Genomic DNA, 113,893 nt, shown 5'->3' on the forward strand with positions numbered 1-113,893 from the left:
CCAGAGCTTGCTGATCCACGCTCGCCACCCGACTTCACAGTCACTCTGGGCGAGCATCATGCCACGATCTGTCAATAGTGTCCCGAGAACGAACGGTTAAGCATGTCCTGAGCCCTCACATCGACAGGTCGGGCGAGGTGACGGTTCGCCCGATTGTTCGCCCCCTCAAGAGAGGGTATGAACCGTTCTTTACGTTCGCTAAGGAAGCCTGAGCTTCTGCGATGATCTCGTAGGGGCTTGGTTGAATTGCGTGCATCGGCCGGGCCGGGATCGTGACGGTCGTCAAGACCGGGTCTTACGGCTGTTGGAGGATGCCCGGTCTGAGTAGGCTGCTGGCCGATGTCGTGGCGGTCACGTTCCGGTCCTGCGCCGGCAGTGCTGCGGATAGGGCTTGGGCATGGTCATTGACGGCGTGTCCGATCCGGTCTGGATTTCGTTGTCCAGGTGGTGCCCGAGGAGGGTGGCCCGCAGCGCGGAGTCGGGCAGCTTGCGAGGGTTGTTGCCGTGTGGTGGTTGTTGCCGTGTGGTGAAGGTGGCCTGAGCACGTGTGCGGGCAGTCGTCCGCGGTGAGGTGAGGCGGGCGGATGGTATTCGGTGGATGCTTATCGTTCAAACGTTCTACCCACAGATGCAAACTCTTGGTAGTTTTACGGCTACACATCGTTGGAAGTGGGTGGGGGGCGGGGTGCCGGTCGCGCGGTACATGCCTGGATGCCGCCTCGGAACGGGGGCGGCGCCGTGAGTAAGCTCACCGCGACCGCGACCTGTACCGCCCATTCAGCGGTGGTGGAGAAGACCGGTGAGGTCGTTGCTCGGGCGCTGCTGGCGCAGCGGGTGGCCTGGCTGGCTGGCCTGGCCCGGGATCTGACCGTCGATCTGGTGGCCGCCCGGTGGAATGCGGCTGATCTGGATGCGCTGGCCTGCGGGGCCGGGCCGGACGGGCGCGTGTTGCCGTCGAAGGGCTGGATGGCGATGCGCCGGCTGGGCTGGGGCGTGACCCTCGTCCCGGGCGTGCATGTCTGTGATCGGGTGGTTCGGTGTGCGCAGGAGCAGGCCGCCCGCACGTTGCGGCTGGCGCTGCACCGCCGCGCCGTGGTGGCGGCGATCGTGGCGAGTTGGCCGGCCAACCCGCGGGCCCGCACCGACGCCGAATGGCAGGCGCTGCGCGCTCTGCTGCCGGACGGGGTGACGGCGGCCCAAGTCCGCAACCGGACCCGCCAGATCGCCGCCTACCTCGGCGAGCATGACGTGTTCCCGGCCGATCTGACCGATCTGGAGCAGCCGCCGAACGTCGCGGCGCAGATCGTGCTGGCCGCGGCCGACCGGCAGCTGGTCACCCTGGAGCGCACCGACAGCCACAACGCCCGGTTGCGGGTGCGGCTTCCGCTGGTGGAGTCTCCCGCGTGCGGCCGGGACTGGGCCTGGCATGTGCTGCCGGTCGCGTTGCCGCCGACCGTCGCGCCGGAGGCGAAGCTGTGCACCCCCACGCTGCGGGTGAGGAAGGGCCGGGTGCGCGTCGATCTGCCGTTCCAGATCCCGATCGAGTTCGCGCCCGCCACCGGTCATCGGGTCGGGGTGGGGTTCGACTGGGGCTGCAACACGCTGCTGACCGGCGTGACCGGGCATCTGACCGGCGAGGGCCGGGTGATCTGCGACGGGCGGCCGCTCACCTATGACGCCACCGGCATCTCGGCCAAGCTGCACCGGTTGCGGGCCGAGCGTGAGCAGCTGGCCGCCAAGCACCGGCACCAGGAAAGCCTCCTGGCCGGCATGACCACCGCCGACTCCCGCTTCGCCGCGTTGGCCGCGGCCTACCAGGGCGTCGGGGTGGAACACGAGCGGGTGTGCGCCCGTATCCGGCATCTGAACCATGCGCTGGCCTGGTCGGCGGCCCGCTGGGCCCTCGACCAGGCCGTCGCGGCCGGGGCGACGGTCATCTACGTGGAGGACCTGGCCACCCTGGAAGCGCGCGGACGCCGAGGAGCCGCGAACGCCCGCCTGTCGGGGCAGGTGCGCGGGCAGATCGTCGAGGCGATCAGGCACCTGGCGGCCAAGCACGCCATCGCCGTGGTCACCGTCCCGGCCCGCGGCACCTCCAAATATTGTCCCCGCTGCGGGGACGGCACGTCGGTGCTGAAGCATTGCCCGGCGCCGGATCGGCTCGCCGAGCGGGGCTGGGCGTGGGCGTTCTGCCCGGCCTGCGGCCTGTCGTGTGACCGGGACTGGGCCGCGGCCGAACGCATCCTCGCGCGCGGCCTGCTGGGCCAGCACGCCACCCGCACCCACCGCGCAACCGGGGTGCGCACCATCCACAAGGTCGTGGAGGGCAACGTGGCCCGCGCCCGCCGGGCACGTAGGCCCACCCGGGCCGCCCGGCGAGCGCGCCGCACCCGAATCGACCTGCACCCCCGACCTGCGGCGCGGGACAGATCCAAGAACCGTCCCACCCCGAAACGGCCGACCCGCACCACGAAGAACCCGGCGAACACGCCGGTAGAAGATCATGCGATGACCTCCAGCCGTGTGCCCGACCGGCGCACGGTGCCCGCCCCATTCCTCTCGGGGAGTGGTCAGCGTCCGGCGGGCCATGCACCCAAGGCGGGACGGCGCGAGCCGTACCGGACAGGGCATGTCAGGAATTCTCACCACCGGACAGGCTTCCACCACGCCAAAGCCGCCCCCGTGCTCGCGCTTGCCAAGCACGGGAGCAGCCCAAAGCAGGCTACGCCTGTCCGAGTTGCCTGATTCCTTCAGGGAACTACAGAGAATTCAAGACGCTCGATTTGTGGCACCGGCCTGTGGACTGGGCCGCCGCCTCACAAGCGCACACCGCGGTGACCCCCGGAGCCGGGGTGAACGAAATCCAAGGGTCCGTCACGAACGGGCTCTGTCGCCCTGTCTTAGCCATAGGACCGAACGTTACGTAGTGACGGGCGCCTACTGGTCAACGACCAGGTCTACCGTGCTCCGGGCCGCACGACCTCGTGCCGGGTGGGTTCTGCGTCGTTCGGTCGTGCATCGAACGAACCCGAAAGGAGGAACCTCCTCGTGAGACCCCACCATTCCTCTGCGACCTCGAAGGTGGCTCAGTCTGATGGATGACACCCAGCCCACTTCTCGCTACGACGTTCACCCCGTGACCGCGGCCAAGACAGAACCGGCCTCCCTGCCCGACGCTCGCAGCCGGTGGTCACCCTCTCGTGCGACCCTGGCCGGTCAAGTCCGGGATGTCCTCGATGACCTGCCCCGCTTCCTCGCCGCTCCGTTCCTGCGACGTCGACACCTGACCTGGGGGGCCACCCCTGCGGAAGTGACCGCGCCGATGCCCGGCGACGGCCTGCTGCCCCGAGCCCAATACCGCTGCAGCCGCGCGATCACCATCGACGCGCCGCCGGAGCAGGTGTGGCCATGGCTGGTCCAGGTGGGGTACGGGCGTGCCGGCTGGTACGCCGACGACCTTCTGGACAACTTCGCTCGCCCCAGCATCCGGGAGATCGTCCCGGAGCTTCAGGATCTCCGAATCGGTCAGTGGCCGCCGTGGGGCCCGAATTCCTCTGAGCGCACGGCGTCGTCGACGGCTTCGCTCAGCCGTCATGGCTCCTGTGGCGCTCACCGAACCGCACCTGGGCCTGCCGCCTGACGCCGCTGAGCGGCGGGCAAACCCGGTTGATCACTCGAATGCACATCGTGTACGAGTGGCGGCGACCGTTGACGCCGTTCACGGTGATGCTGATGGAACCCGCCGACTACCCGATGATGCGGCGAATGCTAGGGGGATCCGAGAGCGAGCCGAAGCCCAGCACTGACGGGCGGCGTCGGGGCCCCAGCTCGCTCAGCTCTCATGGGCTCCGTGGGGAATCCGCCGACGATGTGACCGGTCAGCGGTCCGACGCTGGCAGCTCGCGGCAGATCTCACCCTCGAGTCGCAGTCGTCGGACCTGTAGCGGGCAACGTCAGCAGCGAGAAGCTCTTCCAATTCGGCGACGTCGCCGGCCTGCGCCGCAGCGAGGAACGTCCGCAGGAGGCGCCGATGCGCGGCGGCGTTCACCGGCTGGCGTTGCCCGGTGGCGATGCGTTCGTGGGCGCGCCGCACGAGTTGCCGCGTATGGTCTTCCCCCAGGTGAAGAACCTCGGAGATGCGCCGGTAGGGGTACTCGAAGGCTTTGCGCAGGAGATACGCCGCCCATTCGGTGGGCGTGAGCTTCTCCAACAGCAGCCGGACCGCCGCATCGACCGACTCATGTCGTTCTGCGGCTGTCTCAGGGCTGACGCTGTGATCCACCATTTCGGGAAGCCATGGGCCCCCGGACGTCTCGCGACGCCTCCGGGCGGACTGGGTGACATTGATGGCGAGCCTGGTGGTGGTCATCGCAAGAAACGCGGGCGGACTGATGACGACTGAGCGGTCGGCGCGTTCCCACCGGAGCCACGCCTCCTGCACCACGTCCTCGGCCTCGCCCACGTCCTCGAGGATGCGGAGCGCGATCGCGAAGAGCCGCGGCCGTGTGGTGACGAACACCGAAGCGGCCGCGTCCAACTCGCTGATCAATCGGTCATCGTGTGCAGAGATTGTCGGACTGGTCTGCGCGGCGTCGTCTCTGTGCGACTCCAGGAGGTTCATGGTCACGGTCTCGGCTCCGTTCGCACACGGCATCCTGCGATGCCACTGCGACAACGGTCGCTTTGCGGACCCCTCCATCGCGCCCGGGGGAGACCGTGGTCGATACCCTGATCCGCGGTCGCCGCCACCTAGGGGTGCGCCCACGTGGTGCGGAAACGGCGCTGCCGGGAGCTCAGCCCCGCCGCATGTCCTCCACCCGCACCGTTTCGGGCCTACGGGCCGTCGGAACGGGGCCATCCCACGGAACAGGAAAAATCATGACCACTCCCCGCCCTCCACACCAGGAGACGACCCGCCGCCGCGGCGATCCGCCTCGCCGCAGTCGCCCTCGTCCCGATGAGCCTCAGCCCAGCGCAGAGCGCCCTCGCTCAGGAAAGCCGGTCGGGGACATCGAAGCCCACGATCGTGCTCGTGCACGGAGCCTGGGCAGACGCCTCGAGCTGAAGCAAGGTCGTCGCGAGGCTTCACTACGACGGGTACACAGTCGCCGCGGTCGCCAATCCCCTGCGATCATTGTCCGGCGACGCCGCCCCGACGGCACTCGTGGGACCAGACTCCGCGCTCTCGGTCCCGGACCCCACTACCGTGTTCGACTTCGTTCCCGCCACGCTCTCGCCCACCCGGGCCACCGACCTTTGCCTCAAGAAGCCGACCGTCTTCGCCTCGTTCGCGACCGGCCTGAGCGCACAGGACAAGGCAACCGTGGCGGCCTCCCAGCGACCGGCCACGATCGGCGCACTCAACGAGCCGTCCGGAGCCCCGCCTGGCGGACGATCCCGTCCTGGTACCTCATCGGAACCAGGGCAGCATCATCCCGCCCCGTGCCGAACGGGCCATGGCTGAAAAAGCCGGCTCTACCATCACTGAGTACAACGCCGGACATCTCGGCCTGATGTCGGATCCCAAGACCGTCACCCAAGCAATCGAGCGGGCCGCAAGGGCCAGCGTTCACTAGCGGCGCGGTGCCTAGCCCGCGCTCTTCCGGCCGGTACCGACGTCCGACGGGCGAAGCTGCCTGCGTGACGTGATGCCCAGCTTGGCGAAGACCTTGCGCAGGTGCCACTCGACGGTATGCGGGCTGAGAAACAGCTGTGCGCCGATCGCGGCGTTGGTCAGCCCACTGGCGGCGAGCCCGGCGATGTGCGCCTCCTGCGGGGTCAGGGTGTCGCTCGCGCGGGCGGCGCGCTCGGCGACCGACTCGCCGACGGCGGCGAGCTCGTAGCGGGCGCGGTCCGCGAACGCGTTGGCGCCGGCCGCGGTGAACATGTCGTAGGCGGTGCGGAGCGGGCGGCGGGCCTCCACGCGCCGGTTTTCCCGCCGTAGCCACTCGCCGTACAGCAGGTGGCCGCGGGCCAGCTCCATCCGGATCCGGGTCCGGCCGAGGTGGTCGATCGCCTGCTGGTACAGGGCCTCCGCCGTACGGTCGGTCGCCAGCAGAGCCCCGGCTCGGGCCAGCACACCGAGCGCCCACTCGGTCCCGCAGGCTCGCGCCGTCGCGGCGAGGCGTTCGTAAGCGGAGGCCGCAAGCTCAGGCTCGCCGCTGCGAACGGCTGATTCGATCAGCTCCGACAGTGCCCAGTAGACGACGGCGGATTCCACCGGATGCTCGGTCGCGGCGCGGGCCGCCGGGAAGGCGTCCTGGTAACGGGCGAGTCCGTTCAGCAGCAGCGACTGCGCCCAGTGGGTGACCATGACTCCGCTGTCTTCGCCGCGGGCGACCACATCGGCCAGGCCCGCCTCGATGAGCGGGGCGGCGGCAGCCTTGTCGCCATGCCAGGCTGCCAGCGTCAACGCGCCGTACGGCGCCAGCGCGACCCCGGTCGCCTCCCCGATCGCCTGGATCTCCGCGACCAGCGAGACGGCCGCCGCGCGGTCACCGGAGAAGAGGCGCACGACCACGAGCGAGTTGAGGGTGAAGGGAAGAGCGCTGAGATCGCCGACGTCACGGGCGACGCATACGTGCCGCTCGGTCAGGATCGCCCAGCTCTCGTCGTCCCACATGTCGGCGGCGGTGACCCCCGCCAGCCACAACCAGGGCTGGTCCTTCGGGCCGGACGTGTCCTCGGTGCGGAACGCCCGCAGAGCCTTCTTCGCCAGCGGTACGGCGGCCGGGTATCCGTCGGTGAACAGCGTGGCGAGGCTGTCCAGCAGGAGATCGCCGGGCCGGTGCCGCGTCGGTTTCGGCGCCGCTTGCACCGCCCGCGCCACCGCCAGAACACCGGAACCAACGGCGAACCCCCCGGCGAGCAGGGCCGCCCCCATCGCGTCGCGGTAGGTGTCCCGGGCGAGCTCACTGTCCAGCGGCTCGAGCCGACGGCCTGCTTCGAGGAGCAGACGCGGCGCGGCCATGTCGTGACCGGAGGCGAAGGCGATCTGTGCCCGCATCAGATTCACCAGTGCCCGGTGGAACTCGTCGGCCGGACCCTCGTCTGCCGTGAGCAGCAGCGCCATTGCGACGTCGAAGGCGCCGCAACGCAGTGCGGCCTCGGCGGCGGACAAGGCGCGGATCGCGCGCGTCGCTGCGTCGGGGGTCAGCTCGGTCGCGCGCCGCAGGAACTCGGCCACGGCCGCGACACCACCGCGACGCTGGGCCCGGTCGGCAGAGCTGACCAGTTCGGCGGCGACCTCTTCGTCGGCATCGGCGGCCGCGTGTGCGCGGTGCCAGGCGCGCCGGTCGGGGTCGACAGCCGGGTCGATCGCCTCGGCGAGGGCTCGATGCACGGTGCGGCGGTCGGCAGGCGTCGCCGCCCGGTAGATCGCCGTCCGCACCAGCGGATGCCGGAACCTCGCCCGGGAACCCAGCTCGATCAGCCCGGCTGCCTCCGCCGGCGCCCCCGCGCTCATCGGGAGGTCCAGCAGCTGAGTCGCGCGGAGCAGCAACGTCATGTCACCGAGCGGCTCGGCCGCCGCCGTCAGCAGCATCTTCTGCGTCGGCGGCGGCAGCGACCGCACCCGCCGGGCGAAGCTGTGCTCGATCTGGCTCGCCAACGGCTGAACATCCGGCCGCCCGAACCCACCGGCCAACTCCGCCGCCGTCAATCCCCGCGGCAACTCCAGCAGGGCCAGCGGATTGCCCCGCGTCTCCGCCACGATCCGATCCCGTACCTGTTCGTCGAGCCGTCCGGGAACGGCCGAGTCCAGCAGTGCGCGGGCATCGTCTTCGGGCAAGCCGCCGACTGTCAACTCCGGCAAGCCTCGCCACTCAGGCCCGGCCGCCGGCTCCCGGACCGAGAACACCACACCGATTCGCTCGGCGAACAGACGTCGCGAGACGAACGTCAACGCCTGCACTGAAGCCTGGTCCAGCCACTGTCCATCGTCGATCACGCAGAGGAGCGGCCTATCCTCCGACACCACCGCCAGCAGACTCAATACGGCCACTCCGACCAGAAACCTGTCCGGCGGGCTTCCGGCGCTGTAGCCGAACGCGACGGCCAACGCATCGCTCTGCGGACCCGGTATGCGATCGCGAAGGTCCAGCATCGGCGCGCACAACTGATGCAAACCCGCGAAGGGCAGCTCCATTTCCGATTCGACACCTGCTGCACGCGCAACCCTGTATTCAGTCGAACGCCCTACGAGGTAATCGAGCAAAGCCGATTTCCCGACGCCTGCCTCACCACGTATCAGCAAGGCTCGCCCTGGACCGGAGCGTACGTCAGCGAGCAGTTGGTCCAGGACCGCGCACTCCACACGCCGATCGCGGAGCTTATGCGCCCCCGCACCACTTGTCATGGCCCCACCACCCTGAGACGAGGTTAGAGCCATTGACCCTTTCGCGCGATAGGTGTCGTCTGGAACCCACGGGCCGGCACGCCGTACCACTGCGAGCGGCTTCGTCGACGGTCAGGTCGTCAGGGCCGTACCGGATGAGACGGCGTGCGGCGTCCCCGCTGAGTCGGTCGATGCCGTGATGGTGGTTCCGGCCGTGCCGGCGAGCACCGCGGACGCGTCCCGCAGTGCTCCGATCGCCGCCGGCCGTCCGGTCGCGGTGACGAACCGGATACAGGCGTCGATCTTCGGTGCCATCGATCCGGCTGGGAAGCGCATGGCGCGTAGCTCGCCGACGCCCACCGTGGAGAGCGGTTGCTCCTGGGGAGTGCCGAAGTCACGCCGGACGGCGTCGACGTCGGTGAGCACCACGAGACGGTCGGCTCCCAGTTCGATCGCCAGCAGCGCCGCCGTGAGGTCCTTGTCGACGACGGCCTGCGCGCCCTCGAATCGCCCGTCGCCCCGGGCGAGGACAGGCACTCCGCCCCCGCCGCCGCAGATCACGGTCGTGCCGCCGGCCACCAGTTGCCGGATCGTGGGAAGTTCGACGATCCGGCGGGGTGACGGGGACGCCACGACCCGACGCCAGGCCCGGCCATCCCGGGCAATCGTCCACCCATGCTCCAGCGCGAACCTGCGGGCCACCGGCTCCGGGTAGCCTTGACCGACGAACTTCGTCGGGGTGCGGAACGCCGGATCGTCCGCGTCGACCTCGGTCTGCGTGACGATCGTGACAACTGGTCGGGCCATGCCCGCGTTGCCGAGTTCCTGCGACAGCCAGTATCCGATCATGCCCTGGGTCTGGGCACCGAGCGTGTCGAGGGGGAACGGGTGAGCCAGGGCAGGGTCGTTCTCGCTCTCGACGGCCAGCATCCCGATCTGCGGCCCGTTGCCGTGGCAGAGCACGAGCGTGTGCTCAGCGGCGAGCGGCGCCAGCGCCCGGGCGGCGGACCGCACGTGCTGCCGTTGCACCGCCGCATCCGGGCGTTCACCTCGCTCGAGCAGGGCGTTCCCGCCCAACGCGACGACAAGCAGCATGTCACTCTCCCAGCGCCGCGACGAGCAGAGCCTTGATGGTATGCAGCCGGTTCTCCGCCTGTTGGAAGACCACGGAGGCGGCGGAGGTGAACACCTCGTCGGTGACCTCGGCCCCGACGAGTCCGTAGCGCTGGTGGATCCGCAGGCCGAGCTCGGTGGTGGTGTCGTGCACGGCCGGGAGGCAATGGAGAAACCGCGTGCCGGGACGGCCCGTGGCGGCCATCACCTCCGCCGTGACCCGGTAGGGCGTGAGCAGCGGAACACGCCGATCCCACTCGGCTTCGGCCTCGCCCATGCTGACCCACACGTCGGTGTAGACGAAGGCGGCGCCGTCGAGCGCCGTCGCCAGGTCGTCGGTGACCGTCACCCGGGCGCCGCTGGTCAGCGCCATGCGCTCGGCCTCCTTCACCAGTGGTTCCGGAGGGCGCAGCTTGGCGGGTGCGGCGATCCGTACGTCCATGCCGAGCATGGCCCCGGTGATGAGCAGCGACCGCGCGACGTTGCCGCGCCCGTCGCCGGCGAAGCAGTAGCTGATCGTCTCGATCTCGCCGGGCTGGTGTTCGCGCATGGTGAGGACGTCGGCGAGCATCTGGGTCGGGTGCCACTCGTCGGTGAGCCCGTTCCAGACTGGCACGCCGGCGTGCCGGGCCAGCTCCTCGACGGTCTCCTGGGCGAACCCGCGGAACTCGATCCCGTCGTACAGGGCACCCAGCACCCGTGCGGTGTCCGCGACGCTTTCCTCCCGGCCCAGGTGTGACCCCGACGGTCCGAGGTAGGTGACGTGGGCGCCCTGGTCGTAGGCGGCCACTTCGAACGCGCACCGGGTGCGGGTGGAGTTCTTCTCGAACACCAGGGCGATGTTGCGGCCGGTCAATGCAGGTCGTTCGCGTCCGGCCCTCTTGGCCTCCTTGAGCGCCGCGGCGCGGTCGAGCATCTCGAGGAAACCCTCGCGGCCGAGGTCGGTCACGGTGAGCAACGAGCGGGATGCGGATGAGCGGGTCATGGCGTTTCCTTCGAGGAGAGGGGCACGGGGTCGCGCAGGACGGGGCAGGTCATGCACCGTGCCCCGCCGCGTCCACGGCCGAGTTCGCCACCGGCCAGAGGAATGACCTCGAGGCCGTGGTCGCGCAGCATGGCGTTGGTCGCGGTGTTGCGCTCGTATCCGAGTACCACCCCGGGAGAGATCGCCAGGAAGTTGTCGGCGTCGTTCCACTGCTCCCGCTCGGCCTCGCGTCGGTCCCCCACGGCGGTGAGGACGCGGACGTCGTCGTCCTCGATCGCCTCGCGCAGTCCGGCGGTCAGCCCTATCCGGTGCTGGACGTTCACGCCCTTCCCGACGGGGGCGGGGGTGAGCAGCCAGACCCGGGCCGCGGCCTGGTCGAAGTAGGGGTAGGCCACGAAGGTGGCGACGTCGACCATCGTGAGCACGGTGTCCAGGTGCATCGTCGAGCGGCTCTTGGGCAGCTCGACGGCCAGTACGCGGCGGGCATGGCCATCCAAGAAGAGCCGCCGGGCAAGCATCTCCATGCCCATCGGCGTGGTGCGCTCGCCCATTCCCACCATGACGACGCCCCGGGCGATGACGTGGATGTCGCCGCCCTCCAGCGTGGCCGGGGCGTGAGCGAGGTCGTCGTCGCCGTAGACGGTCACGAAGTCCGCGTCGGTGAACAGCGGATGGTACCGGTAGACGGTGCGGGTGTTGATCGACTCGCGGCTCCGAGCCGGCTTGGCCATGGGGTTGACCGCGACGCTCCGTCCGATCCACGCCGAGTTGTCGCGTTGGAACAGCGTGTTGGGCAGCGGGGTGAGCACGAAGTCGTCGGTACCGAGGCTTTGCCACGCCACGCTGGCCCTGCCGGGCACGTCGATGTCCGACTTCAGGACCCCGCCGATCAGGTAGTCGGCCAGCGAGACCGGGTCGGTGTCCAACAACAGCGCCCGCAACTCTGCAGCCAGAGCCGGCCCGAACTGCTGATCGGTGCACACGCGATTCACGGCGAAGTGCCGACCGGCGTCCGTCGCGAGCGCCTGTGCCAGCAGATCGGCGAACAGGTGCACCCGTACGCCGTGGCCTCTCATCACCCCGACGAACTCGTCGTGTTCGCGGCGGGCGCGATCCGCCCAGAGCACGTCGTCGAACAGCAGGTCGGCGGCATTGTCCGGGGTCAGCCGATCCAGTTCCCGTCCGGGCCGGTGCACGATGACCTCGCGCAGCCGGCCGATCTCGGAATGGATGCCGACCTTCAACGCGACGTCCTGGTCCGTGGTCATCGCGTCACCGCCGGGGTCTCGCCGTACGTGCCGCGGCGGGCCTTGACCCACACGTACACCGGCACACCGAGCAGCAGGCAGAACGTGCCGTAGTAGACGGCCGCGTAGCCGCTCCCGGCGAGGGCCCAGAAGCCGAACGCCAGCGCGAGCGCCGAGACGACGACGTCGCGCGCCAGATGCCTGACCCGTAGCCGCCTGCCGTCGGTGCGCAGCCAATACAGCTGTGCCGCTGCGGACAGCAGGTACGGGACGACCGAGGTGAGCACCGACAAGAGCACCACGGTGATGAACACCTGCTCGAAGCTGGTGTAGCTGACGACGGTGAGTCCCGCGGCCAATAAGGTCGAGATGACGATCCCGAATGCGGGAACGCCGGCACGGTTCCGCCGGGCGAAGGCGGTTGGGAACAACCCGTCCTGCGCCGCTGCCCGCGGCATCTCGGCCACGATCAGGGTCCAGCCGACCAGCGCCCCGAAGCCGGACACGACGGCTGCCGCGGCGACCGTGGCCCCCGCCCACTGACCACCGAAGATGGCATTGGCGGCGTCGGTGAAGGGCGCGGTGGAGGCGACGAGGTCGTCGTGCGCCACGGTGCCGAAGACGGCGACGGTGCCGAGGATGTAGACCGCGGCGCAGGCCAGGGTGCCCAGCACGGTGGCTCGGCCGACGTTCCGCCTCGGGTTCCGGACCCGGGCCGCGGCGACCGACGCGGTCTCGATGCCCAGATAGCTGAACAGGGCGATGGCGCCAGCCGCGCTGATCGCGCCGAGCCAGGAGGTCCCGCTCGCGTTGAATGCGCCGAAGTTCGCCGTGTTGATGAACAGCAGGCCGATGGTGGCCATGAACAGCAGCGGGATGAACTTCAGAACAGTCGTGACGACCTGGAACGCGGCGAAGCTGCGCAAGCCCATCAGGTTGACCAGCGCCGGCAGGAGCAGCCCGACCAGCGCGATGACGATCGACCACCCGACCTCGTGCCCGGTGTTCCAGAACACCTCGACATAGCCGACCCACGCCACGACGATCGCGGCGTTCCCGGCCCACGCGGTGATCCAGTAGCTCCAGGCGATGAGGAATCCGGCGAACTCACCGAACGCGTCGCGGGCGTAGACGTAGGGGCCACCCGCGCCGGGCAGGCGCACCGCGAGATCGCGGAACGTCAGCGCCAGCGCGATCGCACCGATCGTGACGAGCCCGAACGCCACCAGCGAGATCGGTCCGAACACCGCCAAAGCGGAGGGCAGAGCGAACACCCCCGTCCCGATGACCGAGCCGACCACCAGCGCCGACGCCGTACCGAGCCCGAAGCGGCGCTCACCCGGCTCACGCCCGGTCGGTGGCCCGGCCGAGACTGAAGGACGGGTCGCTTCCGGAGGCGGCGAGCCGCTGCCCATCTGAGCCGGCGCTCCGATGTCATGGCTCATCACGAGCTCCTCATGGGAATGCCGGCGCCTGAGGCCGGTCTCCGGTGACAAGCAGCCCTCATGATCCACCTCTCTCACCACTGATCGGATTGGTTCGCCCACTTGGACCGGGCGGCCATCCGATTCGTGACACCGCACGCCCCAAGGCGTGTCTGGCGAAGCAGTGACTCGGAACGGTGACAACGCTCATCTGGCGCCCATGGCCGTCGGTGCTCGTGCAGGAGGTGAACCGAGCACACTGAAGGCGGGAACCGAACCCGGTTCCCGCCTTCTTCGAGTCAGGCCCCGGCGACAAGCCGTAGCCGCCCGTGCAGCACCTGCACCGTGACTGCGACCACTGTCCACCTCACGGGCACGCGTCAGCAGATCGCGAACGAGTGCAGCCACGAGACCTTGGTCATGACTGCGGCGCGCGACGGTCTCGCCGGGCCTCCAACTCCTCCGGGCTGACCGGGATCAACATCGGCTGCCCGGGCGCGCAGAACATCGTCACCACGAACGCCGACTCCTCGTCGGCGAGGTGGTTGCCGTCCTGGTAGTGGATCACGTCCCCACCGGGCTCCGAGAACGCCTCACCGGCCCGGACGACCCGCACGGGGTCGCCTTCGAGCTCGAAGTTGATGGCCCCCTTGACCACGAACCCGTACGCGGGCCCGGAGTGCCGGTGAGGCGGCGCACCAGGGCTGTTCGGCGGCAGCGTGACCAGGAGCGTCATCGCCTCGGCCCCCTCCGGCGCAGGCGGCGCCCCCGGCACGGTGGCGACCACGTCGATCTTCGGCGGCGGCCCGCTCTTGTCGGGGTTCTCAAGGTGGTGGGCGTGAGCTTGATCGGTGCTCATCGGGCTTCCTTCCGGGAAGTGGCCGGCTGGATCCGGCCGTGCACCAGCTCAGACAAGACAGCACCCCTGATGTGTGACAACGCCCCGAGCATGGCGCCTGCCGGAAAAACTTCATCAAACGGCATCAGAGGGCCAATGCGGCCATGAAGGCCATGCTGGCCGCCATACCGGCCGAGCACACATCCTGGCTGAGCACCCTTCGATCCGCGCTCGGCTCGGGCAGAACACGGATGAGCCGAGCGCAGGTCCAGCCCAGCCCGATGACCAGGGCCACCGTGGCGAGCGAACCGCCTCCGTGCGGGTGCCCGGACGAAGCGCCGTCGAGAGGGGGCCGGCTGAACGCCGTCAGCACCAACAGCATGGGCACGACCACGAAGTCCTGGATGTGATGACCGGTCTCCGCGCGACGGGAGGAGGAGCCGCAGAGCCAACCGGCGGTCAGCAGCACGAGCACCGCGACGGAGAGGAACAAGCCACCCAGATGCCCGGCCGCCATGCCGAGCGCCATGACGACGTGCGGCCACCTTCTAGCGGGACGTACGGAGGGCAGCAGGGCCGGGGCGAGCGCCAGGACGCAGCCGACCAATGCTCCCGCGGTGTGGAGGAAGGCCTGGGCATCCATGCTGCACTCCTTGCCGACATTGGCGGTTACACCCTCTGACAGGACAGCTCGGCAAGCTGTGACAGGGCAATGCGTCCCCCTTCTGGCACCGCGTGTCACGTATCGCCGCGCCATCCGGTCGTTGGCTATGACAATGCAACCGAGCCGGGTGCGGGGTGACGATGAAGGTCGGCTCACTGGCCAAGGCGCTTGACGATCGTGTCGGCGGCGCCGGTTTCCTGAACAGGGCGATGCGCAAGGCCTTCGCCAACCACTGGACATTCCTGCTGGGCGAGATCGCCCTGTACGCCTTCGTGGTCGTCCTGGTCACCGGCGTCTTCCTCACGTTCTTCTTCAAGCCGTCCATGGAGGAGGTCGTCTACAACGGCGCGTATGTGCCGCTGCGCGGTGTCACGATGAGCCAGGCGTACGCGTCCTCCTTGGAGATCAGCTTCGAGGTGCGCGGCGGCCTGCTGATACGGCAGATGCACCACTGGGGCACGCTGATCTTCATCGGCGGGATCGTGGCACACCTGCTGCGCAATTTCTTCACCGGCGCCTTCCGCAAGCCGCGCGAGCTGAACTGGCTGATCGGCATGGTCCTGTTCGGGCTGGTGATGCTCAACGGGCTGCTCGGCTACTCGCTGCCCGACGACCTGCTGTCCGGGGCCGGGCTGCGCATCCTGCACGGGGTCACGCTGTCGGTGCCACTGGTGGGCACGTACCTGGCGACGTTCCTGTTCGGCGGCGAGTTCCCCGGCGATGACATCATCTCCCGCCTCTACAGCCTCCACGTGCTGCTCATTCCGGGCCTGCTGCTGGTGCTGGTGCCGCTGCACGCGGTGGTGCTGACGTGGCGGCAGATGCATACGCAGTTCCGGGCGAAAGGGCTGAACGAGCGGTTGGTGCGCGGGGACCCGTTCTTCCCGGCGTTCCTGGCGAAGACGACGGCGTTCCTCCTGTGGGTGACCGGGGTGATCGCGCTGCTGGCCACGGTGTTCCAGATCAATCCGATCTGGCTGTACGGGCCGTATGTGCCCAGTACGGTCAGCGCGGGCTCCCAGCCCGACTGGTACATGGGGTTCCTGGAGGGCGCGCTGCGGCTCATGCCGCCGTGGGAGTTCACCGTGTTCGGCCACACCGTGACCATGAGTGTGCTGATCCCCGCACTGGCGGCGCCGGGGTTGCTGTTCGCCGGCCTGGCGCTGTATCCGTTCGTGGAGCGGTGGGTCACCGGTGATGGGGCCGTGCACAACCTGCTCGACCGGCCGCGCGACGCGCCGACGCGGACCGGGATCGGGGTCGCGGGGATCGTGTACTACGGGGTGCTGTGGATGTCCGGGGGCAACGACTTGATCGCCTCGACCTTCCACATCTCCCTGAACGCGACGACGTGGATCTTCCGGGTGGCGATCCTGGCAGGGCCGGTGCTGGCGTACGTGGTCACCCGGTGGATCTGCCTGGGGCTGCAAGCGCGGGACAGGCACATGGTCGAGCACGGCGTAGAGACCGGCGTGATCGTACGCGGGCGCGGCGGCGGCTTCACCGAGGTCGAACGGCCGGCGACCGAGGAAGAGAAGGCGAAGCTCGTGCCGCCCGCCCCCGAGACCCCGCCCGCGTTGCCGCCGGTGAGCAACGGAGACGTCCCGCCGCCGGCCAAACACCGGATCCGAGAGGCGTTCCACCGCTCCTGGAGCAGCCGCTGACAGCCGTCGCCTCCTACCTTCGACAGTCAAGGGTCAACGGGCGTTTGGTCGGCAGGGGCGGTGCCCATGGCAAGCAGGGATCCCAGGTTGCAGCTGCGTGGGCGGCAGATCGAGTGCGAGGCGCTGGACCAGCTCGTGGCGACGGTGCAGGCCGGTCGTAGCTCGGTCCTGGTTGTGCGCGGCGAGGCCGGCATCGGCAAGACGGTGCCCGGAGCCACAACGCGACGCGCTCGGGACGGCATTCGGGCTGAGCGCGGGCACTCCACCGGACCGCTTTCTGGTCGGGCTCGCGGTGCTCAGCCTGCTCGCCGACGTGGCTGAAAAAGAGCCGCTGGTCTGCCTGGTCGATGACGCCCAGTGGCTTGATCGAGTCTCCGCGTAGACCCTCGCCTTCGCGGCGGCTCTCCTGTTGCTCGTGCCGAGTCGAGCCCACGCCGGCGAGCCTGCCGCCGCCGATGCGCTGGTCACTGAGGCGGTGACATCGGTGAGGCGACGGGCAGCCGCTTCTTCGCCCAGTACTGTGCCATGGTGGTCGAGCCGTGGAGAGGCCGGGAAGCCGCGACACGTCAGGCGATCGAAGCGGTCACGCGGGACATGGCCCTTCAAGGGGAAGGGAAGGTGCTGACTGCCACTCAATGAGCGAGCTCGGTGATCTGCAACGGCCTCGGTCGCTACGAGGAGGCGTATGTCGCGGCCGAGCGAGGCGCCGAGCACCCACAGGAGCTCGGACCGTCCATTTCGTCCATGGTCGAGCTCGTCGAGGCCGCCGCCCAGAGCGGAAGGCCGGCCCGCGCTGCCGAAGCCGCTCACCGAATCGACGAGATGGCACAGGCCAGTGGCACCGACTGGGCCCTCGGAACGTCCGCGTGCGTGCGTGCCCAGGTGAGCGAAGGAACGGCCGCCGAGGATCTGTACCGGGAGGCGATCGAGCGGCTCGGCCGCACCGGGGTCGGAGTGGCACACGCCCGCGCCCGGCTGCTCTACGGCGAGTGGCTGCGCCGGGAGAACCGCCGCGTCGACGCGCGCGAGCAACTGGGCATCGCCTACGAGATGCTCAGCCGGATGGGGGCCGAGGCTTTCGGGGAACGCGCCCGGCGCGAGCTTCAAGCCACCGGCGAGACGATACGCAAGCACCCCGTCGAATGGCACGTGCGCAAGGTCTTCGTGAAGCTCGGCATCGTGTCCCGCAAACAGATCCGCACCACGCTGCTCGAAGGTACGGGGGGCCTGACACCGTGTGATCGGCGCGCGGCCTCATGCCGTGGCCTTCAGGCGGTGGGCGCCTTGACGGCGGTCGCGGGCGCGGAGCAGGGCTTTGACGAGTTCGCCGACCCACAGGATGGCCGAGCCGACGACCAGGCAGGTCAGCCACTGTCCGAAGGTGAGATCGGTGGTGGTGAAGAAGCTGTGCAGGGCGTCCAGTTCGACGATGAGCAGCAGCAGGGCGACGACCGCGAGGGTGGCGATCAGTGGGTTGGCGTTGTGCAGGGTTTCGCGGTGGAGCAGGCTGCGGGTGGGGTGGCGGACGGTGAGCAGGTTGAACGCCTGGAAGAAGACGAAGGTGACCAGCGCCATCGTGCCCGCGACACTGGCCTGACCCACGGCAGGAGCGGCGGCCCCCGGTGCCCAGGCGAGGACGGCGGCGGTGCCGGTCGCCATGAGGGCGCTGGTCAGCAGGATGCGGATGAGGCGCTCCCTGGTGAGGATGGGTTCGCGTGCAGGGCGTGGCGGCCGGCTCATCGCGTCCGGGCTGACCGGGTCGACGCCGAGTGACATCGCGGGCGGGCCGTCCATGACGAGGTTGACGAAGAGGATCTGCAGGGCGGTGAACGGGGCGCCCCCGGCGATGCCGGCCAAAGAGGTGATCAGGAACGTCAGCACGAAGCCGAGCGCGGTGGAGACCTGGAAGCGGGTGAACTTGACGATGTTGTCGTAGATGCCGCGCCCTTCGCGTACGGCTCCCACGATGGTGGCGAAGTTGTCGTCGGTGAGTACCATGGTCGCCGCTTCCTTGGTCACCTCCGTTCCGGTCAGGCCCATGGCGACGCCGATGTCGGCCTTGCGTAGCGCGGGGGCGTCGTTGACACCGTCGCCGGTCATCGCGACCACGTCGCCGTGGGCTTGCAGGGCGCCGACGATGCGGAGCTTGTGCTCGGGTGAGACCCGGGCGATGACGCCGATGTCGTCCAGGCGGCGGGCCAGTTCGGTGTCGTCCGGGATCTGGTCGAGTTCGGCGCCGGTGACGGCTTGGCCGGGGATGTCGAGGTCGCGGGCGATGGCCGCGGCCGTCACCGCGTGATCGCCGGTGATCATGCGGACGCGGATGCCCGCGTCATGGCACTGCTGGATGGCCTGGCGTGCCTGCGGGCGGGGCGGGTCGACGATGCCGACCAGGGCGATGAGGACGATGCGGTCCAGCAGCCTCTTCGTATCGGCGCCGGCGTCGAAGCTGTCGGCGGGGAAGTCTTGGTGGGCCATGGCCAGCACCCGGCGGCCCTGTCCGGCCAGGGTCGCGTTCGCTTCGTCGTAGCGTCGCCGGGCCTGCGGGTCGATGTCGGTGATGCCGTCCTGGCCGAGGTAGTGGGTGGCCCGTGCGGCCAGGACGTCCGGCGCGCCCTTGATGAAGCAGCGCACGATCGGCCGGCCATCATCGCCGGTCCAGTGGTGGAAGGTGGCCATGAACTTGTAGTCCGCGTCGAACGGGATCTCGGCCAGGCGCGGGCGCTGCTGGCGCAGTGCCGCGACGTCGACGCCGCCCTTTTCGGCGAGCACGACCAGGGCGGCCTCGGTGGGGTCGCCGACCACCTCCTCGTCCTCGCGGAGCACGGCGTCGGTGCACAGCGCCATCGCGATCAACGCCTGGTCCAGGGTGTCGGGTGGCGGGCGGCCGTCGGTGGAGCGGATCCGTCCGTCGATGGCGTAGCCGTGACCGGAGACGGTGAAGCGCCGCCCCGCGAGGATGAGCTCCCGGGCGGTCATCTGGTTCAGGGTCAGCGTGCCGGTCTTGTCGGTGCAGATCTGCGAGGTGCTGCCGAGGGTCTCCACCGAGGACAGCCGCTTGACGATGGCGCCGCGGCGGGCGAGCCGGTCGGTGCCCATGGCCAGGGTGAACGCCACCACCGCCGGCAGCCCCTCGGGGATGGCGGCCACGGCCAGCGAGACCGCGGTGACGAACAGCACCCCGAACTCCTGCCCGCGTACCAGTCCGAGCACGACCACGATGACCACCACGACGGCGGAGATGAGCGCCAGGGTTCGGCTGAGTGAGCTGATCTGCCGTTGCAGCGGGGTCGGGGCGGGCTTGGTCGCGGCGAGCAGGTCGGCGATCCGGCCGGTCTCGGTCGCCATGCCGGTGGCCGTGACGAGCATGTCGCCCCGGCCGCGGGTGACCGAGGTGTTCATGAACAACGCATTCGTACGGTCGGCTAGCGGCGCCCCCTCCTCGACGCGGCCGATGGCGGACTTGGCGACCGGCTGCGCCTCTCCGGTCAGCTCCGCCTCCCGCACCTCCAGGGAGGCCGCGGACAGCAGCCGCCCGTCCGCGGGCACTCGGTCTCCGGCCTCGACGGCCACTACGTCACCGGGAACCAGCTCCTTGGCGTCCAGGCGGGCGAGCCGGCCGTCGCGCCGGACGGTCGCAACGGTGGAGGTCATCTTGCGCAGCGCCTCCAGCGAGGCTTCGGCGCGGGATTCCTGAACGAAGCCGATGGTGGCGTTCAGCAGCACGACCACGGAGATCGCGAGCGGGGTCTCCCACTCGCGCGAGATCAGCAGGCTGACCACGGCCGCGATCAGCAAGATCACGATCATCAAGTCCTGGAACTGACGCAGGAACACTCGCCAGCGCGTTTCGCGGGCCGCCTCCCGCAGTTGGTTGGGGCCGTAGCGCTCGAGCCGTCGCGCCGCCTCGCCGGTTGACAAGCCTTGGTCCGGGGCCGCCGCTTGGAGCATGATGGCGACGTCGCCGGCCGGCAGCGCGTGCCACGGCGTCTGATCCGGTTCGATCATGTGGTCAGTCCTCCGTTGGCTGCGTGGCCGTCTTCCCAGCCGGTTTCCCTGGCCGGGCGGTCGCCGACTCGACGTCCGGCATGAAAGACCTTCCTGAAGAAGGGGGGATGCGAAGGTCGGCTCACCTCCTAAGACCGGGACGACCGTGCGCGTTGTGACAGGTCCCTTCAGTGGGTCGTGTCGACTGACCGGAGCCGGGTCGAGGTGTCGCCGGCCTTCGCCGGCTGCACGATGCTGTCCGAAGTGGCGAGAGCCGCGCGCTGGTGCTGCGCGGTGAGGCGGGAGTGGACAAGACGGTGCTGCCGGCCGAGGCCGCCCGATCGGCCGCTGCATTCCCATGATCGCCCTGAGGGCGTCACAACAGGACCGGCTCTCTGGTCTTAATGGCCGGGCAGACGTTCTGGCAACCGGGCGGGGAGACCCAACCTGGCAAGCACTTGGCTCGTCTGCCTGGCCTCTCGCGGTCGCCGCGGCCACGAAGTGGTGGCCGATGGCCCGTCTGACGGGGCAACCAGGGGAGGGGGCCATGGGCGCGGGCCGTCTCGGGGCGGCCCGCGCCTGTGCGCCGGCGGCTCAGCGGGGCGAGCACGACGCCCACCTGTCGGGTCCCTGAGCCTGATCCCATTCCCGGTCGCTCGATGAGGCAGATCCATCCACGCAAGCACGTTCGGAGGAAAGATGAGCGGTCCGGTCGGTAAGAACACCTTCCCGAGTGGCTGCTCGATCCGACCGACATCGAGCGCGAGCCTGCAACGGTGACCGACTCCTACCTCGCCGTCCATGACCACGCCTATCAACCCGGCCACCTGGACGCCGGCCTGGGCCACGACACGTTCGTCTGCTGTCCGCGGGTCGAGCAGATCCGGGGGCGGCGATGACGTGGAACCTGTTCACGGCCCCACCCGAACTGGAAGGCAAGATCGTCACCCTGGAGGACCCGCGGTATCTCCTCTTGGACTCCACGAACACGCCAGCGGACGAGCCCACGGCCATCGTGCTTCCCGAGAACACCGCCGAGGTGGTACCCGCGCTGCGCTTCGCCCGCGATCGGGGCCCGCCCCTGACCGTGCGCAGCGGAGGACACGGTCTGCCACGGTGCGCCTTCAACGACGGCGTGATCATGGACCTGTCGGCGATGAACCGCGTCGAGGTGCTGGGCGGTTCGCGGCGCCGGCTCCGGGGTCGGCATCGTGGTGGCAGTCGAGATCGAGGCGATGGAACTGCGCGACGTCGCGTACGCGTAGATAGCCGTGGAGATCAAGCGGAACGGCCACGCTCTGCAGCATTGGGCCGACTACATGACCTCCGCCGCGCGCGAGTTGACCAGCGCCGTCACCCTCGGCGTGACCATCCGCCTGCACGTCCAGACCAGAGCTCTTGATCACTGGTTATCGGCGGGACCGGTCTGATCGGGTGCGGCTCCCACCGATGGCGGGTGACGACGTGGCTCAGGCGCTCGGCCGGGTGCTCGTGTTGCACCGCTCCTTGCATCTGATGAATGATTCTCACGTCAGATGGAAGGGGTGTGCGTGGCCAGAGGCGTGGAAGGGCCGTCGGGACGGGTCCGGCGCGCGCCGGGCGGGGGCCCCGGGTGATCGTCGGGCGGGCGGCGCAGATCCAGGCGCTGACCGCCGTGCTGGATGAGGCCACGCAGCACCGTGGTAGCGCCCTCGTGGTGCGGGGAGAGGCCGGGATCGGCAAGTCCGCGCTGTGGGGCGAAGCCTGTGCGCTGGCCGAGGTCCGCGGAATGCGAGTGCTGACCACCGTGGGCGTGCAGGCCGAGGTGCAACTGCCGTACGCCGGGGTCGGGCACCTGTTCCGCCGGCTGCGCCCGGAGTTCGGCGCGGTCGAGGGCGAGGCCCCGTTCCGGGTCGGCGTCGAGGTGCTCGACCTGCTCGGCGGTCTGGACGAGCCGGTCCTGCTGGCCGTGGAGGACGCCCACTGGCTGGACCGGGCGAGCTGGGAGGTGCTGGCCTTCGTCGCCCGGCGGCTGGAGTCCGACCCGGTCGCGCTCGTGCTGACGGCGCGCGACGGCGAGGACGTCGATCGGAACCTCGCCGCCGCCGCGCTGCCGGAGCTGCAGCTCGAACCGCTGGAGACGACGCATGCCGGAGCCCTGCTCGACCAGGTCGCACCCGGGCTCTCGCCCTCCCTGCGCGAGCGCGTGCTCGCCGTGTCGGCGGGCAACCCCCTCGGACTGGTCGAGCTCGGCGGGCTGGCCGCCCGCTCCGGCGGCGCCGCGCTGCTGCCGTCACGCCTTCCGCTGAGCACCCGGGTGGAGCGCACGTTCGCCGGGCTCGTCGGCGAACTGCCCGCGGCGACACGCGCGCTGCTGCTCGTGGCGGCGCTGGACGACGGCGACGACCTCGATGAGCTGCTCGCGGCGGCATCCAGGCTCGAAGACCGGCCGGTCACGGCCGACGACATGGAACCGGCCGTGGTCAGCCGGCTGGTCAGCGTGGACGAGCAATACCGGTTGCGGTTCCGGCACCCGCTGTTGCGCTCGGCCCTGCAGCAGTCGGCGAGCGCGGCGCAGCGGCGGCGGGCGCACGCCTGCCTCGCGGCGGTCGTGGCCGACGACGATCGGCGGGTGTGGCACCGCGCCGCCGCGGCGGCCGGCCCCGACGAGGCTCTCGCCGCGGACCTGGCCGCCATGGCCACCCGGGCCCGCTACGTCCAGGCCGCGTCGATCGCGCTGACCGCCATGGAACGGGCGGCGCAGCTCAGCGAGGACCCGCGGGAGCGCGGCAGCCGGCTGTTGTGGGCCGCGATGACGGCGGACGAGCAAGGCGACGGCGAGACCGTACGCCGCCTGCTCGACCTGGTGGACGAGACCCGGCTACGCCCGGCGGACCTGGCGCGGTATTCCTGGTACCGCGAGGCGTTGCTCGGCAACGGCTGGACCGGCAGCGCGCGGCTGGGCGTCTTCCTCGAGCTCATCGACTCCATCCGGGACGCAGGCGATATCGAGCTCGCCCTTGAGGCCCTGACCAACATCTGCCTGCGGTTCTACTGGTCCAACCCCGACGACCGCACCAGGCTCCGGTTCGTGGAGGTCGCCGAGCAGATCGACGCACCGGAGGGCGACACCCGGGTGCTCTGCGCGCTGGCCCAGGTCGCGCCCGTCGAGCGCGGCGCGTCCTGCCTGGAAGGGGTGACGGCGTCGCAGCACCGGCTGGAGCTGACCCCGCGGCAGCGCTACGACTTCGGCTTCGCGGCGTCGGCGCTCGGCGCGTACGCCCTGTCGAACACGTTCCTGAAGGCGAGCACGGACACGCTCAGGACGCAGGGCCGGATCGGCATGCTGATGCAGAGCCTGACGAGCCTGGCCTACAACGCGGCCGCCGCCGGCGACGTGCGGGCCGCCGTGTCCGCCGCGACGGAGTGCACGGCGCTGGCCACCGAGACCCAGGCGCCGGTCTGGGCGCTGCAGGCCCGGCTCCAGCTCGGCATGGCCGAGGCACTGCGCGGCAACGGCGAGATCGCCAACGAGATCGCGGATGTCAGCGAGAAGACGCTGTTCACGGCCGGGATGCACGCGATGTTGTCGCTGACCCAACGCATCCGTGGCATCAGCGCGCTCGCCTCCGGCCGGTTCGAGGAGGCGTTCGGGCATCTGCACCGGGTGTTCGACCCCGGCGACGTCGCCTACCACCCGTACCTGAGGTTCACCCTCGTCGGGCACCTGACCGAGGCGGCGGCGCACTGCGGCGCGCTCGACGAGGTCCGCGCCGTGGTGGCCGAGCTGGCGCCGATCGCCGCGCAGAGCCGCTCGCCCGTCCTCATCACGGGGCTGCGTTACGCCGAAGCCGTGCTGGCCGACGACGCGGCGACGTACGAGGCCGTGATCGCCGCGGACCTGCGTGACTGGCCGTTCGAACGGGCCCGCCTGCAGCTCAGGTACGGCGGATGGTTGCGCAGGCAGCGACAGGCGGCGGAGTCACGGCCGCTGCTGCGTGCCGCCGCCGCCGCGTTCGACGCGCTCGGGGCGGCGCCGTGGGCGGAACGGGCACGGGCCGAGCTGCGGGCCACGGGCGAATCCCGGCGCAAGCCGATCGACGCCCTCGACGCGCTGACCCCGCAAGAGCAGCAGATCGCGCGGCTCGCGGCCGACGGGCTGAGCAACCGGGAGATCGCCGAACGGCTGTTCCTGTCTCCGCGCACGGTCACCACCCACCTCTATCGGATCTACCCGAAGGTCGGGGTCAAGTCGCGCGGCGAACTGGCCGCGATGATGGCCGAACGGTCGTTCTGACGAGGGCGGGCCGCGGCGGTGCCGGAACGGCGTCCGGGCACGCTCTCGTACCTTTACGTACTCCTACGTACGCAGACCCCCATCAACCACCCGTACGTTCTTGAACATTCAAGAGATGCGGCCGGGGAGGTGATTCCGGGGTGGTTGGCAAGTCGAGCCTCGATCTTCACGGGGACGTGGGCGGACACGGCAGGGGACTGTCGACGTGGGGCAGCGTCGACAGCCTGCCCGGCAAGTTTCACCGTCCCAGTGCAAAGGCCGGCCTGCGGGGCCGGCAGGCCGAGTGTGAGGCGCTCGATCGGTTGCTCGCCGCGGTTCGCGTCGGCCAGAGCCGGGCGCTGGTGGTGCGCGGTGAGGCGGGGGTGGGCAAGTCGGCGCTGCTGGAGTACCTGACCGAGCGGGCTTCCGGTTGCCGTGTGGTGTGTGCCGCGGGTGTGCAGTCGGAGATGGAGGTCGCGTTCGCGGCGCTGTACTCGCTCTGCGCGCCGATGTTGGACCTGGTGGACGGCCTGCCGGAACCACAGCGCGACGCGCTCGACGCGGCGTTCGGGCTACGCGCCGGGCCGGCGCCGGACCGGCTGCTCCTCGGCTTGGCCGTCCTCGGCCTGCTCGCGGCGGCGGCCGGCGAGCGTCCGCTGGTGTGCGTGATCGATGATGCCCAGTGGCTGGACCACGCCTCGGCGCAGGTGCTCGCCTTCGTCGCCCGACGGCTGTTCGCGGAGTCGGTGGCCTGCGTGTTCGCGGTACGCGACCCCAGCGAGCTGTCCGGGCTGCCGGTGATGGACGTCCCGGGCCTGTCCGCCGGCGATGCCCGGGCTCTGCTGCGCTCGGTGGTTCCCGGCCCCCTGGACGAACACGTACAGGATCGGCTGGTCGCGGAGGCCCGCGGCAACCCGCTGGCGCTGCTGGAGCTGGTGCGTGAGTTCACCCGCCCCGAACTGGCAGGCGGGTTCGGGCCGCCGGCCGCGCAGACGCTTTCGGGCCGTATCGAGGACGGCTTCCGGCGACAACTGGGACGCATGCCCGCGCACACCCGGCGACTGTTGCTGCTGGCGGCCGCCGACCCGCTCGGCGACGCGGCGCTGCTGTGGCGTGCGGCCGCGCGGCTCGGCCTCGGCATGGCGGTGGACGGCGCCGTGACCGACATGATCGTCATCGGTGTCCGCGTTCGGTTCCGGCATCCGCTGATGCGTTCGGCGGTGTACCGGGCGGCTTTGCCGGAGGAACGCCGGAGGGTGCATCTGGCGCTGGCGGAGGCGACCGATGTCGACGCCGATCCGGATCGGCGCGCCTGGCACCGTGCGCACGGCACCGCGGAGCCGGATGAGGAGGTCGCCGCGGAGCTCGAACGCTCGGCCGGACGTGCGCAGGCGCGCGGTGGTCTGGCGGCCGTCGGCGCCTTCTTGGAGCGGGCGGCCGAGCTCACGCCCGACCCCCGGCGCCGGGCAGAGCGCGCGCTGGCCGCCGCACGGGCCAAGCACCTGGCCGGCGCTCCCGAGCCGGCCCTGGCGCTGCTGGCTTCGGCCCAGGCCGGGCCGCTGGACGAGCTGCGAATCGCCCATGCGGAACTCCTGCGCGCCGAGATCACGAGCACCTCGAATCCCGGCCGATCCGCCGCGCCGATGCTGCTCAAAGCCGCCAGACGCTTTGAGCCCGTGGACACCGGACTGGCCCGCGACACGTATCTGCAGGCGTTGTCCGCTGCGATCGGCGCCCTCCCGGACAAGGGCCGCAGCCTCGTAGAAGTCGCGGCGGCCACCCGTGCGGCGCCACCCGCGCCCGCGACCCCCCGGGTCGCCGATCGCCTCCTCGACGCCCTTGCCCGGCACTTCACACAGGACGCGCGGAGCGCGGCACCGGCCATGCGGCGGGCCCTGGCCTCCTTCTTGGGCGAGGACATCTCCGCCGCAGAGGAGTCCCGCTGGCTATGGGCCGCCCAGACCATCGCCGTGGCCCTGTGGGATGACAGGTCGGGTCGCGAACTGGCGGATCGCCACGTCCGTCTGGTCCGTGACACCGGCGCGCTCGCCGTGCTGCCCCTGGCGTGGGGCACGCGTCTCATACCGCTCGTCTTCGAGGGCGAGCTGGACGAGGCGGCGTCGGTGAACGAGGAGATACAGACGCTCGTCGCCGCGACCGGTGTCCGGGCCGGCTTCGGCTACCAGGGACCGGTGGGCGGCGCCCTCGCTCTGGCAGCGTGGCGGGGACGGCAGGCCGAGACGGAACAACTGGCCGATGCCCTGATGAGCGAGGCGGCATCCCGCGACGAGGGATCCACCGTGTCGGTCAGCCAGTGGCTGAGAGCCGTACTCCACAACAGCCTCGGCCAGTACGAGGAAGCCCGGGTGGCCGCCGAACGCGCCTGCGTGTACCAACCCTCGCCGGGTGCCGCAGCACATTGGGCGCCGGCCGAGCTCGTCGAGGCGGCGGTTCACAGCGGCGAGCGCGAGTTCGCCGCCCGAGCGCTCGAGCAACTCGTCGTGACGACTCAGGCGAGCGGGACCGACTGGGCTCTCGGGGTCGAGGCCCGGTCGCGGGCGCTGCTCAGCCAAGGCGAGGAGGCCGACGGCCACTATCGCGAGGCGATCGTCCGGCTTCGCCGGACCCGCATGCGCGTCGACCTCGCCCGCTCCCACCTGGTCTATGGCGAATGGCTGCGCCGCGAGCGGCGCCGGCTCGACGCCCGCGAGCAGTTATGCACCGCCCACGAGCTGTTCGTGGCCATGGACATGGAGGGATTCGCCGGCCGGGCGGAGCGCGAGTTGGCAGCGACCGGAGAGACCGCCCGCAGGCGTACGGTCGAAACCGCCGACCAGCTCACGCCGCAGGAAACACAGATTGTGAGACTGGCCCGCCAGGGCCTGACGAACAAGGAGATCGCCAGTCGCATGTACGTCAGCCCCCGCACCGTCGAATACCACCTTGGCAAGGTCTTCGCCAAGCTGGGCATCACCTCTCGTAGCCAGCTCCAAGGCATCGCATGACCGGTGACAGGGCGGCGAAGGGGGAGGCCCATGAGATGACCTGCAAGCTGGACTATCGGTGGCGTCTGCGGGAGGTCATGGCCGGTCGCGGCATGTTCTCCACCACCGGCTTGCGTCCGCTGCTGGCCGAGCGTGGCATCGAGCTGTCGCCGAGCCAGGTGTACCGGCTGGTCACGGAGAGGCCGGAGCGGCTCAGCCTCCGTACGTTGATGGCGCTGCTGGACATCTTGGACTGCACCATGGAGGACCTGATCGAACCGCTGCCCGCCCGGCCATCGGGCCCCTGAACTGTGGCCGAACGTGTGACGGTGTCACAGATTTGGGTTGGTGCCCGGTCTTAGTTGAGGAGTGAATCCGATTCGGCGCCGCGGTGGAGGGGGCAGACCATGAGAGTTACCTATCGCGTGCCCTTCCCCGTCCCGTGGCGGTGGTGGTGGGGGGCGGGGGAGTGCTCGGGGCCGCGCAGGGCGGTATCGGGTACGCGTTGCGCCTGTTACACCGTGACCCAGAGCTCCGCCCCTTGAGCGCGCCTTCCCGTGCGAGATTGTGCCCTCACTTCGGGGCCGCGTCGGGAAGGCGGTCGCAGATAGCGTCCTTCGGTGGCGGCTCGTTCGTGTCGAGCATCCCGCAGCGGACGACCGGCTTGGCATACCCCCACGTTGTTTTCTCCACCTTCATGATGGCGACCGCCTTGTTCACCGGACCGTGCCGCTCCGACGGGGCAAAGTCGATCACACCGCCAGATCCCTCCCAGGATGAGCTGCCGGAGGTACGGGAGAGCCGGTAGAGGATATCGCCCCTGCTGGGCAGCCCCTGATCGGTGCTGGCTGCGAGATAGGCGGCATTGGCGGCCTGGTACACCACGCTGATGGCGTCGTAGGTGAGGATGAGGTTCTCGTCCGCGGCCTTCGTGTGCGCGCCCTGGAGCAGCCTGCCGACGAACGCCGTCGGCTTGGCCGAGCCGGCCGACCAGAGGGCCCGGTTCGCCAGCGCCAGGTGGTAGACCTCGACCTGTTTCATGTTGGCGATCTCGGCGCCGTGGTCGACCACCACCTTGACGACGTCGTCACCGGCGATCACCTTGAGCACACCGGTCCCGCAGGCCTTGCCTTCGATCGCGACGAGGAAGTCGCGGAACTCCGGGGCGCGCCCCGCGTATATCAGGACGTCCGGCTTGAGCTCGCAGGCCTTCACCGCCGCCGCGGAGATCCCGCCGGCGTTCACGGTGTACGAGAGGCGGTCCTTGACGTCGACGCCCTGCTGGACCAGCGTCGTCTCGAGGTCGGCGGCCAGGTTGTTGGTGTAATCGTCGCTGGGCGAGCCGTCCTGCACGATGACCGCCGACTTGAGCCTGAGCCCGAGCCTGCCGGCGAACCTGGCGGCCAGCGAGGCCTCGCGGAAGTTGGTGGGGCCCACGTGGAAGTAGTACGGAGACGGGTTGCCGGTGTCATCGAGGTAGCCGAGCCGATCCGCGGTCGCCGTGCTGGCCACCATCGGGATCTTCGCGGCGTGCAGGACGTCGACCGCCTGCCTGACCCCCTCGACGCTGCGGGGGAAGCCGACCACGCCCATGACGTGCCGGTCGGCTTCGGCCAGCCCGGTGATGAGCTCCGCCGTCCGCCGGCCCTGCCGGAAGTTGTCGCCTGCGTTGGCGATCAGCACGCGCAGCCGAGGGGTGCTGGAGACCGTGCGCTGGTATTCCTCGACCGCCGCGAGTTCGGACATGGCGCTCGCCAGGCGGGTGTCGTCGGCCGCAGCCTTTTTGATCGAGAACTCGCCGAACAGGACCACGCTGACATACCTGCCCGAGCTCGTGGCATAGGCGTTGTTGGCGTCGATCTTCCTGATGAGGTTCTTCACCTCGCCGTCGAACAGGTCGTCCGGCGTGGCTTCCGCCGCGTTGACGACGCCCACGCACTCTCCCTCGATCCGCTCCACCCAGGCAAGGCCGCCGCAGTGCGCGTCCCTGTCCTGCTGGGCCCAGAAGACCCAGGCGAGGGGCGCGGTGACCAGGAGGAGAACGGCGCCCCAGTATCCGAGCGCACGCAACCGGCTCCGTACCAGCCGCGGCGTGTACGTCTGCGCCAGCTGGTCCGAGGGAGGGCCGGAAGACCGGAGGTCGAGCCTCAGGCGGGGCAGGCGCCGCTTCGCCAGCTCCTGCCATTTCTTGACCGCGACGTCGAGGTCGCTGAACTCCAGGGGCTTGGCTGATGTCGCGGTGGTGAAGTCGTCGGGCACGGAGGCCAGCACGATCATCGGGGGCAGTAGCCCGGTCTCCTCCGTGGTCTTCTCCAGGAGGTGAAGGAAGTCGGCGTTCACCCCCGACGGATTCTTGATCTCGAGGAGTACGAGGGAGTACAGCCCCCGGCCCCAGCTCGGCCAGGGAATGACCCACTTCTTGTACGCCGTGCGCATGTCACCGCAGAGCGCATGGACCAAAAGCAGCTCGATATCAGGGTCGCCCGACGCCTTCGCCAGGCGTCGGGCGTAATCGGGGAGCCGCTCGAACGGGTCGCGCTGCAGATAGGGCTGCTTGCGGAACCAGCCGGTGAACAGCGATCCCCTGATCGACAGCACTCCCATCGCCGCGGTGCCGATCACCGCCACCGTGCCGCCCAGCAGCCACGGGATGATGCCGACGAGGTCGGATGCGCCGCCCACCCACCACACGGCGAACGTCCCGAGCGGTACCCACGTGGTGGCCGCGCGGGTCAGGAAGTCGGCTGTGGTCCTGACATTGTGGTCGCTGCCGCGATTGCGCCTCCTGAGCCGCTTCTTTAACTCCCCGTAGCCGCCCTTCCAGGGCTGCTTCTTCGCCCACAGGACGAACTGGACGAAGGGGAAGCGGGGCGCGGGAAGGAAGGATCCGCCTACCGGCTTGCCCAGCTTGAGGTCTCCCGCCAGGGCCTCCACCAACTCGCTCACGTTCGCGTGAGCGCCCTCCTCGACCGAGGCGTACGGCACGTTGTCCTCAAAGGGCTCGGTGAGCTCTGTCAGCGCCTTGAACGCGTGCTCGCCTGTCACCAGCACGATGGGGAGGGGTGGGTCCGCGCGCCAGAACGCCGGCCGCCGAATGAGTCCAGCGATGACACCGCGCAGATCGGCCACGTGGACGCCCTTCCCCTGAGTCTTACCGTCCGCACCCCCGTCAATCCATTCTGTCAAGCTCAGCCGCGCTGGACAGGCATATGACACGAAGCTTCTGAAACGGCGCTAAGGACCCACCGATGAACGTGCGGACATACGGCTCCGCAGCGGAAGATCATCGGAGAGACGCAGGCGAGAGTCGAACTCGCTCGGACGGGCTTTGCAGACCTGCCTCCGCACCCGCGAACTGCGCCAAGTCCACCCGGCCCCCACGATGGCGAGGCGGATCGTGCGCGAGGACGGAGTCGAACCGCCACAGCCGAAGCGTCCGGTTTACAGCCGGGTGGGCTCCCCAGGTGCCCAGCTCGCGCGAGAGGGAATGTGTGCGTAACAAATTCAAATGGCCCAGCAGACAAGTAGCCCCAGCAGGATTCGAACCTGCAACGGACCCGGCTTCGTAGGCCGGCGCTCTATCCATTGAGCTATAGGGCCGAAAATGGCGATCGTACCCCCATGCAGGACTCGAACCGACGGTATTTCCCGGTTGAAAGCCAGGCGTCCTGACCGCTAGACCAACGGGGCGCATCTCGAAACGAGGATCGTACGTCCGGCGGGATTCGAACCCGCACCACCCGGCTCCTTAGGCCGGTGCCTCTCCCATTGGGCTACGGACGCTTCAGAGCCGCAGCGGGGACTCGAACCCCGTCCTGCTGGTTGGAAGCCAGCTGCCTTACCAGTTCGGCCTCTGCGGCGTGGACCGACAGGGACTTGAACCCTGAACCCCTGCGTGCAAGGCAGGTGTGATGCCTTTTCACCATCAGCCCATCGATGTCTTCCGCTGTGGAGTTGTCAAAAAGCAAGGAAGAGAAAGGCCGCCTGGGTATGTCCCTGGCGGCCTCCGGATCATCCTTCGTTTCGGATTACCCCGAAGCCTGCCCGACGAGCGCGCAGCCGGACACCGCAGGTCGGCGATAGAGGCACCGTTCCTGCCCGAGTGCGGCGGCTGCATAGCGCATGGCTGGCCTTTCCATGACGTTGCGGGGACGGCTGGGATCCGCCCCGTCCTTTCGACGTGGATCCACGTTAACGGGGCGCATTCGGTGAATGCCACTCATTTATTACCAGGACGCGTTTCAGGCCGCGGCGCGCCGAGCTGTATGCGTTCTTCCGGGCTCATCCACGACGCCGACCTGCCCCTGACGGACGCGCAGCTGGTCGATGTCGCGCTTCGTCCTGCTCAACGCGTGCCGATCCGGGCATGATCGACAACACGGTGGAGGAGCTGCTGCGGTCCCTGTCGAGATCCAGCTCGGGGGCAGCCGGGTCACCACGGAGCCGGTGACGCTGGGCGGTGATGAAGGCGGTGGTGGCCAGTGGGGAGCCTCGATTTCCCATATGACACATTGCTCCATGTTGGGCAGACTCGTCCCATGCACAACGGACGGTTATTTACCATCGTCGGCGGGATCTTCGGTCTCATCGGGCTGGTGCTGCTCTGCGTCGGCATCGCGCTGGCCGCCTCTACGGCGAGCTTCCTGGCCTCGGCCAACCAGACCGAGGGTACCGTGGTCGAGTTGACCGCACGGACCACCACGACACGGAGTTCCGGCGGCCATATCCGCCGCGACACGTCGTGGTACCCGACCGTGGAGTTCACCGTCGACGCCAGGCGGTACTCGTTTCAGAGCTCCACTGGCAGCAACCCACCGTCCCACAAGGAAGGCGAAAGCGTACCTGTCGCCTACGACCCGGACGATCCGTCCAACGCGCGGGTTGCGTCGTTCTGGTCAGCGTTCCTCGCTCCGCTGATCGTCGGTGGACTCGGCGTCGTGTTCACGCCGATTGGTGCGGTCTTGTTCGCCAAAGGACGACGGATCGCTCGGCTGCGAGCCTAATCGCAACCTGGTCGACCTGGACGCGCCCTCATCCCCTTCCTGAGGCTTTCGTTGGGGGTGGCGTGCCAAAGCTCGTTCCGCAGTCGTACCGCTGCTCGGCCGGCAGAAAGTCATCGGTGCCGACAGCAACCGTGATCAACCCGGAACAACAACAAGCCCCAGCTTCCGGCAGGTGCCGTGAGCTGGGGCTCTACCTAGGTTTCCCGCCGCCCGAGTTGGCCCAGCGCTGGGACGGGTACGCCTGGCCGTCGGCCCGCGCCAACTCCCACGTGCTGGCCGCGCTGCCGCCCGGTTCGTTCCCCGGAGTGGACGAAGCGGATGTTTACCCGTTCTGGAACGGCACGCGACAACCCGGTAAACATACCCGCGCTATACCGCCGCCTCCTATGGTCGGTTCCGCACAGGAGAAGTCAGCGGGAATGTGAATCGCTTGTCTGAGCATTTCCCGTCCACTCGGAATTCACCTGGAGGAATCTCATGTCGCGATCCGCAATATTACGCGGGTTCATCGCCACATTGTTCGCCGCCGCGTTCTGCGTCGTCGGCCTGGCGAGCCCGGCGCTGGCCGTACCGAACTTCCAGCTTCCCTTCCCGTGCGGCCAGAAGTGGCAGCTGAACAGCTGGGCCCACGCGCCCGCCCTCGACATGGTCAAGGAGCCTGACCAGCACGGCACCGAAGGCGCCACCCTGCTGGCGGCCGCCGGCGGGACTGTGGACAGGTCCTTCTGGCATGACAACGGCGGCAACGTCGTGCAGATCGATCACGGCGGCGGCTACTTCACCACCTACATCCACCTGCAGTCCCGCGCCGTCTCGGCCGGGGACAAGGTGGAGCGGGGAACGGTGATCGGCAAGGTCGGCAGGACCGGAGGGGAGTCCAACGACCACCCCCACCTGCACTTCGAGCTCGCCTACGACGCCAACGGCGATGGGGACGCCTCGTGGGGGTTCGCCGGGTCCGAACGCATCAAGCCGATCTTCAACGGCGTCACCTACGGCCAGGCCAACGGCATGGAGTGGGACAACGTCGAGAGCCGCAACTGCGGCCCGGTGTCTCCCAAGGGCGACGCGTCCGTTTACGGCGTCCTGTCCAACGGTCTGTTGACGTACACGTCGATCGACGCGGCGACCGGTAAGCGGACGTCGGGTGCCGAGGTGTCGGCGGTGTCGCTGGGGTTCAAGCCGAAGGCGATAGCGACGCTGAATCACAACACGCTGCTGGTGACCGAGGACGGCACGGGCGGCCGGTTGTATCGGGTCGACGTCATCACGGTGAGGGATACGGTGATTTTCGAGAAGCCGGTGTTCTTGGGGACGGGGTGGACGCACGATCTGCTGGCGTATGACGGGTCGTCTTATCTGTTCGGTATCGCCGATGGTGCGTTGCGCCGGTACAAGCTGACGGCCGACAAGCCGGCGTTGGCGGATATCACGGGTAATACGCTGATCGGGAACGGGTTCACGCTGAAGACGCTGACCGCGACGGGTCCGAGCTGGATTCTGGGCACGACGTCAGCGGGTGCGCTGATCTCGTACAAGATCAATGGTGCGGAGTCGTGGCAGCGCTACCAACTGCGTGACACGACCTGGCAGGTGTTCGACCAGTTGCTGTCGCCGGGCGGCGGTGTCTACTACGGCCACAGGAACGCCGAGGGGTCGGTGCACCGCTACTTCGATGAGAACCCGCACGACGGCCAGGGTGATGACCTGACCGGGCAGGGCGTGGTGGACACCGAGGGCTGGACGCAGGTGCTCCTGTCGGCCAACCCCGACACCGTGACCAGCTCGTGAAGGGCCTACCGGCACGCGCCGCCGTCGCGGCCACGGCCGTGATCGCCCTGATCGGGTTATCCCACCCCGCGATGGCCGACCCGACGGACCCGCCGATGGAAGCGTCGGACATCACCGCCGCCTACGCCACGGTCGCCTGCGACCCCGGCGGCACCACCTCGACGGACGCGGCCCTGGCCACCCAGCTCAACAGCGCGCTCGACGACAAGATGCGCGGCTACATGACCGCCTACCGCGTCTCCTGTGCCCGCATGGTGATCAAGGCCGTGCACGACCGCGGGCTGCCGAGGCGGGCCGCCGCCATCGCGATCGCCACGACGATCGTGGAGTCCAGCATCCAGAACATCAGCGAGGAAGTCGACCACGACAGCCTGGGCCTGTTCCAGCAGCGAGCCTCCTGGGGCAGCAGGACCCAGCGCCTGAACCCGACGTGGGCCACCAACGCCTTCCTCGACAAGATGCTCCGCGTCTACCCGAACGGCAGCTGGCAGACCGCGCCGATCGGCGAAGTCTGCCAAGCCGTCCAGGTCTCGGCCTACCCTGACCGGTACGAGGTCGAGGCCAGCGACGCACAGATCATCGTCAACGCCATCTGGCCCTACATCGACGGCCCCAACGGTGTGGCCTCGGTGTACGGGGTGCTGTCGAACGGTTTGTTGACGTACACGTCGATTGACGCGGCGACCGGTAAGCGGACGTCGGGTGCCGAGGTGTCGGCGGTGTCGCTGGGGTTCAAGCCGAAGGCGATAGCGACGCTGAATCACAACACGCTGCTGGTGACCGAGGACGGCACGGGCGGCCGGTTGTATCGGGTCGACGTCATCACGGTGAGGGATACGGTGATTTTCGAGAAGCCGGTGTTCTTGGGGACGGGGTGGACGCACGATCTGCTGGCGTATGACGGGTCGTCTTATCTGTTCGGTATCGCCGATGGTGCGTTGCGCCGGTACAAGCTGACGGCCGACAAGCCGGCGTTGGCGGATATCACGGGTAATACGCTGATCGGGAACGGGTTCACGCTGAAGACGCTGACCGCGACGGGTCCGAGCTGGATTCTGGGCACGACGTCAGCGGGTGCGCTGATCTCGTACAAGATCAATGGTGCGGAGTCGTGGCAGCGCTACCAACTGCGTGACACGACCTGGCAGGTGTTCGACCAGTTGCTGTCGCCGGGCGGCGGTGTCTACTACGGCCACAGGAACGCCGAGGGGTCGGTGCACCGCTACTTCGATGAGAACCCGCACGACGGCCAGGGTGATGACCTGACCGGGCAGGGCGTGGTGGACGCCGAGGGCTGGACGCAGGTGCTGCTGTCGGCCAACCCCGACACCGTCACCTGAGAGGTCGCCGAAGGCCCCGGCCTGCCGGGGCCTTCGGCGACATGCCCAACGACTTGGCCGTCCTGCCTGTCGTGTGGCGGGCCGGGTACGCCATGGCCAACGCCCACCCGCTGGTGCTGTCCGCGATCGACGGCGCACCCTGGCCAACCATGAAGACGCGGGCACGCACATGGCCTACGGCACCATGCCGGATGTGACGACCCTGGGCGGCGCCCTGGTCATCGTCGACAAGGCCACCCTGCAGGCGACCGTGCACCTGCCGGTCGTCACCGACCAGTCCGTTGTGAGCCTGACCTACGCGGGAGGCCTGATCATCGGCGGCACGTCGATTCACGGCGGCTACACGGTGCCGAGCCCGACGCAGTCCGAGGCCCGCCTGTTCGGGTGGGCGGTCTCCAGCGGCAAGGCCTTCGAGGTGACACCGGTGCCGGGCGCCGAGGCGATCCCGGGCCTCGTCGTGGACTCCGCCGGCCTCGTGTGGGGGCTCGCAGACGGGCAGCTCTTCGCCTTCGACGTCGCCACCCGGCAGATCGTTCACCGGGTGCAGCTCGCCGCCGACACCGGCAGCACCGCAGGCGAGCTCGCCCGCGACCGCAGCGGCCGGATCTACGCCCTGGTCCAGAACCACCTGGTGTTCTCGTTCGACCCAGCCACGCGCACCAGCCAACTGGTCGTCGACCAGAAGGCCCAGCACCTGGCCGTCCACCCCGACGGCCGCATCTTCATCTCCGACGACCACGTCCTGTACCGCGTCACGGCCGGCTGACCCCCGAGGAGACTGAGACACCGCAAGTTAACGAAGGCACTGACTGCTGCCCTGCTGCTGAGTACGTCCGCGCAGGCGCCCACGATCCAGGACGTCGGTCAGATCCCGCTCATCGCGACCACGACGGCCGGCGGCGCCACCGCCCGGATGCCGGACGGATCGTCCCGGATGTGACTGGTGGTCAGCGGCGCCCCGGCGTACCTGGCGGAAATCGACCCGGTCGCGCGCCGCATGGTCAAGGCCTACCCCCTCGGCGCGCCGACCGCGACCGCGAGCTTCCTGTGGCAGGTCGACACCACATCGGGCGGCGTCGCCTGCACCGGCACGTTCGAGGGCAAGCACCAGGGCACGCTCCCGCCGGCTGGCCTGCGGTTACGGCGGCGCTCGGGGCGGTCGCAGCCGTTTGCAGCGCGGCGACTCCACGCGCTGCACGAAAGCAACGACATACCGCCGACATACCAGGCTGAACTAGCATCGCTCCGCGTCCGCAGAGGCGCATGAGCAGGGTGAGGAACGAACCGGGTCGGCGCTCCTGTAATCGGCACGGTCGGCCTTAGCGCTCCGCAGGACTGCCGCTTCCGCCGTTGGTCAGGTGCCGCCGTCACAGGGAGAAAGTGATTACAAGCATGCGTGAGATCGCGCGCCGCGTCGCGGCCCGGGCGATCGGTGGTCTGCGATGGCCCGAAGGGGCTGCCCCAGGCCATCGAGCCGTTCTGGCGGCAAGCCGTGGTTGCGGATCGGCGTGGCGCACCTGCTCCATGCGTCGTTCCGGCGCGCCGCGCTCCAAGGCCGCCTGACTCCGACCACCCGTAAGCCCCAGCTACGCCGTTCTCTGTCCAGCCAGCCCCCTTTGGGAAGGAACCCCGTGCGTCTCGCTCGTCCTGTTGCTGCGGCCATGCTCGTGGCCGCCGCGCTAGCTGTCCCGCAACCCGCGCAGGCTGCGGTGTTCAAGCATCCAGGGGTCCTGGTCAGCCGGGCTCAGCTCGACTTCATCAGAGCCAACCTGGACAAGGAGCCGTGGCGAGCCGCCTGGAGGAAACTGCAACGCCACTCCTACGCCTCGCTGTCCTACACGGCCAAGCCCCGCGCCGACGTGAACTGCGGCGGGAATTCCATTCCGGACAATGGCTGCTCGGACGAGCGCGAGGACGCCATGGCGGCCTACACGCACGCCCTGCAGTGGTACCTCACCAAGGATGACCGCTACGCGAAGAAGGCGATCCAGATCATGGACGCCTGGTCAGCTGTGATCACCAAGCACACCGGGAGCAACGCGCCGCTGCAGACCGGCTGGGCGGGAGCCAACTTCTCCCGCGCCGCCGAGCTCATCAAGCACACCTACGGCGGCTGGAGCCAGGCCGCCCGGTTCGCCGGCAAGCTGCGCACCGTGTACCTCCCGACCTTGATCGCCGGGCGGCCGAACAACAACGGCAACTGGGAACTGATCATGACCGATGCGGCCATCGGCATCGCCGTGCACCTGGACGACCGGGCCTCGTTCGACCGAGCCGTCGCGACCTGGCGCGGCAGGCTGCCTGCCTACATCTACCTGAAGACGGACGGCTCGCTGCCCAAGGCGCCGCCTAACAGCGAGCACAACACCAAGGCCGAGATCATCGAATACTGGCACGGGCAGACCACGTTCGTGGACGGCCTGACCCAGGAGACGTGCCGCGACTTCTGGCACACCGGATGGGGCATCGCGGCCATCTCCCACGTCGCGGAGACCGCCCGCATCCAGGGCATCGACCTGTACGCCAAGGCCAAGCATCGGCTGCGGTTTGCGATGGACTTCCACGCCAAATTGCAACTGGGCGGGACGATCCCGTCGTGGCTGTGCAAGGGAAAGGTCACCCGCGACCTCGGGGACCACTTCGAGGTCGGCTACAACGCCCTGCACCACGGACTCGGCTACGACATGCCGTACGCCAAGCAGTGGGTCGAGCAGAAACGCCCCGCCGGGGCGTCGCACTTCCTGGGCTGGGAGACCCTCACCCACGCGCAGAACCCCGCCTCCTCCTCCGTGGAGAGCGCCTCCGTTTACGGGGCGATGTCGGACGGGAAGTTGACCTACACCGCCATTGATGCCGCTACCGGACAGCGCACGCGTGGCGCTGTGGTGTCCACGGCCACGCTGGGTTTCACTCCCAAGGCGATGGCGACGCTGGACTTCAATACCCTCCTGGTCACCGAGAAGGGGCCGGAGGGCCGGCTCTACCGGGTCGATATCCAGAGCAATCGTGACAGCCTCACCTTCGAGCGGCCCGTCTATCTCGGCAGCGGTTACACCCACGACCTCCTCGCCTACGACGGCAACGGCCACCTGTTCGGCATCGCCGACGGGACCCTGCGCCGCTACACCGTCAATGCGATCAAGCCCACGATCGACAACATCATCGGCGGCTCCGCCATCGGCGACGGCTTCACCCTCAAGACCCTGACCGCGACCGGCGCTGGCTGGATCCTCGGCACAACGGCCGACGGCAAGCTCATCTCTTACCAGATCAACGGCCCCGGCTCCTGGCAGAGGCACCAGCTTCGCGACACCACCTGGCAGGTCTTCGACCATCTCCTCTCGCCCGGCGGGGGCGTGTACTACGGCCACCGGAGCGACGGCTCCCTCCTCCGCTACGCCGACCAGAACCCCTACGACGGCCGGGGCGACGACCTCAGCAGCCAGAGCGCCGTTGGCACCGAAGGCTGGACCCAAACTCTCCTATCCGCCCAACCCGCCACCATCAGCTGACCGAACAGCTCAGCATTGTCAACGGGGTGAAGGTCGCCGGGGAAGGGCGGTCTGCGTCGGGGCGGTCATGTGCTCGCTGACCCGTGCCCTAGGTCTTCGATCACCTTCAGGCGTCAAGTGATCCAGAAAGTCGCGCGAATCACGCGCGAGTCTGCTGCCAAGCACGACGTCGAGGTCCGTGATTGCCTCGATCTCCAGGTTCCAAGCTGGAGCCGGAAGTCTGCGAGTGGCTCGACACGCTCAGCAACGTCGATGACAAGCGCGTCGAAAGACCAGGTATTGGAGCTGCGGATCCGGCTTTGCCCGATGGCGGCGCGGGTACCTTACTGCCGTCGGGCGGTGGCCTGTGTCGTTGGAGCCGCAAGTCGCAAGGCCGCCTGCATAAGCGTGGCCCGCCCAAGAGCGCAGCCGCCGTCCGCGCGGTGGACCTGACGCCCTTCCTGTTGAGGCTGTGGGAGGGGGTCAAGCCAACATCCCGCACGTGCCGCAGTTCGAGCGGCTCGGCCACGAACTCGGCGGCATGGATGGCATCTACGGGCATGCGACCGACACCATGCGCGCACAAGAAACCCCAGGCCGTTGACCTGGGGTTTCTGTGGTGGACGATACTGGGATTGAACCAGTGACCTCTTCCGTGTCAGGGAAGCGCTCTCCCGCTGAGCTAATCGTCCTACGAGGTGGCGACGGGATTTGAACCCGTGTGGACGGCTTTGCAGGCCGCTGCCTCGCCTCTCGGCCACGCCACCGGGCCATATCTCCGAGCGGAAGACGGGATTCGAACCCGCGACCCTCACCTTGGCAAGGTGATGCTCTACCACTGAGCCACTTCCGCGTTGCTCAAGTAACTCTAGCGGGTTTTCCGGCCGGATGGTTACTTGCGCAGCTGGCGGGCCACGCTTCGCTCGGTGGCGGGCAGGCTGAGGAAGATCTCCAGGATCCTGGTGAGGCGGTGGACCTCGATGCGGTGGAAGGCGGGACCTTCGGAGCGGGCCAGCAGGAGCGTGATGGCGAGCGGCGGCAGCGGGGCGTGAATGACGTGCAGGCCCTCATCGAGCGTCATGGCCGCCGGGCGCGCGGGCACGTCGTCCGGGATGGTCAGCTCCTGCGGGGCGCGCCAGCTGGCGTACAACACGCGGTGCTCGGCGGTCGTCGCGGCCCAGTCGGCGCTGAACAGCACGGGGAGCGAGTCGACGAGCGTGGTCAGGGCCCGGTCTCCCGCCGTCGTGATGTATTTGAGTATCTCCAGCTCCGGGTAGGTGCCGGGCGCCTCGCGCGTGGTCCAGATGCCCTCGACCCGCACACCGTCGACGCCCTCCAGGCTCTTGACCAGGGCCTGCCTGGGCGTGCCGTCCGGCCAGAAGACCGTGATGTCGTCCACGGCCACACCCGCGCCCCGGTCGAGGACGATCACCTGGGTGATGTCCGCCCCCGCCACCCCCAGGACCTTGGTGACCTGCGCCAGCGAACCCGGCCTGTCGGGCAGTGCGATGCGCACGCGAAGAAGCATCCATCCCCCATCCACCGAAGATGCTGCTTCTCACCCTATCCGCGAATACCGCTCGCAACCTGACCTGCGCTACAACTGACGGAGTGAAGATTGGGCCGATTGGGGTTTGGCCGCCGGTGGTGCTGGCGCCGATGGCGGGCATCACGAACGCGCCGTTCCGGGTGTTGTGCCGGCAGCAGGGCGCCGGGCTGTTCGTGTGCGAGATGATCACGACGCGTGCGCTGGTGGAGCGCAATCCCAAGACGCTCAGGATGATCAGGTTCGCCGAGTCGGAGCAGCCTAGGAGTATCCAGCTCTACGGGGTGGATCCGGGTGTCGTGGGGCGGGCGGTCAGGATGATCGCTGAGGAGGACCTGGCCGATCACATCGATCTCAACTTCGGGTGCCCGGTGCCCAAGGTGACCAGGCGTGGGGGCGGGTCCGCGCTGCCGTACAAGAGGAATCTGCTGCGGCGGATCCTGCGGGAGGCGGTCGCCAACGCCGGAGCGCTTCCCGTGACGATGAAGATGCGCAAGGGGATCGACGACGATCACCTGACGTACCTGGACGCGGGGCGCATCGCGGCTGAGGAGGGCGTCGCGGCGGTCGCGTTGCACGCCCGTACGGCCAGGCAGCACTACGGCGGCGTCGCCGACTGGGAGGCCGTCGCCCGGCTGAAGGAGGCCGTGCCGGAGATCCCCGTGCTGGGCAACGGCGACATCTGGTGCGCCGACGACGCGCTGCGGATGGTGGCCCGGACGGGGTGCGACGGCGTGGTGGTCGGGCGTGGCTGCCTGGGGCGGCCGTGGTTGTTCAAGGACCTGGAGAACGCGTTCAACGGCAGCCCCGAGCGGGCCCGGCCGACGCTCGGCGAGGTGGCCGAGATGATGGCCAGGCACGCCGAAGGGCTGGCCGCGTGTTTCGACATTGAGCGGTACGCGGTGGCCGACTTCCGTAAGCACGTCGGCTGGTATCTGAAGGGGTTCATGGTCGGCAGCGAGCTCCGGCGGGAGCTGGCCACGGCCGAGTCGCTCGACGGGCTGCGCGAGGGGCTGGCGAAGCTCGAGCACGACCAGCCGTGGCCGGCCAACACCGACACGCCGCGGGGCAAGTCGGGTGAGCGGTCCAAGGTGCATCTTCCCGACGGGTGGCTGGACGACCCGTGGGACTGTGTGGTGCCCGAGGACGCCGAGTCGGACATTTCCGGAGGCTAGTGGGGGCCGGCGGCCTCCGTGCCGCAGGGGCCGCCGCCCACGGCCCGCTCCAACTGGATGCGCTCGCCTGACATGGTGAGCGTCGGGTAGTACTCGGCGATGCGCTCCGCCGAGCGGCCGGCGTAGTGGCAGATGAAGCTGCGCCTGAAGCGGTCGGCCGTGCTGTTCGGCTCCGAGCCGTGGACCAGGCTGCCGTTGAAGAACAACACGTCCCCGGGGTCCATGTCGACCGGCACCTTCTTCAGGCCGGGTGGCGGCGGCACGTACTCCCTGGTGAACGAGACGCCCTGGTCGGCCTCCTCCGGGCAGAACAGGTCCATCAGGTGCGTGCCGGGCACGACCTCCAGGCCGCCGTTCGCCCGGTCCACCCGGTCGAGCGCCACCCACGCGGCCACGCAGGTGCCCGGCTCGACCCGGAGGTAGAAGTTATCCTGGTGCAGCGCCTGCCCCCTCGCGCCCGGCGGCTTGAAGTAGAACATGCTCTGGGCTGCTATCGGCTCCTCGCCGAGTATGTCGCGGAGTATCGCGGCGATGCGCGCGTCGAGCAGGTAGCGCAGGGCGAGGTCGTTCACCTCGTGGGGATGCATGATGCGCGGGTATTCGCGCAGGATGTCGTACGGCCGGCCGGGCTCCTGGGGCTGGGGCGAGAAGTGGCCCGGGATCGGGCCTCTGGCGTGCATCGCCATGAACTCGTCGCGCAGGCCGGCCACCTCTTCTGGGGCCAGGAGGCCGGGCACCAGCATGTATCCCTGCTCGTGGAAATCGTCGATCCTCATGTATTTCACGCTAAGCACCCGGATCGGGTAACGGTATGCCTGTGATTGCTGAGGACTTGTCCGTTCCTGCTGCCGAGCTGATGATCGTGGGCCACTACGACAAGCTCCCCGGGTACTGGACGCGGCGGCCGGCGGGATCGCCCAGCTGGCTGCTGCTGTGGACGCAGGCGGGCGCGGGGCTGGTCGCGCAGGGCGGGGCGCCGTTCGAGGTGCGGGCGGGGGATCTGGTGGTGCTCGGGTCGGGGGTCGCGCAGCACTACCAGGTGGCGCAGGGGGCCTCGCGGTGGCGGTTCTGGTGGGTGCACTTCCAGCCGCGCGCGTCGTGGGCGGCCTGGCTGGGGCCGTACGGGCGGGGCGGTGGGTGTCACGTCGTCCCGCGGGTGCCGGGGGAGCTGCACGAACGGATTGACCTGGCGTTCGGGCGGGCGCTCCGCGATGCCAGGTGGGTGCCGCCGGGGCATGGCGCCAAGCAGGCGGTGGGGCGTGGTGGCGAGCCGGTGCCCGCGGTCGTCATGGGCGGGCCGGCGCGGGAGCTGGTGCTGGGCGCCGTCGAGGAGGCGCTGGTGCTGGCCACCGCCGCCGCCCGGCCTGAGGGAGCGAGGCAGTCCGACGAAGGCGACGAACGGGTGCGGCGCGTGCTGGCGATCATCGCCGCCGAGCCGGGCGCCCCGCACTCGGTCGCCTCGCTCGCCCGCGCGGTCGCGCTCTCGCCCTCCCGGCTGGCCCACCTGTTCACGGCCCAGACCGGCCGCACCCCGATGCAGGCCGTCCGGCAGGCGCGGGTACGGCACGCGGCCGGGCTGCTGGAGGTGACCGACCTGGACGTCGGGCAGGTGGCGGCGGCGTCGGGGTTCGTCAGCCCGTTCCACTTCAGCCGCGCCTTCAAACGCGAGTACGGGCTCCCGCCCCGCGACTACCGCGCCCGCCTCCGCCCGCAGTCGTGACCCGCCCGCCGCTCATCTCGGTCAGCGGGTGAGGGGGAGGGGGCCCTTGTCGGGGGTGAAGAGCTGGTCGTCCAGGTGGTCGACGGCGTAGTCGATGGCGCCGACCACCACGCACTCGTCGCCCAGCGTGGACGCCCGCACCTCCGGCATGCGCATGCACACCCGCTCCAGCCGGTCCCGAAGGCGATCGAGCAGCACGTCGGACGACCGTGAGAATCCGCCGCCCAGCACCACCATCTGCGGGTCCAGGATGAGGACCATCGCGGCCGTGCCCACCGCGAGGTCGTCGACGTACCGTTCGACGGCCTCGATAGCGACCGGGTCGCCGTTCCTGGCGGCGGCCAGGGTGAAGCCGGCGGCGTCCTCGGGCGGTGTTCCTTCGGGTACGCACGCGCAGGTGTTGAGGTGATCGGGCGCGTCGAACCAGCGGGCCTCGGGCAGCATGGAGATCTCGCCGGCGGCCGCGCCGAAGCCCCTGTGTACCTTCCCGCCGATGATCAGCCCGGCGCCCATACGCCGGCCGACGTGCAGGAACACCACGTCCCTGGCTCCCCGGGCGACGCCGCGGCGGGCTTCGGCCATGGAGGCCAGGCGGCTGTCGTTCTCGATGAGCACCTGGCAGGGGAACATCTCGCGCAGCTTGCCCGCCAGGTCCAGGTCCCGCCAGGCGGGCACGGCGGCCGAATAGATCACGCGCCCCTCGACGTCGATCACGCCGATCGTGCCGACCGCGATGCTCCACAGGTCCGCGACCGTCGTACGGCTGAGCGCCAGACACCCGCTGACCGCTCGGTCGATCGCGGCCAGCCGCTCGTCTAGCGGGGCGTCGGGCAGCACCGGCTGCCGGGTCTCGGCAAGGATCTCGCCGTCGAGGTCGGACAGGGCGGCGCGGATGTTGTGACCTCCTATGTCGACGCCGACCAGGTAGCCGCTGTCGGCGCGGAAGCGGTAGCGGCGGGCGGGCCGGCCCATCGTGCCCGGGCTCGGTGACACCTCCTCCACCCAGCCCAAGGACATGAGCTCGTCCGTGACCTCTTTCATGGACGGCCGCGACAGGCCGGTGCGTTCGGCGAGCGCGGACAGGGTGAGCGGCCCCGCTCTGCGTAGTGCCCGGATGGCGGTCAGCGAGTTGAGCTGCCGCAGCCGTGACAGGTCGCCGCCGCGTAGGTCCGCCATCCGCCGTCCTTAATGTAGTTCTCCTCTGTAACCAGAGATTATGCCAGTGCTCGACCGGTGTACATGTCCCGTATCTGCGCAGAAATCGGCCGTTGACCCTCGGGTGAGCCCGGTGCTACTAATGAAGGGCTCCTACGTAAGTTGAGAGGAATGAGGACTGATGTCGTTCGCGGACATCGGCGAGATCACGTGCGTTCCCGGCCGCGCGCGGGTGTTCGAGCACGGCTGGCAGTCGTGGAGCCCCACGGGCGCCTACGGCCTGGACGACGCTCCGCCTCGGCCCGTCGGCGAGACGATCCAGGTCCTCTGCTACCGCCCCGAGACCCCGATCCCCGAGGGGGTGTTCCAGGGGGAGGGCTTGCTGGCGGTCGAGCCGGGGGACGGTTCCGTGGAGCTCTGGTCGGCCGCGGGCCCGTCCCAGGTGCCGTCGATCAGGGCGCGAGTGGCGGGGCCCGGTCGGCTGGTGATCTACTCCGACGGTCCGGTACGCCACCACCGCGCCGAGGGCGGCCTGGCCCAAGCGCTGCGCGACTGGGCGGACACCATGGCGGAGCCCAGGACGTTCCCCGCGGTCCCGCCCATGTGGTGCACCTGGTACGGCTACTGGGACAAGGTCACCGAAGCCGACGTCATCGAGAACCTGGAGCTCGCCTCCCGGCACGGGCTGCCCGCCGACATGTTCCTCATCGACGACGGCTACGAGGCCGAGATCGGCGACTGGCTGGAAGGGCGGCCCGGGTTCGGATCGCTGGAGCGGGCCGTGGACGCCGTCACGGCCACAGGCCGGCGGGCCGGGATCTGGACCGCGCCGTTCCTGGTCGGCCACCGGAGCCGGGTCTTCCGCGAGCACCCCGAGTGGCTGGTCGACGGGGCCTACGCCGGCCGTATGTGGAACCAGGACCTGGCCGTGCTCGACGTCACCCACCCGGGAGCGGCCGAGCACCTGGTGACCGTCTTCCGAACGTTCCGCGCCATGGGGATCACCCACTTCAAGCTCGACTACCTGTACGCGGGGGCGCTGGCAGGCGGGCGGCACGACGACCTGGACCCGATCGCCGCGTACCGGCGCGGGCTGGAGCTGATCCGCGAAGGCGGCGGCGCCGAGGCCACCTTGCACGGGTGCGGCGCGCCGATGCTGCCCAGCATCGGGCTGGTCGACATCATGCGGGTCAGCCCGGACATCGCGCCGACCCTGCTGCCCAGGTCCGGGGACATCAGCCAGCCGTCGCAGCTCGGGGCCCGCCTCACGGGGGCCGCCAGGGAGTTCCTGCACGCCCGGTGGTGGGTGAACGATCCCGACTGCATCATCCTGCGGCCCGAGGTCGAGGCCAGGGAGCAATGGGCGGCGCACATCGCCGGGACGGGCGGGCTGCGCGGGGCGAGCGACCCGATCGCGGCGCTGGACGAGTGGGGCCTGGAGACGACCCGCCGCCTGATGGTCCCGACCGCCACGGACCCGTCGTGACCGGCCGAGCCGCCGGCGCCCGCCTCCCGTTGCGGGCCGTGCGCGGCCGAGCGGGCGGAAGGCGATGGGGGAGCGGGTGGCACGCCTACCTCTTCATCGCGCCGAGCCTCTTAGGCGTCCTGGCGTTCCTGCTGCTCCCCATGGTGATCGTCCTCGTCCTGAGCCTGTTCGACTGGGAGTTGCTGTCGGCTCCCGAGTTCGTCGGCCTGGACAACTACCACCGCCTGGCAGCCGACGGCGAGACCTGGCACTCGCTCTGGGTCACGGCCGGCTACGTCCTGCTCTGCATCCCGCTCCAGACCGTCCTCGCCCTGGCCCTGGCCATGCTGCTCAACCAGCGCGTGAAAGGCGTCAGGTTATACCGGTCGCTCTTCGTCATCCCGTGGATGGCCACGCCGATCGTCCTCGCCCTCATCTGGAACTGGATCTTCGACCCGCGTGACGGCGCGCTCAACAGCGCCCTGGCCCTCGTCGGCATCACCGGCCCCGACTGGCTGTCCGACCCGGACTGGGCGCTGCCCGCCGTCGCCCTGGTCAGCGTCTGGCAGCACACCGGCTACAACATGCTCTTCTTCCTCGCCGGGCTGCAGGGCATCCCGCAGGAGCTGCACGACGCGGCCGCCACCGACGGCGCCACCGCTGCGCAGCGGTTCTGGCGGGTGACGCTGCCGCTGCTCAACCCCACGATGTTCTTCGTCACGGTGACCAACCTCATCGGCGCCTTCCAGGTGTTCGACACGGTGTACGCGATGACGGACGGCGGGCCGAGCGGCAGCACCGAGGTGCTGAACTTCCGGATCTTCCAGACCGCGTTCAAGGAGTTCGACTTCGGCTACGCGGCCACGCTGTCCGCCCTGCTGTTCGCGGTCATCCTCCTGGTGACGCTGGCGCAGGTCAGGTTCTTCGGCAAGCGCACCACCTACGACCTGAGCTGAGTGACCCATGCCCAAGCGAATCCTGCTGTACGCCGCGCTCGTGGCCGGCGCCTTCATCTCGGTCTTCCCGTACCTGCTGGTGGTGCTGACCGCACTCAAGACGCAGGCGCAGCTGAGCTCCACCCCGCCCTGGCTGCCCGGGCTGCCGCCGACCACGGACAACCTGGCCAAGATGCTCGGTGGGGACTTCCCCCGCTACGTGCTCAACACGGCCGTGATGACGGCGCTGCTGACGGCCGGGCAGCTGGTGTTCACGACGTTCGCCGCGTACGCGTTCGCCCGGCTGCGGTTCAGGGGCAGGGACGTCCTGTTCTGGCTGTACGTGGCCACGATGATGGTGCCGAGCGCCGTCACCATGATCCCGCTGTTCCTCATCATGCGGGAGCTGGATCTGGTCAACACCTGGTACGGCCTGCTCGCCCCGTACATTCTCGGCACCCCGTACGGGATCTTCCTCATGCGGCAGTTCTTCAAGAGCCTGCCCACCGGCCTGGAGGAGGCGGCCAGGATCGACGGGGCGGGACCGATGACGATCCTGCTCCGCGTCCTGTTGCCGCTCTGCCGGCCCGCGCTCGGCACGCTGGCGATCATCACGGTGATCTCGTCCTGGAACAGTTTCCTCTGGCCGCTGATCATCACGAGCGGCGACGACACCAGGGTGATCACGGTCGCGATCGCCACGCTCAAGGACGGCATCGGCGTCGACTACCACCTCATGATGGCCGGCAGCCTGATCGCGCTCGCGCCGATGGTGGCCGTCTTCGTCTTCTTCCAGAAGCACATCGTCCGGTCTGTGGTCCTCACAGGCCTCAAGTAAGAAGAGGTCAGCGAATGTTGAAATCCCCCCGGATTCGCTGGGCCGGGGCGCTCCTCAGCGCCGCCATGCTCACTCTCACCGCCTGCTCGTCAGGAGGAGGCGGCGGGACCGACAAGGTCACGTTGACGTACCGGCTCTGGGACGACCAGCAGAAGGCAGGCTACGAGAAGGTCATGGCGGCCTTCGAGAAGGCCAACCCCGGCATCGACGTCACCATCGAGCTGCTGCCGTACGACCAGTACTGGACGAAGCTCACCGCCGACGTGGTCGCCGGCACCGCGCCGGACGTGTTCTGGATGACGCCCACCCAGTTCCCCGAGTTCGTCACCAAGGGCGTGCTGTCGCCGGTCCAGGTGGACACGGCGAAGTACCACCAGACCGTCGTCGGGTCGTTCACCTACGAGGGCAAGCTGTACGGCGTCCCCAAGGACTGGGGGGTCGTCGGCCTGCTCTACAACAAGGACCTGTTCGAGCAGGCCGGAGTGGAGATGCCGGACAAGCTCACCTGGACGGCCGACGGCACCGGCACCCTGCTCGACACGGCACGCAAGCTCACCGTGGACGAGGGCGGCAAACACCCCGGCGAGGCCGGATTCGACCCCGCCAAGGTCAAGACGTACGGCTTCGCCTCCTGGAACCACTACCAGACGCAGTGGATGAACTGGGTCAGCTCCAACGGAGGCAAGCTCGTCGACAAGCCTTTCGGCAAGTACGTCTTCAACGACGCCGCCTCGGTGCAGGCGCTGCAGTTCGGCGTGGACCTGGTCAACAAGCACCACGTGGCCCCGCCGGCCACCCAGACGAATCCGCCCACCGGCAAGATCACCGACATGTTCAAGGCGGGCCAGATCGCGATGTTCCCCGCCAACAACGCGCTGCTGCCGTTCGTGGCCCCGGAGGCGACGTTCGAGGTGGGCGTCGCGCTCATGCCCGAGGGCCCGGCCGGCCGCTCCGTCAACCTCAACGGCCTGGCCGAGGCCGTCTACGCCAAGAGCGAGCACCCGCAGGAGGCCATGAAGCTGGCCGCCTACCTCGGCACCCAGGAGCCGCAGAAGCTCATGGCCGACGGCGGCTACGCCTTCCCCGCGCTCAACGGCCTCTCCCAGGGCTACGTCGACTACTGGAAGGCCAAGAAGGTCGACGTCTCGCCGTTCGTCGAGGAGGCGGAGGGCTCCACGTTCCCGCTGCCGATCACCACCGGCTTCACGGGCTTCGAGACGAAGCTTAACCAGATCTTCAACGAGATGTACCTCGGCAATCTCTCTCCGCAAGAAGCCGCAGGTCAGGCTGTCGCCGCAGGTAACGCCACCCTCGAGTAAGGACCCCCATTGATCACCCGGCGTTCGCTCATCGCCGGGGGCGCGAGCCTGGGCCTTTCCGCCGCACTGGGCACCCCACCCTTGCGCGCGGCGGCCCGCCGTGCCCCTCTGTCCGACCCTTTCCAGCTCGGCGTCGCCTCGGGCGAGCCCACGCCTGACGGCGTCGTCCTGTGGACGCGGCTCGCCATGGACCCGATCGCCCTCGACGGCCTCGGCGGCATGCCGAGCCGCCCGATCCCCGTCCAATGGGAGCTCGCCAAAGACGAGAATTTCCGGCATGTCGTACGCCGCGGCGCCGAAGTCGCCCGCCCCGACGCCGCCCACAGCGTGCACGTCGAACTGGACGGCCTCGGCCCGGGCGCCGAGTACTTCTACCGTTTCAAGGCCGGGAACGAGCTCAGCCCGGTCGGCCGCACGCTCACCGCCCCCGCCCCCGGAACCCGCAGCCGGCCGCTGAACCTGTCGTTCACCTCGTGCGCCGACTACCAGGCCGGCTGGTTCACCCCGTACCGCCGGATGGCCGAGGACCAGCCCGACCTGATCGCCTTCCTCGGCGACTACATCTACGAGTACGGCGACTACAAGTACCCGGTCCGGGATCAGGCCGGGGGCGAGTGCCTCGACCTGGCCGGATACCGGGTGCGCCACGCTCAGCACAAGGCCGACCCCGAGTCGCAGCTGGCGCACGCCATCGCGCCGTGGGTCGTGGTGTGGGACGACCACGACATCGAGAACGCCTGGGCCGGCGACGTGCCCGAGCAGCCGGACCCGCCGTTCCTCAAGCGCCGGGCCGACGCCTTCCAGGCGTACTACGAGAACATGCCGCTGCGCCGCGCCCAGAAGCCGGATGGGGCGGCGCTCAAGCTCTACCGCAGCATCCGCTGGGGCGCGGTCGCCAACCTGCACCTGCTCGACACCCGCCAGTACCGCGACCTGTACGCCTGCACCGGCAGGAGCGGCACGGTCGGCCCCGACTGCCTGGACCGTTTCGCGCCCAACCGGACGCTGCTCGGCCGCGACCAGGAGGGCTGGCTGGACGGCGAGCTGAAAGGTTCGCGCGCCACCTGGGACCTGCTCGGCCAGCAGGTCTTCTTCATGGAGATGGATTGGGCCAACGGCCCCGGCAAGGGTTACTCGAACGAGGGCTGGGACGGCTATGTGGCCTCCCGTAACCGCCTGACCGCCGCCTTCGACGCCTACAAGCGGAATGCGGTCGTGCTGACCGGTGACGTGCACTCCCACTGGGCCGGCGAGATCAAACGCGACCATCAGGATCCGGAGTCGAAGTCCGTCGCCGTCGAACTGGTGACGACGTCGGTGACGAGCGCGGGCAACGGCCTGGACGAATACCCCAACACGCAGGTCCTGCTGGAGGAGAACCCGCACGTGAAGTTCTTCAACGGCCGCCGCGGCTACGTCAGGACCAGGATCACCCAGCGGGAGATGAAGGTGGACTTCCGCTCGCTGTCGCGCATCACCGAGCCGTACGCCCCGGCCTACACCTCCGGCTCGTTCGTCATCGAGCCGGGCAACCCCCGACTCAACTCCGCCTGACAGGACTCCCATGCGTACGATCACGGCCGCCGCCGCGGCGGCCCTCCTCGCCCTGCCCTTCGTCCCGTTATCCAGCGCCGCCGACGCCGTGTCCGGACCGCCGATGGGCTGGAGCAGCCGTTCACTCGGCTGCTCGGTCTCCGACGCGTCGGTACGGCAGGCCGCCGACGCCCTCGCGCCGCTCGCCCCGCTCGGCTACCGGTACGTCATCGTCGACGACTGCTGGCTCGCGCCCCAGCGGGCGGCCGGCGCCCTCGCCCCCGATCCCGCCCGTTTCCCCGGCGGCGTCACAGCGCTCGCCGGCTACGTGCATGGCAAGGGCCTGAAGCTCGGCCTCAGCCTGTCGGCCGGCACCAAGGCCTGCGCCGGCGGCGGCCCCGGCTCGTACAAGAGCGAGGCCGCCGACGCCGCCCAGGTCAAGGAGTGGGGTGTCGACTACGTCAAGTACGACTGGTGCAACATCCCTGCGAGCGACTTCCCCGGCCAGAACGTCCAGCAGATCGGCCAGACCCTCTACCCGCGCATGCGCCAGGCCCTCGGCGGCGACATCGTGTTCGCCATGAACAACGAGGACGGCAGCACCGTCCCGTGGCTCTGGGGCAAGGACGCGGGCGCCACCACCTGGCGCACGAACGTCTACAACCGGCCGATCGCCGACGCGTACGCCACCATGGTCGACATCTGGGAGTTCAACCAGCTCAGGGCCGAGTACGCGGGCCCCGGCAGCTGGGCCGACCCCGACCTCCTTCAGGCGGGGCGCGGCGGGATGACCGACACCGAATACCGCACTCAGGTCACGCTCTGGGCCATGGGCGCGGCCCCGCTGATCCTGCAGGCCGACCCGGCCAAGGCGCCGCCCGCGATCGTCGGCAACCCCAAGGTGATCGCCGTCGACCAGGACACGCTCGGCGCCCACGGCCGGCTCGTGAAGAGCGACGGCTGGTACCACGTGGTGTCCAAGCCCTTGGCGGGCGGTGACCGGGCGATCGCGCTGTTCAACGAGAGCGACCGCGCGGCCACGATCTCCACCCGGCTCGGCGCCTCCCGTTACCGGGTCGAGGAGTTGTGGACCGGTGCGGTCACCTCGTCGGCGGGCGAGCTTGCGGCGCAGGTGCCCGCGCACGCGGCCCTGCTCTACCGGGTGAGCGAGAGCCGCGAGCAGGCGCCGCCGCTGGTGACGTTCGAGGCCGACCCGCCTGCCTTCCTCGGCGCGGACCGGCCGTCGGTGCTGGAGCCCGGCCGCACCGGCGAGATCGTCACCCGGGTCACGAACACCGGGGCCACCGCGCGGATGCGCGACGTCGAGGTCACGGCCGCCGCACCGCCCGGATGGCAGGTCACCGCCCGCACACCGGCCAGGACGAGCCGGCTCGACGGCGGGGAGACGTTCACCGTGACGTGGGCGGTCACCCCGCCGGCCGACGCCGCGCTCCAGAACCACGATCTCACCTTCTCGATGGGCGGCCAGAGCGCGACCGCCGTCGTGACCGTCGCCAAGTCACCTGGGGCGGGGCGGACGTACCTGAGCGACCTGGCCTGGACCAGCGTCAAGAACTACTTCGGCCCGGTCGAGAAGGACACCAGCAACGGCGAGCGGGCGGCCGGCGACGGCCGGCCGATCACCATCGAGGGCGTCACGTACGCCAAGGGTCTCGGCACGCACTCGCCGGCCGAGATCGAGTATTACGTCGGCGGGCGCTGCTCGGCGGTCGAGTTCCAGGCCGGGATCGACGACGAGGTCGGCGCGGCCGGCTCCGCCGGGTTCGAGGTGTGGGCCGACGGCGGGCGGGTGGCTTACTCGGGGCTGCTCACCGGCGCGATGCCCGCCCGCAAGGTGACCGCCTCCATCGAAGGTGCCCGATATATCCGGCTGGTCGCGACCAACGGCGGCGACAACGCCACCTCGGACCACGCCGACTTCGCCGACGCCACCGTCACGTGTAAGTAAGGAGTGTTGATGATCGTTCCCAAGCCGGTACAGCACGAGTCCAGGCCGGGCTCGTTCGTCCTCGACAGCCGGGCCACGCTCAATGCCGATCCGGCGCTCGCCGAGGTGGCGGCCTGGCTGCGGGGCGAACTCGGCCCTGTCACAGGTGGCGAGCTGCTGCCCGGTCCGGGGACGATCACACTCACGCTCGGCGACCTGCCGCCGGAGGCGTACCGGCTGACCGTCGGGCCACGGGTCGAGATCGTCGCGGGCGGGCCCGCCGGGGCGTTCTACGGGGCGCAGACGTTCCGGCAGCTGCTGCCACCCGCCGCCTTCAGGAAGGCCGCGACCGGCCCGTTCACCGTGCCCGGCATGTACGTCGAGGACGCGCCGCGCTTCCCGTGGCGCGGCTGCCTCCTCGACGTCGCCCGGCATTTCATGACCAAGCACGACGTGCTGCGCTTCATCGACCTGCTGGCGCTGCACAAGCTCAACGTGCTGCACCTGCACCTCACCGACGACCAGGGCTGGCGGATCGAGATCAAGCGTTACCCCCGGCTGACCGAGGTCGGGGCATGGCGCAGGGAGAGCCAGACCGGCTGGAACGGCGCCATGGACGGCCGCCCGCACGGCGGCTACTACACCCAGGACGACATCAGGGAGATCGTCGCCTACGCCGCGCGGCGGCACGTCACGGTCGTCCCCGAGATCGACCTGCCCGGGCACACGCAGGCCGCCATCGCCGCCTATCCGGAGCTGGGCAACCTCGGCACGCCGCTGGAGGTGCGCACCACCTGGGGCGTCGGCGTGAACGTGCTCAACGTCGACGACGCCACGATCGCGTTCTTCCAGAACGTGCTCGACGAGGTGCTGGAGCTCTTCCCGAGCCCGTACGTGATGCTCGGCGGCGACGAGTGCCGTAAGGACCAGTGGCGGGACAGCCCCGCCGCGCAGCGGCGCATGGCCCAGCTGGGGCTGCGGGACGAGGAGGAGCTGCAGAGCTGGTTCGTCCACCGGTTCGACGACTACCTGACGGCGCGCGGCCGCCGGCTGGTCGGCTGGGACGAGATCCTCGAGGGCGGCCTCGCACCCGGCGCGGTGGTCGCCTCCTGGCGCGGCGAGCTCGGCGCGGTGGCCGCCGCCAGGAGCGGCCACGACGTGATCAACTGCTCCAACACGAGCCTCTACCTGGACTACCGGCAGGGACCGGGGGAGGAGGAGCCGATCCCGTTCGGGACGGTGCTGACCCTGGAGGACGTCTACGCCTTTGAACCCGTCCCCGAGGAACTGCGCGGCCACCCCGCCGCCGAGCGCGTCCTCGGCGCCCAGTGCGGGATCTGGACCGAACTGATCGACTCCAGCCGGCACGTCGACTACATGGCCTTCCCCCGGCTCGCCGCCTTCGCCGAGACCGTGTGGAGCCCCGCCGAACGGGATCTGGCCGGCTTCCGCGAGCGGCTGGCCGAGCATTTGCCCCGCCTGGAGGCCGCCGGCGTCGAGTACCGGCGCGCCGAGGGTCCGCTGCCCTGGCAGCGGCGGCCGGGGGTCCCAGGGCGGCCGGAGGACCCGGAACGGTGGCAGGCCAAGCTCGACGCCTGGACCAGCAACCTCCGCACGCTCTAAAGATGCACGGGGCCGCCGCTGCGCCAGTAGACGTTGTCCTCCCTGGACAGCAGCCCCTCGTCCACCAGATACCGCCGCAGCGCCGCGTAGTCGTCGTGGAAGGCCCGCAGCGCCACGTTCACGTCCTTCTCGGGGTAGCGCATCCCGGGCTCGAACACCATGGCGATGTAGCGCAGCACGACGAGGCGCTTGTCACGCCGCATCGCCAGGGTCGTCAGCCGCCCGTCCACCAGGAACGTGCGCAACACCCGCTCCTCGGCGGTCAGCTCCTCGACCGGCTCGGCCCGCGCCCGCAGCAGCTCCTTGAATCGCTCGGGCGTGGCCCGCCACTTGCCGCTCTCGTCGCACGCCGCCAGCCCGCCGGCGGCGAGTTTCCCGAGCGTCTTGGGGGAGAGCCCCTCGGCGTCACCGAGCACCAAGGAGGCGAAGGCCCGCAACGTGTCGTCCTGGTAGAGCAGCCCGAGGACGCGCCTGATCTCTTCGTCGCTCACCCTTACCATTTTGTCCCATGATCACTGCACTCATCCTGGCGGCCGCGGTCGCCATCCCCAGCAATTTCCTCCTGTACGAGAAGGCCGCCGCGAAGAAGGACGACGACCCGGAGACCAGCTGGTCCGCCAGCAGCAAGAAACCGGCCAGGTTAGTCGTCAACCCGTGCCAGAAGGGCACGCTCGGCCAGAGCGGGCGCACGGCGGCCAGGACGCTGACCTACACGGCCGTGCCCGACTACTCCAAGTCGGAGCAGGTGATCCTCTACGCGTCGGCGGCGGCCGCGGGCAAGGCCCTGCGGGACCTGGAGGCCGCCGTACGGGCCTGCGGCACCAAGACCTACCGCTACTCCGCCGCGTCCGTGAGCCTCGGCGACAAGGCGCTGAAGGTGACCGGGCAGGCCTACCAGGGCACGAAAGCGGCCGTCGGCGGCGAGCGGGCGATCGTCGCCCGCCGCGCGAACGCCCTGATCGTCTACACCGTGTCCGGCGAGTGGGGCAAGCCCGCCGCGTCCGACTTCAAGCAGCAGACGAAGGACGCCAAGCGCATGCTCGCCAAGGTGTGTGCCATCGCCGACTGCTGATCCCAGGGAAATGTCTCGATCTTGCGACATTGCCATGACACGACGTCGACGTTAGGCGGAGGACCATGAATCGACAGGCGTGTGCCGGGGCGCCCTTGCCAGTCCGTTCCGGCACACGGCTTGTCACTTCTAGAGCCGGTTGAGCCCCTGCACGTGCAGGACGGCCCGGCCCTCCTCATCCGACGCGGCCAGGTCCACCTGGGCGTCGATGCCCCAGTCCCCATCGCCGGCCGGGTCCTTGATCGTCTGGCGTAGCTTCCAGAACCCGCTCTCCTCCTCGATCCGCAGCAGCGCGGGCCCGCGCGCGTCCGCATCGGTGAAGATCTCCTCGTGGTCGGCGTAGTAGGCGTCCAGCGCCGCACCCCAGTCCACGTCCGGAGCGAGCTCCTCCAGCTCCTCCTCCTTCTCCAGGGCACACAGCTCGACCAGCCGGAACATGGCGTTGCGCACCAGCACGCGGAAGGCCCGCGGGTTGGCCGTGACCGGGCGCACCTTGGCCTCGAGCTGCTCCTGCTGCTCCAGCGCCTCGGCCGGGTTGGTCAGCTTCTCCCACTCGTCGATCAGCGACGAGTCGACCTGCCGCACCAGCTCGCCCAGCCACTCGATCAGGTCGACCAGGTCGTCGGTCTTGAGGTGCTCGGGCACCGTGCGCGACAGCGTCCGGTAGGCGTCGGCCAGGTAACGCAGCACCGTGCCCTCGGAGCGGGCCAGCTCGTAGAACTGGATGTATTCGCCGAACGTCATCGCCCGCTCGTACATGTCGCGGATCACGGACTTCGGGCTGACGGTGTAGTCGCCGACCCACGGGTGGCCGCGCCGGTAGGTCTCGTAGGCGCCGAGCAGCAGGTCCTCCAGCGGCATCGGGTACATGACCTCCGCCAGCTGCTCCATCCGCTCCTCGTACTCGATGCCGTCGGCCTTCATCTGCGCGACCGCCTCGCCCCTGGCCTTCTTCAGCTGCGCCGACAGGATCTGGCGCGGGTCGTCGAGGATGGACTCCACGATCGAGACCATGTCGAGCGCGTACGACGGCGACTCGCGATCCAGCAGGTCGAAGGCCGCCAGCGCGAACGTCGACAGCGCCTGGTTGAGCGCGAAGTCCTCCTGCAAATCGATCGTCAGCCGGGCCCTGCGGCCCTGCTCGTCGGGCTCGCGGAACTGCTCGACGATGCCGCCGGCCAGCAGCGACCGGTAGATGGCGATGGCCTGGCTGATGTGCCGCCGCTGCCACTTGCGGTCCTCGTGGTTGTCGGTCAGCAGGTGCTTCATCGCCTGGAAGCAGTCGCCCGGCCGGTTGATGACCGCCAGCAACATCGCGTTGGTGACCTTGAAACGCGAGGAGAGCGGCTCGGGCTCGGCCTCCTGCAACTTCTGGAACGTGTCCTCGCTCCACCCGACGAACCCCTCGGGCGGCTTCTTACGGGCGTAGCCGCGCCGCCGCTTCGGATCGTCGCCGATCTTGGCGAGGGCCTTGGCGTTCTCGATGTCGTGCTCGGGGGCCTGGCAGGCCACGTAGCCGATCGTGTCGAAGCCGGCCCGGCCGGCCCTTCCGGCGATCTGGTGGAACTCGCGGGCCCGCAGCCGGCGCACCTTGTTGCCGTCGTATTTGGACAGCGCCGTGAACAACACCGTCCTGATCGGCACGTTGACGCCGACGCCCAGCGTGTCGGTGCCGCAGATGACCTTCAGCAGGCCCGCCTGCGCCAGCCGCTCCACCAGGCGGCGGTATTTCGGCAACATGCCGGCGTGGTGCACGCCGATGCCGTGGCGGACCAGCCGCGACAGCGCCCGCCCGAACCTGGTCGTGAAGCGGAAGCCGCCGATCATCGTGGCGATCGCCTCTTTCTCGGCCTTCGTCGCCATGTTGATCGACATCAGGGACTGGGCCCGCTCCATGGCCGCGGCCTGGGTGAAGTGCACGACGTAGACCGGCGCCTGCCCGGTCTTGAGCATCTCCTCCAGCGTCTCGTGCAGCGGCGTCATCCGGTAGGAGTAGACCAGCGGCACGGGCCGCTCGGCGTGCTTGACCACCGACGTCGGCCGCCCGGTGCGCCGGGTCAGGTCCCGCTCGAACATCGCCATGTCGCCGAGCGTCGCCGACATGAGGATGAACTGCACGTTCGGCAGCTCCAGCAACGGCACCTGCCAGGCCCAGCCGCGATCGGGCTCGGCGTAGAAGTGGAACTCATCCATCACGACCTGGCCGATGTCGGCGGCGGCGCCGTCGCGCAGCGCCACGTTGGCCAGGATCTCGGCCGTGCAGCAGATGATCGGGGCGCCCGGGTTGACGCTGGCGTCACCGGTCATCATGCCGACGTTCTCCGTGCCGAAGATCGCGCACAGGTCGAAGAACTTCTCCGACACCAGCGCCTTGATCGGCGCGGTGTAGAACGTGCGCTGGTCGCGCGTCAGGGCCGCGAAGTGGGCGCCCGCGGCGACCAGCGACTTGCCCGACCCCGTCGGCGTGGCCAGGATCAGGTTGCTGCCGGAGACGACCTCGATGAGCGCCTCCTCCTGGGCCGGATAGAGCGTGAGCCCGCGCTCGGCGTTCCACGCGACGAACGCGTCGAAAATGGCGTCGGGCTCGGCATCGATCTCTTCGGGGAGGCGGTCAACGAGTAGGGTCACGCTCTCTATCCTGCCGAAGTTTCCTCGGTGGTCGAGCCCATCTCCTTACACTCCGGCCCGCGGCGCCGTCATGAGGAGCCCGCCAAGCACGGCCAGCACGGCCAGGAACGGGCCGCCGCCGGGCGCGAAACCGCCGACGGTCAGCGTCAGCACCCCGCCGCCGGCCAGCGCCGCCGCCGCCAGCGTGCCGCCCCACCCGCTCATGCCGTACGGCAGCGCGGGCGGCGTCTCGAACCTGGCGAACACCTTGGTCAGCGGCCACATGACCAGGCACAACAGCCCGAACCAGATCGGCCACCCGGCCCACCAGAACGCGCTGCCCGGCGCCGGCGTGTCGATTCCCAGCAACACCACGACCACGCCGGTCACCGCGAACAGGGCCGGCATGTGCCACAGGTACATCGTCATGACGCGCGGTCCCGCCCAGGCCAGCAGCCGGCGCGTGGGCAGCCGCACCAGCCACGGCCGCAGCAGCACGGCCAGCCCGATCTGCCCGGCGCCCACGGCCAGCATGGCCAGCGTGGGCGGCGCCATGTTCGACACCTCGGCCCCCGGCAGGCCGATCATGCTTCCCGGGTACGGCCCGTACGCCACCAGCAGCGCCGCCGCCCCGAACCCGCCCGCGGCCAGCGCCCAAGCATGGCGCAGCCGCCCGTCGGCGTAGAAGAAGCCCAGCTGGTGCACGGCCAGCCACACGAACACCACGTTGATGAAGCCCACAGCCTCGAACCCGGCCGAGAACCGCGCCACGTCCGTCACGACCGCCCCGGCCGCCAGCACCGCGGGCACCCGCCAGCCGTGCCGCTCGTGCAGGCGCAGCGCGTACGGCGTAGCCAGGACGGCGATCAGGTAGACGGCGAGGAACCACAACAGCTGGCCGGTCAGCCGCGCCCCCACCTCCAGCGGCTGCTCGGGCACCCCCAAGGTCAGCAGCACGTGGGGGAGCGGAATCCACACGGCCGCCAGCGGCAGCAGCGGCCAGACCAGCCGCCGCAACCGCGCCGCCACCCACAGCGGAGCGCCCCCGGCCGAGCGGCCGAAGCTGATCGCGTTCGCCGCGCCGCCCGCGAAGAACACCAGCGGCATCACCTGGCTGAGCCAGGTCACCACCCACACGCCCGGGGTCGCCAGCGCGTTCCCCGTGGTCAGCCGGACACCGTCATAGGACAACACGGGAATCGTCCAGTGCTGGAACACGATGAGCGCCATGCCCAGCACGCGCAGCAGATCGATGAACGGGTCCCGCGTCGCGGCCGGCTTGGCGCGCGGTTCCGCGGCTACGGCTACGGGGCGGTCCAGCAGGACGGTCATGGGGAGCCTCGATTCGGACGGAGCGGCGAGCCTGGGGCGGAGAGCGGTAGCTTGCGTGACCAGCGGAGCCCCGTGCGAGCGCGACCATAGACACAGAGCGGCGAGCCTGGGGCGGAGAGCGGTAGCTTGCGTGACCAGCGGAGCCCCGTGCGAGCGCGACCATTGGACACAGAGCGGATGACTCAAGGCTCTCGCCGGAGAGGCCGCGGCACAGTGACGCAAGCTGCCGTCTCGCAGGCGGATCACACCACCGGGCGGGGTAGGGCCAGCACCACCCCCGCACACCGGTCCGCCTTCTCGTCACGTCCCGGGCGAAGCCCTACCGTGAAGGTCATGCGCTCCCTGACAAGGCGTGTCCTCCTCGACACCCGCTACACGCTGGTCGGCTTTCCCACGGCCGTCATCGGATTCGTCCTCATGATCGCCGGCTTCTCGGCCGGCGTGGGCACCGCGGTCGTGTGGATCGGCGTGCCGCTGCTGGCCGGCACGCTGATGGTCGCCCGCGGCTTCGCGGACGCGGAGCGCGGCTGGCTGTCCGACGTGCTCAAGCGGCCCCCCGTCCGCCCGCGCTACAAGCCCGCCCCGCCCGGCGCGGGCCGCTTCCGCCGGCTGATCAACCCGCTGACGAGCGGCCAGTCCTGGCTCGACCTGCTGCACGGCATCCTGAACTTCCCGTTCGCGATCCTGTCGTTCGTGCTCACGGTCGTGTTCTGGGCGATCCCTCTGGCCGGGCTGACGTGGCCGGTGTACGGGTTCATCACCATGCGGATCCCCGGCAACACGGAGCTGCCCGAACTGCTCGGCCTCGGCGACGGCTACGTCGTCAACTCGGTCTTCTACCTCTCCATCGGCCTGGTCTCCACGCTGCTCATGCCGGTCATGGTGCGCGGGGCCGCGCTGATCAGGGCCGGGCTCGGGCGGGCGCTGCTGACCGGGGTGGCCGAGCTGCAGGAGCGCATCGACGACCTGGCCGAGGGCCGCGCCGCCGCCGTGTCCGCCGAGGCCAACGCGCTGCGCAAGCTGGAGCGCGACATCCACGACGGGCCGCAGCAGCGGCTGGTGTCGCTGGCCATGGAGCTGTCCAGGGCGCAGCGGCAGCTGGCCAAGGACCCCGAGGCCGCGCAGGCCACGATCAAGTCGGCGATCAGCGCCACCCGCGAGACGCTCGACGAGCTGCGGGCGCTCTCACGCGGCATCGCCCCGCCCATCCTGTCCGACCGCGGGCTCGCGCCCGCGCTCGCCGCCCTGGCCGGGCGGTGCACCGTACCCGTCGATCTGGACGTGCAGACCGTCGAGCGCTACCAGGCCGCCGTCGAGAACGCCATCTACTTCGTCTGCGCCGAGACCCTCACCAACGTGGCCAAACACAGCCGCGCGACCATGTGCACCGTGCGGCTGCAGCGCCTGGGCGACGTGCTCATGCTCACGATCGGGGATGATGGGGTCGGCGGCGCGCACGTCGCCAAGGGACATGGTCTCGCCGGGCTGGCCGACCGGCTCCGCGCCGTCGACGGGGAGCTGACCGTGCAGTCGCCGGACGGCGGGCCGACGTTGATCGTGGCGGAGGTGCCGTGCGGGTAGTCGTGGCCGATGACGCGGTTCTGATCAGGGAGGGCCTGGTCAGGCTCCTGGAGGAGTTCGGCTGCGAGGTGGTCGCGACCGTCGGGGACGGCGACGGCCTCGTCGCGGCGATCGCCGAGTACAAGCCCGACGTGTCGGTGGTCGACGTGCGGATGCCGCCGTCGTTCACCGACGAGGGGCTCAAGGCGGCGGTAGAGGCGCGGCGCAGGGTGCCGGGCGCGCCCGTGCTGATCCTGTCGCAGTACGTCGAGGTCTCCTACGCCGACGACCTGCTCGCCGACGCCCGCGGCGCGGTGGGCTACCTGCTGAAGGATCGGGTCGTGGACGTCGAGGAGTTCCTGGAGGGCCTGCGGCGGGTGGCCGCGGGCGGGACCGTGTTCGACCCGCAGGTGGTGTCCCAGTTGATGGTGCGCAGGCGCAAGGACGACCCGTTGGCGCAGCTGACGCCGCGCGAGCGCGAGGTGCTCGAGCTGATGGCCGAGGGGAAGTCCAATCCGGCCATCGGGCGGCAACTCGTGATCAGTGACGGAGCCGTCGAAAAGCACATCAGGAGCATCTTCAACAAGCTCGGTCTCTACGCGGAGGACGGCGACCAGCATCGCCGGGTTCTGGCCGTCCTGACCTACCTGCGTTCCTGAGAGGGTGGTCCCTCGGCTCGGCCCGCCGGACGAGCGGGGCGGCTCGCCGCTCTCCGGCCCCTCCTTGCCTGGTGCCGAGGGGTCGCCGGCCGGTCCGCGCGACGCTGCGCGCGGACCTGGCCGCCCGGGGATTAGCCGAGCGCCTCGACCAGCTTCTTGCGCTGCTGGGCGCCCAGGCCGCCGAGGCGGCGCTTCTCGTCGACGCCCGCCTCCTCCATCAGCGCGGTGGCCTTGGCCGGGCCGACGCCCTTGACCGCGCGCAGCGCCTGAGACACCTTGATCTTCTTCGCGATGTCGTCGTCGCGCTCCAGCAGCTGCGAGAAGGTCATCTCGCCGGCCTTGACCTTCGCCAGCAGCGCAGTGCGGGCGGCGCGGGCCTCGGCGGCCTTGGCCAGCGCCGCTTGCCGCTGCTCGGGGGTGAGAGTGGGAAGTGCCATCTCTGTTCTCTCCTCGGGGAGTTTACGATCGGGATTCTGTTACCCGTGGTGCAGTGGCTAATCATGGCGGATACCAGCGGTGTGTGTTGCGGAAAGCGCTCGCTCACCGTGTCCGCCACACCACCGCGGCCGCTTCGGCGCACACCACGTCCTGCGCGACCGAGCCTCCGCTGACTCCTACGCCGCCGACCACACGTTCTCCCTCACCGTAGTCCGCCCACAGCGGGATGCCACCTCCTACGGCGACAAATCGCTCGCGCGGCAGGCCTGCCAGCTCCCCTCCGCGGGCGAGGTGCCGGGCCACGTCGGCGGTGTCCCTGCGCAGGGCCACCGAGGTGTACGCCTTGCCCGCCGCGAGGGCCGGCCCCGAGATCTCCGCACCGTCCATACGCTGGAAAGACACCAGATTTCCGCCCTCGTCCACGACCGCGACGGAGATCGACGCGCCCTCCCTGATCGCCTGCCTCAGGGCGGCCTCGGTCATGCGGAGCGCGAGCTCTAGATTCACGCGTTTCGTCCCTCGGGTCATGATTCTTTCGCGCATCGGACCCTTCCATGGGTACAGGCCCGCCCCACGCCCCGCAAGATCGCTCAGCGAGAGGGTGACCGGGTGTGTTATGGCGGGCTTTCCCCCGGCAACGTGGAATTCATCACATTTCGCTCGTCGGGCGTGTCGCGGCCCTGGTCAGGGTGGCTTGTGCGCCACCGGTCGAGGCCTTCCGGGGTGAGGAACGCGTCGAAGACCGACTCCATGGCACCCAGCAGCGAGCCGCGCCAACCGAGGGCTGAGCCCTCGATGCGCGGCGGGTGATCGCGGCGGATCGCCATGAGGCCCGGCTCGCAGGCCGCCATGAGGGCGTCCCCGGCCCGCTCGTACAGCTCGACGCCGTGGCCCGACAGTGTGACCGCCTCGGGGTCGTGGGCGTTGACGAGGGCGGCGATGCCGCGGCCCAGGGCGCGGGCGTTCGCGGCCACCGCCTCGCCGCTCGTGGCCAGCACGTGCTCGGCCTGCTCGCGGCCCCGGCCGCCGCCGTGGGCCAGGCCGACGTGGCGCAGCAGGGCATTCGCGCCGACGTCCATGCCCCAGCAGCCGATCGCGCCGCACATGCAGAGGCGGTCGCCGCCGGTGAGCGGCATGTGCCCGAACTCGGCGCCGGCGCCGCTCGCGCCGCCCAGGGGCCGGCCGTCCACGACCAGCACGCCGCCGAGGTCGAAGTCCACGTGCAGGTGCAGCCCCGTCCGCACGCCCTGCAGCCGCCCGCGCCGCGCCTCGGCCACCGCCGCGAACGCGGTGTCGTTACCCACGACCACCGGCACCACCGCGCCCGCTCGGCCTGCGGTGTCCGCTCGGCCTGCGGCGGCAGCCGCGCCTTTCGCCGCGCCGCCGGGCCCGTCCTCCGCTGCGGCGGCGGGCGGGGCCAGGCCGAGCAGGTGCGGGACGTCGACCGAGCGCCAGCTCAGGTGGGCGATGTCCACCAGGCCGCCGTGGCGGACCGGGCCCGCGAGCGCCACCCCGACCCCGATCAACCGGTGCCCGAGCCGCTCGCGCTCGGCGGCGATGGCCGCGCCCAAGTGCCCGAGCGCGTTCTCCGGCGTGCCGTCGTGCGGGCGCACGGCCAGGACCGTCACGCGCCCGCCCAGCTCGCAGGCCGCCAGCTCCCAGGCGTCCTCACGCACGTCGGCGGCCAGGGCGATCGGGCCGCGCGGATGCGGCCCGGGCACCTGCGTCGGCCGGCCCCGCGCATGCTCATGGGCAGGCTCCTCGTGCAGCAGCTCGTCCTCCACCAGACCCGCCACCAGCACGGACGCGGTGCCGCGTGCCAGCCGCAGGTCGCGGGTCAGCTGTGACCTCGTGCGGGTGGCGCCGCAGTCGTGCACGGCACGCATCAGCCTGACGCGGTTGTGCGCGCGGAGTTCGCCGCTGGTCGTAGCTCCATTCACGAAACACAGTTTATGCTCTAGCCGTGAACAAAAGCCTCATTGATGCCAGACGTGCCCGTGTCGGAGTGTTCGGGTTCTTCTTCCTCGCCGGGTTGGTGATGGGTCTGTGGGCGGCCGGGCTGCCGTCGCTGAACGACCGGCTCGACCTCGGCCCCGCCCGGCTCGGCAGCGTCCTGCTGCTGATCTCGGGCGGGGCGCTGGTGTCGATGCTGGTGGCCGGTCCGCTGGTGGACCGGTGGTCGAGCCGGCGCGTGTGCTGGATCGCCGGGCCCTTCTCCGGCCTCGTGCTGCTCGGGCCCGCGCTCGCGCCCTCGTACGGGGCCCTGGCGGCGCTCGCGGTCGTGTTCGGGATCGGGCTGGGGGTGACCGAGGTCGCCATGAACGCCCATTCCGTCGAGGTCGAGCGCCGCTACGGCCGGCCGATCATCTCCGCCTTCCACGGGACGTGGAGCCTGGGCGGGGCCGCCGGGGGCGCGCTGACCTCACTGATCCTGCGGGCCGAAGTGGACGCTCAGGTGTTGTTGGTGGTAGCGGCAGTGGTGGTGCCGTTCCTGTACCTCCCCGCGGCGCGGCTGCTGCTCCCCGACGCGCCGGAGCACACCTCGCCCGAGTCCGGCGCCCCGCAGGATGGCTCCTCGCTGCGGTGGGGGCTGATCGCGCTGCTCGGGCTGGCGGCCTTCGCCGGGCATCTGAGTGAAGGGGCGGCCATCGACTGGGCGGCGCTGCACGCTCGGTGGGTGCTGGATACCGATCCGGCGGCGGCGCCGCTGGCGTACACGATCTTCTCGGTGGCCATGACGACCGTGCGGCTGCTGGGGGACCCGATCAGGGCCCGGCTCGGGTCCGTGCGCACCATCCAGCTGGCCGGGCTGTTCGCCACCGTCGGGTACGTGCTCGTCCTCCTCGCGCCGCTGGCCGGGGAGACGCTGCGGGTGGCGTGCGCGTGGACCGGGTGGGCGCTGGCCGGGGTGGGGCTGGCCACCGTGGTGCCGGTGTTGTTCAGCGCGGTGGGCGCGGCCGGCGGCCGGGTCGGGCGCGCCCTGGCCATGGTGACGGCCTTCGGCTACTCGGGGCTGCTGCTCGGGCCCGCCGTGCTGGGGTACGTCGCCGAGGCGTCGTCGCTGCCGGTCGCCCTCATCATCCCCGCGGTGCTGGCCGCTGTGGTGACACTCGCCGGCACGCCCGCCATCCGCTCCCTGCTCCGCCACTCGACGCCGGTCGCTCAAGATCGACCGCAGGTCGCCGGACAGAACGTGACCTCGGGGTAGCGCGGTGACGGGTTGTCCAGGAGGGGTTGCCGCTTCGACTTCAGGTGCTGGTCGAGGAAGGCCGCCACGTAGGTGCGGGTGAGCTCGGCGGCGCGCGCCGCGGCCAGAACGCCGTAGGGGGGCTTGAGGCCGAGGGCGCCCCCCACCACCGGGCCGTCGGTGAAGGACTGGTGTTCCGCGCCTGTCAGCACGACCCAGCGCTTCCACCCGGTCAGCAGCTTCCAGTCGCGGTCCCACGTGGAGTCGCGGCCTCCGGGGACGTGCTCCGGTGAACCTAGGAACATGAACGGCCGGGAGAACCCGCTCTTGGGGATCCGGGCGTAGGTGGTGCCGTCCATGTCGATCCCGGCCCGCACCCGGGAGTCCTTCACCATGGCCGCCACTGCGCTGGCCCCGCCGATCGACTGGCCTGCCATCGCGATCCTGGAGTGGTCGATCCGGTCGGAGCCGTCCCACTTCGTCCTCAGCTGGTCGAGGACGAAGGAGACGTCGGCCGCCCGGCCCTGGACCACCCCCGTGCCGAAGCCCGGGTCGGTGTCGCTGTCGCAGGCGATGCACTCGGCGACCCGCCCGTCGGCCAGGGGCGTGGCGTAGCTCTCGTAGGTGTGGTCGATCCCGGCCACGACGTACCCGCGGCTGGCCAGATCCTCGGCCAGGGACGTGAGCGTGCTCATCGGATTGGTGAAGCCGGGGGAGAGCACCACCAGCGGAAGCTTCCGCCCCGTGGGTTCGGCGTCTTTGATGGCGTTCGTGCGCGTCTTGCTCAGCATGTCGTCCGGGATGCCCGTGACCCGATAGCGCCTCATGGCGAGCTCGGATTCCTTCGGTGTCATGTACGGCGCACGCTCCCCGTCCCTCTGCTTGGCCGGATACCACAGGGTGACCTTGAGCTCTCTGGCGTCGACGTCGAGGTTCCACGGATCGGGGCGAGACGTGTCCTTCAGATACAGGGCGGTGGTGCCGACCGGATGGGCGCCGGTGGGGGCGGGCAGGGTCGCGGGGCCGGCCGGCGTGGGCGACGGGGCGGCGGACCGGGGCGGCGTGGGCGCTGAGCAGGCGGACGCGGCGAGGACGGCCAGTCCCGCGGCGACTGCCAGGAGGTGTCTCATCGAGAGGTCCATTCACTTCTGAAGCAAGGTCATGGCCTTGGCCAGGGCGGGGTCGCGCCCGGCGGCCGCGTCCTCCGGAGTCAGGGGCACGTGGTGGTCGGGGGACACGCCGATCCGATCGATCACCTCACGGTTGGGCCCCAGATGGTGCCTGACGGGGAAGCCCAGCGTGGTGTTGTTGCTCAGCAGGTACGGCTGCGCCGGGCCGGAGATGACCCCGGCGGTTCTGGTGCCGACCACCTGGCCGATACGCAGATCCTTGACCGCGGAGCTGACATGCTCGCAGGCCGAGGCGCAACTGCGGTCGGTGAGCACCACCAGCGGCAGGTTGAGCAGCTCGACGGTGTCGTCGGTCCGCATGGATTCGCACGTGCCGTCCACGGTGCACACGTAGGCGGTGACCTTGCCATGGACGAACGCGCTCACCAGCCGAATCGCCTCCGTGGGGCTGCCGCCGCCGTTGCCGCGCAGGTCCAGCACGACGCCGGTGAGGGTCCGGCCGGTGCGCAGCCTGGAGATCGCCTTGAAAGCCCTGTCCGCGGCGTCGGGAGCGAACCCGCGCACCTGTACGTAGGCGATGCCGTCGTCCAGCAGCTTCGACTGCACCACTTGCAGGGCGGCCAGATCCCGCTGGTAGAGGCCGGGCTTGAGCGTCACGCGCCAGCGGCGGCCGGTGCTCTGCCGCAGGAGCCGCAGCTGGACCGGGCGCGCTTGCGGGTATCGCGGGTAGAGAGCGGCGATCGCGGGGGTGGGTTTCCCGTCGATGAAGGGCGCGGACCCGTTGATCGATTCGATGATGTCGCCCGGGCGCACTCCGGCCGCCTGCGCCGCGCCGCCCTGCACAGTGGTGACGAACAGCGGAGGGAGGGCGACGCCGGGGTTGCCGTCCACCTGCGGGCCGTTGACGTTCGCCTCCAAGCCCAGGCCGTAGCCGTCGCCGTCGTAATAGTCGGGGTGCCGCTTGGTGTCGTGCGTCCAGCGGGCGTGGTTGTCGCCGAGGGCGGCCACGATGGCCTCGAGGGTGACGATGGCCAGCTTGTCGCGGAGGTCGGGGACCTGATCGACAGTCTTGCGGTAGACGGCCTCGAAAGCGGTCCAGTCGGCTTTCCGGTCACCGGTCAGCGCCGGCATGGTGGCCTCGGGCAGGTCGCGCCCATTGCGGTTGAGCTCCTGTGTCAGGGCGACGAATCCGGCGGTCAGCAGCGAGCGGGCGTCCAGTGTGGCGCCGCTGTAGTAGTTGCCGAGGATGCAGAAGTACGCCTGCTCGATGACGTCGACCGTGGTGGCCGTCTCCGCCCCAGGCCGTCCCTGGGGCGGCGCGCAGACCGTGCTGGCTTCCGTGCTCGCCTGACTGCGCGGCGGCGTCGGCGCCGTGCAGGCCGCCGCCAAGAGGAGGGCGAGACCGGCGGTCGCGGTCCTGATAATCGTCATGCCAGGCGCCTCCGGATCCACCAGAAGGACAACCACGTGAAGCCGAGGGTGAGGAGGGTGTAGATCCCGGTCTCGATCCACTGGAAGGGCCAGAACCGTTCGAGGGGCTGGTAGGTCGCCTGCTGCCGGTAGCCGAGCCGGTTGATCTCGGCCATGCAGGCGTCCCCGCCGCCTGCCGCCGCCGACGGCGCGCAGGGCCCCGAGGTGGTGGAGACCTGGAGGTCGGCTTCTTCGCCGCTGCCGGCGATCGTGCGTCCGGACGGATCGACCAGGTTGCTGGACAGGACCCAGGCGCCCGCGTGGCCGGGAACGGCCGAAGCCAGGGCGAGGTGCGCGGGTCCGCCTCCGTTCGTGCCCCGTGATATGCCGAAGTGATCCACGTTCACCCGGCCGAGCTCGAAGGTCGACGTGACAGGGGGGATCAGATGGGGCCGGACCAGCAGCGGCATGGCCAGCTGGATCGCGGCGAAGACGGCCAGGGTGAGGGCCATGGCGGGCAGCGTGCGGCGGACCAGCATGCCCACGGTCACGCCGAGGACGAAGGCGAAGGCCGCATACCCTATCGGGGCGATGCCGCGCGCGCTGAACACCAGGGGAGTCATCAGCGCCCAGTCCGAAGCGGCCGACTTGTCCAGAGGATCGGACCACCAGGTCACCGCGAGGCCGCACAGGCAGGCGGCGGCCACGGCGGTCAGGCCGGTGAGCCCGAGCTTGACCGCCAGCCAGCGGCCACGGGTGATGCTCTGGTTCCACACCAGCAGGTGCGTGCCCGCCTCCAGCTCGCGGGTGATCAATGGTGCTCCCCAGAAGAGCCCGACCAGGGCCGGCAGGAGCAGCACGACGAGGATGACGGCCATGAAAGGGGTCTGATACTCGTCGAAGAAGCGGTCGAAGAACTGGTCGCAGGTGTTGTCCGGGGTGCAGTCGGCGATCCCGGTGGAGTAGCGGGAGGCCAGGCCGGGGCCGGTCAGGGCCAGGGCGGCGGTGAGGATGGCGAGGACGGCAGCCATCATCGCGGCCGAGCCGCGGAACTGGCGCCAGGTCAGCCAGATCATCGCTGCACCTCCAGGGCGACTCGCCGGTTCTCTGCGGTGTGCTTGTCCATATAGGCGAGGACCAGGTCCTCCAGGCTGAGCTGGGTGACCGTCCAGGCGGGATCGTGGATCGGGGCGTCGGTACGGACCACGAACGTGCTCTGCCGGTCGGTGTGGCGGGCGGAGACCACGTGCTGGTCGGCGGGGAGCCGGTCGGGATCGCGGCGCGGGCCGGTGAGCCGGTGATGGGTGGCCAGCAGCTTGTCGGTCTCCCCGGCCACCTGGACGCGGGAGTCGACGAGGACGATCAGGAAGTCGCAGACCCGTTCCAGGTCCGAGACCAGGTGGGAGGAGAGCACCACGCTGAACTCGTGCTCGACCGTGGCCTCCATCAGCCCTTGCAGGAACTCCCGGCGGGCCAGCGGGTCGAGCGAGGCGACGGGTTCGTCCAGGATCAGCAGCTCGGGGCGTTTGGCCAGGCCCAAGGTGAGGGCGAGCTGAGCGCGCTCGCCACCCGACAGCTTGCCCGCCCGTTGGGTGGGGACGAGACCCAGCTGCGCGATGCGTTCCCGCGCTAAGGCGGCGTCCCAGCGGAGGTTGAGCCGTGCACCCAACCGCAGATGATCGGCGATGGTCAGGCCCGCGTAGACGGGGGTGTCCTGGGCGACGAACCCGACCCTGGCCAGCTGCGCGGGCGTGCCCCCGGGCCGCCCGCCGAGCACGGTGATGCCACCCGCCGTCGGTTCGAGCTGGCCGCTGGCCAGCTTCAGCAGCGTGGTCTTGCCGGCTCCGTTGGGTCCCACCAACCCGACGACGTGGCCGGCCGGGATGTCCACGGTGCAATCGCGCAGCGCCCAGCGCTTGCCGTACTTCTTGCCCAATCCCTGGGCCTGCAGGACGGAACTCACGCTATGTCCTCCTGAGAGGTGGTCCGAAAGGTGGTCATGAACAGGGCCTCGATGCTCTCGTCGTCGAGACCGGCCCGGCGGGCCTTGGCCAGCCAGCGCTGCAGGTCCAGCCGCAGCGGGCCGTGCGCGGCCAGCGAGGTGTCGGTCAGCGTCGCCGTCACGAACGTCCCCACCCCTGGCCGGGCGGCGACGAGACCCTCGTGCTCGAGTTCCCGATAGGCCTTGAGCACGGTGTTGGCGTTGATCGCCAATTGCGCCACGACCTCCTTGAGGGTCGGCAGCTGATCGCCCTCGCGCAGGATGCCGAGCCGGAGCGCATGCCGTACTTGCTGGACGAGCTGCTGATACGGCGAGAGGCCCGACTTCGCGTCCAGATAGAACTCGATCACGGCTTTCTCCATATATCTAGTGTCCTAGGACTATAGATGGTCGCATGTATGGTCCGGGTTAAGGAAGCACGTGAGTGGTTTGCCGTTAGGCGCCCCGACCTGGTGTTATGTGATCGTGACTTGACCGGCAAGTTACATCCGGGTTTCATGTGGGCCACACCGTAAACGTTTACAGAGACGGGCCGTAAACGTTTACACCGATGGAAGGACCACCTTGGCCGACGGACCCACGATCAACACGATCGCCGAGCGTGCCGGAGTCTCGATCGCCTCCGTCTCGCGGGTGCTGAACGGCCTGCCGACCAGGCAGGAGACGGTGCGCAAGGTGATGGCGGCCGCCGACGAGCTCGGCTACGTGCGCAACGCCGTGGCCAGGTCGCTCAAGTCCCGCCGCACCCACCAGGTGGCCTTCGCCATGGCCGACGTGGGCAACCCCGCCTACCTGGCGATGTTGCGCGAGATCCAGCCGGTCCTGAAGGCCGCCGGATACCGGCTCGTGCTGCACTCCACCGACGCCGTCGTGGCCGACGAGATCGACGTGCTGCACAGCCTGGGCGAGCGGTACGTGGACGGCCTCATCATGAGCCCGCTGCGGGTCACCGAGGCCCACCTGGAGATGCTGGCCGCCGCGAGGGCCCCCGTCGTGATCATCGGCTCGGTGCCGGAGGGCACGCGGGTGGACAACGTACGGGCCGACTCGCGCACCGGCGTCAAGCTCGCCATCGACCATCTGCACGAGCTCGGCCGCCGCCGCATCGGCATGATCAACGGCCCCCTCGACACGGTGCCCGGCGCCGCCCGCGGGGCCGCGTACCGGGAGGCGCTCGGCGACCTCGGCCTGCCCTACGACGAGGATCTCGTGCAGATCGGCGACTTCTACCGCGTGGAGGGGGCCCGCGCGGTGGCGGCGCTGCTCGACCGGGTCCCCGACGTGGACGCGCTGATGTGCGCCAACGACCTGATCGCCCTCGGCGCGCTGGACGTGCTGCGGGCCGCGGGCCGCCGGGTGCCGGACGACGTGGCGGTGGCCGGCATGGACGACACCGACCTGGCCGCCGCTTCCTGGCCGTCGCTGACCAGCGTGTCGCTCGGCTCGGCCGAGCGCGGCAAGGCCGCCGCCGAGCTGCTGCTCGACCGGCTGCAGGGCGGCGACCGCGAGCCCAGGGTGGTCACCGTGCCGCCCCGCCTCGTCATCCGCGCCTCCACCCGCCCAGAGGAAGGGGACGCGGCGTGACGGCGACCACGACCAGGCCCGCGCCGCCGCGCCGCTCGCACGGGCGGCCCAGGGGGATCTCGCGCAAGACCCGCGAGATGTGGCTGCTCATGCTGCCCGCCCTGGTGCCGGTGCTGCTGTTCAGCGTGGGCCCGCTGCTCTACGGCATCGGCCTGGCCTTCACCGACGCCCGCAACACCCGCAACCACGAGACGAGCTTCGTCGGCCTGGAGAACCTCTGGGAGCTGCTGAGCGCGGCCGACTTCTGGTCCTCCTTCCGCATCGGCATGATCTGGGCCGTCTCGGTGACCGCGCTGCAGTTCCTGGCCGCGCTGGGCCTGGCGCTGCTGCTCAACGAGAACCTGCGGTTCAGGGGCGTGGCCCGGGTGCTGGCGGTGGTGCCGTGGGCGATGCCGCCGGTGGTCATCGGCCTGATGTGGCGCCTCGTCTACCACCCCGACGCGGGCATCCTGAACAGCCTGCTCGGCACCGAGATCAACTGGCTGGCCGACTTCTCGCTCGCACTGCCCGCGATCATCGTGGTCGGCGTCTGGACCGGCATGCCGCAGACCACGGTCGTCCTGCTGGCGGGCCTGCAAGGCATCCCGAAGGAGCTGTACGAGGCCGGAGAGGTGGACGGCGCGAGCCGCTGGCGGCGGTTCTGGAACATCACGCTGCCGCAGCTGCGCCCGGTCATCGTGGCCATCACCTCGCTCGACTTCGTGTGGAACATCAACCAGTTCGGCCTGGTCTACGTGCTTACGCAGGGCGGACCCGGCGGCCAGACCCGGCTGCCGATGCTGTTCGCCTACGAGGAGGCGTTCCGCTACCGGTTCGCCGGCTACGCCTCGATGCTGGGCCTGGCCATGGCGATCGTGGTGCTCGCGGTGCTCGGCCTGTATCTGTGGCGCCAGATGAGGGAGGCCCGATGAGACGCGCGTCGCAGTACGCCGCGCTGGCCGCGTACATCGTCTTCCTGGCCTTTCCGCTGGTCTGGCTGCTGTCCACGGCGCTGAAGACGCCGCAGGAGATGGCGCTGGCCGACCCCACGTGGATCCCGCGCGAGCCGACGCTCGCGAACTTCACCGACGCGTTCGGCGAGCAGGACCTCGTCGGCGCGGCCGTGCGCAGCCTGGGAGTCGCGCTGGCCAGCAGCGTGATCACCGTGCTGATCTCGCTGCCGGCGGCCTACGCCATGGCCCGCTACCGCGGCCTGGTCAACAAGATCGCGATCGGGTGGGTGCTGGTCAGCCAGGTGTTCCCATTCATCCTGATCATCATTCCGCTCTTCATGATCCTGCGCGATCTGGAGCTGGTGAACACGCTGCCCGGCCTGGTGGTCGTGCACGTGACGTTCACGCTGCCGTTCGCGCTGTGGATGTTGCAGGGGTACGTCCGCGCGGTGCCGGTCGAGCTGGAGGAGGCCGCGGCCGTGGACGGGGCGACCCGGCTGCGCTCCATCGTCAAGGTCGTGGCGCCGCTGCTCGCACCGGGCGTGGTGGCCACGCTGCTGTTCGCGTTCATCTCGTCCTGGAACGAGTTCATGTTCGCGCTCGTCATCCTGCAGAACCCCGACGTCATGACGCTCCCGCTCACGCTGGTGAGGTTCACCGGCCCGGAGGGGGTGGCCAGGCTCGGCCCGCTGGCCGCGGCGTCGCTCATGGCGACGATCCCGAGCCTGATCTTCTTCGCAATCATTCAGCGGCGACTGAAGTCCGGCCTGATGGCCGGCGCCGTCAAGGGCTAGGAGGCTCACATGCGAATCACGTCCGCTCTGGCGGCCGCGGCGATCGTCGCGCTGGCCGCCGCGTGCGGCAGCGGAGGCGGCGGCGGATCCTCGTCCTCCTCCGCCCCCAGCGAGCCAGTAAAGATCAATTTCCTCAGCCTGGCGTGGCAGAAGGAATCCGTCGCCGCGAACAAGCAGCTCGTGGACGAATGGAACAAGGCCAACCCCACCATCCAGGTCACCTACGTCCAGGGCAGCTGGGACAACGTCAACGACCAGCTCGTCACCCAGTTCGCCGGCGGCACCGCGCCCGACGTCATCCACAACGACTCGCCCGCGTTGTCCGGCTTCGCCACCGACGGCTACCTGCTGGACCTGAAGGACAAGGTGCCCGCCGAGCTGAAGAGTGACATCCCGCAGGCCGCCTGGGACACCGTCACCTTCGACGGCGGCAAGGGCGAGCAGGGTGTCTACGGCGTGCCGTTCCTGCAGGAGTCGCAGGTCATCATCGCCAACAAGAAGCTGCTCGAGGCCTCCAAGGTCCGCATCCCCACGGCGGACAACCCGTGGACGTGGGACGAGTTCTCCACGGCCGCCAAGACGATGACCAAGGGTGATGCGTTCGGCGTGGCCTGGCCGATGAAGTCGCCGGTCAACAAGACGCTCAACCTGGCGCTCACCTACGGAGGCACGTTCTTCCAGACCGCCGACGGCAAGACCACGGTCAAGGTCGGGCCCGAGGAGCGCGAGGTGCTCCAGCGCATCCACGACCAGCTCTACAAGGACAAGTCGGCCGACCCGGCCGCGCTCGGCCAGGGCACCGCGGACCCGCTGCCCGCCTTCTACAAGGGCAAGTTCGCCATGCTGCCGGCCGGGGTGTTCCTCCGCCAGCAGGTCGCCGAGCAGGCGCCCGACGGGTTCGAGTGGGTCACGCTGCCCGGGCCCAAGGGCACCACGGCCCAGCAGGGCGCGGTCTCGCAGACGCTGTCGATCGCGCAGGACAGCAAGCACCCTGACGAGGCCATGAAGTTCATCGCCTTCTTCCTGAACGGCCCCAACCAGGCCAAGCTCGCCAAGGGCGACTGGCTGCTGCCGACCTCCCAGTCGGCCGCCGCCGACCCGGCGATGACCACCCAGGAGAACGGCTGGGATGTGGCGACCGCCTCCGCCAAGAACCTCGTCGTGGCGCCGTTCCTCAAGGTGAACGGGTTCGACGAGTGGAAGAGCAAGGTCGCCACGCCCGTGCTGCAGGAGTTCTACGCCAACAAGATCACCATCGACGAGGCGGCCAAGCGGCTCGTCGATGAGGGCAACAAGGTGCTGGAGCGGTACCAGAGGTGATCTCCCATCGGGACAGGGCCCGGGGGTGTCTGCTCGGCCTGGCGGCCGGGGACGCCCTCGGGGCTCCCGCCGAGAACCTGACGCCGGCGGAGATCCGGCGGCGGTGGGGGCGGCTCACCGAGATCGAGGGCGGGGGCACGGACGACACCGAGTACGCCATCTTCGCCGCGTCGCTGCTGGCGCGGCACGGGCACGGGCTGACGCCTGAGCTGGTGGCGCAGGCGTACCGGACGGAGATCATCCCGCGGGTGGCCGGGCCGATGCGGGGGGCCGGGTTCTCCGAGCTGGGCACCGTCGAAGCGCTTCGACGCGGCCTGGAACCGCCGTTGACCGGGCTGGTTCATGCGCACGGGTGGTCCGATGGGCTCGCCATGCGGGCCGCGCCGTACGGGATCTTCTGTCCGGGGGATCCGGTGGAGGCGGCTCGGCTGGTGGAGCAGGACGGGCTGGTCAGCGGGTCCGGCGAGGGCATCCTGGGCGGTCGCGCCGTCGCCGGCGCGGTGGCCGCCGCCATGGGCGGCGCGCCGGTGCGGGATGTCGTGGCCGCCGCGCTGTCCGTCATCCCCGCCGACTCGTGGACGGCCAGGAACATTGTGCGGGTGTGCGACGTGCTCGGCCGGCCGCCGTTCACGGGCGCCGACCTCCGCCGCACGCCGCCTCGCCGACCCGGCGCGTCAGGAGCGGCCGGCGACCAGCCCTTCGGCGCCGGTACGGCGGGAGGGGGATCGGCGGAGTCCGGCGCAACGCGTGCGGTGGCCGGCCCTGGTGAGGACGAACTCGGGCTCGTCGAGGCGTTGCACGAGGCCGTCGTCGTGAAGCACTACCCATGGACCGACATCGCGCCCGAAGCCGTGGCGTTGGCGCTGGCCGCATTCCTGGCGGGCGACGGTGACGTGGAGGCGGCGGTGACGTTCGGGGTGAGCCTGGGCCGGGACGCCGACACGATCGGCGCCATCGCCGGGGCGATCGCCGGGGCCCGGCAGGGCGAGAGCGGCGTACCCGGGCGGTGGGCGGCCAGAATCGGTCCTGTGACCGGGAAATGCCTGCCCGCCGTGGCCGGAAGACACGTGCTGGACGTCGCCGACGACCTGGCGAAAGGACGTTAGATCACGATGTCGGGGGACAGGATCAGAGGCGCCATCGCCGGGCTCGCCGTCGGTGACGCCGCGGGGTGGCCCGCGGCCAGGCACCGCACGGCCCTGCACGCGCCCTGGAGCCGGCGCCTGCACAGGGAGCTTGACGCGTTCGCGGAAGAGCAACAGGTCACCACGTTGCCGGTGCCGTTCGCGCTCAACCAGCCGACGGCGCCGCTGGCCATCGGCCCGTCCGACGACGCCGAGTGGCTCGCCTGGACGGTGCTCACGATCGACCGGCCGAGGGTGGAGGCCTTCAGGGAGCTCGTCGGTGCGCAGGCGCGGGCCCGGATCTCGGTGGCCACCGCACTGGACAACCTGGCCAAGGGCGTAGAGCCGCCCGCGTCCGGGCACGACAACCCGCACCACTTCGACGACGCCGCCGCCGTCAGGGCCGTCGCGTTCGGGGTCCTGGGGAGGGACCCCACACCCGACGCCGAGGTGACGAACGCCGCCGACGGCGTCCTCGCCGCCCAGGCCATGGCCGCAGCCGTGCGGGAGGCGGTCGCGTCCGGCGCGATCGGCCCGGCGGTGGAGGCGGCGCTCGCCGTGCTGCCGCCGGACACCGCCATCGGCCACAACGCCCGCGTGGCGCTGGCGGCCGCGCGGAAGGCAGGCGACGCGTTCGCCGCGGTGCCCGCCCTCGACGCGGCGCTGCTCGACCACGTCTACAGCTACGGCGTCGGCGCCGCCCAGACGGTGCCCGTGGCGCTGGCGCTGGCCGCGGCGGCGGACGGCGATCTCACCAGGGCCGTCCCTGCGGCGGTGTGCCTGGCCGCGCTGGCCGACTCCGCGCCCGCACTGGCCGGGGCGCTGACCGGGGCATGCGGCGGTTACGAGGCGATCCCGGAGGGGTGGACCGCCTCGGCCCGTACGCTGGCCGGCTGTTGCCTGCCCGAGTTGGCGGGCAAAGATCTGATCGAACTGACGAGTCATCTCACGGAGGGAATCGCATGACGCCGCTTGAGGACAGGGCGACCGGCTGCGTGGCGGGGGCGGCGGTCGGTGACGCGCTGGGCGGCGCCACCGAGGGCTGGACCCCGGAACAGATCGTCGAGCGGTACGGCGGCCGCGTCGACGGCATCGTCCCGCCGTTCAACGAGGACTGGCGCAACGCCCGCCCCATCGCGCCGTACCACAAGGGCGACGGCCACATCACCGACGACACGCTGATGACGCACGCCCTGATCCGTGTGTACGAGAAGGCCGGCCGCCACCTCGACGCGTACGCCATGGCCGACCACCTCGTGCCGGAGCTGATGGGCGAGCGCCGCTGGATCCCCGAGCTGGAGAGCGACGCGCTGCCGCTGCAGCGGATCTTCCTGGCCGAGAAGTGGATCGTGGCCAGGCTGCACTACGGTCACGTGGACCCGCGCGAGGCCGGTGTCGGAAACATCGTGAACTGCGGCGCGGCCATGTACGTCGCCCCCGTCGGCATCGTCAACGCCGCCGACCCCGACGCCGCCTACGCCGAGGCCATCGACCTGACCGGTGCACATCAGTCCAGCTACGGCCGCGAAGCCGCCGGCGTCATGGCGGCCGCCGTCGCCGAGGCCATGCGGCCGGGCGCCACCACGGACTCCGTGGTCGCCGCCTGCCTGCGGCTGGCCAAGGACGGCACCAGGGCGGCCATCGAGTCGGTCTGCGAGGCGGCGGCCGGGCTCGGGCACTGGGACGGGTCGTTCGAGGCGCTGCGGGCCGCCGTCCGGCCGTTTGACACGGTCGCCGACACCTACCGCGACCAGGGGCTGGGGGCGCGGCGGCCGAGCCGGCTGCACAGCATCGAGGAGCTGCCGCTGGCGCTCGGCTTCCTGGTGATCGCCAAGGGCGACTACCGCGACACCGTGCTCGGCGGCGTCAACTACGGGCGTGACGCTGACTCGATCGCCTCCATGGGCGGCGCCATCGCGGGAGCGCTCGGCGGGCTGAGCGCCGTGCCGGCGGAGTGGGCGGAAGGGGTCGGGGCGGCGAGCCGTACCGACCTGGTGGGACCGGGGCTCGCGATCGCGGAGGTGGCGCGCCGGGTGCACGCCGACGACCTGGTACGGCGCCGCGCCCACGAGGCCGCCTTCGCCGACCTCGACCGCCGATGATCCGCCTCACCTGGGTCCAGCCAGAGGACCTGATCGGGCACGAGCTCCGCCAGGCCGCCGAGGACGGCCGTGGCCCCCGGGCCGTCCAGGAGATCGCCGATCGATGGCACGCGGCGGGCGGCCACGACGCGCCGCCCCGAGCCGGCGCCTCGGACCCGGAGGCCGCCCGGCTGCGCGGCTTGGCCCAGGACCTGCTGGACGAGCTGGCGGCCGTCCCGTCGCCATCGGCCGAGCCGTCGGACCTGCCCGCCATCATCGCCGCCTGCCCGGCTTGGCCCACCCACCCGCCCGTCCCCGGGGCGGAAGCCGTCGACGCGGGCGGCCAACGAGTGCCGGCCGTGAGCGGCGCGGTCGCCGACCCGGCGCGGGTGCTGGGGGCGTGGCTCGGTCGGGCGGCCGGGTGCGTGCTCGGCAAGCCCGTCGAGAAGATCCCGCGCGAAGGCATCAGGCAGATCGCCGAGGCCACCGGCAACTGGCCCATCCGCGGCTGGTTCACCGCCAAGGGCCTGCCGGACGACATCGCCCGCCGCTGGCCCTGGAACCGCCGCAGCGCCGTCAACTCGCTCGCCGAGAACATCGACGGCATCCCCGAAGACGACGACCTCAACTACCCGCTGCTGGCCCTGACCGTCCTCGAGCGCCACGGCCGCGCCTTCACCACCGGCGACGTGGCCAAGCTGTGGCTCGACGAGCTGCCTGCGGGCCGTACGTTCACCGCCGAGCGCGTCGCCTACCGCAACCTCCTGGACGGCGTCGAGCCGCCCCACACGGCCTCCCACCGCAACCCGTTCCGCGAGTGGATCGGCGCCCTGATCAGGGCGGATGTCTACGGCTGGGTCAACCCGGGCGATCCGGCCACGGCGGCCGAGTACGCCTGGCGCGACGCCCGCCTCACCCACACCGCGAACGGGATCTACGGGGCGATGTTCGCGGCCGCGATGTGCGCCGCCTCGCTGGCCGCCACGTCGCCGGAGGAGGTCGTGGCGGCGGGCCTGTCCGTCGTGCCCGCGGGCTCGCGCCTGCACGAGGCGGTACGCCTGGCCGTCGAGGACGCCGCTGTGGAAAAGGACTTCGAACGGGTCGTCGACCGCCTGTACGAGCGCCACGGCTCGCTCCACTGGGTCCACGCGATCAACAACGCCGCCCTCGTCGCCGCCGCCCTGATCCACGGCAGGGGCGACTTCACCGCCACGATCGCCGGAGCGGTCGCGGGCGGCTGGGACACCGACTCGGCCGCCGCCACGGCCGGGTCCGTCGCGGGCGCGCTCAACGGCGGCGTGCCGGACCAGTGGCGGATGCGCGACAGCCTGGCCAGCAGCCTGACCGGGTTCGACGGGGTGAGCCTCGGGGAGCTGGCACGGCGTACTCAGGAGATGATGCACTCATGATCTCGGTTTTCGGCAGCGCCAACATGGACCTGGTCGCCTACGTCTCCGAAGCCCCGAAGCGGGGTGAAACGGTCACCGGCCACCGTTTCCGGACCATTCCCGGTGGCAAGGGGGCCAACCAGGCCATCGCCGCCGCCCGGGCGGGTGCGGAGGTGGCGTTCCTCGGGGCGGTCGGCGACGACGGCTTCGGGGCGGAGCTGCGGGCCACGCTGTCGGAGGCCGGGGTGGACGTACGCGGCCTGCGCCAGGTACCCGGCCCCAGCGGCATCGCGCACATCGTGGTGGACGACGACGGCGGCAACTCGATCATCGTTGTGCCCGGCGCGAACGGCACCGTCACCCGCCCCTCGGGCGACGACCTGGCCGTGATCGCACGTTCGGAGGCGCTGCTGTTGCAGCTGGAGCTTCCCATGGCGGCCGTGGTGGCGGCAGCGGAGGCCGGCCAGGTCGCGGGCGTGCCCGTCATCCTCACCCCGGCGCCCGCCCAGCCGCTCCCGGACGAGTTGCTCGACGCGGTCAGCCTGATCGTCCCGAACGAGCACGAGGCCGCCGCCATCACCGGCGCCACCGCCCCCGACGCCGCCCTGGACGCGCTGCTCGAACGGGTCGAGGAGGCCGTGATCACGCTGGGCTCGGAGGGCGCTCTGTACGGATCCCGGTCCGGGGAGCGGGTGCGGGTGCCGGCGGTCGAGGTGAAGGCGGTGGACACGACGGCGGCCGGGGACACCTTCGTGGGCGCCCTGGCCGTGCCCCGTGCCGAACGGTTGCCCATGGCGGACGCCCTCCGCTTCGCCTCCACGGCGGCGGCGCTGTCCGTGCAGCGCGAGGGCGCCAGCACGTCGATGCCCACGCGCTGGGAGATCGAGGACTTCCTCACCTGACCGCGCCCCGGCGTCAGGACCGTTCGTAACGCAGCAGCACCGTCCGCGCGTCGAACGTCCGCGAGTCCACCAGCCGCAGATCGACCCGGTCCTTCTGCGGCGGGAACACGGGCTTGCCGCCACCGAGCACCACCGGGTGCACCATGATGTGGTACTCGTCGATCAGCCTCAGCTCGGTGAGGGCGGACGCTAGCTGAGAGCCGCCGTTCAGCAGCAGGTCCTGGTCCGCCTGGCGCTTCAGCTCCGCGACCTCCCCGGAGAGGTCGCCGGATACGATCCTGGTGTTCCAGCCCGCCTCCTTCAGAGTCGAGGAGAAGACGACCTTCGGGGTGCGGCGCCAGATGGGCGCGAACTTGAGGTCGTGCGGGTGGTCCGACATGGACTCGGCGTCCGGCCAGAAGCTCGACATCATGTCCCACACGACGCGGCCGTACAGGAAGGTGCCGACCCGCGCCTGGATCTCGTCCCCATACGCCGACAGCTCCGGCCCCATCTCCGGCCAGTCGAACTCGCCGTTCGGGCCCTCGATGTAGCCGTCGACGGAGGTGTGGACCCAGTAGATGAGCTTGCCCATGATGTGCTCCTTCGTCTTTCGTCTTTCGTTGTTCTCGTGACTGGGTCGGAGCCGCATCCGGGTTCTCTACATCCTTCTCGAAGAATTTCCCCGATCAGTTCTCGAGCGGTTGCCGAGCAGCCACTTCTCCTGCTCGTAGTCCTCCAGGGCGGTGAGCGCGACATGGCCGGTCCCCTCCAGCTCCGCCGCCTGCGCCGGGTTCGATGCCGGTCGCTGGGGTCGGCGAGGACGACGCGGGCAGTGCGTGTGATTGATCATCCCCGGACCATGACAAGCGGGTTCGTGGGGGGTTGGCGGGGCAGGTGGTGGCTTATGAATGAGAACCCCGAAGAACTGCCGGAAGCCGTGGGTGGCGTGGAGGGGGAGAGCGACGTCGTCGCGGAGCGGTCCGGCGCCGAAACCCCGAGAGCCCGTCGTCCCGTTCCGGCCGACCCGCCGGAGATACAGGACCAGCCCGCAGGGACGGAGGGCTCTGAGGCCGGATCTCAGGCTGGCACCCAGGAGGAGTCCCGGGTGGGCGCGGGGAAGGACTCGCAGGAGGACCCGCAGCGGGACGCCGAGGAGGTCACCCGCCCCGACGCCGGCCCCACCGGTTGACACCTCCGACCCCCACCCGGCGGTGCTCGTGGCCGTCAACCGCTCTCTCCGGTCAGGACCTGCGGCGGGCCGCCGTGAGGTCGCCGGACAGGTAGGCGGCGCACTCGTCCCGGTAGTGGAGCGTACGGCTGCGCAGCCGCTTGGGGTCGGCGAGCACCGCCCGGGACACCGAGGGCAGGACGGCGTGGCGTACCGGCCCGAACAGCCGCGCCACGTCGGCGGGCGTGGCCCCCTGCGCGCCCAGCCCGGGCGCGAGAATGGGCCCGTTGAGGTCGGTCAGCGAGTGCTCCAGCTTGGGCAGCGTGGCTCCCATGACCACCCCGACGGGCCCGAACGGCGTGTGTCCCGCGTTGGCCGCGGCCGCCCCCGCCAGCACCTGGCCGGCCACGAGCTGCTGGAGCTCGGCCGCTTCCGGATTGGAGGTGCGGGCCAGCACGAACACGCCCGCGTCATTGGCCACGGCCGAGGTGATGGCCGCTTCCAGCGACCCGAACCCCAGGTATGGGCTCAGCGTCACGGCATCGACCGCCAGCGGGCTGCCCCGGTCCAGGTACGCCTCGGCGTAGGCCGCCATGGTGCTGTCGATGTCGCCGCGCTTGACGTCCAGCAGCACCAGCGTCCCCGCCTCGCGCAGGTCCGCGATGGTGCGTTCCAGGACGGCGATGCCGCGGCTGCCCCACCGCTCGAAGAACGCCGACTGCGGCTTGACCACGGCGGCCACGTCGGCCACCGTCTCGACGACCGTACGGCTGAAGCTTTCGAGACCGGACGGCGAGTCGTCCAGCCCCCACGCGTCGAGCAGCATCGGGCTCGGATCGATGCCCACACACAGCGGTCCGCACTTGTCGAGCCTGGCTCGCAGGCGCGTTCCGAACGACTCGTCCATTTCCGGGCCCCTTCACGTATTCCTTGCGGCGACCCTATGGGACCGGCCGCCGGAGTGAACAGGAGAGAGACCGTTCCCGTTGGTCAGTCTTCCAGGAGTGGCCTCCGGGGTAGATCAGCAGACATGTACGAGATCGCCCATCGGGTGCTGGCGCTGCGCAGCGAACCCCCTCGTGACGTGGTCGTCACGGTCGGGGTGCCGTATGAGGAGCCGACCGGAGCGTGGTCGTGCCCCTACCGGATCGACGGACTCGACGGGTGGGAACATGAGAGGAAAGTCACAGCGGGCGACTCGCTCGGGGCGGTCGAGCTGGCGCTGGCGATGACCCGGGCCGCGGTGGCGGCCTCGCACGAGGCCAAGGAAGGGCTGCTGAGCTGGGAGGACGCCCCGTCGGGGCCGCAGACGCGGACGGTGTACGTCACCTGGGACAAGGAACGCGACATCGCCTATATCGCGATGAAGCACGAAATAGTCCCAGGTGAGGCGGCGCGTCAGGTCGTGGCGGACGACGTCGTCCTCGACTACGAGGACGCAGGGCGGCTGCTCGGCCTGGAGCTCATGAACGCCGCCACCCGGCTCCCGTCCGAGATGCGCATCTGACATCCTCCGCCCCTGTGGGCGGCCGGCTCACCGGGACGTCAGCCACCGCCAGCGCGGCAGCTCCAGCACCACCGTGACCACGGCCAGCACGGACACCAGCGCTGCGGCGACCGCGTGCCACGCGGACCACGCCGCCGCCACCGCGGTCACCAGCTGCAGGACGACCAGGCCGATCGTCACCTGACCCGGCACGGCGACGATCACGTTCCGCTTGTCGCCCGGGGTGGAGAAGACCGTCGGAAGCCCGATCAGCACCACGACCGACACCACGGCCAGCGGCACCGAATGAGGGGCGAGGGCCCAGGGGGTCGCGACCCAGGCGACCAGTTCGGTGGCGAACCGGAACGCGGACGCGACACGACCCTCCGGGCGGATGGGGGAGGACACTCCCGTACCTTACCTTTTCATGATCTTCCCCCGCATCGTCGCCACCGACCTCGACGGCACCCTCCTCACCTCCGATCGCACCGTGTCACCGCGCACCAGGAGAGCGCTCCAGACGGCCCGCGCGGCCGGCGCCGAGATCGTCTTCGTCACCGCGAGAGCGCCGCGCGGCGTGCGTGCGGTCGCCGAGCAGGCCGGCGTCACGGGCACCGCCATCTGCAGCAACGGCGCGATCGTCTACGACCTGGGAACGGATGAGATCACCGGCAGCCTGCCGCTCGACGCGGTCTCCGCCAGGAAGGCCGCCCAGACGCTCGCCGCGGCCCTGCCGGGGGTGGGGCTGGCGGTCGAGACCGGCCGGGCGATCCTGACCGAGGCCGCCTACACCAGGCGGATCGCCGACGACCTGGCGTATTACCGCGAGGTGCGCTCGGTCTTCGACGAGGACCAGCCCATCGTCAAGCTGCTCGCCCTGTCGCCGACGCACACGGCGGACGAGATGGCCGCGGCCGTGACGGCAGTGCTCGCGGGGCTCGCCGAGGTCACGCACTCCGGCGAGCAGGGGCTCCTGGAGATCAGCGCCCCGGGGGTGACGAAGGCCGCCACGCTCGACCAGCTCTGCAAGGAGCGCGGCGTCGATCCGAGCGAGGTCGTGGCGTTCGGGGACATGCCGAACGACCTGGCCGTGCTCGCGTACGCGGGCGCCGGCTTCGCGATGGCCAACGCTCACCCGGTGGTGCTGGCCGCCATCGAGCGGCGCACGCTGTCCAACGATGAGGACGGCGTGGCCGTGGTGCTGGAGCGGATCTACGGCTGACCTGCGGCGTGGTCGCCGCCTCTGGTCGCCGGTGGTTCGGGGGCGGTGTCCCAGCGATCTTGGGCGGCCAGCACCTCGTCGGCGTGCGTGAAGGCCCATTCGCCGAACGCCTCGATCGGGTCGAGGAGGGTGCGGCCCAGGTCGGTGAGCTCGTACTCGACTCGCGGCGGGGCCTCGGCGTACGTGCGGCGCGCCACCAGGCCGTTGAACTCGAGGCGGCGCAGCGTCTCGGTGAGAACCTTGGTGCTGATGCCGCCGATCTCCTCGCGCAGCCGCCCCGGTCGCCGGGGGCCGTGCCGCAGGGACCACAGGACGACGGCGCTCCAGGTGTTGCCGATCAGGTCGAAGGCGAGTCTGGCCTGGCAGTCGGCGAGGAACAACGAGGGCCTCCGTTAGGCACCGAATGGTGTGTGACGAGCTTTCTACTGTCCTCCTATCAGTACACAGGAGGAGGACGGTCATGCGTATCGGGATTCTGGGCGCGGGCGGCATGGCGGACGCACTGGGCACGCAGTGGGCCAGAGCGGGTCACGAGGTGATGATCAGCGGCAGGGACCTGGGCAGGAGCGCCGCTCAGGCCGAGAAGATGAGTGCCGCCCTGCCGGGGACGCCGGTCCGCACGGGGAGCTGGGCGGAGGTGGCCCGGTTCGGGGAGGTCGTGGTGGTGGCCGTCAGGGCGGCGGGGCTCGTCGACGTGCTGGAGGCGTGCGGTGCTGCGCTGCGCGGCAAGCCCCTGGTCGACGTCACCAATGCAGCCGACCTGGCCGCGTATGATCCGGGACGCCCGCTCGCCGGTCTGATCCGCGATCTCACCGGTGGTCACGTGGTGAAGGCGTTCAACCTGTGCCATGTGGACGTGTGGCGGATGACGCCGCCGGTGTTCGACGGGCGGCCGCTCGCCGTGCCGTTGTGCGGCGACGACCCGGCGGCGCTGGCGGCCGTACGCACGCTGGTCGCCGATCTCGGCTGTACGCCGGTGGACGGCGGAGGGCTCGACCGGGCGAGGTTGCTGGAGGCGACGGCGGCGTTCGTGATCGGCCTGTGGTTCGGCGGCGCCGACGCCCAGGCGATCCTGCCCCCGCTGGCCTCCTCCGGCGCCCACCTCCCGGCCGAGCCCCGCTGACGCTGGCGCGGCTCGCGTACGCCCTGAGGCGTAGCGGTGATGACGACGGGTGGCGGATGCCCGGCGCGCCTGACGGCATGATCCTGGAGGCCTTCCTACGAGGTCGAAGGAGTGTCCACGTGGTTACACAGGTCGCCAAGACAAGCGGGTACCTGACCGCGTTCAAGATCGCCACCACCCTCAACACGCTGGCCGTGCTCGTCCAGGCCGTGACGGCCGGCCAGCTCATGAGCGGAGGAGGCGCCGGCATGCATGGGATGGGGGCGCTGGCCGTGCACCTGCTGGGTCTGGCGCAACTCGTCGCGGCCGTGCTGCTGTGGCGGCCGGGGCGCGGCGCCGCCTGGCCCGCCCTGGTCAGCCTGGCGGTGCTGCTGTTCGGCTTCGTCCAGTCCATGCTGGGCGGCTCGGGCGCGGTGGCCGCGCACGTGCCGCTCGCCATGGGGCTCTTCGGGCTGAGCGTGTGGCTGCTCGTGTGGGCGTGGCGCCGCTGAGCCCGGGAGCGCGCTCGGGGGCGGGGAGATCCAGGCGGAGGGCGGTGGGCCGGCGCGGGCTCAGGTGATCGTGCCGGCCTCGACGTGGTAGAGCCCTGTGAAAAGTGGCCAGGTCAGGGCCGCCATTTCCGCAGGGGAGCGGGGGCAGCCCCGCTGCAGCCAGTCGGCGGCCACGCCGATGATCGCCCCGGCGGTGAACGCGGCACGGACGTCGTGCGGGCTGTCCAACGGCGAGGAGGCCCGCCGCGGGAGAGCGCCGCCGGCGTCCCGGTGCGTGTGGTCGTAGACGGTCGCGGTGATGCGGCGGCGGATGTGGTCGGAGACGCGTGCGCTCCCCTGCGGCCCCAGCAGGGCTCGGTAGAGCCCGGCGTGCTCGGCGAGGCTGGCGAAGAACGCCTCCAGCGACTCCGCCGCGTCCTGTTCCCGGTCCGCCGAGTCCACGTCGGGGACGGGCAAGGAGTCGATTAAGCCGTCGATCATCGCGGTGCACGCGGCCTCGGCGAGCTCGTGGACGTCCCGGTAGTGATCGTAGAAGGTCGAGCGGCTCACTTCGGCGCGTTCGGCGACGTCGGCGACGCTGATCCGGGACAGGTCCTGCTCCTCGACGAGCTCGAGCAGCCCGCGTGCCAGGGCCGCGTGGGTGCGGCGCACGCGCCGGTCGCCCGCTGAGGGGGTGGTGTTTCTGGTCGTGGCCACGTCACCAGCTTACCAACAAACGACATATGCAGGTTTTCCTACATTTGTCGGGTAATGTGGTGTCGCGGGACGACCGAAAGGACCACGACACCATGCGGAAACCTGCCGTCCGGGCCGCCACCCTGCACCGGGGGGACGCCCCGTGAGCACGCCCGCGAGCGTCCTGATCGTCGGGGCGTCGGCCGCCGGCCTGAGCACGGCGGAGGCGTTGCGGCGGCACGGCTACCAGGGCCGGCTGACGCTGCTCGACGCCGAACGCCATCAGCCCTACGACCGGCCGCCGCTGTCGAAGCAGGTCCTGGCCGGCGCCTGGGAGCCGTCCCGCACCCAGCTCCGCACGGACGCGCAGCTGGAGGCCTTGCGGGCCGAGTTCGTGCTGGGCGAGCCCGCCGTCGCTCTGGATGCGGCGGCGCGTGCCGTCACCACCGCCTCCGGCCGCGTGCTGCGTGGCGACGCCGTGGTCATCGCGACCGGCCTGACGCCCTGCCGGCTCCCCGGCCAGAACGGCCAGAACGGCCAGGACGGCCAGGACGGCCAGGACGACCGGGACGGGCTGGCGGGCGTGCACGTGCTTCGCGGCCTGGACGACACTCTCGCCCTGCGCCACGACCTGACCGCCGCTAAAAGGCTCGTGGTCGTGGGGGAGGGCGTGCTGGGCGCGGAGACCGCCGCCACGGCCCGCACCATGGGCCTGGACGTCACCCTCGCCGGCATGGGACGCACCCTTCTGGGTGACCTACTCGGCGACGTGGTCGGCGCGATGCTCACCCGGACGCACACCGAGCGCGGAGTACGGTTGCGGCTCGGCTCCGTGGTCGAAGGGCTGACCGGCGCCGGCGGACGGGTTACGGGGGTGCGGCTGGCCACCGGCGAGGTTCTGCCCGCCGATGCGGTCGTGGTGGCCATCGGCTCCCGCCCGGCCACCGGCTGGCTGGCGGACAGCGGCCTCACCGTGACCGACGGGGTCGAGTGTGACGCGCGCTGCCGCGCCGCCGAGGGCGTGTACGCCGTCGGCGACGTGGCCTCCTGGGAGCACGAAGGCCTCGGCAGGCGGCTGCGCCTCGAAAACCGCACCAACGCCACCGAACAGGCCCAGGTGGTCGCGGCCAACATCCTCGGCGCCGACCGCCCCTACACGCCGATCCCGTACTTCTGGACCGACCAGTACGACGTCAAGATCCAAGCCCACGGCCTGCCGTCGGCGGCAGCCGAGCTGGACATCGCCGAGGGCGATCCGGCGCAGCACCGCTTCGCCGCCCGCTACCTCGAGGGCGGCCAGGTCACCGGCGTGCTCGGCTGGAACATGCCCAAGCAGGCCCGCCTCCTGCGGCAGCAGGCCCTGGGCACCTGGCATGCCACCCAGCCCTTCGCACCCGCGTGACGGCGGCGAACAGCCGGCCGTTCCCGGGCGACCAACCCATCCGTTCATGAGGAGATGCCGAATGAGTCTCGACGAGCAGGCCCTGACCTACCCGATTCCCAACGACGCGGCGCTGGAGCCGCCCGCGGAATGGGCCGAGTTGCGCGGCAAGTGCCCGGTGGCGCACGTGACGCTGCCCAGCGGCGACCAGGCGACGCTGCTGACCCGCTACGACGACGTCAAGCAGGTGTTGGCGGACCCCCGCTTCACCCGCCAGCTCACCGCCCCGGACGCGGCCCGCTTGTCGGCGGACGGGGGCGGGGTGTTCAGCAGCGACATGGCGACGGTCATCCCGGACGGCGGGGAGGAGCACCAGCACTGGCGGCGCCTGGTCGGCAAGTGGTTCACCGCCAAGCGCATGAACGCCCTGCGGCCCCAGATGGCGCAGATCGCCGAAGAGCTCATCGACGACATGGTCAAGCGCGGCGCCCCCGGCGACCTCAAGGCGTCCCTGGGCTTCCCGCTGCCGGTGTACGTCATCTGCGACATGCTCGGCGTGCCGGCCGCGGATCGGGACCGGTTCTCGTACTGGTCGGACACGTTCCTCAACCTCACGCGCTACAGCAAGGACGAGATCGACGCCGCCCAGGCCGAGTTCTTCCAGTACATGTCCGGCCACGTCGCCGCCAAGCGGGAGCAGCCGGGCGACGACATCCTCAGCGAGCTGATCGCGGCCGGCGGCCCGGAGGACGGCGGGCTGACCGACATCCAGATCCTGGCCACCGGAATGGGGCTGCTGGTCGCCGGGCACGAGACCACCGCCAACATGATCGGCAAGATGGTGAGCATGCTGCTGGCCGACCGCACCCGCTGGGAAGCGCTGCTGGCCGACCCGAAGCTGATCCGCACAACCGTGGAGGAGTCACTGCGCTTCGACGCCAACTCCGGCTTCGGCCTGCCGCGCTACCTGCGCGACGAGACCGAGGTCAGCGGCACGGTCCTGCCCCGCGGCACCACGGTGATCTGCAGCATGGCCGCGGCCAACCGCGACGAGAGCGCCTTCGAGGCCGCCGACCACATGGACCTGACCCGCAGCCCGAACCCGCACCTGGCCTTCGGCTCCGGCGCCCACTCCTGTCTGGGTCAGGCGCTGGCCCGTACCGAGCTGCAGGTCGTGCTCGAGGTGCTGCTGCGCAAGCTGCCGGCCCTGGACCTGGCCGTGCCCGTGGAGGACCTGGAACGCGTGGAGGGGCTGGCCGTCGGCGGCCTGCGCACCGTGCCGGTCCGTTGGTGACCGCCTGATCGACACCCGGAGGGAATCATCATGAAAGTCATCGTCGACGAGGTCAAATGCTGCGGCGCCGGCCAGTGCGTGCTGATCGCGCCGGAGGTGTTCGACCAGCGCGAGGACGACGGCATCGTCATCCTGCTCGAGCCCGAGCCCGGTGCAGACCAGCACGCCGCGGTCCGAGAGGCCGCCGCCGTCTGCCCCGCCGCCGCCATCGAGCTCAGCGAAGAAGCGTGAGCCGAGGGCCGATCCAGGCGTCAGTCCGGGTGCCTGGCCAGGTGGTCGGCGCGCCGGATCGGCTCGGGGAGCCGGTAGCGCGGGGCGAGGCGGAGGACCTGGTCCGTGGCCGTGTCCAGGGCGATGCGGTGTCCTTGGGAGACGTACACCGGCTTGACGCCGCGCTGCGTGCGCAGCGCCCGCCCGACCGTGGCTCCCTCGTGGACGATCGGCGTCCACGCCCCGCGCTGCGGCCCGGGTGGCTCGTGCGTGCCGACGAACGGCGTCTTGCCCACGCCCAGCGCCGGTAGCCCCGTCAGCACGCCGATGTGGCAGGCCAGGCCGAACCCGCGCGGGTGCGCCAGCCCGTATCCATCGCAGACCAGCAGGTCCGGCGTCACCGTGAGCTGCTCGAGCGCCTCGACCAGCGCGGGCAGCTCGCGAAAGGCGAACAGACCGGGCACGTACGGGAACGCCGCCTTCCCGTGGACGACCACCTGCTCCACCACGGCCAGGGCGGCGGCGTCCAGGACGACCACCGCGGCCGTCAGGCCGTCGCCCGGGCCGTGGTAGTGCACGTCCAGGCCCGCCACCAGGGCGAAGGTGTCCGGCCCGGTGAGCTCGACGTGCCCGCGAAGCCGGTCCTGAAGGGCCTGCGCCTCGGCGACCGTGGAGGGCCATGGATGAAGCTGCTCAACCCGCACCCGCCCTACCGTAGTGCCCCGCCCGCAGGGACAAATCGGACAACACATAGCATGTCCCCGTGATCTTCGGCGAAGCTCTCGGCCTGCTCGCGGTCGGCGTCGTGGCCGGTGTGGTGAGCACAGTCGTGAGCCTCGCCTCGATCATCTCCTACCCGGCCCTCCTGGCCTTCGGCCTGCCCCCGCTGGCCGCGAACGTCACCAACACCGTCGCCCTCGTCTTCACCGGCGTCGGCGCGGCCGCCGGATCGCGGCCCGAGCTGGCCGGCGAGGGCGGCCGCGTGCTGAGGCTCGGCCCGGTGGCCGCGCTCGGCGGGGCGTCGGGCGCCCTCCTGCTGCTGGTCACCCCCGCCAGGACGTTCGAGCTGATCGCGCCCTGGCTGATCGCGATGGCGTCCTTGTTGCTGGCCCGGCCACCGTCCGGGCGGGTGCGCGGCGAGCACGGGATTCTGGGGCGGGTGGGGCTGTTCACCGTGACGATCTATGTGGGGTATTTCGGCGCGGCCGGGGGCATCCTGGTGTTCGCCGTGCTGGCCGCCATGCTCGACCACCCCGCGGCCAAGGTGAACGCGATGAAGAACGTCATGACGGGGCTGGCGAACGCGGTGGCGGCGCTCGGGTTCGCGATCTTCGGGCCGGTCGACTGGGGCGCGGCGTTGCCGCTGGCGGCCGGGTTTCTGCTGGGAGGCTGGGTCGGGCCCAAGATCGCGCGCCGGATGCCGGGCCACAGCCTGCGTTACCTGGCGGCCGTGTGCGGGCTGGCGGTGGCGCTCAAGCTGGGCTGGGACTCGTACGCGCGCTGACGGCACGCTCTGGGCCGGTCTGTCACGCACGCTGACGGCACTTTCTGGGCCGGTCTGTCACGCACGCTGACAGTACGCTCTGGGCCGGGTCTCGTAGGCGCACGCGGCACGCTCGGCGACGAGCGCGGCGAAGCGCATGGTCACCTCGCGCCAGATCGGCGTGGACACCGGCTCGTCGGCCACCGCCGTGGCATAGACCTCGCCGGGGTCGAAGCCGTCCGCGCGCCACTCCCGGATGCGCGCAGGCAGCACCTCGGGGTGAAACTGCACGCCCCAGGCCCGCTCGCCCACCCGGAACGCCTGGTAGGGGCACGCCTGCGTCTCCGCCAGCCAGACGGCGCCCGCGGGCAGCGCGATGATCGCGTCCTTGTGGTGCTCCACGGCGGGCACCACCGGGGGAAGCCCGTGGAAGAGCGGGTCGTCGGCGGCCTCCGGCCTGATCGTGAGCGGGACGCTGCCGTTCTCCGGCGCGCCCGCGTCTCCCAAGACCTCACCTCCCGCGACCTCGGCGATCATCTGACCGCCCAGGCAGATGCCGAGCAGCGGCACCCCCTCCGCCAGCGCCTGCCCCACCAGCCGCCGGGCGTCCGCCAGCCATGGGGCCCGGTCGTCGTCGCCGGGCAGGTAGCCGCCACCCAGCATGATCATGGCATCGTGGCCGAGCCGATCGGGCAGGGGAGCGCCGTCGTGGGCGAGCACGACGTCCAGCTCGTGCCCGGCCTCGGCCAGCCAGTCGCCCAGCCGGGCCGGGCCGCCGCTCCGGCTGTTCTGCACGACCAGCACGTCACCCATCACACGCCTCCGCCATCCACTCGATGATCAGCCGGTCGTCGCTCACGGGAGGTTCGCCGCCCTGGCGGTGTGGCGCAGCAGCAGCGCGGTCGTCACCGGGCCGACGCCGCCGGGCACCGGGGTCAGCGCCCCGGCCACGCCCGCGACCGCGTCGAAGTCGACGTCGCCGGTCAGCCCGCCGTCGTCGGTCGGGTTGGTGCCGACGTCGATCACGACCGCACCGGGCGCGACGTGCCCCGCGCCGATCAGCCCCGCCCGGCCGGCGGCCGCGACCAGCACCTCGGCCGTGGAGGTGACGGAGGCCAGATCACGGGTGCGCGAGTGGCAGACGGTGACCGTGGCGTGCCGGTCGAGCAGCAGGTGGGCGAGCGGCTTGCCGACCACGGTCGAGCGGCCGACCACGACGGCCCGCCGCCCCTCCAGCTCCACCTCGTAGTGGTCGAGCAGGGCCATGACGGCCGCGGCGGTGGCGGGCGGGAACGCCGGTCGCCCGGCCGCCAGCCGGCCGAGCGAGAGGGGGTTGGCGCCGTCGACGTCCTTGCGCGGGTCAATCGACGCGGCCAGCTCCTGCGCCGAGGAGCCGGAGGGCAAGGGCGTCTGCAGCAGCACGCCGTGCACGCCGGAGTCGCCGCTGAGCCTGGTCAGCATCTCGCCGATCTGCTCAGGGCGGGCACCCGGCCCCAGGTCGACCACGTCGCAGGCGATGTCGACGCCGGCCGCCGCCTTGGCGAGCGACCGGACATACCACAGGCCGGCCTCGTCGTCCGTGGCCACCACCACGGCCAGCCGCGGCTGAGGGCCCGCCGCGGCCTCGGCCTGCGTCTGGGCGCGGATGGCGGCGGCCAGGTCCTTGCCGGTCAGCGTCTTCACCGGTTGATCTCCTCGCGTACCTCGGCGGTCACCCAGTCTGCCCTGGCGACGGCCGGATCCACGGCGGACAGGCGGATGTTCAGCTTCTCGCGTACTCGTTCATCCTTGATCCCGCCGAGGTTGACCTCGACGTTCACCCGCGCGGTGGTGAGCGCGGCGCGTGCGGCCTCCGCCGCGGCGGCCACGTCGGTGACGACGTTGCGGTTGCCGATCGGCAGCAGCAACTCGCACAGCTCGATCACCCGCGTGGCCTCCTCGATCACGCGGGCCGGCGGCTCGGCGGCCCCGGCCAGCGCGGCGGCGATCGCGGCGCTGCGCTGCTCGCCCTTGGGCAGCCGGTAGGCGTCGGTGACCGCGGTGAACGCCGCCGCGTCCTCCTCGGCCAGTTTCAACGCCCGCGCCCGCAGCATGTCGGTCTCGGCGATCACGGCGACGACGGCCTCGGCGTGATCGGCGTACTTCTCGCCGGTGCTGTAGCGGGCGACCATGCCGAGCAGCGCGGCGGCCTGGGCGGCGTGCAGGGCCGCCGCCGCGCCGCCGCCCGGAGCCGGCCGCCGGTCGGCCAGTTCGGCCAGGAAGTCGACGATCTTCAAGTCGCGCATGGCGGCATTCTGCCAGCCCATGCGGTGCTCAATCGCGGTACATCGGCCGTGTGGCGTCCTCGGCGGCGTTCTGCGGCGGCAGGTACGGCGACGGCGCCTCACTGTAGGCGGGCGAGTAGACCGTCGGCTCGGCCATGGAGCGCCAGCGCGACGGGAAGAGCGAGACCACCAGCAGCGACACGCCGAGCACCAGATGGAGCCCCGTGTAGGCGAGGGTGAGGTAGCCGGGCTCCAGGGAGTTGGGCAGCAGGTTGTCCGGCGGCTGCTGCACGCCCAGCGCCGCCAGCAGGGGCAGGACGCCCAGGCCGGTGAACGCCAGGCCGCCGAGGAGTGAGGCGACGGGTGACAGGCGTGAACCGGCCAGGAACGCCAGGCCGATGCCGGTGGCGACCAGGACGCCCACCGCAGGCCAGGAGATCTGGAACGCCCTTGCGGCCTCCAGACGGAGCTCGCCGACGCCGAACCACAGCCCGGCGGCGACCAGGGGAGGAAGGAGCAGCCCGGCGACCACTCCGAGGACATGACGGGCACCATTTGACATGACAAACCCCGTTTGTGTGGTTACGCCCCAACCTACCGTGCGCGCTCCCTCAGCGTGGGGTGGTCGTCGAGTCCAGCCAGGTGTCGATGAGCTCGGTGAAGTCCTCGCCGGTGTGCTCGTTGATCCACTTGATGAACGACGCCCGGTCCTGGGTCGTGTTGCGGTGCTCCTGCGGCCACGCCTTCGTCATCGCGAAGAACCTCTTGTCGCCGAGCCGCTCCCTGATCTCGTGCAGCATGATCGCCGGCCCGTAGTAGACGTTGCTCTGCGCGAACGAGTCCCGCCGGTACCGGCCCGGGGGACCGTTCTCCTTGCGCAGCTTGGCGTCCAGGCGGCGGATGCTCGCGATGTAGGGGTCGATCGAGTGACCCTGGTCGTCGGCGTACCACTGCAACTCGAAGTACATGGCGAAACCCTCGTTCAGCCACAGGTCGCGCCAGGTGCGCGGGGTGACGGTGTTGCCGAACCAGTGGTGCGCCAGCTCGTGCGCCACGACCGACGGCTCCATGAACCGCGGGCCGAGCGCGATCATCTGCTGCGTCTCCATGCCGGAGTCGCTCGTGGCCACCAGGCCGGCGCTCGGGAACGGGTACGGGCCCAGCTTCTTCTCCAGCCACTTCATGATCGCCGGCGTCCGGTGGGCCACGGCGAGGGAATTGGCCGTGTCCTGGGGGCGGATCCAGTAGGTGATCGGGATGCCGCGGGGACCCTTGTCCTTGTACATGCGGAACTTGTCGGCCGCGAACACCGTCAGGTAACTGGCCACGGGGTCGGTCGACTTCCAGCGGAACGTGCTCGTCCGCCCCTTCGTGCTCTTGCCCTTGAACGTGCCGTGCGCCACGCCCGACCAGCCTTTGGGCACCGTGATCGCCACGTCGTACAGCGCCTCGTCCGACGGATGGTCGTTGACCGGGAACCAGGTGAACGCACCGAACGGCTCCTGCAGAGCCCACGCCCTGCCACCGTCGCCGGTGTGGAAGCCGAGCATGCTGATGTCCTTGCGCCGCTGCTTGGCGTCCACCGGCCGGGGCCGGCCGTGGTAGCGCACGGTCACGACGGCGCCCTCACCGGCCTTCAACGGCTTGGCCAGGGGGACGGACAGGTCGTTCCCGGTATGCCGGGGCCTGGCGCTCGTGCCGTTCACCGTGACCTGATCGACCTTCAGCGCCCGCCCGAAGTCGACGGTGAGGCGGGTGACGGGCTTGACGGCGCGCAGCGTCAGCTTCGCCGTGCCGGTGAGCGTGCGGCTCGACGGCTTCCAGCCCAGCGTCAGGTCGTAGTGGAGCACGTCGATCGCCGGGTTGCCGTAGGCGGGGAACACCGGATCCTTGACGGGCTGCGACCTGCCCTTCTCGTACGCGCTCAGGTCCACCTCGGGACGCGGCGCCAGGGCCACCGGCTGGGCGGACTGCGCCTGGTTCGTGGCGGGCGGCGGTGCGCCACAGCCCGATACGGCCAGCAAAAGGGTCAGAAGTAATAAAGGGGGCCTCCGCATTCGGGCAAAGGTAACGAACCGCCTCGGTACCCACAAGAGCTTTCGATCAATCAGATCTTTTCTGCAAACTCCCTGTGAAGCACGCAGCACCTCTTCACCCAGGGGCACGGGCACGGGCATCGTGGGCCGCATGAGATCCGCGATCCTGAAGACCGCAGCAAGCGCCTTAATCGTGCTCCTGCTGGGCACCGTGCCCGCGCAGGCCACGTCGAAGCCGGACCAGTTCGCGCTGCCCAACGGGTTCCAGCCGGAGGGGATCGCGATTGGGGGCGGGCCCTACGCCTACTTCGGCTCCCGCGCGACCGGTGACATCTACCGGGCCGACCTGCGCACCGGCAAGGGGTCGGTCATCAGCAAGGGCCCGGGCACCCCGTCGCTCGGGCTCAAGACCGACGGGCGCGGCCGGCTGTTCGTGGCCGGGGGGACGGGTGGCGACGCCCGCGTGATCGACCTGCGTACCGGGGAGGTCGTCAAGTCGTACAAGCTGACCACCGACCCGGCGTTCGTCAACGACGTCATCCTCACCGGGGGTGCGGCGTACTTCACCGACTCCCGCAACCCCGTCCTGTACAAGCTCGCGCTCGGCCGCGGCGGCGCTCTCCCCGACGAGGCCGTCAAGATTCCGCTCAGCGGGGCCATCCAGTACACGACCGGCAACAACGCCAACGGCATCGCAATCAGCCCCGACCGCAAGTCACTGCTGATCGTCCAGTCGAACACCGGCAAGCTGTTCGAGGCAGACCCGGCCACCGGCGTCACCACAGAGGTGGACCTCGGCGGCGAGCTGCTCACCAACGGCGACGGCCTGCTGCTGTCCGGCAGCACCCTGTACGCCGTGCTCAACCGCGCCAACACCGTCGCCGTCATCGGCCTGGCCGCCGACAGCTCGTCCGGGAAGATCGTCAAGCGACTGACCGATCCGCGCTTCGACGTCCCGACGACGGTCGCCAAGTACGGCCACCGCCTCTACCTGCCCAACGCCCGCTTCACCACCACGCCGACGCCTGACACGACGTACAACGTGGTAGCGATCAAGCCCTGACCCCGGACGGGGGCGGGCCACCGCCCCCTCGGCCCAACTGGCTGCGCGCCTGCGGCCGGTCGGCCTCGCGCGCTGGCCGGGTGGCGGTGCTCGCGTCGCCCGCGGTGTCACAGCGCCGGGTTGTGGCGCCGGCATCCGGCAAGGCGGTGACGGGTCAGCGGGGCGGGCGGAGGGCGGCGAGCTGGTCCTCGAACGGCACGACCGTCTCCTCCTGGTCGGCCCGCGCCTGCGGCGCGCGGTGCCGGAGCAGGTCGGCCAGCTCGCCGGCGGCGCGCTCGATGCGCTCGCTCAGGCCGTCGGTGAAGGCGTCGCCCGCGCCGCCCCAGTCCTCCGCGGCCGCGTACACGGCGGTCGGGACGACGACGGCCCGCAGGTAGGCGAACAGCGGCCGCAGCGCGTGCTCCAGCGCCAGCGAGTGGCGGGCCGTCCCGCCGGTGGCGGCGATCAGCACGGGCTTGCCCGCCAGCGCGGTGTTGTCGACCACGTCGAAGAAGGACTTGAACAACCCGCTGTAGGAGCCGCTGAAGATCGGCGTGACCGCGATGATCCCGTCGGCCTCCGTGACCGCCTCGATCGCCGCGCGCAGCCGGGCGCCGGGGAACCCGGTCACGAACGCGTGCGCGACGTCCACGGCCAGCTCACGCAACTCGATCACCCGCGGCTCGACGGCCGCGAGCTCGGCCGGGCCCGCCGGCGGCGGCACGCGCCCGGCCGCGGGCTCCTCCGGCGCCTCCTGCTCTGCCAGTCGTCGGGTCACGGCCTCGGCGAGGCGGTCGGCGAGCAGGCGGGTCGAGGAGGGCTGGGTCAGCCCCGCCGCGACGACGACCAGCTTCATGATGTCCCCTTCCTCAGGCTTCGACGGTGGCGGCGGTGGTGGCGGCGGCGGCCGTCTTGGCCGCGAGCAGGGAGGCGTGCGTGGGCGCGTCCGGCACCTCGGCCGGCCGGCCCTTGGCGAACTCCGCACGCAGCACCGGCACGACCTCCTCACCGAGGATGTCGAGCTGCTCCAGCACGGTCTTCAGCGGCAGCCCCGCGTGGTCCATGAGGAACAGTTGGCGCTGGTAGTCGCCGAAGAACTCCCTGAACTGCAGCGTCCGGTCGATGACCTGCTGCGGGCTGCCCACGGTGAGCGGCGTCTCGGCCATGAACTCCTCCAGCGACGGCCCGTGGCCGTACACGGGGGCGACGTCGAAGTACGGGCGGAACTCGCGTACCGCGTCCTGGGAGTTCTTGCGCATGAACACCTGGCCGCCGAGCCCCACGATGGCCTGCTCGGGCGTGCCATGCCCGTAGTGGGCGTACCGCTGCCGGTAGAGGTGGATCAGCCGCATGAAGTGCTCCTTCGGCCAGAAGATGTTGTTGGCGAAGAAGCCGTCACCGTAGTAGGCGGCCTGCTCGGCGATCTCCGGGCTGCGGATCGAGCCGTGCCACACGAACGGCGGCACCTCGTCCAGCGGCCGTGGCGTCGAGGTGAAGCCCTGCAGCGGCGTGCGGAAGCGGCCCTCCCAGTCCACCACGTCCTCGCGCCACAGCCGGTGCAGCAGCGCGTAGTTCTCGATGGCGAGCGGGATGCCCTGCCTGATGTCCTGGCCGAACCACGGGTAGACGGGCCCGGTGTTGCCCCGGCCCATCATCACGTCCACCCGCCCGTTCGCCAGGTGCTGCAGCATGGCGAAGTCCTCGGCGATCTTCACCGGATCGTTGGTGGTGATCAGCGTGGTGGCGGTGGAGAGGACGAGGCGCTCGGTCTTGGCCGCGATGTAGCCGAGCATCGTCGTGGGGGAGGACGGCACGAACGGCGGGTTGTGGTGCTCGCCGGTCGCGAACACGTCAAGCCCGACCTCCTCGGCCTTGAGCGCGATCGTCACCATCGCCTTGATCCGCTCGTGCTCCGTCGGCGTCCTGCCCGTCGTGGGGTCCATGGTCACGTCGCCCACGCTGAAGATTCCGAACTGCACTTTAGTCACCATCCATGACTGTTGAATCTTTGACGGCTACGGTAGCGCGAACGCCTCCTGGGTTATTCCATCATCGGGCATGGGGATCCGTGCGTGGTCAATCCTGCCGCTGGGCGCGGGCGCGGAACGCCGCCGCCTTGGCCCGGTTGCCGCAGCCGCGCATGTCGCACCAGCGGCGGGAGCGCCGGTGCGAGGCGTCGATGTAGAGCCGGGTGCAGGGTGCGGCCTCGCACTCCCTGATCAGTGCGGCCTGCGGACCGCCGAGCAGTTCGACGGCCGCCCGTGCCGCGCCGGCGAGCGCGGTCCGCAGATCGCCGGCGTGCTCCAGGCCTCCCGTCTCGCTCAGCCTGACGGTCGCCGGCGGGTGCTGAGCGGCCCGGTTGAGCACCTCCCGATCGGCCGCGTCGAACGGGGCGCCGGTACGAGCCGCGGACGCCAGCCGGTAGATCGCCTCGCGCAATGTGCTCGCCGAGCGGAGGTCGTCGCCGGTCGTGGCGGGCGGCACGTCGAGGAGTCCGGCCGCGACCGTCCACCGGGCCAGGTCCGCGGGCGTGGCCAGCAGGTCGATGCGCTCGCTGCGGCGGTGGCCGATCGTGCCGGCCAGGTCGAGCCCGAGGTTTCCGCTGACGAAGGTGAAGTCCACGTCCCCATAGTAACCGGATTGACAAGTTACTTTGGCTGCTGGAAGGGTGAGTAACCATCAACTCCGGTTATTTCGTGAAGGGATGGTGGCTTGTGGCGACGACGACGCCTCTCTCGGCCGCCGGTGGCAGGATGAGCCGCCGGTACGGGGCCGGGCATCGGTGGGTCGTGTTGTCCGTGGGCGTCGGGGCGCAGGCCAGTTTCGCGGCCATGTTCGCCGGCATCCCCGTCACGGGGATCGCGATGCGTGCCGGCTACCACCTGTCCATCGGGGACCTCGGGCTGGCGTTGGCGTGCCTGGGCCTGGGTGCGGCCGTGTCCGACATCGTGTGGGGCCTGCTGACCGACCGGTACGGGGACCGGCGCGTCCTGCTGATCGGGCTGACCTCGACCGGCGCGCTGCTGGCTCTGATGGCCGCGGCGGTCACGCCCGGGGACGGCGCGGGAGTCGCCGCGCTGGCCGCGTGCCTGCTGGCCGCCGGTGCGCTGGGCGGCAGCGTGAACGGCGCCTCGGGCCGCGCGATCATGACCTGGTTCGCGGACGGTGAGCGGGGACTGGCCATGAGCATCCGCCAGACGGCCATCCCGGCCGGCGGTGCGCTCGGCGTGGCCGTCCTGCCCTGGCTGGCCCACTCGTACGGCTTCCGCGCCGTCTACGTGTTCCCGGCCGCCCTCTGCCTGCTCGCCGCGGCGGCCACCTGGCGCTGGCTCCCCATCTCCGACGCGCCGGCCGCGGGGCGCGAGGTCGCGACGGCGCGCAAGGAGTCGGTGCCGGCGCGGGCCGTGACCCGCTCGCCGTTGCTGCGCTGGGACGTCTGGCGGGTGGCGCTGGCCAGCGCCCTGCTGACGGTCCCGCAGTTCGCCGTCCTCTCCTTCACCGCGATCTTCCTCCACGACGCCAAGGGCCAGGGCGTCGCACTGGCCAGCGTCACGATCCTGATCGCTCAGATAGGCGGCGGCGCGGCCCGCATCTGGACGGGCCGGCGCACCGACCGGCGCGGAAACCGCCGCACGTACCTGCGCGGCATCGGCGTCCTCACCGGCATCGCCATGGCGGCCGCCGCCGTGCTGACACAAGCCCCCACTCCGGTCACGGTCGCCGCCCTGGCGCTCGGCGGCCTGCTGGCCAACTCCTGGCACGGCATCGCCTACACGGAGATCGCCGCCATGGCGGGACCGGACAGGGCAGGGACGGCGCTGGGCCTGGAAGGGACGACGGTGTTCGGGGCCGCGTTCCTTACCCCGCTGCTGATCCCCGTCGTCCTGGCGGCCGCCTCGTGGGAGGCGGTGTGGGCGCTGGTCGCGGCGGCGGCGCTGCTGGCCATCCCGCTCGCCCCGCGCCCGCTGGCGGTCACAATGCGTTGATGTCCGCCGGCCCGAGGATCCGCTTGGGCGCGCCGCGCTCGGCGACCGTGATCATGGCCTGCCCGATCCGCTCCGTCGTGATCACCGCGGCCGGGAAGAGCAGCCGGAACAGCGGGTACAACGGCCGGCTCGCGACGTAGGCCAGCCGGTAGAGCCGGGTACGCGAGGTGACGCCGTGCATGGGCTGAATGAAGCCGGGCCGGAACATGTACGCCTCCAGCGGCAGCGCCAGCAGCGCGTTCTCGGTCTCCCCCTTCACCCTGGCCCACATCGCCCGCCCGCGAGCGTCGGTCCCGGCCCCCGACACGTACACGAAAGTCGACCCGGGATTGAGCCTGGCCAGGGTGTTCGCCACGGACATCGTGTAGTCGTAGGTGATGTGCCGGTAGTCCTTCTCTCTCATCCCGGCCGACGAGACGCCCAGGCAGAAGAAGCACGCGCCGAAACCCGTCAGGCGCTCCTCGATGGACGCCAGGTCCAGCAGATCGCCGTGGATGATGTGCCGCAGCTTGGGGTGGTCGATCCCCGTCGGGGAGCGGCCGACCGCGAGCACGGCCGACACCCGCTCGTCGAGCAGGCACTCCCGGAGCACGCCGCGACCGACCATGCCGGTCGCCCCAAAGATGATCACGTTCACGCCGGGCTCGCCCCGATCGTCTCGCCTATGCCATCAGGCAGAGGATATGGCCGTTCGGCGGGCAGCAGTCCGCTCACGTCCGCGCGGCGCCGGACCGCCGCATGAACCTCCCGAGCCAGCTCCGTGACGTCGATGATCGCCGGTGTCCACTCGTCCACATAACGCCGCACGGCCTCCCCGGACAGGCCGATCTGGATGGACCGGTACACCAATGCCTCATGGTGCGGCCCCCGCTCGGGATCCCACTGGATCCGCACCGGGCTGTGCCGCATCCGGGAAGTCCAGTCCGGACGCCCGTCGTCGTGACTGAGACACGAGTGCTCCAGGGCCCACTCGAAGCCGCCGCGGCTGAGCTCGATCGCCAGCACCCGCTCCTGGCCGGGCTTGGCGGCGTAGCCGCAGCGGTACATCATCCACAGGAACGACGGCTTGATCCACGTCATCCGCTCCCGCTTGAACGGCGCCACAAACCGCTGCTCCGCCACGGCCGGCCCGGCGATGGAGGCGTCATAAGCCTGGTAAACGGTGATCGACTCGTCGGTGTAGGCGGCGCGGATCTGCCGGTAGGGCACGTTCATGCCCGCAAGCCTGCCCAAGATCGCAAAAGGACGGCAACCGGTTAAGACGCCTATGGCTGCATGGCCTTGGTCCGGTGCACGGCCTGTAGCAGCCCGATCGCCAGCAGTCCTGCGACGGTGGCCGAACCGCCGTACGACACGAACGGCAGCGGCACGCCCACGATCGGCATGAGCCCCACCGTCATGCCCACGTTCACGAACGTCTGGAACGCCAGCCACGACACCACGGCCCCGGCCAGCACGGCCCCGTAGGGCGAGGCGCTGTGCCGCGCGATCGACAACCCCCGCCACAGCAGCACGCCGATGGTCAGCACGATGGCCGCGGCCCCGGCGAAGCCGAGCTCCTCGCCCGCGACGGTGAAGATGAAGTCGGTGTGCTGCTCGGGCACGAAGTGCCCGGCGGTCTGCTCGCCGTTGAACAGCCCCTTGCCGGACAGGCCGCCGGAGCCGATCGCGATGCGCGCCTGCGCGGCGTTGTACCCCACACCGCCCGGGTCGGCGCCCGGGTTGGCCAGCACGAGCAGCCGCTCCAGCTGGTACGGCCGCACCAGCCCCAGCTTCCACGCCGCCGCCCCCGCGCCCGCGGCGCCCGCGACGAGCACCAGCAGCCACCGCTTGGGCGCCCCCGACACCAGCAGCGCCCCGCTCACCATGGCCGCGAACACCAGCATCGTCCCGAGGTCCGGCTGCAACGCGATCAACCCGATCGGCACCGCGGCCAGCACCAGCGCCAGCAGAACCCCGCCGAACCCGGGCCTGCTCTGCCCGTCGCGCAGCTCCGCCAGCGGCACCGCGAACGCCAGCGCCAGCGCCACCTTGGCGAACTCCGACGGCTGGAACTGCACCCCGGGCGCCAGCACGATCCACGAGTGCGCCCCGTTCACCCGAACCCCGAGCGGCGTCAGCACACCCGCCAGCGACACCAGCGCCAGCACGTACGCCAGCGGCACGTACGCGCGCAGCACCCGCAGATCGCACCGCGACACGAACCACATGAGGACGAGCCCGAGCCCGACGCTCACCGCCTGCCTGATCAGCAGCCCGTAGTCGCCCTCCATCCGCGTGGCCGACCACACCAGCAGCAGCCCCACCACGGACAGGGCCAGGGCCAGCAGCGTCAGCGTCCAGTCCGGCGCGCCCAGCGTCGGCGCCCACACGACCCGCCGCTTCCCGGTCGCCACCGCGATCATCGCCGCCCCTGTGTTGAATGGTCGCGCTCACTCGGCCCTCGCTGGTCACGCAAGCTACCGCTCTCGGGCCTGACCGTTCGCCGCTCGTGTTGAATGGTCGCGCTCACTTGGCCCTCCCTGGTCACGCAAGCTACCGCTCTCGGGCCTGACCGTTCGCCGCTCGTGTTGAATGGTCGCGCTCACTTGGCCCTCCCTGGTCACGCAAGCTACCGCTCTCGGGCCTGACCGTTCGCCGCTCCGCCAACCCGATGATGCCCTCCCAGATGTCCCGGGCCGCCGGCGCCGCGCCCTCCGCGCCACGGCCGCCCTCCGACAGCACGACGACGACGGTGTAGGCGGGATCCGGGGCGAACGAGGCGAACCAGGAGGTGTCCCGGTGCCCGAACGACTCGGCCGTCCCCGTCTTCCCGGCCACCGCGACCTTGCCGAACGGGAACCCCTTGAACGCGCCCTCCGCCGTGCCCTTCTTCGGCACCTGGCTCAGCGCGTTCCTGATGAACCGCAGCGTCTCCGCCGAGGCCGGCAGCCGCCCGGCCACCGGCGGCGTGATGGTCTCGACTGTGGTCCCGTCGGGCCGGACGACCTTCATCCCGACGCGCGGGCTGTGCAGCGTCCCGCCGTTGGCGACGGCCGCGTACGCGCGGGCCAGCTGCAGCGGCGTGACTAGCACGCCGCCCTGCCCGATGGAGAAGTTGGCCGCGTCGCCGCCCCGCCACACGCCGCCGCCGCGGCAGTTCTCCTTGGCGATCGCGGTCAGGTACGCCGCCCGCCCGCGGTCGGCCATCTCCGGGTACCCCTTGGCGGCCCGGCGGCAGCTCTCCTCGCGGGTGGCCCGCCACAGCGCCTTCTTCGCGGCCCGATCGGGCACCGCGCCGGCCGCCTCACCGGGCAGGTCCACCCCGGTCGGTTTGCCGAAGCCGAACCCGCGCGCGGTCTTCTCCAAGGCCTCGGACCCCCGCTCCCACAGCTGGTCGGCCAGCCGGTAGAAGATCGTGTCGCAGGACTGGACCAGCGCCCCGTGCATGGTCATCAGGCCGAGGTCGGCGCTGGCGAAGTTCCTGAACACCCGGTTGCCCACCGTGTAGCCGCCGGGGCAGTCGTAGAACGCGCCGAGCCCGTACCCGGCGTTCGCGGCCGCCGCGACCGAGGCGACCTTCCACGTCGAGCCGGGCGCCCACTCGCCCTGCACGGCCTGCGACAGCAGCGGCAGCCGCTTGTACTCGCGGGCGGTCACGCCGTCGGTCCACACGGCCGGGTCGTAGGAGGGCAGCCCCGCCAGCGCGACCACCCGGCCGGTCTGCGACTCCATGACCACGGCCGCGCCGGACTTCGCGCCGCTGGTGGTCAGCGCCCGGGTGACCGCCTGCTCGGCGATGGTCTGGATGCGGGAGTCGAGGCTGGTCACGAGCGTGTCGCCGGGCACGGGCGGGTCCTGGCGGAGCGTCCTGGTGACCTGCCCGGTGTTGTCCACGGCCACGTCGCGCCGCCCGGCGCGGCCGGCCAGCTCCCGGTCGTACACGCCTTCGAGCCCGTCGCGGCCCTTGGCGCCCTGCACGTACCCGAGAGTGTGCGCCGCCGCCGCGCCGAACGGGTAGACCCGCACCGGCCGCAGCTCCGTGCGCACGCCGGGGAAGTCCTGCTGCCGCTCGCTGATCTGCAGCGCGGTCTGCGCCGTGACGTCCTCGGCGACGGGGATCGGCTCGTACGGCGAGCCCTGCCAGCACGGCTGCGCCACCTCAGGCCCGCACAACCGGACCTTCTCCGCGATCTGCCGGTACGGCTGCCGCAGCACCTCGCCTAGGCGCTCCAGCACCGCCCGCCCGCCGTCGGGCTGGTGGGCCAGCGCCACCGCGTCCACCGTGACCACCGGCCTGGTCCGGTTCGTCACCAGCGGGCGCCCGGCCACGTCCACGATCTGCCCGCGCACCGGCGGCACCGGCACGGTCCTGATCCGCACGTCCGCCGCGGCCCGTACGTACTCGGCCCCGCTGACCACCTGCAGGAACCACAGCCGCCCCACCAGCGTGGCCACCATCGCCACCACGACCAGCCGCAACACGAACAATCTGGCCTTAGACACGCCGCATCGCCACCCTCGGCTCGGCCTCCACGGAGTGCCGGCGGCGCAGCAACACGGGGCTCACCAGCGCCCCTAGCGCCACTGTCCACGCGAGCGTCCACGGCAGCGCCACGAGCGCGGCCCGCCACGGCTCGTCGCCGAGCGCGACCGCCGCGCCGGCCTGCAGCAGCGTGCCCGCGGCGGCGCCGGCCGCGCCTGCCAGGAGCGGATTGCGGTCCCGTGTCCGCCCTTCCGGCAGGGCAGCGCCCTCGCGCCAGTGGCCGGCCAGCAGGCCCGTCACCGCCAGCACCAGCGCTGTGCGCCCCACCGTGCCGTCGGCTGGCGGCGTCACGTCGGCGGCGAGCCCGGCCACGCAGCCCCAGACCGGCCCCCTGGACAGCGCCAGCCACACCACGGCGAGCACCACCAGGTCGGGACCGCCCCACGGCGACCTGTTGATCAGCAGCACCTGCAGCAGCGGCGCCAGGATGAGGAACAGCACCAGCACGGCTCACCTCCCTGCGCCGCCGACGGCGAAAGCACCAGCCGCATGGCTCACCTCCCGGTGTCGGGCACGACCACCGCGACCAGGTCGAGCGCGGACAGCCGGGCGGCGGGCCGCACCAGCGCCGTGCGCGTGGCCGCGCCGGGCGCCCGCTCGATCCGCGCGACCGTGCCGATGGGCAGCCCGGCCACGTACGGTCGGCCGCCGGCCGACCCGAGCGTCACCACCTGGTCGCCGACCTCGAGCGGCGCGTTGGGGTCGAACAGGCTCAGCCGCAGCAGGCCGTCGCCCGGCACTCCCGTCACGACGCCCAGCTCACCGGAGGCCGCCATCCGCGCGCCCACCGACGACCCTGGATCGGTGATCAGCGACACGGACGCGGTGGCCGGGCCCGCCCAGCTGACCTTGCCCACGAGGCCGTCGGCGTTCAGCACCGTCACGTCGCGCGTCACGCCCGCCGCCGATCCCGCGTCGATGGTGACGTTCCTGCCCTGCCCGAAGCCGACCACGTGTGCGGAGACGCCACGATAGGGCGCCGGCGCCGTCGCCGGCGTGCCCTTGGCGCCGCCCGCGGCCAGCTCGGCCCGCAGGCGGGCGTTCTCCTGCTCCAGCGCGCGCAGGCGCCCTTCGCCGCCGACCGATCGGGTGACCGTGCCGATCGCGCTCTCGACCGTTCCGTACACGGTCGAGCCGGCCGCCCGCAGCGGCTCCAGCGGCATCAGCGTCCGGTCCACCACGACGAGCAGGACCGCGGCGAGTAACACGAGCAGGATGAGCGCCCGCTTCACCGCCGCGACCAATCGGGGAGCAGCACGTCCCGCATCGCCTGGAACCGCTCGACGCAGCGGCCCGCGCCCAGCGCCACCGAGTACAGCGGCTTGTCCACGACCCGGATCGGCATGCCGGTGGCCTGGCCCATCCGCTCGGCCAGGCCGCGCAGCAGGGCCCCGCCGCCGGTCAGCACGATGCCGTTGTCCAGCAGGTCGCCGGCCAGCTCGGCCGGGCACTGGTCGAGCGTCGTCTGCACGGCGTCGATGATGGTCTGCACCTGGTCCTCGATGGCCTCGCCGATCTCCTCCGAGGTCATCGTCGCCGTCTTCGGCAGCCCGCTGACCAGGTCGCGGCCGCGTACGGGGGCGCTGGCGTCCGGGGAGATGGCCCGCGGCGCGGCGGCCGGGAGGACGGCCTCCTGCCTGGGCCTGGACCGGAACGGATTCCACCGGCGAGGGGCGGCCGGCGGCTCGGGCTCCTCGTCGTCCACCACGATCGGCGGCACGGAGTCCGCGCCGGCGGCCCCCACCCTGTGCCGGCCCCGGGGCGTGATCTCGGCGTCCCGGGAGGGCGCGGGCCGCACCATGCCCAGATCGATCTTCAGCCGCTCGGCCGTACGGTCGCCGAGCAGCAGCGCGTGCTCTTTCTTGGCGTAGGTGATGACGGCCTCGTCCAGCTCGTCGCCGCCCACCCGTAGCGACTTGGCGACCACGACGCCGCTCATGGACACGATGGCGACCTCCGTGGTGCCGCCGCCGATGTCGACCACCATGTTGCCGGTGGCCTCGCCGACCTTCAGCCCGGCGCCGATCGCCGCGGCCATCGGCTCCTCGATGATGTGCACCCGCCGCGCGCCCGCCTCGTAGGCGGCCTCCTTGACCGCCCGCTGCTCGATGGACGTGGTGCCGCTCGGCACCGCCACCACGATCCGGGGTTTGGCGAGGAACCTGCTGGGGTGCGCCTTTTGGATGAACATGCGCAACATGCGCTCCGCCGCGTCCAGATCCGCGATCACGCCGTCCTTGAGCGGCCTGATCGTGGCGATGTGCGGGGGAGTACGCCCCACCATGCGCTTGGCCGCCTTGCCGACGGCCACGACGGTGTTCTTGTGAAGGTTGATCGCGATGACGGAGGGCTCGTTGAGCACGATGCCCTTCCTGCGGACGTAGACGAGAGTGTTGGCGGTGCCTAAGTCGACCGCTATGTCATGACCGAGAAGACCCAATGCGAATGCCATGTGCCGCACAGCCCTTTCGACCCGGTGGGGGGCAGGGGGACACTGCCCGCACTCGCGCTGCCCTCAGGGGTTTCACCACAAACGCAATATCTTTGTAGCGGCCCCATGACCGCAGGTCAGTCCCGGTCCTGCTCAGCGGGCGGTGCGCCAGCTCTGCTCCTCGACGAGCTCCGTGCTGCGCCATCCGGCGGGCGTGCGGCGCATGCGGTGGTGATACCAGCCGCCGCCGTGCAGGAAACCCTCGGTGCCGGCCGCGACCATCTCGCGCGTCGGGGCGAGCGTGTCGGTGAAGGGCGCGCTCACCCGCGCCTGCCCGTCGTGGAAGTCGATCGTGGGCGCGCCGATCAGGTGCAGGCGGCCCGGCCAGTGGGAGAGCACCTCGGCCAGCCAGGCCTTGACCTCCTCCCGTGTGCCTTTGATGCCGCCCGCCGAGGTGTAGTCGATCAGCGCGTCGTCGCTGAACACCTCGTCGAGCAGCTCCCATCGGCCGGAGTCGATGGCGCGGGTGTAGCGGGCCAGCAGGTCCGCGATCTCCAAACGGTCGGCGATCTCCTGAGCGTCCATGGTGTGATCGTCGCGCTAGAAGCGCTCGGTGACCAGCCCGGACAGCCGCTCCCGCGAGGCCCGTACGGTGAACGGCTCGCAGCCCGTGCAGAAGTAGCCGCGGCCGAAGGTGAACTCCACCGTGCCCTTGCCCAGGTTGACCAGCAGACGCTCGTTGTCCAGGGTCACGGTCCGCGGAATCTGGCGGGCCGGCATGAGGGGCCGCAGCGCGGCGGCCAGCCGCCTCCTGCCCTCCGGGGTGAAGGCGACCGGGGCGAAGATCTCCCGCACGGTGATCGTCCGCCCCGCGGCCACGTCGTAGGTGACCGCCCGCCACTGCTCGCCCGCCAGCAGGTAGCGCACCGAGATCACCTGAGCGTCGCCGCGTACCACGACGTGGGTCCCGGTCACGCTCCCGTGGGCGGCCGGGTTCGCGCGGAGGTCGCGCAGCGCGTCCTCGAGGAGGTCCCTGACCGGCGCGAACAACGCCGCGTTGACCCGCCGCGCGTCCCCGCCCGAGGCCCGCGGGTAGGAGATGTCGATCGTGAGCCGCGGCCGCTGCTCCCGCCAGGTGGCCGAGGTGATCACGAACGCGGGCGGTGCCCCTCGCGCGAGGGGCACCGCCGCCACGGCGACGAGCACGGCGCCCCCGGCCAGCAGGATCTTTCTCGGCGGCCGCGGCGCCGCCACCCCCGCCACGACGAACGGCCCCGCCACGAACCCCGCCTGCAGGCCCGCCACGGGGTCCAGCGGCAGGCTCGCCAGCCCTCCCGCCACCACCGACGACCCCCACACGGCCGTCCACGACCGGAGCCCTTTCGTGTTCGATCGCCCCAGGACGAGGTAGGTCAGCCCGGCGAGCAGGACGACGTAGAGCGCGCCGGCGAGGTTCTCCAGCGGCGCTTGCGCGACGGACACGGCCGGGGCCGTCACGAAGACCCCGCTGTCGTGGACCTCGGCGTGCGGTTCGACGCCGAACCCGCGGACCGCCCCCGCCGCCACCACCACCGTCAGCGCCGCCCCGGCCGCTCGCGCGGCGGCCGCCAGGCGCTCCCGCCGGGCCGGCACGTGCTCGCGGACCTGCTCCTTCCAGGCCCGGTACCGCTCGGCCAGCGTCCCCCAGGTCTCCTCGTCTTCCAGCTCGACGATCCGTACGAATCTGGTCAAGCCCACCTGTGAGTGCACGATGAATAACAGCGCCGCCAACCCTGGCACGACGACTCCCGTGAAGAGCGCCGCCTCCCCGGCCGGGGAGATGCCCAGCAGCCGTTCGCCGGTCACCCCGTACGCGATCACGCTGCCCGCGTTCCAGCCCACCGCCGCCGCCAGCGCCAGCACGCCCACCAGCACCACGTAGTCGGAGGCGGGGAAGAGCCGGACGAGCCGCCCCCGTACCGCGAGATGGACGAGGACCGCCGCCGACGCCGCGAACACCGCCGTCACCGTCCACAACCACACCACGGCCGTCCTGCCCAGCACGGGGTCCGGCGGCGCGAGGAAGGCGAGCGCCCGCACCATCACCGGCGTCCCGTCGTCGTACGTGCGCCGCGTCAGCACGGGGTAGCGCGAGGTCACCGCTATGCAGAAGTACGTCAGCGCGAGCGCCGCCCCCGCCACGAGCAGGCTCCACCGCCGATCGGGCCGCACCGGATCCGGCGGCGCGGGCTCGCGATCGTTCCCCGGGAGCAGGATCTGCAGCCCGGTGCCGGCCAGCGCGAGCAGCAGCGGCGGCACCGCGATCTGCGCGGGCTCGGCGACCAGCGCCGCGCCGATGTCGCGGGCGTACTCCACGGCCCAGACCGGGTTCAGGGGGTCGGCGAGGAGCGGTTCCCGCATGCCGCGGTCGATCGCGACCACGGCCGCGTACACGATCGGGGCCGCGCACAGCGCGATCCACGCCAGGACGAACGCCCGCCCCGGCCGGCCCTCCACCGGTAATCGCCGCCGCAGCGACCCCTCCAGGTAGCTCGCCACGATGGCCGCCAGCACCACGGCCACCTGGTCGAAGTAGCCGGGCGAGAGCGGCAGCCAGGCCAGCAGCGGCTCCTGGTCCCTGATGAGAACGCTCCACACCAGAGCCCAGCCGAGCACCAGGCAGGGCAGCACCCACCGGCGCGGCCAGAACACCCGCTTGGCCGGCGGCGGGGGAGAGGCCGGCAGGGTGCGCGTCACGGCCAGCGCCGTGAGCGCCGCCACCAGCGCCGTCGCCATGCCCCAGGAGGCGGCGTACGGCGCGGGCTCGGCGAACGCCGACCCACGCGCCCCCGTCCACGCCAGCACCGCGATCACGCCGGCGGGCCCGCCCGCCAGGCACCAGCAGGCCACCAGCCCCACCCTCGACGGCCCGAAGCCGGACCAGCGGAACGCCACATACGCCCCGGCCGTGAGCGTCACCGAGAACCCCGCCAGCGTGACCAACGCGATCAGCACCGGCCCCTGGCCCAGTCCGGGGAACACCAGCGCCCCCGCGAACGGCCGGCCGAGCAGGAACCCGCCCACGGGCGGCAGGGCGGCCAGGCCCGAGACGGCGAACGCGGAACCCGCGGCCGTGAGCAGGAACATGCCAGTCGACTTCACCACGCCCCGGTAACTGCCCGCCCAGCGCCGACCCGTGCGCGGACCGGACAGCCGCCCACGTCAAAGGCGCTTCGCCCGCTGCCGGAGCAGTCGCGCCAGCCGGAAGGACGCCAGCACGCTCACGCCCAGATGCACCGACACGAGGGCGATCTGGTAGACGCGTCGGCCCGCCGTCAGATCGGCCGCGTACCCGCCGTCGAAGAAGCCCGACACGAAGGCCGGCACCCCGGCGACCAGCAGCAGGGGCGCGGCCGGGACGGCGACCGCACGGCGGCGGGTCGCGCCGGCGACCAGGACGGTCATCGCGATCATCATGGTGATCGGGGCGGACAGCCGCGCCTGCGGGCCGAGTTTCGCCGAAGGCGTCCGTGGCGGGAGAGCACGTCCGTGACGAGGCCGGCCAGGCCGCGTTCGCCGCCCTCGCCGCCTACTACCGGGAGCACTGAGGCGGCGAGAAGCGACCCTGAGTGGGCCGCCTGCCGCCGGCTGGTTGGCCGCGGTGATTCACTGATGGCGTCGAGCTTGCGCTGGTCTTCGGCTTTGCGTAGGGTTGCCCGCCACTCATGATCTATTTAGCGACGCGGCGGGGTTTCGGTGGCGGCGGCACACTCAGCGTCGTTCCCGGAGCTCGGCGTACAGGTTGGAAGGGAGAGCTCCGGCGTGCCGCAGAGTGACGAGCAAGCGGTCTTGGATCGGATCCGTCAGGGTCTCGTCTACACCGAGTCGGAGGCATCGTTCAAGGATTCTCAGCGACGTACCGATCTCATCTTCGCGTACAACCACACACCACCCGGGGAAGCTGACAGGCGGAGGTCACTGCTCGTCGCGATCCTCGGGTCGGTCGGAGAGCGCGCCGTACTGCTCCCACCTTTCCACGCCGGATTTGGAAGCAACGTCCATATCGGTGATGACTTCTTCGGTAACGTCAATCTCACCTTCGTCGACGACGTGGACATCCGCATCGGCGACGGTGTCATGATCGCGCCAAGCGTGACGCTCACGACAACGGGGCACCCGGTGCATCCCGCGCGCCGGGTCGACTTCGGCCGGTTCTCGGAACCAATTGTGATCGAAGACAAGGTCTGGATCGGCAGCAACGCCGTCGTCCTGCCAGGCGTCCGTATCGGATACGGATCCGTCATCGGCGCGGGCAGCGTCGTCAGTCGCGATATCCCTCCTATGGTGGTCGCCATCGGGACGCCCTGCCGGGTGCTCCGGCCCATCACAGATGACGATCTGACAACCCGGGCTGGGGTCGTCGGCTAGAGAGAGCCCGGGAACCGTGGGCATGCGGGGACCCGGCGTTCTGCGCCACCAAAGTCATCACCGGTGCTGACAACAACCGTGATCAACCCGGAACAACAAGAAGCCCCAGACTCCGGCATGTGCCGTGAGCTGGGGCTTTATCTCCTTGAGGTCAGGTCGGACCTGATCTGCTTCGGAGCCTGGTGGACGATACTGGGATTGAACCAGTGACCTCTTCCGTGTCAGGGAAGCGCTCTCCCGCTGAGCTAATCGTCCTTGCGAGGTGGCGACGGGATTTGAACCCGTGTGGACGGCTTTGCAGGCCGCTGCCTCGCCTCTCGGCCACGCCACCGAGCCGGAAGCTCCGAGCGGAAGACGGGATTCGAACCCGCGACCCTCACCTTGGCAAGGTGATGCTCTACCACTGAGCCACTTCCGCCTCCGCCCCGCCCGGGGCGACGAGAGAACTCTAGCGAATCCTGGCCGAGTCCCCAAACTGGAATATGCCCGCGCAGGTCAGCTGTGGCCGCCGTTGACCGTGACCCGCTGCCCGGTGATGAACGCGCCACCGTCCGAGGCCAGGAACGACACCGCCGCCGCCACGTCTTCCGGCGTGCCCATCCGGCGCAGCGGCACCTCCTCCAGGTAGCCGCTCTGGTCGAGCCCTGCGTGCCGCTCCACGGGGATCCAGCCGGGCGCGACCACGTTGACCGTGACGCCGTACGGGCCCAGCTCGCGTGCCCACGCCTCGGTCAGCGCGTGCTGGGCGCCCTTGGCCGCGATGTACGCCGACATGCCGGGCAGGTTGCGATCGACGACGTCGGAGCCGATCTGGATGACCCGGCCGCCGCCGCGCTCCCGCATGCCGGGCAGCACCGCCTGCACCAGCAGGGTGGGGCTCTTGACGAAGAAGCGGAGCTGGTCGAGGTGGGCCTCCCAGGTGAGGTCCTCCATCGGGATCAGAGGCTGAGGCCCGGTGGCGTTGGCCACCAGCACATCCACAGGGCCGAGGCGCCCGGCGATCCGCTCGACCAGGCCCGCTACGCCGCTCTCGTCGGTGATATCGGCGAGGAAGCCCTCCGCGACGCCGCCGGCGGCGCGAATGGCGTCCACGACCTGCTGGACGCCGTCGGCGTCCTTGCCGGCGTTGACGGCGACGGCCAGGCCGTCCGCGGCGAGCCTGCTCGCGATCACGGCGCCCAGGCCGCGGGAGGCACCGGTGACAAGGGCTACTAAGGTCATGGAGGAGACCTTAGGTCAGCGGGCGGGCTGCAGATCCGCCGGGTGCGGCCCTTCGGTCTCCAGGCGATATTCCTGGCCGGAGACGGCGCGGTTGTCGTCGATGACCCGCTCCGACGGCGGCTGCTCCCCGCCCATGATGGCCTCCTGCATTCTCGAGAACCGCTCGTGGGCCTCCCGCACGTAGCCCGTCCCCAGCGTGGTCTGGTCGATCTGGGTGGCGATCAGGTCCCGGACGTAGGCCTTGTTCGGCTCGAACGTCACCGGCGGCGGCAGGGCCGGCGCCAGCACCTGGTCGGGCTCGCGGCCGTCGAACCGCTTGAACATCTCAGCCGCCAGCCGCAGGTGCTCCAGCTCCATGCTCAGATGCAGCTCCCAGATGTGCTTCACCTTCGGGTCGGACTCGGTCTCCATGAACGAGTAGTACAGGTAGCACTCGTTGTACTCGTGCGTGAGCAGCATCTCCCACCAGCTCTCGCCGGGGTCCACGAGCGACTCGTAGTGGGTGACGTGCTCTTCCTCGATGAGCGCGATCTCCTGATACAGCTGGCGGGCGATCGGCTCCATGTACATCGGGCCGACGTTCATGTAGAAGTTCATCGTCTGCTGCTCGGCCGCCATGATCGTCAGCGCGTGCAGGCGGGACAGCGGCTCGGTCGTGGCGCGGTCGTAGGGCTCCCTCACGTTGTCCACGGGGTCGCGGTGGTGCAGATAGGTAGGCCGTCCCGGCATCACCTCGGTGAGGTTGTCGACGATCTTTCCGGCCTTGCGGTGCTCGATCATCTCGTACAGGTTGGCGTACCGGTAGAGGTGGTCGAAGTCCTCCAGCACGCCGAACTGGTAGGCCTGGCGCAGGTACGCGTCAGGCTCCATACGCGCCACCCACGAGGTCAGGTCCACGGCGACCTGTTCGTAGGCGATGGTGGTCTCCAGCACCGAGGCGACGCCGGGCAGCAGCCAGTTGACCACCTTCTGCTGCTGCGCCTCGAGGTAGCGCACCCGGGCCAGCTGCCGCTTGGCCTCGAGGTCCGGGCAGTGGCGGGCCAGCTGGTGACTGAAGAGGATCCCCTCCGTCTCGATGCCGTTCATGGTGATGATCCGGCACCGGGTGTACGGGTCGGCGTGGTCGGGATCGATGGGCGTGACATGGAGCTCACGCCAGTCGCGCAGCTGCTCGTCCAGCGGGATGCCCCGCTCCTGCAACGGGTCGAAGGCCATGTCGCCGCCCGTACCCGGCGCATTCTCCGCGTTAAGTCCTCCAACGGCCCACGTTCGGTAAGGAAACGCGTGCCGTCCGCGGGCCCCGGGTAGGGCGCTGACGTGGCTGAACATGATGTGATCGACCTGCTGACGGCCCAGCACGCGCAGATCAGGGACCTGTTCGACGAGGTCGAGCAGGCGCCGCCGGACAAGGTGGAGGCGGCCTTCGGCCGGTTGACGCGGATGTTGTGCGTGCACGAGACCGCCGAGGAGGAGATCGTCCACCCGTACGCGCGCAGGAAGCTCGACAACGGCCAGGGCGTGGTCGCCGACCGGCTGCACGAGGAGAACCGCGCCAAGCAACTCCTC

At 70.5% G+C, this 113,893-nt stretch carries 100 protein-coding genes, 12 tRNA genes and 2 pseudogenes (1 of these 114 cut by a window edge); 50 read left to right on the forward strand and 64 right to left on the reverse strand.

Features of this window, described 5'->3' with window-relative positions:
• Positions 1-738: 738 nt before the first annotated feature.
• Together Q9G87_RS38460 and Q9G87_RS38465 are read left to right on the forward strand one after the other, a co-directional pair.
• A complete protein-coding gene (locus Q9G87_RS38460) occupies positions 739-2,745 on the forward strand; it encodes a transposase (protein ID WP_305921515.1) in 2,007 nt (668 codons plus the stop codon).
• A 349-nt stretch (positions 2,746-3,094) separates the two neighbouring features.
• Positions 3,095-3,640, forward strand: a complete 546-nt coding sequence (locus Q9G87_RS38465; RefSeq protein ID WP_305921516.1) for a hypothetical protein — start codon at positions 3,095-3,097, stop codon at positions 3,638-3,640.
• A 192-nt stretch (positions 3,641-3,832) separates the two neighbouring features.
• Here Q9G87_RS38465 and Q9G87_RS38470 read toward each other — a convergent pair whose 3' ends face one another.
• The 9 genes and pseudogenes from Q9G87_RS38470 to Q9G87_RS38505 form a co-directional block, all read right to left on the reverse strand.
• A complete protein-coding gene (locus Q9G87_RS38470) occupies positions 3,833-4,621 on the reverse strand; it encodes a sigma-70 family RNA polymerase sigma factor (RefSeq protein WP_305921751.1) in 789 nt (262 codons plus the stop codon).
• A gap of 966 nt (positions 4,622-5,587) precedes the next feature.
• Complete coding sequence (locus Q9G87_RS38475) at positions 5,588-7,789, reverse strand: helix-turn-helix transcriptional regulator (RefSeq protein ID WP_305921517.1); 2,202 nt, start codon at positions 7,787-7,789, stop codon at positions 5,588-5,590.
• Between the two features lie 102 nt (positions 7,790-7,891).
• Positions 7,892-8,389: pseudogene (locus tag Q9G87_RS60900) on the reverse strand (AAA family ATPase); the annotation flags it as partial.
• A 78-nt stretch (positions 8,390-8,467) separates the two neighbouring features.
• Positions 8,468-9,430 (reverse strand): carbamate kinase, encoded by a 963-nt coding sequence (locus tag Q9G87_RS38480; RefSeq protein ID WP_305921518.1) that lies wholly within the window; start codon positions 9,428-9,430, stop codon positions 8,468-8,470.
• Position 9,431: 1 nt separating this feature from the next.
• Entirely contained in the window at positions 9,432-10,433 is a 1,002-nt protein-coding gene (gene argF / locus Q9G87_RS38485) for an ornithine carbamoyltransferase (protein ID WP_305921519.1), read from the reverse strand.
• Positions 10,430-11,701 (reverse strand): arginine deiminase, encoded by a 1,272-nt coding sequence (locus tag Q9G87_RS38490; RefSeq protein ID WP_305921520.1) that lies wholly within the window; start codon positions 11,699-11,701, stop codon positions 10,430-10,432. Before Q9G87_RS38490 ends, argF begins: the two co-directional genes overlap by 4 nt.
• The gene (locus tag Q9G87_RS38495; RefSeq protein ID WP_305921521.1) at positions 11,698-13,125 is read right to left on the reverse strand and encodes an amino acid permease; all 1,428 of its coding nucleotides are present in this window, start codon (positions 13,123-13,125) and stop codon (positions 11,698-11,700) included. Before Q9G87_RS38495 ends, Q9G87_RS38490 begins: the two co-directional genes overlap by 4 nt.
• A 397-nt stretch (positions 13,126-13,522) precedes the next feature.
• A complete protein-coding gene (locus Q9G87_RS38500; protein ID WP_305921522.1) occupies positions 13,523-13,963 on the reverse strand; it encodes a cupin domain-containing protein in 441 nt (146 codons plus the stop codon).
• A 124-nt stretch (positions 13,964-14,087) separates the two neighbouring features.
• Positions 14,088-14,585 (reverse strand): hypothetical protein, encoded by a 498-nt coding sequence (locus Q9G87_RS38505; RefSeq protein ID WP_305921523.1) that lies wholly within the window; start codon positions 14,583-14,585, stop codon positions 14,088-14,090.
• Between the two features lie 161 nt (positions 14,586-14,746).
• Here Q9G87_RS38505 and qcrB point away from each other — a divergent pair, with 161 nt between their 5' ends.
• Complete coding sequence (qcrB, locus tag Q9G87_RS38510) at positions 14,747-16,270, forward strand: cytochrome bc1 complex cytochrome b subunit (protein ID WP_305921752.1); 1,524 nt, start codon at positions 14,747-14,749, stop codon at positions 16,268-16,270.
• Positions 16,271-17,524: 1,254 nt separating this feature from the next.
• On the opposite strand, the gene Q9G87_RS38515 is transcribed toward qcrB, so the two are convergent.
• On the reverse strand, positions 17,525-20,278 hold the full coding sequence (locus Q9G87_RS38515; RefSeq protein ID WP_305921524.1) for a cation-translocating P-type ATPase: 2,754 nt from the start codon (positions 20,276-20,278) through the stop codon (positions 17,525-17,527).
• Positions 20,279-21,033: 755 nt separating this feature from the next.
• Here Q9G87_RS38515 and Q9G87_RS38520 point away from each other — a divergent pair.
• The 6 genes and pseudogenes from Q9G87_RS38520 (at position 21,034) to Q9G87_RS38540 (ending at position 27,804) form a co-directional block, all read left to right on the forward strand.
• A complete protein-coding gene (locus Q9G87_RS38520; protein ID WP_305921525.1) occupies positions 21,034-21,156 on the forward strand; it encodes a hypothetical protein in 123 nt (40 codons plus the stop codon).
• Positions 21,153-21,422: pseudogene (locus tag Q9G87_RS60905) on the forward strand (FAD-binding oxidoreductase); the annotation flags it as partial. The gene Q9G87_RS38520 and the pseudogene Q9G87_RS60905, both read left to right, overlap by 4 nt.
• A 106-nt stretch (positions 21,423-21,528) precedes the next feature.
• The gene (locus tag Q9G87_RS38525) at positions 21,529-21,687 is read left to right on the forward strand and encodes a hypothetical protein (protein ID WP_305921526.1); all 159 of its coding nucleotides are present in this window, start codon (positions 21,529-21,531) and stop codon (positions 21,685-21,687) included.
• 182 nt (positions 21,688-21,869) lie between these two features.
• Entirely contained in the window at positions 21,870-24,533 is a 2,664-nt protein-coding gene (locus Q9G87_RS38530; protein ID WP_305921527.1) for a LuxR C-terminal-related transcriptional regulator, read from the forward strand.
• Positions 24,534-24,673: 140 nt separating this feature from the next.
• Positions 24,674-27,517, forward strand: coding sequence for a helix-turn-helix transcriptional regulator (locus tag Q9G87_RS38535; protein WP_305921528.1), 2,844 nt, complete (start codon positions 24,674-24,676; stop codon positions 27,515-27,517).
• 35 nt (positions 27,518-27,552) lie between these two features.
• Positions 27,553-27,804, forward strand: a complete 252-nt coding sequence (locus Q9G87_RS38540) for a helix-turn-helix domain-containing protein (protein WP_305921529.1) — start codon at positions 27,553-27,555, stop codon at positions 27,802-27,804.
• Between the two features lie 265 nt (positions 27,805-28,069).
• Here Q9G87_RS38540 and Q9G87_RS38545 read toward each other — a convergent pair whose 3' ends face one another.
• From Q9G87_RS38545 to Q9G87_RS38575, 7 genes are all read right to left on the reverse strand, one after another.
• Positions 28,070-30,625, reverse strand: coding sequence for a type 1 periplasmic-binding domain-containing protein (locus Q9G87_RS38545; RefSeq protein ID WP_305921530.1), 2,556 nt, complete (start codon positions 30,623-30,625; stop codon positions 28,070-28,072).
• 163 nt (positions 30,626-30,788) lie between these two features.
• Positions 30,789-30,858 (reverse strand) — tRNA-OTHER (locus Q9G87_RS38550).
• Between the two features lie 36 nt (positions 30,859-30,894).
• Positions 30,895-30,975 (reverse strand) — tRNA-Tyr (locus Q9G87_RS38555).
• Between the two features lie 46 nt (positions 30,976-31,021).
• A tRNA-Arg gene (locus Q9G87_RS38560) sits at positions 31,022-31,096 on the reverse strand.
• A gap of 110 nt (positions 31,097-31,206) precedes the next feature.
• A tRNA-Leu gene (locus Q9G87_RS38565) sits at positions 31,207-31,279 on the reverse strand.
• Between the two features lie 5 nt (positions 31,280-31,284).
• Positions 31,285-31,356 (reverse strand) — tRNA-Gly (locus Q9G87_RS38570).
• 1 nt (position 31,357) lies between these two features.
• A tRNA-Ala gene (locus Q9G87_RS38575) sits at positions 31,358-31,428 on the reverse strand.
• A gap of 606 nt (positions 31,429-32,034) precedes the next feature.
• On the opposite strand from Q9G87_RS38575, the gene Q9G87_RS38580 reads away from it, so the two are divergent.
• From Q9G87_RS38580 to Q9G87_RS38605, 5 genes are all read left to right on the forward strand, one after another.
• Entirely contained in the window at positions 32,035-32,499 is a 465-nt protein-coding gene (locus Q9G87_RS38580; protein ID WP_305921531.1) for a DUF3592 domain-containing protein, read from the forward strand.
• 116 nt (positions 32,500-32,615) lie between these two features.
• On the forward strand, positions 32,616-32,924 hold the full coding sequence (locus tag Q9G87_RS38585) for a hypothetical protein (RefSeq protein ID WP_305921762.1): 309 nt from the start codon (positions 32,616-32,618) through the stop codon (positions 32,922-32,924).
• Positions 32,925-32,976: 52 nt separating this feature from the next.
• On the forward strand, positions 32,977-34,290 hold the full coding sequence (locus Q9G87_RS38590; protein WP_305921532.1) for a M23 family metallopeptidase: 1,314 nt from the start codon (positions 32,977-32,979) through the stop codon (positions 34,288-34,290).
• On the forward strand, positions 34,287-35,630 hold the full coding sequence (locus Q9G87_RS38595; protein ID WP_305921533.1) for a hypothetical protein: 1,344 nt from the start codon (positions 34,287-34,289) through the stop codon (positions 35,628-35,630). Before Q9G87_RS38590 ends, Q9G87_RS38595 begins: the two co-directional genes overlap by 4 nt.
• A gap of 193 nt (positions 35,631-35,823) precedes the next feature.
• Entirely contained in the window at positions 35,824-36,396 is a 573-nt protein-coding gene (locus Q9G87_RS38605) for an SMP-30/gluconolactonase/LRE family protein (protein ID WP_305921534.1), read from the forward strand.
• Between the two features lie 98 nt (positions 36,397-36,494).
• On the opposite strand, the gene Q9G87_RS38610 is transcribed toward Q9G87_RS38605, so the two are convergent.
• On the reverse strand, positions 36,495-36,629 hold the full coding sequence (locus Q9G87_RS38610; RefSeq protein ID WP_305921535.1) for a hypothetical protein: 135 nt from the start codon (positions 36,627-36,629) through the stop codon (positions 36,495-36,497).
• 632 nt (positions 36,630-37,261) lie between these two features.
• Between Q9G87_RS38610 and Q9G87_RS38615 the strand changes: the two genes are divergently transcribed.
• Positions 37,262-39,142, forward strand: a complete 1,881-nt coding sequence (locus Q9G87_RS38615; protein ID WP_305921536.1) for an alginate lyase family protein — start codon at positions 37,262-37,264, stop codon at positions 39,140-39,142.
• Positions 39,143-39,738: 596 nt separating this feature from the next.
• Here Q9G87_RS38615 and Q9G87_RS38620 read toward each other — a convergent pair.
• The 4 genes from Q9G87_RS38620 to Q9G87_RS38635 all read right to left on the reverse strand — a co-directional run bounded on the left by Q9G87_RS38620 (position 39,739) and on the right by Q9G87_RS38635 (position 40,637).
• Positions 39,739-39,813, reverse strand: a tRNA-Val gene (locus tag Q9G87_RS38620).
• A gap of 4 nt (positions 39,814-39,817) precedes the next feature.
• Positions 39,818-39,888, reverse strand: a tRNA-Cys gene (locus Q9G87_RS38625).
• 14 nt (positions 39,889-39,902) lie between these two features.
• Positions 39,903-39,974: transfer RNA gene (locus tag Q9G87_RS38630), tRNA-Gly, on the reverse strand.
• A 39-nt stretch (positions 39,975-40,013) separates the two neighbouring features.
• On the reverse strand, positions 40,014-40,637 hold the full coding sequence (locus tag Q9G87_RS38635) for an ACT domain-containing protein (protein ID WP_305921537.1): 624 nt from the start codon (positions 40,635-40,637) through the stop codon (positions 40,014-40,016).
• A 95-nt stretch (positions 40,638-40,732) separates the two neighbouring features.
• Here Q9G87_RS38635 and dusB point away from each other — a divergent pair, with 95 nt between their 5' ends.
• The gene (gene dusB / locus Q9G87_RS38640) at positions 40,733-41,842 is read left to right on the forward strand and encodes a tRNA dihydrouridine synthase DusB (RefSeq protein WP_305921538.1); all 1,110 of its coding nucleotides are present in this window, start codon (positions 40,733-40,735) and stop codon (positions 41,840-41,842) included.
• On the opposite strand, the gene Q9G87_RS38645 is transcribed toward dusB, so the two are convergent.
• On the reverse strand, positions 41,839-42,618 hold the full coding sequence (locus Q9G87_RS38645; RefSeq protein WP_305921539.1) for a phytanoyl-CoA dioxygenase family protein: 780 nt from the start codon (positions 42,616-42,618) through the stop codon (positions 41,839-41,841). The genes dusB and Q9G87_RS38645 overlap by 4 nt on opposite strands.
• A 41-nt stretch (positions 42,619-42,659) precedes the next feature.
• On the opposite strand from Q9G87_RS38645, the gene Q9G87_RS38650 reads away from it, so the two are divergent.
• The gene (locus tag Q9G87_RS38650) at positions 42,660-43,562 is read left to right on the forward strand and encodes a helix-turn-helix domain-containing protein (protein WP_305921540.1); all 903 of its coding nucleotides are present in this window, start codon (positions 42,660-42,662) and stop codon (positions 43,560-43,562) included.
• A gap of 21 nt (positions 43,563-43,583) precedes the next feature.
• Here Q9G87_RS38650 and Q9G87_RS38655 read toward each other — a convergent pair whose 3' ends face one another.
• Complete coding sequence (locus tag Q9G87_RS38655; protein WP_305921541.1) at positions 43,584-44,738, reverse strand: ROK family transcriptional regulator; 1,155 nt, start codon at positions 44,736-44,738, stop codon at positions 43,584-43,586.
• Positions 44,739-44,898: 160 nt separating this feature from the next.
• On the opposite strand from Q9G87_RS38655, the gene Q9G87_RS38660 reads away from it, so the two are divergent.
• Genes Q9G87_RS38660 through Q9G87_RS38690 form a run of 7 tightly spaced genes read left to right on the forward strand, consistent with a single transcriptional unit; the run spans position 44,899 to position 54,378 of the window.
• Entirely contained in the window at positions 44,899-46,203 is a 1,305-nt protein-coding gene (locus Q9G87_RS38660; protein ID WP_305921542.1) for a glycoside hydrolase family 36 protein, read from the forward strand.
• On the forward strand, positions 46,200-47,138 hold the full coding sequence (locus tag Q9G87_RS38665) for a carbohydrate ABC transporter permease (RefSeq protein ID WP_305921543.1): 939 nt from the start codon (positions 46,200-46,202) through the stop codon (positions 47,136-47,138). The genes Q9G87_RS38660 and Q9G87_RS38665 overlap by 4 nt, the downstream gene beginning before the upstream one ends.
• Positions 47,139-47,145: 7 nt before the next feature.
• Positions 47,146-47,955: a carbohydrate ABC transporter permease gene (locus Q9G87_RS38670; RefSeq protein WP_305921544.1), complete on the forward strand. Its 810-nt coding sequence runs from the start codon at positions 47,146-47,148 to the stop codon at positions 47,953-47,955.
• Positions 47,956-47,969: 14 nt separating this feature from the next.
• A complete protein-coding gene (locus Q9G87_RS38675) occupies positions 47,970-49,274 on the forward strand; it encodes an ABC transporter substrate-binding protein (protein WP_305921545.1) in 1,305 nt (434 codons plus the stop codon).
• Between the two features lie 9 nt (positions 49,275-49,283).
• Complete coding sequence (locus Q9G87_RS38680) at positions 49,284-50,828, forward strand: alkaline phosphatase D family protein (protein ID WP_305921546.1); 1,545 nt, start codon at positions 49,284-49,286, stop codon at positions 50,826-50,828.
• A 10-nt stretch (positions 50,829-50,838) separates the two neighbouring features.
• Positions 50,839-52,776: an NPCBM/NEW2 domain-containing protein gene (locus tag Q9G87_RS38685; RefSeq protein WP_305921547.1), complete on the forward strand. Its 1,938-nt coding sequence runs from the start codon at positions 50,839-50,841 to the stop codon at positions 52,774-52,776.
• A gap of 9 nt (positions 52,777-52,785) precedes the next feature.
• Positions 52,786-54,378, forward strand: coding sequence for a beta-N-acetylhexosaminidase (locus tag Q9G87_RS38690; RefSeq protein WP_305921548.1), 1,593 nt, complete (start codon positions 52,786-52,788; stop codon positions 54,376-54,378).
• On the opposite strand, the gene Q9G87_RS38695 is transcribed toward Q9G87_RS38690, so the two are convergent.
• Positions 54,375-54,869, reverse strand: coding sequence for a DUF2087 domain-containing protein (locus Q9G87_RS38695; protein ID WP_452451154.1), 495 nt, complete (start codon positions 54,867-54,869; stop codon positions 54,375-54,377). The two genes, Q9G87_RS38690 and Q9G87_RS38695, sit on opposite strands and share 4 nt — an antisense overlap.
• Before the next feature lie 17 nt (positions 54,870-54,886).
• Between Q9G87_RS38695 and Q9G87_RS38700 the strand changes: the two genes are divergently transcribed.
• The gene (locus Q9G87_RS38700) at positions 54,887-55,450 is read left to right on the forward strand and encodes a hypothetical protein (protein WP_305921550.1); all 564 of its coding nucleotides are present in this window, start codon (positions 54,887-54,889) and stop codon (positions 55,448-55,450) included.
• 129 nt (positions 55,451-55,579) lie between these two features.
• Here Q9G87_RS38700 and Q9G87_RS38705 read toward each other — a convergent pair whose 3' ends face one another.
• Together Q9G87_RS38705 and Q9G87_RS38710 are read right to left on the reverse strand one after the other, a co-directional pair.
• Positions 55,580-58,087 carry a DEAD/DEAH box helicase gene (locus Q9G87_RS38705; protein ID WP_305921753.1) on the reverse strand — a complete coding sequence of 836 codons (2,508 nt, stop codon included), beginning with the start codon at positions 58,085-58,087 and terminating at the stop codon, positions 55,580-55,582.
• A 36-nt stretch (positions 58,088-58,123) separates the two neighbouring features.
• Positions 58,124-59,389 (reverse strand): acyltransferase family protein, encoded by a 1,266-nt coding sequence (locus tag Q9G87_RS38710; protein ID WP_305921551.1) that lies wholly within the window; start codon positions 59,387-59,389, stop codon positions 58,124-58,126.
• A gap of 333 nt (positions 59,390-59,722) precedes the next feature.
• Here Q9G87_RS38710 and Q9G87_RS38715 point away from each other — a divergent pair, with 333 nt between their 5' ends.
• The gene (locus tag Q9G87_RS38715) at positions 59,723-60,970 is read left to right on the forward strand and encodes a sensor histidine kinase (RefSeq protein ID WP_305921552.1); all 1,248 of its coding nucleotides are present in this window, start codon (positions 59,723-59,725) and stop codon (positions 60,968-60,970) included.
• A complete protein-coding gene (locus Q9G87_RS38720; RefSeq protein WP_305921553.1) occupies positions 60,961-61,608 on the forward strand; it encodes a response regulator transcription factor in 648 nt (215 codons plus the stop codon). Before Q9G87_RS38715 ends, Q9G87_RS38720 begins: the two co-directional genes overlap by 10 nt.
• A gap of 131 nt (positions 61,609-61,739) precedes the next feature.
• Here Q9G87_RS38720 and mihF read toward each other — a convergent pair whose 3' ends face one another.
• The 3 genes from mihF to Q9G87_RS38735 form a co-directional block, all read right to left on the reverse strand.
• Entirely contained in the window at positions 61,740-62,045 is a 306-nt protein-coding gene (mihF, locus tag Q9G87_RS38725; RefSeq protein ID WP_127934572.1) for an integration host factor, actinobacterial type, read from the reverse strand.
• Between the two features lie 103 nt (positions 62,046-62,148).
• On the reverse strand, positions 62,149-62,553 hold the full coding sequence (locus tag Q9G87_RS38730; protein ID WP_305921554.1) for a GlcG/HbpS family heme-binding protein: 405 nt from the start codon (positions 62,551-62,553) through the stop codon (positions 62,149-62,151).
• Between the two features lie 107 nt (positions 62,554-62,660).
• Positions 62,661-63,986 (reverse strand): ROK family protein, encoded by a 1,326-nt coding sequence (locus Q9G87_RS38735; RefSeq protein WP_305921555.1) that lies wholly within the window; start codon positions 63,984-63,986, stop codon positions 62,661-62,663.
• A 23-nt stretch (positions 63,987-64,009) separates the two neighbouring features.
• Here Q9G87_RS38735 and Q9G87_RS38740 point away from each other — a divergent pair, with 23 nt between their 5' ends.
• Entirely contained in the window at positions 64,010-65,254 is a 1,245-nt protein-coding gene (locus Q9G87_RS38740; protein ID WP_305921556.1) for an MFS transporter, read from the forward strand.
• Here Q9G87_RS38740 and Q9G87_RS38745 read toward each other — a convergent pair.
• The 5 genes from Q9G87_RS38745 to Q9G87_RS38765 are packed head-to-tail and all read right to left on the reverse strand — an operon-like array spanning position 65,209 to position 70,125.
• The gene (locus tag Q9G87_RS38745; protein WP_305921557.1) at positions 65,209-66,363 is read right to left on the reverse strand and encodes an alpha/beta hydrolase family protein; all 1,155 of its coding nucleotides are present in this window, start codon (positions 66,361-66,363) and stop codon (positions 65,209-65,211) included. The two genes, Q9G87_RS38740 and Q9G87_RS38745, sit on opposite strands and share 46 nt — an antisense overlap.
• Positions 66,364-66,375: 12 nt before the next feature.
• On the reverse strand, positions 66,376-67,794 hold the full coding sequence (locus Q9G87_RS38750; RefSeq protein ID WP_305921558.1) for a S41 family peptidase: 1,419 nt from the start codon (positions 67,792-67,794) through the stop codon (positions 66,376-66,378).
• Positions 67,791-68,849, reverse strand: a complete 1,059-nt coding sequence (locus Q9G87_RS38755) for an ABC-2 transporter permease (protein ID WP_305921559.1) — start codon at positions 68,847-68,849, stop codon at positions 67,791-67,793. The genes Q9G87_RS38750 and Q9G87_RS38755 overlap by 4 nt, the downstream gene beginning before the upstream one ends.
• The gene (locus tag Q9G87_RS38760; RefSeq protein WP_305921560.1) at positions 68,846-69,736 is read right to left on the reverse strand and encodes an ABC transporter ATP-binding protein; all 891 of its coding nucleotides are present in this window, start codon (positions 69,734-69,736) and stop codon (positions 68,846-68,848) included. The genes Q9G87_RS38755 and Q9G87_RS38760 overlap by 4 nt, the downstream gene beginning before the upstream one ends.
• Positions 69,733-70,125, reverse strand: coding sequence for a GntR family transcriptional regulator (locus Q9G87_RS38765; protein WP_305921561.1), 393 nt, complete (start codon positions 70,123-70,125; stop codon positions 69,733-69,735). Before Q9G87_RS38765 ends, Q9G87_RS38760 begins: the two co-directional genes overlap by 4 nt.
• 214 nt (positions 70,126-70,339) lie before the next feature.
• On the opposite strand from Q9G87_RS38765, the gene Q9G87_RS38770 reads away from it, so the two are divergent.
• Genes Q9G87_RS38770 through rbsK form a run of 9 tightly spaced genes read left to right on the forward strand, consistent with a single transcriptional unit; the run spans position 70,340 to position 79,900 of the window.
• The gene (locus Q9G87_RS38770) at positions 70,340-71,359 is read left to right on the forward strand and encodes a LacI family DNA-binding transcriptional regulator (protein WP_305921562.1); all 1,020 of its coding nucleotides are present in this window, start codon (positions 70,340-70,342) and stop codon (positions 71,357-71,359) included.
• Positions 71,356-72,270, forward strand: coding sequence for a carbohydrate ABC transporter permease (locus Q9G87_RS38775; protein WP_305921563.1), 915 nt, complete (start codon positions 71,356-71,358; stop codon positions 72,268-72,270). The genes Q9G87_RS38770 and Q9G87_RS38775 overlap by 4 nt, the downstream gene beginning before the upstream one ends.
• Positions 72,267-73,085, forward strand: a complete 819-nt coding sequence (locus Q9G87_RS38780; RefSeq protein ID WP_305921564.1) for a carbohydrate ABC transporter permease — start codon at positions 72,267-72,269, stop codon at positions 73,083-73,085. The genes Q9G87_RS38775 and Q9G87_RS38780 overlap by 4 nt, the downstream gene beginning before the upstream one ends.
• A 9-nt stretch (positions 73,086-73,094) precedes the next feature.
• A complete protein-coding gene (locus Q9G87_RS38785) occupies positions 73,095-74,405 on the forward strand; it encodes an ABC transporter substrate-binding protein (RefSeq protein WP_305921565.1) in 1,311 nt (436 codons plus the stop codon).
• Positions 74,402-75,511, forward strand: a complete 1,110-nt coding sequence (locus Q9G87_RS38790) for an ADP-ribosylglycohydrolase family protein (RefSeq protein ID WP_305921566.1) — start codon at positions 74,402-74,404, stop codon at positions 75,509-75,511. The genes Q9G87_RS38785 and Q9G87_RS38790 overlap by 4 nt, the downstream gene beginning before the upstream one ends.
• Before the next feature lie 6 nt (positions 75,512-75,517).
• The gene (locus Q9G87_RS38795; protein ID WP_305921567.1) at positions 75,518-76,495 is read left to right on the forward strand and encodes an ADP-ribosylglycohydrolase family protein; all 978 of its coding nucleotides are present in this window, start codon (positions 75,518-75,520) and stop codon (positions 76,493-76,495) included.
• Entirely contained in the window at positions 76,492-77,631 is a 1,140-nt protein-coding gene (locus tag Q9G87_RS38800; protein ID WP_305921568.1) for an ADP-ribosylglycohydrolase family protein, read from the forward strand. The genes Q9G87_RS38795 and Q9G87_RS38800 overlap by 4 nt, the downstream gene beginning before the upstream one ends.
• Positions 77,628-79,019 carry an ADP-ribosylglycohydrolase family protein gene (locus tag Q9G87_RS38805; protein WP_305921569.1) on the forward strand — a complete coding sequence of 464 codons (1,392 nt, stop codon included), beginning with the start codon at positions 77,628-77,630 and terminating at the stop codon, positions 79,017-79,019. The genes Q9G87_RS38800 and Q9G87_RS38805 overlap by 4 nt, the downstream gene beginning before the upstream one ends.
• A complete protein-coding gene (gene rbsK, locus Q9G87_RS38810) occupies positions 79,016-79,900 on the forward strand; it encodes a ribokinase (protein WP_305921570.1) in 885 nt (294 codons plus the stop codon). The genes Q9G87_RS38805 and rbsK overlap by 4 nt, the downstream gene beginning before the upstream one ends.
• A 13-nt stretch (positions 79,901-79,913) precedes the next feature.
• On the opposite strand, the gene Q9G87_RS38815 is transcribed toward rbsK, so the two are convergent.
• Positions 79,914-80,474 carry a dihydrofolate reductase family protein gene (locus tag Q9G87_RS38815; RefSeq protein ID WP_305921571.1) on the reverse strand — a complete coding sequence of 187 codons (561 nt, stop codon included), beginning with the start codon at positions 80,472-80,474 and terminating at the stop codon, positions 79,914-79,916.
• 312 nt (positions 80,475-80,786) lie between these two features.
• Between Q9G87_RS38815 and Q9G87_RS38820 the strand changes: the two genes are divergently transcribed.
• Complete coding sequence (locus tag Q9G87_RS38820; RefSeq protein ID WP_305921572.1) at positions 80,787-81,071, forward strand: hypothetical protein; 285 nt, start codon at positions 80,787-80,789, stop codon at positions 81,069-81,071.
• 52 nt (positions 81,072-81,123) lie between these two features.
• On the opposite strand, the gene pyrF is transcribed toward Q9G87_RS38820, so the two are convergent.
• Positions 81,124-81,957, reverse strand: coding sequence for an orotidine-5'-phosphate decarboxylase (gene pyrF, locus Q9G87_RS38825; protein WP_305921573.1), 834 nt, complete (start codon positions 81,955-81,957; stop codon positions 81,124-81,126).
• Positions 81,958-82,080: 123 nt separating this feature from the next.
• On the opposite strand from pyrF, the gene Q9G87_RS38830 reads away from it, so the two are divergent.
• A complete protein-coding gene (locus tag Q9G87_RS38830; protein ID WP_305921574.1) occupies positions 82,081-82,557 on the forward strand; it encodes a DUF2283 domain-containing protein in 477 nt (158 codons plus the stop codon).
• A gap of 27 nt (positions 82,558-82,584) precedes the next feature.
• Here the strand turns inward: Q9G87_RS38830 and Q9G87_RS38835 are convergent, their stop codons facing one another.
• Positions 82,585-82,944, reverse strand: coding sequence for a hypothetical protein (locus Q9G87_RS38835; RefSeq protein WP_305921575.1), 360 nt, complete (start codon positions 82,942-82,944; stop codon positions 82,585-82,587).
• 19 nt (positions 82,945-82,963) lie between these two features.
• Between Q9G87_RS38835 and Q9G87_RS38840 the strand changes: the two genes are divergently transcribed.
• Positions 82,964-83,758 carry a Cof-type HAD-IIB family hydrolase gene (locus Q9G87_RS38840; protein WP_305921576.1) on the forward strand — a complete coding sequence of 265 codons (795 nt, stop codon included), beginning with the start codon at positions 82,964-82,966 and terminating at the stop codon, positions 83,756-83,758.
• Here Q9G87_RS38840 and Q9G87_RS38845 read toward each other — a convergent pair.
• Entirely contained in the window at positions 83,749-84,138 is a 390-nt protein-coding gene (locus tag Q9G87_RS38845; RefSeq protein WP_305921577.1) for a winged helix-turn-helix transcriptional regulator, read from the reverse strand. The genes Q9G87_RS38840 and Q9G87_RS38845 overlap by 10 nt on opposite strands.
• 80 nt (positions 84,139-84,218) lie before the next feature.
• Here Q9G87_RS38845 and Q9G87_RS38850 point away from each other — a divergent pair, with 80 nt between their 5' ends.
• Positions 84,219-84,881, forward strand: coding sequence for an NADPH-dependent F420 reductase (locus tag Q9G87_RS38850; RefSeq protein ID WP_371825889.1), 663 nt, complete (start codon positions 84,219-84,221; stop codon positions 84,879-84,881).
• A gap of 119 nt (positions 84,882-85,000) precedes the next feature.
• Complete coding sequence (locus Q9G87_RS38855) at positions 85,001-85,372, forward strand: hypothetical protein (RefSeq protein ID WP_305921579.1); 372 nt, start codon at positions 85,001-85,003, stop codon at positions 85,370-85,372.
• 60 nt (positions 85,373-85,432) lie between these two features.
• On the opposite strand, the gene Q9G87_RS38860 is transcribed toward Q9G87_RS38855, so the two are convergent.
• A complete protein-coding gene (locus tag Q9G87_RS38860; protein WP_305921580.1) occupies positions 85,433-86,068 on the reverse strand; it encodes a TetR/AcrR family transcriptional regulator in 636 nt (211 codons plus the stop codon).
• A 142-nt stretch (positions 86,069-86,210) separates the two neighbouring features.
• Between Q9G87_RS38860 and Q9G87_RS38865 the strand changes: the two genes are divergently transcribed.
• The 3 genes from Q9G87_RS38865 (at position 86,211) to Q9G87_RS38875 (ending at position 88,953) form a co-directional block, all read left to right on the forward strand.
• Positions 86,211-87,449, forward strand: a complete 1,239-nt coding sequence (locus Q9G87_RS38865) for an NAD(P)/FAD-dependent oxidoreductase (RefSeq protein ID WP_305921581.1) — start codon at positions 86,211-86,213, stop codon at positions 87,447-87,449.
• Positions 87,450-87,510: 61 nt separating this feature from the next.
• The gene (locus tag Q9G87_RS38870; RefSeq protein WP_305921582.1) at positions 87,511-88,722 is read left to right on the forward strand and encodes a cytochrome P450; all 1,212 of its coding nucleotides are present in this window, start codon (positions 87,511-87,513) and stop codon (positions 88,720-88,722) included.
• Positions 88,723-88,752: 30 nt separating this feature from the next.
• On the forward strand, positions 88,753-88,953 hold the full coding sequence (locus tag Q9G87_RS38875; protein WP_305921583.1) for a ferredoxin: 201 nt from the start codon (positions 88,753-88,755) through the stop codon (positions 88,951-88,953).
• Between the two features lie 20 nt (positions 88,954-88,973).
• On the opposite strand, the gene Q9G87_RS38880 is transcribed toward Q9G87_RS38875, so the two are convergent.
• On the reverse strand, positions 88,974-89,636 hold the full coding sequence (locus tag Q9G87_RS38880; RefSeq protein WP_305921584.1) for an endonuclease V: 663 nt from the start codon (positions 89,634-89,636) through the stop codon (positions 88,974-88,976).
• A 59-nt stretch (positions 89,637-89,695) separates the two neighbouring features.
• Between Q9G87_RS38880 and Q9G87_RS38885 the strand changes: the two genes are divergently transcribed.
• Positions 89,696-90,436, forward strand: a complete 741-nt coding sequence (locus Q9G87_RS38885) for a sulfite exporter TauE/SafE family protein (RefSeq protein WP_305921585.1) — start codon at positions 89,696-89,698, stop codon at positions 90,434-90,436.
• A 57-nt stretch (positions 90,437-90,493) separates the two neighbouring features.
• On the opposite strand, the gene Q9G87_RS38890 is transcribed toward Q9G87_RS38885, so the two are convergent.
• Genes Q9G87_RS38890 through Q9G87_RS38910 form a run of 5 tightly spaced genes read right to left on the reverse strand, consistent with a single transcriptional unit; the run spans position 90,494 to position 94,736 of the window.
• Positions 90,494-91,228 carry a type 1 glutamine amidotransferase gene (locus Q9G87_RS38890; RefSeq protein ID WP_305921586.1) on the reverse strand — a complete coding sequence of 245 codons (735 nt, stop codon included), beginning with the start codon at positions 91,226-91,228 and terminating at the stop codon, positions 90,494-90,496.
• A gap of 42 nt (positions 91,229-91,270) precedes the next feature.
• A complete protein-coding gene (locus tag Q9G87_RS38895) occupies positions 91,271-92,098 on the reverse strand; it encodes a bifunctional 5,10-methylenetetrahydrofolate dehydrogenase/5,10-methenyltetrahydrofolate cyclohydrolase (RefSeq protein WP_305921587.1) in 828 nt (275 codons plus the stop codon).
• Positions 92,095-92,700: a cyclodeaminase/cyclohydrolase family protein gene (locus Q9G87_RS38900; protein WP_305921588.1), complete on the reverse strand. Its 606-nt coding sequence runs from the start codon at positions 92,698-92,700 to the stop codon at positions 92,095-92,097. The genes Q9G87_RS38895 and Q9G87_RS38900 overlap by 4 nt, the downstream gene beginning before the upstream one ends.
• Positions 92,701-92,728: 28 nt before the next feature.
• Positions 92,729-93,241 (reverse strand): hypothetical protein, encoded by a 513-nt coding sequence (locus Q9G87_RS38905; RefSeq protein ID WP_305921589.1) that lies wholly within the window; start codon positions 93,239-93,241, stop codon positions 92,729-92,731.
• Between the two features lie 49 nt (positions 93,242-93,290).
• Positions 93,291-94,736: a M1 family metallopeptidase gene (locus Q9G87_RS38910; RefSeq protein ID WP_305921590.1), complete on the reverse strand. Its 1,446-nt coding sequence runs from the start codon at positions 94,734-94,736 to the stop codon at positions 93,291-93,293.
• A gap of 130 nt (positions 94,737-94,866) precedes the next feature.
• On the opposite strand from Q9G87_RS38910, the gene Q9G87_RS38915 reads away from it, so the two are divergent.
• Positions 94,867-95,778, forward strand: coding sequence for an SMP-30/gluconolactonase/LRE family protein (locus tag Q9G87_RS38915; RefSeq protein ID WP_305921591.1), 912 nt, complete (start codon positions 94,867-94,869; stop codon positions 95,776-95,778).
• 154 nt (positions 95,779-95,932) lie between these two features.
• Here Q9G87_RS38915 and Q9G87_RS38920 read toward each other — a convergent pair whose 3' ends face one another.
• The 3 genes from Q9G87_RS38920 to Q9G87_RS38930 form a co-directional block, all read right to left on the reverse strand.
• Positions 95,933-96,613 carry an FMN reductase gene (locus Q9G87_RS38920; RefSeq protein WP_305921592.1) on the reverse strand — a complete coding sequence of 227 codons (681 nt, stop codon included), beginning with the start codon at positions 96,611-96,613 and terminating at the stop codon, positions 95,933-95,935.
• 13 nt (positions 96,614-96,626) lie between these two features.
• The gene (locus Q9G87_RS38925) at positions 96,627-97,736 is read right to left on the reverse strand and encodes an LLM class flavin-dependent oxidoreductase (protein ID WP_305921593.1); all 1,110 of its coding nucleotides are present in this window, start codon (positions 97,734-97,736) and stop codon (positions 96,627-96,629) included.
• Positions 97,737-97,833: 97 nt separating this feature from the next.
• Entirely contained in the window at positions 97,834-98,379 is a 546-nt protein-coding gene (locus Q9G87_RS38930; protein ID WP_305921594.1) for a CGNR zinc finger domain-containing protein, read from the reverse strand.
• 92 nt (positions 98,380-98,471) lie between these two features.
• Here Q9G87_RS38930 and Q9G87_RS38935 point away from each other — a divergent pair, with 92 nt between their 5' ends.
• A complete protein-coding gene (locus Q9G87_RS38935; RefSeq protein ID WP_305921595.1) occupies positions 98,472-99,743 on the forward strand; it encodes an MFS transporter in 1,272 nt (423 codons plus the stop codon).
• Here the strand turns inward: Q9G87_RS38935 and Q9G87_RS38940 are convergent.
• The 10 genes from Q9G87_RS38940 to Q9G87_RS38985 all read right to left on the reverse strand — a co-directional run bounded on the left by Q9G87_RS38940 (position 99,730) and on the right by Q9G87_RS38985 (position 110,143).
• Positions 99,730-100,380 carry an NAD(P)H-binding protein gene (locus Q9G87_RS38940; RefSeq protein ID WP_305921596.1) on the reverse strand — a complete coding sequence of 217 codons (651 nt, stop codon included), beginning with the start codon at positions 100,378-100,380 and terminating at the stop codon, positions 99,730-99,732. The two genes, Q9G87_RS38935 and Q9G87_RS38940, sit on opposite strands and share 14 nt — an antisense overlap.
• A complete protein-coding gene (locus tag Q9G87_RS38945; RefSeq protein ID WP_305921597.1) occupies positions 100,377-100,958 on the reverse strand; it encodes a DUF4291 domain-containing protein in 582 nt (193 codons plus the stop codon). The genes Q9G87_RS38940 and Q9G87_RS38945 overlap by 4 nt, the downstream gene beginning before the upstream one ends.
• 50 nt (positions 100,959-101,008) lie before the next feature.
• Positions 101,009-102,148, reverse strand: coding sequence for a rod shape-determining protein RodA (rodA, locus tag Q9G87_RS38950; protein ID WP_305921598.1), 1,140 nt, complete (start codon positions 102,146-102,148; stop codon positions 101,009-101,011).
• A 130-nt stretch (positions 102,149-102,278) separates the two neighbouring features.
• Positions 102,279-104,228, reverse strand: coding sequence for a penicillin-binding protein 2 (gene mrdA / locus Q9G87_RS38955; RefSeq protein WP_305921599.1), 1,950 nt, complete (start codon positions 104,226-104,228; stop codon positions 102,279-102,281).
• A complete protein-coding gene (locus Q9G87_RS38960) occupies positions 104,221-104,715 on the reverse strand; it encodes a rod shape-determining protein MreD (RefSeq protein ID WP_305921600.1) in 495 nt (164 codons plus the stop codon). The genes mrdA and Q9G87_RS38960 overlap by 8 nt, the downstream gene beginning before the upstream one ends.
• Positions 104,716-104,762: 47 nt before the next feature.
• Positions 104,763-105,500 carry a rod shape-determining protein MreC gene (gene mreC / locus Q9G87_RS38965; RefSeq protein WP_305921601.1) on the reverse strand — a complete coding sequence of 246 codons (738 nt, stop codon included), beginning with the start codon at positions 105,498-105,500 and terminating at the stop codon, positions 104,763-104,765.
• Complete coding sequence (gene mreB, locus Q9G87_RS38970; protein WP_327580629.1) at positions 105,497-106,720, reverse strand: rod shape-determining protein; 1,224 nt, start codon at positions 106,718-106,720, stop codon at positions 105,497-105,499. Before mreB ends, mreC begins: the two co-directional genes overlap by 4 nt.
• Before the next feature lie 132 nt (positions 106,721-106,852).
• On the reverse strand, positions 106,853-107,284 hold the full coding sequence (locus tag Q9G87_RS38975; RefSeq protein ID WP_305921602.1) for a nuclear transport factor 2 family protein: 432 nt from the start codon (positions 107,282-107,284) through the stop codon (positions 106,853-106,855).
• 15 nt (positions 107,285-107,299) lie between these two features.
• Positions 107,300-109,840: a hypothetical protein gene (locus Q9G87_RS38980; RefSeq protein WP_305921603.1), complete on the reverse strand. Its 2,541-nt coding sequence runs from the start codon at positions 109,838-109,840 to the stop codon at positions 107,300-107,302.
• 60 nt (positions 109,841-109,900) lie between these two features.
• Entirely contained in the window at positions 109,901-110,143 is a 243-nt protein-coding gene (locus Q9G87_RS38985; RefSeq protein ID WP_305921604.1) for a hypothetical protein, read from the reverse strand.
• Positions 110,144-110,500: 357 nt separating this feature from the next.
• Between Q9G87_RS38985 and Q9G87_RS38990 the strand changes: the two genes are divergently transcribed.
• Positions 110,501-111,106 (forward strand): sugar O-acetyltransferase, encoded by a 606-nt coding sequence (locus tag Q9G87_RS38990; RefSeq protein WP_305921605.1) that lies wholly within the window; start codon positions 110,501-110,503, stop codon positions 111,104-111,106.
• A 180-nt stretch (positions 111,107-111,286) separates the two neighbouring features.
• Here the strand turns inward: Q9G87_RS38990 and Q9G87_RS38995 are convergent.
• The 5 genes from Q9G87_RS38995 to Q9G87_RS39015 all read right to left on the reverse strand — a co-directional run bounded on the left by Q9G87_RS38995 (position 111,287) and on the right by Q9G87_RS39015 (position 113,542).
• Positions 111,287-111,361: transfer RNA gene (locus Q9G87_RS38995), tRNA-Val, on the reverse strand.
• Positions 111,362-111,366: 5 nt separating this feature from the next.
• A tRNA-Cys gene (locus Q9G87_RS39000) sits at positions 111,367-111,437 on the reverse strand.
• 15 nt (positions 111,438-111,452) lie between these two features.
• Positions 111,453-111,524, reverse strand: a tRNA-Gly gene (locus tag Q9G87_RS39005).
• A 77-nt stretch (positions 111,525-111,601) separates the two neighbouring features.
• Positions 111,602-112,327 (reverse strand): SDR family NAD(P)-dependent oxidoreductase, encoded by a 726-nt coding sequence (locus tag Q9G87_RS39010; RefSeq protein ID WP_305921606.1) that lies wholly within the window; start codon positions 112,325-112,327, stop codon positions 111,602-111,604.
• A gap of 15 nt (positions 112,328-112,342) precedes the next feature.
• Entirely contained in the window at positions 112,343-113,542 is a 1,200-nt protein-coding gene (locus tag Q9G87_RS39015) for a hypothetical protein (RefSeq protein WP_305921607.1), read from the reverse strand.
• A 102-nt stretch (positions 113,543-113,644) separates the two neighbouring features.
• Here Q9G87_RS39015 and Q9G87_RS39020 point away from each other — a divergent pair, with 102 nt between their 5' ends.
• Positions 113,645-113,893, forward strand: the 5' end (the start) of a protein-coding gene (locus Q9G87_RS39020) for a hemerythrin domain-containing protein (protein ID WP_305921608.1). Its footprint extends 303 nt past the window's final position; 249 of the gene's 552 nt are visible here — the first part of the coding sequence; its start codon is at positions 113,645-113,647; its stop codon lies off the right edge, out of view.

This window comes from Nonomuraea turcica, from assembly GCF_030718205.1.
In the GTDB taxonomy this organism is placed as follows: Bacteria; Actinomycetota; Actinomycetes; order Streptosporangiales; family Streptosporangiaceae; genus Nonomuraea.

Coding starts and splice junctions, on each gene's coding strand:
- Q9G87_RS38465 (WP_305921516.1), top strand. CDS start 3,095: ATGGATGACACCCAGCCCACTTCTCGCTACGACGTTCACCCCGTGACC.
- Q9G87_RS38470 (WP_305921751.1), bottom strand. CDS start 4,621: ATGAACCTCCTGGAGTCGCACAGAGACGACGCCGCGCAGACCAGTCCG.
- Q9G87_RS38480 (WP_305921518.1), bottom strand. CDS start 9,430: ATGCTGCTTGTCGTCGCGTTGGGCGGGAACGCCCTGCTCGAGCGAGGT.
- argF (WP_305921519.1), bottom strand. CDS start 10,433: ATGACCCGCTCATCCGCATCCCGCTCGTTGCTCACCGTGACCGACCTC.
- Q9G87_RS38490 (WP_305921520.1), bottom strand. CDS start 11,701: ATGACCACGGACCAGGACGTCGCGTTGAAGGTCGGCATCCATTCCGAG.
- Q9G87_RS38495 (WP_305921521.1), bottom strand. CDS start 13,125: ATGAGCCATGACATCGGAGCGCCGGCTCAGATGGGCAGCGGCTCGCCG.
- Q9G87_RS38500 (WP_305921522.1), bottom strand. CDS start 13,963: ATGAGCACCGATCAAGCTCACGCCCACCACCTTGAGAACCCCGACAAG.
- Q9G87_RS38505 (WP_305921523.1), bottom strand. CDS start 14,585: ATGGATGCCCAGGCCTTCCTCCACACCGCGGGAGCATTGGTCGGCTGC.
- qcrB (WP_305921752.1), top strand. CDS start 14,747: ATGAAGGTCGGCTCACTGGCCAAGGCGCTTGACGATCGTGTCGGCGGC.
- Q9G87_RS38515 (WP_305921524.1), bottom strand. CDS start 20,278: ATGATCGAACCGGATCAGACGCCGTGGCACGCGCTGCCGGCCGGCGAC.
- Q9G87_RS38540 (WP_305921529.1), top strand. CDS start 27,553: ATGACCTGCAAGCTGGACTATCGGTGGCGTCTGCGGGAGGTCATGGCC.
- Q9G87_RS38580 (WP_305921531.1), top strand. CDS start 32,035: ATGCACAACGGACGGTTATTTACCATCGTCGGCGGGATCTTCGGTCTC.
- Q9G87_RS38590 (WP_305921532.1), top strand. CDS start 32,977: ATGTCGCGATCCGCAATATTACGCGGGTTCATCGCCACATTGTTCGCC.
- Q9G87_RS38610 (WP_305921535.1), bottom strand. CDS start 36,629: ATGCGGCGCGCGACCGGGTCGATTTCCGCCAGGTACGCCGGGGCGCCG.
- Q9G87_RS38645 (WP_305921539.1), bottom strand. CDS start 42,618: ATGAGGATCGACGATTTCCACGAGCAGGGATACATGCTGGTGCCCGGC.
- Q9G87_RS38655 (WP_305921541.1), bottom strand. CDS start 44,738: ATGGCGGACCTACGCGGCGGCGACCTGTCACGGCTGCGGCAGCTCAAC.
- Q9G87_RS38660 (WP_305921542.1), top strand. CDS start 44,899: ATGTCGTTCGCGGACATCGGCGAGATCACGTGCGTTCCCGGCCGCGCG.
- Q9G87_RS38670 (WP_305921544.1), top strand. CDS start 47,146: ATGCCCAAGCGAATCCTGCTGTACGCCGCGCTCGTGGCCGGCGCCTTC.
- Q9G87_RS38675 (WP_305921545.1), top strand. CDS start 47,970: ATGTTGAAATCCCCCCGGATTCGCTGGGCCGGGGCGCTCCTCAGCGCC.
- Q9G87_RS38685 (WP_305921547.1), top strand. CDS start 50,839: ATGCGTACGATCACGGCCGCCGCCGCGGCGGCCCTCCTCGCCCTGCCC.
- Q9G87_RS38690 (WP_305921548.1), top strand. CDS start 52,786: ATGATCGTTCCCAAGCCGGTACAGCACGAGTCCAGGCCGGGCTCGTTC.
- Q9G87_RS38700 (WP_305921550.1), top strand. CDS start 54,887: ATGATCACTGCACTCATCCTGGCGGCCGCGGTCGCCATCCCCAGCAAT.
- Q9G87_RS38710 (WP_305921551.1), bottom strand. CDS start 59,389: ATGACCGTCCTGCTGGACCGCCCCGTAGCCGTAGCCGCGGAACCGCGC.
- Q9G87_RS38715 (WP_305921552.1), top strand. CDS start 59,723: ATGCGCTCCCTGACAAGGCGTGTCCTCCTCGACACCCGCTACACGCTG.
- mihF (WP_127934572.1), bottom strand. CDS start 62,045: ATGGCACTTCCCACTCTCACCCCCGAGCAGCGGCAAGCGGCGCTGGCC.
- Q9G87_RS38745 (WP_305921557.1), bottom strand. CDS start 66,363: ATGAGACACCTCCTGGCAGTCGCCGCGGGACTGGCCGTCCTCGCCGCG.
- Q9G87_RS38750 (WP_305921558.1), bottom strand. CDS start 67,794: ATGACGATTATCAGGACCGCGACCGCCGGTCTCGCCCTCCTCTTGGCG.
- Q9G87_RS38755 (WP_305921559.1), bottom strand. CDS start 68,849: ATGATCTGGCTGACCTGGCGCCAGTTCCGCGGCTCGGCCGCGATGATG.
- Q9G87_RS38780 (WP_305921564.1), top strand. CDS start 72,267: ATGAGACGCGCGTCGCAGTACGCCGCGCTGGCCGCGTACATCGTCTTC.
- Q9G87_RS38785 (WP_305921565.1), top strand. CDS start 73,095: ATGCGAATCACGTCCGCTCTGGCGGCCGCGGCGATCGTCGCGCTGGCC.
- Q9G87_RS38795 (WP_305921567.1), top strand. CDS start 75,518: ATGTCGGGGGACAGGATCAGAGGCGCCATCGCCGGGCTCGCCGTCGGT.
- Q9G87_RS38800 (WP_305921568.1), top strand. CDS start 76,492: ATGACGCCGCTTGAGGACAGGGCGACCGGCTGCGTGGCGGGGGCGGCG.
- Q9G87_RS38805 (WP_305921569.1), top strand. CDS start 77,628: ATGATCCGCCTCACCTGGGTCCAGCCAGAGGACCTGATCGGGCACGAG.
- rbsK (WP_305921570.1), top strand. CDS start 79,016: ATGATCTCGGTTTTCGGCAGCGCCAACATGGACCTGGTCGCCTACGTC.
- Q9G87_RS38815 (WP_305921571.1), bottom strand. CDS start 80,474: ATGGGCAAGCTCATCTACTGGGTCCACACCTCCGTCGACGGCTACATC.
- Q9G87_RS38820 (WP_305921572.1), top strand. CDS start 80,787: ATGAATGAGAACCCCGAAGAACTGCCGGAAGCCGTGGGTGGCGTGGAG.
- pyrF (WP_305921573.1), bottom strand. CDS start 81,957: ATGGACGAGTCGTTCGGAACGCGCCTGCGAGCCAGGCTCGACAAGTGC.
- Q9G87_RS38830 (WP_305921574.1), top strand. CDS start 82,081: ATGTACGAGATCGCCCATCGGGTGCTGGCGCTGCGCAGCGAACCCCCT.
- Q9G87_RS38840 (WP_305921576.1), top strand. CDS start 82,964: ATGATCTTCCCCCGCATCGTCGCCACCGACCTCGACGGCACCCTCCTC.
- Q9G87_RS38850 (WP_371825889.1), top strand. CDS start 84,219: ATGCGTATCGGGATTCTGGGCGCGGGCGGCATGGCGGACGCACTGGGC.
- Q9G87_RS38870 (WP_305921582.1), top strand. CDS start 87,511: ATGAGTCTCGACGAGCAGGCCCTGACCTACCCGATTCCCAACGACGCG.
- Q9G87_RS38875 (WP_305921583.1), top strand. CDS start 88,753: ATGAAAGTCATCGTCGACGAGGTCAAATGCTGCGGCGCCGGCCAGTGC.
- Q9G87_RS38890 (WP_305921586.1), bottom strand. CDS start 91,228: ATGGGTGACGTGCTGGTCGTGCAGAACAGCCGGAGCGGCGGCCCGGCC.
- Q9G87_RS38900 (WP_305921588.1), bottom strand. CDS start 92,700: ATGCGCGACTTGAAGATCGTCGACTTCCTGGCCGAACTGGCCGACCGG.
- Q9G87_RS38905 (WP_305921589.1), bottom strand. CDS start 93,241: ATGTCAAATGGTGCCCGTCATGTCCTCGGAGTGGTCGCCGGGCTGCTC.
- Q9G87_RS38910 (WP_305921590.1), bottom strand. CDS start 94,736: ATGCGGAGGCCCCCTTTATTACTTCTGACCCTTTTGCTGGCCGTATCG.
- Q9G87_RS38915 (WP_305921591.1), top strand. CDS start 94,867: ATGAGATCCGCGATCCTGAAGACCGCAGCAAGCGCCTTAATCGTGCTC.
- Q9G87_RS38920 (WP_305921592.1), bottom strand. CDS start 96,613: ATGAAGCTGGTCGTCGTCGCGGCGGGGCTGACCCAGCCCTCCTCGACC.
- Q9G87_RS38945 (WP_305921597.1), bottom strand. CDS start 100,958: ATGAACGTGCCCTACCGGCAGATCCGCGCCGCCTACACCGACGAGTCG.
- rodA (WP_305921598.1), bottom strand. CDS start 102,148: ATGATCGCGGTGGCGACCGGGAAGCGGCGGGTCGTGTGGGCGCCGACG.
- mreB (WP_327580629.1), bottom strand. CDS start 106,720: ATGGCATTCGCATTGGGTCTTCTCGGTCATGACATAGCGGTCGACTTA.
- Q9G87_RS38975 (WP_305921602.1), bottom strand. CDS start 107,284: ATGGACGCTCAGGAGATCGCCGACCGTTTGGAGATCGCGGACCTGCTG.
- Q9G87_RS38985 (WP_305921604.1), bottom strand. CDS start 110,143: ATGACCGTCCTGGTCGCCGGCGCGACCCGCCGCCGTGCGGTCGCCGTC.
- Q9G87_RS39010 (WP_305921606.1), bottom strand. CDS start 112,327: ATGACCTTAGTAGCCCTTGTCACCGGTGCCTCCCGCGGCCTGGGCGCC.
- Q9G87_RS39015 (WP_305921607.1), bottom strand. CDS start 113,542: ATGGCCTTCGACCCGTTGCAGGAGCGGGGCATCCCGCTGGACGAGCAG.